The following is a 110,876-nucleotide window of genomic DNA, read 5'->3' as shown; positions in this document are numbered from 1 at the left end:
ACGGCTTCGGCGGGAAGACCGAGTACTGGGATCATGGGCTCGAGAGCTTCACGCTCATGGCGGGCATCGCCGCGGTCACGACGCGGATCAAGCTGTTCGCGTCCGTCGCGGTGCTGACCATCCCGCCGGCGATCGTCGCCCGTATGACGAGCACGATCGATTCCATCGCCCCCGGCCGGTTCGGCGTGAACATCGTCTCGGGCTGGCATTCGAAGGAATACAGCCAGATGGGGCTGTGGCCGGGCGACCAGCATTTCGCCAAGCGCTACGACTACAGCACCGAATACGTGACCATCATGCGCCAGCTCTGGGAGACCGGCCTGTCGGACTTCAAGGGCGACTACTTCCAGATGGATGGCTGCGTCCTGTCGCCGCGCCCGAAGGACCGCGTAAAGGTGGTCGCGGCGGGCCAGTCGGACCGCGGCATGGCCTTCGCCGCCGAGTTCTGCGACTTCAACTTCTGCCTCGGCGAGGGCGTGAACGAGCCGACCAAGGCTGCCTCCGTCCCCGCCCGCGTGCTCGAGGCTGGGAAGAAGACCGGCCGCGATATCGGCGCCTACATGCTCTACATGATCATCGCCGACGAGACGGACGAGGCCGCCTGGGCGAAGTGGAAGCTGTATGTCGAGGGCGCGGACAAGGAGGCGCTCGCCTACCTGCATGGCAAGGCGGCCGAGGACACCACGGCGGCCGATACCTCCATGGCTGCGGCGGTGCTGCGCTCCCCCACGCCGGTCAACTGGAACATGGGCACGCTGGTCGGGTCCTACGCCAATGTCGCGCGGATGATGGACGAGATCGCGACCATGCCCGGCGTGAAGGGGATCATGCTGACCTTCGACGACTTCCTCGAAGGCCTCGACACCTTTGGCAAGCGCATCCAGCCGCTGATGGACTGCCGCAGGGACAGGCTGCCGCTGGCCGCGGAATGACCGCCCCGGCTTGAACGGCGCGGGATCGGGGGACATGGTGGCCCCATGTCCGACACCGATCCCGCCCTGATGTCCGCCGAGACGCTCCTCGGCCTCTACGCCCGCCGTGCGCTGTCGCCGGTCGAGGCGCTGAAGGCCGTGATGGAGCGCGTCGCCCGCTACAACCCCTGGGTCAACGCCTTCGCCGCCATGAACCCGCGCGCCCTGCAGGCCGCGGGCGAGAGCGAGGCGCGCTGGGCCGCCGGGCGGCCGATCGGGCCCCTCGACGGCGTGCCGGCGACGGTGAAGGACCTGCTGAACCTGGCCGGCTTCCCGACCCGCCGCGGCAGCCGCACCACCGACACGACGCCGGCGACCGAGGATGCGCCCTCGGTCATGGGGCTGAAGGAAAGCGGCGCCGTCATCCTCGGCAAGACGACGACCACGGAGTTTGGCTGGAAGTCGCCGGGCGACTGCCCGCTGAACGGCATCACCCGCAATCCGTGGAACCCGCAGCGCACGGTCGGCGGGTCGTCCTCCGGCGCCGGGGCAGCGGGCGCGGCCTGCTTCGGGCCGCTGCACATCGGCACCGACGCCGGCGGGTCGATCCGCATCCCGGCGGCCTTCTGCGGGCTGGTCGGCGTGAAGCCCTCCTTCGGGCGCATCCCGCAATGGCCGTTGGGCGCCTTCGGGCATGTCGCGGTGGCCGGGCCGATGACGCGCACGGTGCGCGACGCGGCGCTGATGTTCTCGGCCATGGCGCGATTCGACCTGCGCGATCCCTATTGCCTGCCGGACGAACCGCGCGACTGGCGCCAGGGGATCGAGGATGGCGTCGCGGGCATGCGCGTCGCCGTGGTGCGGCGCATGGGCTTCGAGCCGCCGCTCGACGCGGATGGCGAGGCGGTGCTGGCGGGTGCCGCGCAGATGCTCGCCGAGCAGGGCGCGATCGTCGAGGAAGCCGATCCCGGCTTGCCCGATACCCGCGCGATCTTCGGCCGCGTCTGGGGCGTCGCCCTGTCCCGCGTCGTCGCGACCATCCCGGAGGAGAAGCACGGGATGCTCGATGCCGGCATCCTCGAGGTCGCGCGGAAGAACGGCGACATGTCGGCCGTGGACTACCTGGCGGCCGAGGCGATGCGCCTCGAGGCCGCGCACGCCATGGCGCGCTTTCACCAGCGCTACGACCTGGTGCTGACCGCCTGCACGCCAACCGCGGCCTTCGACGCCGACCAGCCGACGGTGCAGCCGGAACTGGCCCTGTGGCGCGACTGGGCACCCTGGACCTTCGCCTTCAACCTGACCCGCCAGCCCGCGATCAGCGTGCCGGTGGCGCTGGACGGGGAGGGCATGCCGCGCGCGGTGCAGGTGGTGGCACCTCTCTATCGCGACGACCTGGCCTTCCGCGGCGCGCGGGCGCTGGAACGCGCGGCGACGCTGCCGCTCGCCAATCCCGCCGAAACCGCGCCGCAGCGGGGCTGACGCATGTCTGGCGACGGTGACGACTACGTCTATGACGAGGCCAGCGGCGAATGGCGCCCCGCCTCGGAGGTGGCCGCCGCGGCGGCCGAGGCCGCGAAGTCCCGCGTGCGGGATGCGGCGGGCAATGTCCTGGCGGATGGCGATTCGGTCACCCTCATCAAGGACCTGAAGGTGAAAGGGACCAGCACCACCCTGAAGCAGGGCACGGTTATCCGCTCCATTCGCCTGACGGAGAATGACGAGGAGATCGACTGCCGCTACGAAGGCATCAAGGGCCTGGTGCTGCGCACCGAATTCGTGCGCAAGCGCTGATCGGGAGGATTTTCATGCGTTTGGTGACGTTCAAGGACGGGAAGGGCACGCGCCTCGGCGCGCTGGACGAGGCGGGCAAGGTGCTCGACCTGGCCGCTGCCGATGCGGCGCTGCCGCGCGACATGCTGGCGCTGATCGCGGGTGGCGCCGCCACGCTGGCGGCCGCCCGCGCGGCGGAAGGGAAGGCGCCGGTCGCCGAAGGGGCCACGATCCTCGCGCCCATCCCGCGCCCGGCGAAGAACGTCTTCTGCGTCGGCAAGAACTACCACGAGCACGCGAAGGAATTCGCGAACAGCGGCTTCGACGCCACGGCGAAGGAAGTGGTGCCCGAGGCACCGGTCGTGTTCAGCAAGCCGCCCACCAGCGTGATCGGCCCGCACGACCCGATCCCCTCCTTCCTCGATTCCTCGAACAGCACGGATTACGAGGGCGAGATCGCCGTCGTCATCGGCAAGGGCGGCCGCGGCATCAGCGAGGCCGACGCCTACGGGCACGTCTTCGGCTACACCATCGTCAACGACGTCACCGCGCGCACGCTGCAGCACAAGCATCGCCAGTGGATCCTCGGCAAGGGCATCGACGGCTTCTGCCCGATGGGCCCGGCGATCGTGACGGCCGATGCCGCCGGGACGCCGCCGAAGCTCGCGATCTCGACCTGGGTGAATGGCGAGCTGCGCCAGCGGGCGCCGGTCGACGACCTGATCTTCGGCATCCCGACCCTGATCGCGACGATCAGCGCGGCGATCACGCTGGAACCGGGGGACATCATCGCGACCGGCACGCCGGCGGGCGTGGGCATCGGCTTCTCGCCGCCGAGATTCCTCAAGCCCGGCGACAAGGTGCGCATCGAGGTGCCCGGCATCGGCGTGCTGGAGAACCCCGTCGCGTGACCTGAGGCCAACGAGACCAACCGGGAGGAAAGAAGAGAATGAAGCGTCGCGTCCTGATCGGCTCCGCCGCCGTTGCCGCCTTCGCGGGCGCGGCGCGGGCGCAGGAGAGTTTCCCCACGCGCCCCCTCAGCATGGTCGTCGCCTTCCCGCCGGGCGGGCAGGCGGATGTGGTGGGGCGGCCGGTGGCGGCGGCGCTCGAGCGGATATGGCGCGTCGCGGTGCCGATCGTGAACCGCGGCGGGGCGGCGGGGGCGATCGGGAACGCCTCGGTCGCGCGCGCGACGCCGGACGGCTACACGCTGCTGATGGCGCTCTCCTCCATGGCACTGCTGCCCGAGGCCGCGCGGGTGAACGGTCGCGAGCCGACCTACACGCCCGACATGCTGGCGCCGATCGCGCTGTTCTCCGCCGATCCCACCGTGCTGGTGGTGCCGTCCGCGAGCCCCATCCGCACCATCGAGCAGTTCATCGCCGATGCGAAGGCGCGCCCTGGGCAGGTCTCCTATTCCTCGGCGGGCAACTACTCGGCGCTGCATGTGCCGATGGCGCAGTTGAGCCAGGCGGCGGGGCTCGACATGCTGCACGTACCCTTCCAGGGCGGTGGGCCCGCGCTGACGGCGCTGCTCGCGGGCCAGGTGAACTGCCTGGCCTCGGGGCCTGGTCCCATTGCGCCGCATGTGCGCAGCGGCGCCCTGCGGCCGATCGCGACCTGGGGGCGCACGCGCCTCGCTGGCTTCGAGGAGGTGCCGACGCTGATCGAGAAGGGCTTCCCGGATTGCGAGTTCTACATCTGGGTCGGGCTCTTTGCGCCCGCGGCCACGCCCGCGCCGGTCATCGCGCGCATCCGCGACGCATCGCGCCTGGTGTCCGCCGATCCCGAGTTCCGTCGCGCGATGGAAGCCAGCGGCAACACCATCGACCATCGCGACGGCGAGGCGTTCCAGCGCTTCTATGGCGAGGACGCCGCGCGCCTGGTCCGCGTGGTGCGCGCCCTCGGCAAGATCGAGTAGGCTTCCCTCCGACACGAAGGGGGCCGCATGACCGAGATCTGGCAGCTACCGGCGACGGCACTCGCCGCGCGCTATCGCGATGGCAGCCTGACGCCTGGCGCGGCGCTGCGCGCGGTGCTCGACCGCATCGCCGCGGCGAACCCGAAGCTGAACGCCTTCGCGACGCTCGATGAGGCGGGCGCGCTGGCGGCGGCGACGGCGGCCGATGCGCGCTTCGCCGCCGGCCGGCCGCTCGGGCCGCTGGATGGCGTGCCGGTCTCGATCAAGGACAACATCACGGTCGCCGGGCTGCGCTGCGCCTGGGGCAGCGAGCTCTACCTCGACTACGTCCCCGAGGCCGACGAGACGCCGGTCGCTCGCCTGCGCGCCGGTGGCGCGGTGATCCTCGGCAAGACCAACGTGTCGGAGTTCACGCTCGGGCGCGGGAACTGCGACACCAAATCCTTCGGCACCACGCGCAATCCCTGGAACACGGCGCTGACGCCGGGCGCTTCGACGGGCGGTGGCGCGGCGTCGGTTGCCTCGGGCTTCGGGCCGGTGACGCTCGGCACCGATGGGGGCGGGTCGATCCGGCGGCCGGCCTCGCATTGCGGACTGCTGGGGCTTAAGCCGACCGCGGGGCGCGTCGCGCGGCGCAACGGGCTGCCGGTCATCCTCGACGATGCCGAGGTGATCGGGCCGCTTGCGCGTACGGTGGATGACCTCGCGACGGTGCTGTCGGTCATCCAGGGGCCGCTGGATGAGGACCGGCTGTCCGTTGGCGTTCCCGGCCCGCATGAGGAACCGCCGCCGCCCGCGGGGCTGCGCATCCTCTACGTGCCGCGCTTCGGAGATTGGGAGGTGGATGCGCCCGTCGCGGCGTCCTGCGCCGGCGCCGCGCGCAACCTCGCCGCGCTCGGGCATCGCGTCGAGGAAGGGACGATGCCCGTGGACCTCGCCCTCTTTGACCGGCACTGGCCGGTGCTGACGGCCTCGGGCCTCTCCTGGCTGCTGCGCGACCGGGACTGGCGCGGCCGCATCGGCGCGATCTACGAGGAGATGATGGACCAGGCGGCCGGCTTCACCGTCGCCGACTACATCGAGGCGCTGAACGCGTTCCGCGAGGTGCAGGCCCAGTTCGCCGTCGCCTTCCGCAGCTGGGACGTGATCGTCACGCCCTCGGCCGGCGCGCTGCCTTGGGATGCGACGCAATTCGGCCCGCCCCATCACCGCGCCTTCACCGGCATCGTGAATGCGGGCGGCCTGCCGGGACTGAACGTCCCGGTCGATCCCGCGCCGGATGGTCTGCCGATCGGCGTGCAGCTCATCGGGCCCTTTGGCGCCGATTGGCGGCTGATCGCGCTCGCGCGGCAATACGAGGCCGCGCATCCCTGGGCGCATCGCTGGCCGTCGCTCTGAGCCCCTTGCGCGGCGCGGCGACGGTGCGATCCTCCGCCCCACAAGGAGAATGCCCATGAGCACGGAAGCGCAGATCACCGCCTGGCTGGCATCGCAGAAGGACGCGATGCTCGCCGAACTTGCCGAGATGGTGAACACCGATGGCGGGTCCTACGACAAGGACGGCGTCGACCGCACCGGCACGCAGGTGAAGCGCTTCCTCGCCTCCCACGGCATCCCCACGGAGACCTTGCCGCAGCAGAAGCACGGCGACTGCATCCGCGGCATCGTCGAGGGCGGCCATGCCCTCGGCACCGGCAACCAGCGCAGCAACATCGTGCTGATGGGTCATCGCGACACGGTCTTCCCGAAGGGCGAGCCGGAACGTCGCCCGTTCACGATCAAGGGCGGGCGCGCCTACGGCCCCGGCGTCGCGGACATGAAGGCCGGCATCGTGATGAACATGTTCGTCCTCGCCGCCTTCGCGAAGTTCGGCGGCGCGCCGGGCCCGCTCGTCGGGCTCTTCACCGGTGACGAGGAGATCGGGAGCCCCGAAGGCCGCCCCGTCATCGAGGCCGAGGCGAAGAACGCGCGCGTCGTCTTCAACAGCGAGCCGGGCCGCGCCTCGGGCAATGTCGTGAAGGCGCGCAAGGGCGGCGTGTTCAGCGTCGTCGACATCGAAGGCAAGGCCGCGCATTCGGGCGGCAATTTCGAAGCGGGCATCAGCGCCATCGGGGAGGCGGCGAACAAGATCGTCGCCATCCATGCGCTGACGGACCTCAAGCGCGGGATCACGCTCAACGTCGGCCTGATCCAGGGCGGGCAGTCGGTGAATACCACCGCGCCGAACTGCCAGTTCCAGATCGACCTGCGCTACATCGAGCCCGCCGACCGCGACGAGATCATGGGCAAGATCCACGACATCGTCGCGCGCGCCTACGTGCCCGGGACGAAGTCCGTGCTCACCATCAAGGGCGAGTTCCTGCCGCTGAACCCGACGCCGGCCTCGGACCGCGTGTTCAAGGTCTATCAGGCGGCCGCGGCCGATACGGGTCTGAAGGTGGAAGGGGAGTTCACCGGGGGCTGCGCGGATTCCGGATTCACCGCGGCACTCGGCGCGCCGACGCTCTGCGCCGTCGGGCCCGTCGGGGGTCTGGCGCACAGCCCGGAGGAATACCTCGAGGTCGAGAGCTTCGTGCCGCGGGCCCAGGCCATGGCGCGGGCGATCCTGCGGATCGATCAGGCGGGGCTCTGAGAAGAAGCGGGGGAGAAGGGAACTTCTCCCCCGCGCCCCCTTAACCTTCTTTGGTTACTTGGGTCAGCCGCGCCAGGGGCGGACCTGCCAGAGGCGGCGGAGGTTGTCGTCGACGCCCTGCGCGAAAGCCTTGTACTCGGCGCCGAACAAGGGGCGCAGCGGCATGAACTGGCGCTCGGCCTCGCGGCGGAAGCCCTCGTCGTTCACGGCAGTGCGGAAGGCGGCCTCGAGGCGCGCGACGACGGGCGCGGGCATGTTCGGCGGGCCGACGATGCCGCGGCTCGCCCCGGCGATGACGTCGAGGCCTTCCTCCCGGAAGGTCGGGACGTCGGCGGCCTCGGGCTGACGCCGCGCGGCGGCCTGGGCGAGGATGCGCAGCTTCCCCTCCCGCTTCAGCTGCAGCGCGTCGTTCACGTTGATCGCCGCGAGGTCCATGTTCCCGCCGAGCAGCTGCGGGATCAGCGGCGCCGCGCCCGCGAACGGGATCTGCACCATCGGCGGCACATTCGCCGCGGCCTCGAAGGCCAGCATGAACAGATGGTCGTCGCTGCCGATGCCCGTGGTGCCATAGGTGACCTGCCCTGGCCGCGCGCGCGCCGCGGCAACCACGTCGGCGACGCTGCGGAAGGGACTCTCGGCGCGGACGTAGAAGGCATTCGCATCTTCGACGATGTTCGCGAGGAAGGTGAAGTCCATCGCGCGGTAGCGCACCTGGCGTTCCAGCGGGATCGCGTTGTGCGCCGGGATCGTCGTCGCCCCGATGGTGTAGCCGTCGCCGGCGGCGTTGAAGAGCGCCTCGAGCCCGATCTGCCCGGCCGCGCCGGTACGGTTGACCACCACCGGCCGCAGGCCCGGGATCTGCGCCGCGACCAGCGGCATGACGAGGCGCGTCATCACGTCCACGCCGCCGCCGGCGGGGAAGGGCACGATCACCTCGACCGGCCGGTCGGCCGGCCAGGCGGGCTGGGCGCGCAACGGCAGCGGCGCGGCGAGAACTCCCGCCCCGGCGATCAGGGCGCGACGCGTCGTCATGCTGGTGTCCTCCCGGTATGTGCTTGCCGGGCAGGCTAGGCGGCGCCGGAACGCCGCCGCAAGGATTTCAGCGCCGCCAGGGCCGCCGCGCGAACATCGCCCGAACCAACTCCCCTTCGTTCAGCACCATGTCGCGATAGGCCTGGCCGACCAGCGGGCGCAGCGGAAGGGAGATGCGCTCCGCGGCCTCGGTGAAGGCGGGATCGGCGAAGGCCGCGGCGAAGGCGCCCTCCATGGCGCGCGCCGCCTCCGGCGGGAAGCCCGGCGGACCGACGATGCCGCGGGCCGAGCCGATCACCACATCGAAGCCCTGCTCGCGGAAGGTCGGCACGTCGGGCACCGCGGACCAGCGCGTCGGCGAGGCCTGCCCGAGGCAGCGGATGCGTCCCTCGCGCATCAGCGCGATGCCCTCGCTCATGTTGAAGGAGGCGACGTCGACCGACGCGCCGAGCAGGTCGCGCTGCACCTGCGCCGTGCCGTTGAAGGGCGCGTGCAGGGCGCGGATGTCGGCCTTCTCTTCGAGCCCCAGCAGCACGAGGTGGTCGTCGGAGCCGACGCCCGCCGCGCTACCCACCGACACGCTCTCCGGCCGGCGCTTGAGCGCCGCGACCAGGTCCGCAAGGCTGCGGAGGGGCGAATTCGCCAGCACCCACAACCCGCAGGCGTCGTCGACGATGTTCGCGATGTAGGTGAACTCCTCCGCCTTCCATCGCACGGGCCGCTCGAGCGGCAGGGTCGACACGTTGAGACTGCCGATCGCCCCGATCGTGTAGCCATCCGGCGCGGCGTTGAAGATCGCCTCCATGCCAAGCTGCCCGGACGCGCCGGGCCGGTTGCTGACGACGAAGCGCACGCCCGGCAGCCGCGGCGTGATCTGATGCGTCGCGAAGCGCCCCACCGCGTCCACGCCGCCGCCGGGCGGGAAGGGGACGATGCATTCGATGGGCCGGTCGGCGGGCCAGGCGGCCCGCGCGCTGCGCAGGGCCGGCAGCGACAATCCGAGCCCTGCCAGCGGCAGGTGGCGGCGCGCGAACATTCATGACCTCCCCATCCCGGTTGCCCGAATCCTCGCCCGCGCGTCATGGATGATCAAGCGGCGTCTTTCCCGCCTGCCCGCGCCGCGCCACAGTGCGCCGCGGCAGAGGGAGAGGGCGCGTCATGGACGCTGCGCTGCGCGAGCGCTTCGGGGTCGAGGGCCAGTGGGGGCTCTGGCGGGAACACGTGGTCCGTTGGGCGGAATGCGACATCTATGCCCATGTGAACCACGCCGCGTACCTGACGCTGTTCGAGGACATGCGCATCGAATGGTGGGTCGGGGCCGGCGGGTCCTTCTCGGCCACCGCGCCGGGGCCGGTCGTGGGCTCGCTCGAGGTGAAGTACCACACGCCCGGCCATTTCCGGGACAAGGTGCTGCTGACGGTCCGCACCGCCTCCTTCCGCCGGACCTCCTTCGTCCATCAGTACGGGATGTGGCGGGAGGGCGACGGGCTGCTCTGCTCGGCGCGCGCGCTCTGCGTCGTCATCGACAACGCGACCGGCCGGAAGGCCGAGATCGACGACGCGATGCGCCAGCTGATGGCGGAACGCGACGGCGCGGTGGCGGAGGTCTAGAGCCCCCGTTCCGCCTTCGTCGCGGCGAGGTCGTCCTCGATGAAGGCGCGCACCAGGTCCTCGAGCGATTCCTGCTCGGCGAAGCCGAGGCGCCGGGCGCGCTCGGCCTCGAAGGCCGCGGGCCAGCCGACCACGATGTCGAAGACCTCCTTGTCGAAGACGAAGCCGACTTTCTCGCGCGCGGCATGGCCGGCGACGGCCTCCAGCGCGCCGAGCATCTTGGCCACCGTCGCGCTGCGCCCCGGCGGGTTGATCCCGCGGTCGATGCCCATGGCGGAGGTGTCCATCGTCGCCGCGTGCAGGAACCACTCCATCGCGCTGCGCGGGGAGCAGATCCAGACGGCGAATTCCGGCGGCACCGGGCAGTCGGTGGACAGGCCCAGCAGCGGCTCGCGCAGGATGGCCGAGACGAAGGAGGACGCCGCCTTGTTCGGTCGCCCGGGCCGCACCATCACCGTCGGCAGACGGATGCTGACGGCGTCGAGGAAGCCCTTGCGCGTCGCGTCCTGCAGCAGCAATTCGCCGATCGCCTTCTGCGCGCCGTAGGAATTCGTCGGCACCTGGCGCCCATCGTCCGGCACCACCGCATCCTGCCCGCCGCCGAAGGAGGCGACGGAGGAGGTGAAGATCACGCGCGGCTTCGTCCCGAGCGCCCGGCAGGCCTGCAGCACCGCGAGGGTGCCGTTCAGGTTCACCTTCATGCCGAGGTCGTAATCGGCCTCGGCCGCCGCGCTGACCACGGCGGCGAGGTGGAAGACCACCTCGGTGCCCGCGGGGATTGCCGCCGCGACCGCCGCCGGATCCGCGACGTCGCCGCCGAGGCACTGCACGGGGAAGGGGGCGGACGGCGCCGGCGGGGCGGCCAGGTCGAACAGCGTCAGCCCGGTGATCGGCTTGCCGCCGAGGCTGCCGTCGCGGGCCAGGCGCGCCGCCAGCTTCTTGCCGAGGAAACCGCCGCCGCCGAGAATCGTGATGCGCATCGTCGCTCCTGTCCTCCCCGGGGCCGGGCCCCGTCGCCTTCGCCTACACCGGACCGCGCGCGGGGCCTAGCCTCGGGCCTGGCACCTTTGCCTGCCGCCCGCTTCCCGTGCCACATGCCCCGCGACTGGAGGGCCGACCATGATCCCGACCACCCCTTTCCGCTTCCTCGTGAACCGGCGCCACGGCACGCCGGGCGTCGTCGTGCTGCCGGATTCCGGCTTCCGCCGCGCGAAGGAGGAGATCGCCTCCTGGCCCGGCTACGCCCCGACCCCGCTGGTGGATTTGCCGGACGCCGCCACGGCGGCGCGCGTCGCGCGCGTGGCCTACAAGGATGAGGGCGGCCGCTTCGGCCTCGGCTCCTTCAAGGCGCTGGGCGGCGCCTACGCCGTGATGCGGCTGCTGCAGGCGGAACTCGCCCGGCGCGGCGTCGTGAATGCGGCGACCGCGGCCGAGCTGATGGACGGCACCCACAAGGAGGCGACGCGCGCCATCACCGTCTGCTGCGCGACGGACGGCAACCATGGCCGCTCGGTCGCCTGGGGCGCGCAGCGCTTCGGCGCCGGCTGCGTCATCTTCGTCCATGAGCACGTCAGCCAGGGCCGCCGCGACGCGATCGCGAAATGGGGTGCCGAGATCCGCGTCGTCCCCGGCAATTACGACGACGCGGTGCGGGAAGCCCAGAAGCAGGCCGACGCCAATGGCTGGTTCGTCGTCTCCGACACCTCCTATCCCGGCTACACCGAGGTGCCGCGCGACGTCATGCAGGGCTATCGCGTCATGGCCGACGAGGCCGCCGACCAGTTCGGCGCGGCGCCGACCCATGTCTTCATCCAGGGCGGCGTCGGCGGCGTCGCCGCCGCGGTGTCTTCGCAAATGCGGTCGCGCTTCGGCACCGCGGTGAAGGTCATCGTCGCCGAGCCCGACAAGGCGGCCTGTCTGCTCGCCAGTGCCGAGGCCGGCCAGCCGACCACGGTCGAGGGCGACCTCGACACCTTGATGGCGGGGCTCGCCTGCGGGGAGCCGTCGCTCCTGGCCTGGCAGGAACTCGAGCGCGGGGCCTTCGCCTTCGCGGCGGTGACGGATGGCAGTGCGGTGGACTGCATGAAGGTGCTCGCCGCCCGCCAGCCGCCCGTGGTGGCGGGGGAAAGCGCGGTCGCGGGCCTCGCCGCCCTGCTGCTGGCGGCGCGGGAACCCTTCGCCCGTACCGCCCTTGGGCTTGACGAGACGAGCCGCGTCCTCCTGTTCGGGACCGAGGGGGCGACCGATCCCGAGGTCTATGCCCGCCTGGTCGGACACACCCCTTCATCGAACTGACATGGTTCTGTAATCTCGCGGCAAAGGCGCACGGATAAGCCGCCGCGTCGCCACAACGGGAGAGGACGACCCTATGCACCGCCGTACATTGCTGACCGGGGCGATGTCCCTGGGCGTCGCCGCGCCCGCCCTCGGCCAGACGCAGCCGATCGAGATCCAGTTCTGGCACGGCCTCGCGCAGCCGCTCGGCGGCATGCTCGAGAAGCGCGCGACCGACTTCAACGCGACGCAGACCAAATACCGGGTGGTGCCGACCTTCCGCGGTTCCTACCCCGAGACGATGGTCGCGGCGATCGCGGCCTTCCGCGCCAACAACGCCCCGCACATCGTGCAGATGTTCGAGGTCGGCACCGGCACCATGATGGGCGCCGGCCGCGCCGTGAAGCCGGTGCACGAGCTGCTGTCCGAGACCGGCGTGCAGATCGACTTCAACGACTACCTGCCCGGCGTCCGCGGCTACTACAGCCTGTCGGACGGGCGGATGATGTCGATGCCGTTCAACAGCTCGACCACCATCGTCTGGTACAACAAGGACGCCTTCCGCCGCGCCGGCGTCGACCCCGACAAGTTCCCCGAGACCTGGCAAGGCGTCGCCGAGATCCTGCCCAAGCTGAAGGCCGGCGGCGGCACCGCGGTGCCGATGAGCACCGCCTGGCTGACCTGGGCGCAGATCGAGAACTTCTCGGCCATCCACGACATCCCGCTGGCCACGCTGGCGAACGGCTTCGGCGGCCTCGGCACCGAGTTGCGGATCAACAACCCGCTGGTGCAGCGCCACATGCAGGCGCTGGTGGACTGGCAGAAGGACGGCAGCTTCCGCTACGGCGGCCGCAACAACGCCGGCGAGCCTGCCTTCCCGAACGGGGAGGCGGCGATCATGTTCACCTCCTCCGGCTTCCGCGCCCGCGTGCAGCGCGAGGCGCGCTTCGACTGGGGCGTGGCCATGCTGCCCTACTACCAGGGCACGCCGAACGCGCCGATCAACTCCATCATCGGCGGCGCCAGCCTGTGGGTGATGAACAAGGGTCCGGCGGCGGGCGGCGGCCGTTCGCGCGACGAGTTCCAGGGCGTGGCGGAGTTCTTCAAGTACCTCAGCAACCCCGAGGTCGACGCGCAGTGGCACATGGACACCGGCTACGTCCCGGTGCGCCGCGCCTCCTACGCCATCGCGCGCGAGAAGGGCTTCTATCGCGACAACCCCGGCGCCGACGTGCCGATTGAGCAGCTGCTCCGCGGCGGCGGCACGCTGACGGACAACAGCCGCGGCATCCGCCTGGGCGGCTTCGTCGAGATCCGCACGATCATGGAGGAGGAGTTCGAGCGCGCCTTCCAGGGCCAGCAGAACGCCCAGCAGGCACTCGCGAACGCCACCACGCGCGGCAACCAGGTGCTGCGCAACTTCGAGCGCGCGAACCGCGGGTGATGCCTGGCGCGACGTCGCGGAGGATACCGTGAGGAAGAAGGTCATCTTTCGCGGCGTCGCGCTGCCGTACCTGCTGCTCGTGCCGCAGCTGGCGGTGACGATCGTCTTCTTCTTCTGGCCCGCCGGCATGGCGGTCTGGCAGTCGACCCTGCGCCAGGACGCCTTCGGCCTGCGCACCGAATTCGTCGCCTTCGAGAACTTCCTCGACCTGTTCGGGGACGCGCTCTACCTCAACGCCGCCTGGAACACCGTGATCTTCTCCTCCTCGGTGGCGGCGCTGGCGCTGGGGGCGGCGCTGTTCCTGGCGGTGCAGGCGGACAAGCAGATCCGCGGCGCGGGCCTCTACAAGACGCTGCTGATCTGGCCGTATGCCGTCGCGCCCGCGCTCGCGGCGGTGCTGTGGCTGTTCATCTTCCATCCTTCGATCGGGCTGGTGGGCCGCGCCTTCGGCGCCATCGGCATCGACTGGGACTACCGGGTGAATGGCGGGCAGGCCATGACGATGGTCGTCATCGCGGCGGCCTGGAAGCAGGTCTCCTACAACTTCATCTTCTTCCTGGCGGGGCTGCAGTCGATCCCGACCTCGGTGCTCGAGGCCGCGGCGATCGACGGGGCGCGGCCGTTCCGGCGCTTCTGGACGGTGATCTTCCCGCTGCTCTCGCCCACCGCCTTCTTCCTGCTGGTGGTGAACCTGGTCTACGCCTTCTTCGACACCTTCGGCGTCATCCACGCCCTGACGCGCGGCGGCCCCGGCAACGCGACCGAGACGCTGATCTACAAGGTCTATGTCGACGGCGTGCAGAACCTCAACTTCGGTTCCTCGGCGGCGCAATCGGTGATCCTGATGGTCATCGTCATCGCGCTCACCGCAGTCCAGTTCCGCTTCATCGAGCGTCGGGTGCACTACTGATGCCGACCGCGACCATCGACGTCGAGGCACTGGCCGCCGCCTCCCGCCGCCGCAAGGCACGCGAGCGGTTCCTCACGCATCTGGCCCTCATCCTCGGCATCGCGGTCTTCGCGCTGCCGATCTGGATCACCATCGTGGGGTCGACCCACGATACCGACACGATCGGGCGCGGCGACGTGCCCCTGCTGCCGGGTACGGAGGCCATCCACAACTACACCACCGCCTGGTTCCAGGGCGGCGGCGGGCGCAACACCTTCGCCGTGCCGGCCAGCACCATGCTGTGGAACAGCCTGGTCATGGCGATCCTGATCGCAGTGGGGAAGATCGCGATCTCCCTGCTGTCGGCCTTCGCGGTGGTGTTCTTCTCCTTCCCGCTGCGCATGGTCTTCTTCTGGATGATCTTCATCACCCTGATGCTGCCGGTCGAAGTGCGCATCATCCCGACCTTCCAGGTGATGACCGATCTCGGCCTGATCGACACGATGACCGGGCTGACCCTGCCGCTGATCGCCTCGGCCACCGCGACGCTGCTGTTCCGCCAGTTCTTCCTCACGATCCCGGACGAGTATGTCGAGGCGGCGAAGGTCGACGGCGCCGGCCCGCTGCGCTTCTTCAAGGACGTGGTGCTGCCGCTGTCGACGACCAATATTGCGGCGCTCTTCGTCATCCTCTTCATCTACGGCTGGAACCAGTATCTCTGGCCGCTGCTGATGGTGTCGAACCGCGACCTCGAGACGGTCATCGTCGGCCTGACCAAGATGATCGGCATCGGCGACACGCAGAACGAGTGGAACCTCATCATGACCACGGCGGTCTTCGCCCTGCTGCCGCCGGTCGCTGTCGTCGTGCTGATGCAGCGCTGGTTCATCAAGGGCCTGACCGAGACGGAGAAATAGGCGCGTGGCGAGCCTCGACATCAAGGGCGTGCAGAAATCCTTCGGCGCCACGCGCGTGCTGCACGGCATCGATCTCGCGATTGCCGATGGCGAGATGGTCGTCATCGTCGGCGCCTCGGGCTGCGGCAAGTCGACCCTGCTGCGCATCGTCGCGGGGCTCGAGACGCCGACCTCGGGACAGGTGATGATCGACGGGCTCGACGTCACGCCGCTCGAACCCGCGGACCGGGACATCGCGATGGTCTTCCAGACCTACGCGCTCTATCCGCACATGACCGTCTTCGACAACATGGCCTACGGGCTGAAGATCCGCGGCCTGCCGAAGGCCGAGATCCGCCAGCGCGTGCAGGAAGCCGCCGAACTGCTGTCGATCGGCCAGTTGCTGGAACGCAAGCCGCGGCAGCTCTCGGGCGGGCAGCGCCAGCGCGTCGCCATGGGCAGGGCGATCGTGCGGCACCCGAAGCTGTTCCTCTTCGACGAGCCGCTGTCGAACCTCGACGCCAAGCTGCGCGTGCAGATGCGCGCCGAGATCCGCCGCCTTCAGAAGCGCCTCGCCGTCACCTCGCTGTTCGTGACGCATGACCAGGTCGAGGCGATGACCCTCGGCGACCGGCTGGTGGTGATGCATGAAGGGCGCGCGGCGCAGGTCGGCACGCCGATGGAGGTATGGTCGAAGCCGGCCGACACCTACGTCGCCTCCTTCATCGGCAGCCCTGCGATGAACTTCCTGCCTGCGACGCTGGTCGATGGCGGCGCGGCGGCGCGGCTGTCGGGCGGCACGGTCTGGCGCTTCGCCGACGGCGCGCGGCCCGGCGGGGAGGGGCGTCCGGTCACCATCGGCATCCGCCCCGAGCACCTGCAGCAGGTCGGTGCGGACGGGCTTGCGCTGACGGTGGACCTCGCGGAGCCACTCGGCTCCGAGACGGTGCTGCATGGTCGCCTGGCGGACGGCACGGCGCTGACCGCGCGCGTGCCGGGCGTGGCGGGGCAGGCGGGCGTCGCGCTCGCGCCCGAACCGGGCGCGCTGCATGTCTTCGATGCCGAGACGGGCCGGCGCATCGACCCGGGGCATTGACGCGCGCGCGGGCTTTCGCGCTATGTGCGGATGAACGCGGGCGCTGACCCGCCGGGAGGAACATCCGCATGAACCGTCGTCACGTCCTCGGTCTCGGCGCCGCCGGCGCGTTGGCGCCCTTCGCCGGTCAGGCCCAGTCGCCCGCCTGGCCGACCCAGCCCACGCGGATGGTGATCCCCTTCGCCGCCGGTGGTCCGACCGACGTTGTCGGGCGCCTGATCGCCGACCGCATGAGCGAGTTCCTGCCGCAGCGCGTCGTGGTCGAGAATCGCACCGGCTCGGGCGTCGTCATCGGCACCGACGTCGTCGCGAAGGCGCCGAAGGACGGCAGCACGATCCTGTACAGCACCATCGCCCATGCGGTGCTGCGCGCGCTGTTCCCGCGCCTGCCCTTCGATCCGATCGCGGATTTCGCCCCCGTCGCGCTGTGCGGGCAGATTCCGATGATCATGCTGGTGCATCCGTCGCTCGGTGTCTCGAACGCCCAGGAACTGTTCGCATTGCTGCGCAACAATCCCGGGAAGTACGACTACGCGTCCTCGGGCAATGGGGGCGCGGTGCATCTCGCGACCGAGCTGCTGTGGCACGAGGCCGGCGGGCTGCGCGTGAACCACGTGCCCTATCGGGGGTCGAGCGCGGCGATGGCGGACGTGCTGTCGGGCCGCATCCCGATCATCATGGACGTGGCCGCCGGGGCGCTGCCCTACCTGGCGCGTGGGGAACTCCGCGGTATCGGCATCTCCGACATGCAGCGCTCGCCCGTCGCGCCGAACGTGCCGACCTTCAACGAGCAGGGCGTGCGCAACTTCGTCGCCTACACCTGGCACATGATCCTCGTCCCCTCGGGCACTCCGGCGCCGATCATCCAGGCGATCAACGCGGCGACCAATCGCGTGATGTCCCAGGACCTGGTGCGCAGCCGGCTTCGGGATTTGACGATGAACGTCGTCGCGGACAGCACGCCGGACAGCGCCAAGGCTTTCCTCGACGCCGAGATCGCGAAGTGGGAGCCGATCATCCGCAGCGCGGGCATCACTGCGAACGGCTGATGCTCGCAGTGGTTACGACCGCGGTGTAACCCACTGTTACCCTGCGGTTGACGGGGCCGGACGCATCGTCCATGCGTCCGGCCATCGGGAGAATGCCACATGAACCGACGTCATCTGCTGGGCCTCGGCGCCGCCGCGGCCCTTACGCCTGTTGCCGCGCGCGCGCAGTCCTGGCCGACCCAGCCCGTGCGCCTCGTCGTTCCCTTCGCCGCCGGCGGGCCGACGGACATTCCGGCGCGACTTTTCGCCGACGAAATCTCCAAGGCGCTGCCGCAGCGCATGATCGTCGAGAACCGCACCGGCGCGGGTGTCGTGGTCGGGACCGATGCGGTCGCGAAGGCGCCGAAGGATGGGCAGACGCTGCTCTACACGACGGTCGCGCATTCGGTGCTGCGCCCGCTCTTCCCGCGCCTGCCCTTCGATCCGGTGGCGGATTTCGCGCCCGTTTCGCTGATCGGCGTGATCCCGATGGTGATCACGGTGAACAAGGACTTTCCGGCCCGCACGCTGCCGGAACTGATCGAGAAGCTGCGCGCCGAGCCCGGCAAGCACGACTATGCGAGCAGCGGCAACGGCGGTGCGCTGCACCTCGCGACCGAGCTGCTGCTGCGGCGCGCCAATGTGCGGGCGAACCACGTGCCGTATCGCGGCACCGCCGCGGCGATGCCGGACGTGCTGAACGGCTCCGTGCCGATCATCGTCGATGTCGCGACCACGACGCTGCCCTTCGTGCAGCGAGGTGAGACGCGCGCGCTGGCGGTGATGGACAGCCAGCGCCTGCCGCAGCTGCCCAACGTGCCGACCACGGCGGAAGCCGGGTTCCCGGGCCTCGAAGCCTATACGTGGCACATGGTGCTTGCGCCGTCGGGTACGCCGACGGCGACCCTCGACCAGGTGGCGGGCGCGTTTGGCCGCACGGCGAGAGAGGAGTCGGTGCGCACGCGCCTCGGCGACCTCGCGATGCGTGTCGTCGACGACCAGTCGCCGGCCTTCGCCAAGTCCTGGCTCGATGCCGAACGGACGAAGTGGGAGGCGATCATCCAGGAAGCCGGCATCCGCGTCGATTGATCCGAGCCGGGCTGCGCTGGGACCTCCCGCGCAGCCCGCCGACCATCGGTCACTGGCGGCCCTCTAGGCCCCCAGCTGCGGACGCAGGGTGGCCACCGCGGCCTGCAGCGGAAAGACGGTGACCTGTCGTCCGCCCTGCCACTGCAGCAGGACCGGCCTCGCCCGCGTGTTCTGGCCCTTTTCGTCGAAGCGCACGCCCCAGCCCGTGGGCGTGGTGCCCTCCGCCACATCGGATGCCATCATCGCGTTGCGGATACGATCCTTGTCCGTCCCGCCGGCGCGCCTGACGGCATCGAGGCAGACACGCGCTCCGAAATAATTCGCAAGCGAATGGCCCGAGCGCGGCTCGGTGCCATAGCGCCGCTTGTAGGCTTCGACGAAGGCGGCGGCGCCGGGCGCGAACTGCTCGTTCACGGCGAATTGGGTGAAGTCGACATTCATCACGCCCTCGAAGGCGGGGCCGACGGCGTGCGCGGTGTCGGTCAGCGAGTAGCCGGCGCCCGATCCGATCACGATCCGCGGCTTCCATCCCGCGTCCTGCATGCCGCGGAAGAACAGGACGATGTCGTTCTGGTAGCCGGTGTGCAGCACGACGTCGGCCGACGCGCCGCGCAGGCGCTGCACCGCGGAGGAGAGGTCCACCGCGCGCGCCGCGTAGGCGATCTTCTCCACCAGGTTCAGGCCGCGCGCGCGCAGATGCGCTTCCTGGAAGGCGGCGACGGTCTGCCCGTAGAGCGCGTCCTCGTGCAGGATGCCGATCCGCAGCGAGGTCGGCTCGACCGCGAGGGCCGGCGCCAGGGCATCCACCATCCCGCCGACCGTCGCCGCGCCGAAATCCGATGCCCGTGGGCAGGTGCGGAAGATGTAGCGGAACCCGCGCTCGGTGATCGGATCCGAGATCGCGCCCATCTCGAAATACGGGGCACCCTGCAGTTCGGCGACCTGGGTGGCGGCGAAGGCGAGCGGCGAGGCGTAGGTGCCGAAGATCGCGGTGACCCGGTCGGTGCCGATCAGGCGGCGTGCCTCGGCGATCGCCTGGGTCTGGTCGACGGCATCGCCCTTGGCCAGGCGGACCTGCCGCCCGAGCACGCCGCCGGCCGCGTTGCGTTCCTCCACCGCCACTTCCAGGCCGCGGAAGGACTCGTCGCCAAGAAGCGCGAGGCTCCCGGAGAAGGGATAGAGCGCGCCGAAGCGGAGCTCATTGCCCTGGGCGGCGGCGAGCGAAGGAGCTGCCGCCGCGCCGGCAAGGCCCGCGAAGAGCGGTCGGCGGCGAACGCCAGTCATGCACCTCCTCCGGAGTCATCGAACGGGCCGGATGTTCTTCGCCAACGTCCGGCATGGCAACCCCGCGACGCGCCTTGACGCCCGGCCGCGCGGGGGGGAATGGTCCCGCCGGAAGATACGGGAAAACGCGAGCATGGCCTCCTTGCCGACCGAGATGACCTATATCGCCCATGGCGCGGGCGGCGGGCCCGAGGTGCTGGTCCCGGCACGTGGGCCGGTGCCGTCGCCCAAGGCCGACGAGGTGCTGATCCGCGTCATGGTGACGGGCGTGAACCGGCCGGACGTGCAGCAGCGCAGCGGGTCCTACCCGCCGCCGCCCGGCGCGAGCCCGGTCATCGGCCTCGAATGTGCGGGCGAGGTGGTCGCCGTCGGCGCCGCCGTCACGCGCTACAAGGCAGGCGACCGCGTCTGCGCGCTGACCAATGGCGGGGCCTACGCCGAATACTGCGCGGCACCCGAGGCGCAGACGCTGCCCTGGCCTGCCGGCTACGACGCGGCCCGCGCCGCCGCCCTGCCCGAGACCTACTTCACCGTCTGGGCCAACCTGTTCGGCCATGGCCGGATGCAGGCGGGCGAGACGGTGCTGGTCCATGGCGGCACCTCCGGCATCGGCGTCACCGCGATCCAGCTGGCCAAGGCCTTTGGCGCGAAGGTCTTCGCCACCGCCGGCACGGATGCGAAATGCGAGGCCTGCCGTCGCTTCGGCGCCGACGTCGCCATCAACTACAAGACCCAGGACTTCGCCGAGGAGGTGAAGCGCCTGACCGAGGGCAAGGGCGTCGACGTCATCCTCGACATGGTCGGCGCGGCCTATGTCCAGCGGAACCTGCGCAGCCTCGGCTGGGACGGGCGGCTGGTGCTGATCGCCTTCCTCGGCGGCCACCAGGCCGACGCGGTGGACCTGCGGCCGATCATGCTGAAGCGCCTGACCGTGACGGGCAGCACCATGCGCCCGCGCACCACGGCGCAGAAGGGCGAACTCGCCGCGGCGCTCGAGGCCAAGGTCTGGCCGCTGCTCGCCAAGGGGCAGTGCGGACCGGAGATCTACCGCACCTTCCCGTTGGCCGAGGCCGCCGAGGCCCATCGTCTGATGGAGAGCAGCGAGCACATCGGCAAGATCATGCTGAAGGTCGCGGACTGACCATGGCCGCGGCGACGCATGCCGGCCGCGTCGCGATCGTCACCGGTGCGGGCCGCGGCATCGGCGCGGCCATCGCGGCCGAACTCGCCGCGCGTGGGGCGAAGGTTGCCGCACTGGAAGCGGATCCGGCGCTGGCGCGGCAGGCCGGCGCCATCCTCTGCGACGTCGCCGACCGCGACGCCGTGGACGCCGCCTGCACGCGCGTCGAGGCCGCGCTCGGCCCGGTCGACATCCTCGTGAACAACGCGGGCATCAGTCCCAAGCATGACGGCAGGGCCGCCCCGGCCTTCGAGATGGACCCGGCGGAATGGGACCGGGTGCTGGCGGTGAACCTCACCGGCGCGTGGAACCTGGTCCGCCGCCTGACGCCGGGGATGGTCGCGCGGCGGTGGGGCCGGATCGTCAACCAGTCCTCGATCGCCGGGAAGGCGTTCACGCCCATCGTCGGCTGCCACTACGCGGCGACCAAGGCGGCGCTGATCGGGCTGACGCGGCACCTGGCGGGGGAACTGGGCCCGCACGGCATCACGGTGAACGCCATCGCGCCCGGGCGCATCGCGACGCCGATGGTCGCCGTGGCGGGCGGGGCGACCAACGCGGCCGTGGTCGCCGAGACGCCCCTGCGCCGCCTCGGCACGCCGGAGGAAGTGGCGCGCGCCGCCTGCTTCCTGACCGGACCCGATGCGGAATTCGTGACCGGCCAGACGATCGACGTCGCCGGCGGCTGGATGATGACGTGATCGAAGGGAGCCGAAGGCGATGTTCGACCTGAAGGGCAAGGTGGCGCTGCTGACCGGCGCGAATGGCGGCATCCCGCGGGCCACCGCGGCGCTGTTCCGCAAACTCGGCGCGCATCTCCTGCTGACGGACCTCGATCCCGCGGCCCTCGAGACGTTCGCGCAGTCGCTGCCCGCGGCCGAGGCGCGCATCCTGACCGCCCGCGTGGACGTGACCAACCGCGAGGAGGTGGACGAGGCGGTCGCGCTGGCCGGGCGGGAATTCGGCGGCATCGACATCCTCGTCACCGGCGCCGGGCTCTATGTCGAGCAGCCGGTCACCGAGATGTCGGACGAGGATTGGCGCCTGACCCTCGGCGTGAACCTCGACGGCGTCTTCTATGCCTGCCGCGCGGCGATGCCGGTGATCCGCCACGGCGGGTCGATCGTGAACATCGCCTCCATGGCGGGGCATCGCGGTTCCGTGCGGCACGCGCATTACGCGGCGTGCAAGGCGGCGGTGCTCGGCTTCACGCGCTCGCTCGTGCACGAACTCAGCCCGCGCGGCATCCGCGCCAACTGCGTCTCCCCCGGCATCATCGCGACGCCGATGACCGAGGGCGTCATGGCGAGCAACGGCGCGGCACTGATCGCCAATACCCCGATGCGCCGCTTCGGTTCGCCCGACGAGGTCGCCTCGGTCATCGCCTTCCTCGCCTCCGACGCCGCCGCCTTCGTCACGGGGGAGACGATCCACATCAATGGCGGCCTCTACATGGATTGAGGGTGTTCCTCGCACTCCTCGCCGTCGCGGCGCTGCTCGCCGTGCTGGTCGCGCGCCTGCCGCGCGGGGGCGGCCGCGCCTTCGCGGCGGGCGGCGCGGTGCTCGCGCTGGCCGGGGCCGCGCTGACCAGGCTGCGCGGGGGCGGGCTGCCCGGCCACGGTCCGCGCCGCTGGCACAACCCTTCCTGACCGATCGGAGTCCGCTGCCGTGAACCTCCATCGACTGCTGCTGCAGCGCGCCGCCGAGGGCCGCCCCATCCGCATCGCCCAGATCGGGGCCGGCAAGTTCGGATCGATGTTCCTCCACCAGGCCCGGCGCACGGCCGGGATGCACGTGCTCGGCATCGCCGATCTCTCGATCCCGCGCGCCCGCTCCGCACTCGCCCGCGTGCATTGGCCCGACGGGTCCTACGACGCGTCCGACCTCGACACGGCGATGCGCGACGGCAGCACGCACATGACGCAGGACGCCATGGCGCTGATCGCCGATCCGCGCGTCGAGGTGGTGGTGGAATGCACCGGCCACCCGGAAGCGGGGCTGCGACACGCCCGCGCCGCTATCGCCCATGGCAAGCATGTCGTGATGGTGAACGTGGAGGCCGATGTCCTCGCCGGCCCGCTGCTGGCGCGGGAGGCCGCCAAGGCCGGCGTCGTCTATTCCATGGCCTATGGCGACCAGCCGGCGCTGGTGTGCGAGATGGTCGACACGTTGCGCGCCGGCGGCTTCACCGTCATCGCCGCGGGCAAGGGCACGAAATACCTGCCGCATTTCCACGCCAGCACGCCGGCGACGGTCTGGGGCTTCTACGGCCTCACCGAGGATCAGGCGCAGGCCGGCGGGATGAACCCGCAGATGTTCAACTCCTTCCTCGACGGCACGAAGTCGGGGATCGAGATGGCGGCGATCGCCAACGCCACCGGCCTCGCCCCGCCCGAGGACGGGCTGGCGTTCCCGCCGGCCGGCACATCGGAACTGCACACGATCCTCCGCCCGCACAACGAAGGCGGGATCCTGCCGCACAAGGGGATGGTCGAGGTCGTCTCCTCCGTTCGCCGCGACGGGTCCGAGATCCCGGACAACCTCCGCTGGGGCGTCTATGCGGTGTTCGAGGGCGAGACCGAATATGCGCGGCGCTGCTTCACCGAGTACGGCGTCGCGACCGATCCCTCGGGCCGCTATGCCGCGCTGTGGCGGCCCTATCATTTCATCGGGCTCGAACTCGGCGTCTCGGTCGCCTCGGCCGCGCTGCGGCGCGAATCGACCGGCAGTTCCGACAGCTGGAGCGGCGACGTCGTCGCGGTGGCCAAGCGCGCGCTGAAGGCGGGCGAGGTGCTCGACGGGGAGGGCGGCGCCTGTGCCTGGGGCAAATGCGTCCCCGCGGCGCGATCGCGGGCCCTCGGTGCGTTGCCGATCGGCCTTGCGCATGGCATCCGCCTCACGCGCGACGTGCCGGAAGGCGCGATCATCACGACGGCCGATGCGCCGCCCGATCCGCGCCACGATGCGGTGCAGATGCGCGCCGAGATGCTTGCACTCTTTGACTGAATTGTCGCACGCGACGACTTTCCAGACCGGCTGCCCTGCAGTCACAATGGTCGCCGGGCTGCGCGTCGGTACGCATCCCGCATTGCCCGGGACATCTGACTGATCGCCATGCGCCAGGCCTTCCATCTCCTGATCGTGGCGATCCTGCTGTTCGGCGGCGCTTGGCCCGTGACCAAGGCGGCCCTGTCGCACGCGACGCCGATGTGGTTCGCGGTGGGACGGGCGGGCCTCGCGGTGCTGGTCACCGCGCTGCTGCTGGCGGTTCTCGGCCGGCTGCACCTGCCGCGCCGCAAGGACGTGCCGTCGGTGGTGGCGCTCGGCCTGCTGCAGCTCGGCGCCTTCTTCGTGCTGGCACATGCGGCGGTCGCCCTGGTGCAGGCGGGGCGGACGGCGATCATCTCGGCCGTCGTCACCTATTGGCTGATCCCGCTCTCGGTGGTGTTCCTGGGCGAGAAGGTGCCACCGCATCGCTGGATCGCAGCGGGTCTCGGGCTCGCGGGCGTCGCGGCGCTGGCAGGGCCTTGGGCGGTCGACTGGACGGATCACAATGAACTCGTCGGCCACCTGATGCTGGTCGCCGCGGCGCTGTTCTGGTCGCTCGCCATCGTCACCACGCGCAAATGGCCGCCGGCCTCGCCGGTCTTCGAACTGCTGCCCTGGTGCTTCGGCCTGGCGACGCTGCTGATCCTGCCCTTCGCCCTGGTGCTCGAACCGCAGGGCGGCATCTTCGGCCCGTCCTGGCCGTTCATGCTCTATATCGGGCTGATCGTGGCACCCATCGGGACCTGGTGCGTGATCGAGGTGGGCCGGCGGCTGCCCGGCGCCGTCGCCTCGGTCGCCTTCCTGCTCGTGCCGGCCTTCGGCGTACTGATCAGCACGCTCTGGCTCGGCGAGCCGCTGGGCTGGGACATGCTGCTCGGTGGCGGGCTGATCGTTGCCTCGGTTGTGCTAGCCTCCCGCACATGAGGCTCGCGGTCACCGAGGCGGGGGAAGGCCCGCCGCTGCTCCTGCTCCACGGGCTGTTCGGCTCGGGTCAGAACTGGGGCGCGATCCGGCGCGCGCTGGCGCCGCGTTTCCGGGTGCTGACGCCGGACCTGCGGAACCACGGAGCCTCGCCGCGCGCGGCGGAGATGTCCTACGCCGACATGGCCGCTGACATCGCGGGGGCGATGGATGCGGCCGGCATTTCGCGTGCCGCGGTGCTCGGCCACTCGATGGGCGGCAAGGCGGCGATGGCCCTCGCGCTGTCGCATCCCCAGCGGGTCGACCGCCTGGTCGTCGCCGACATCGCGCCCGTCCGCTACAGGCCGACCCTGCGCGCCTATGTTGCCGCCATGCAGGCGCTGCCGCTGCATCCGGGCCTCCTGCGGAAGGAGGCCGACGCCGCCCTGGCCGCGACCATCCCCGAAGCCGGCATCCGTGCTTTCCTCCTGCAGAACCTGCGCTTCGAGGCCGATCCGCCGGAATGGCGCATCGGTCTCGCCGAGATCGCCGCCGCCATGCCCGAGATCGAGGATTTCACCGCCCCGCCCGGAGCGCACTTCGACGGTCCGGTCCTGGTCATGGCCGGCGAGCGATCGCCGTATATCCGCCCCGAGCACCATGCGCTCTTCCAGGGTCTGTTTCCCCGCGTGCGCTTCGCGACGGTGCCGGCGGCCGGCCACTGGGTTCATGCGGAGAACCCGACGGGCTTCCTCGCGCTGCTCGAACCCTTCCTGGCAGGAGCCGCCTAGGCGCCGAGTTCCACCAGCGTGATTTCCGGCGGCACGCCGAAGCGCACCGGGAAGGTGCTGACGCCGAGCCCGCCCGAGACCACCAGGTCGCGGCCCTCCTCCCGCACATGCCCCCAGGCGTAGCGGTTGCCGTAGATCGAGGGCACCACCGGCGACCACCCCATCAGTCGCACCTGCCCACCATGGGTATGGCCCGAGAAGGTCACGCCCACGCGCCGCGGCAGCGTGGCGAAGCTGTCCGGCTCATGGGCCATCAGCAGCAACGGCTCGTCGCCCGTGACTTGGCCCAGCAGCTTCGGCAGGTCGTCCGCGCCGTGGCGCACCGCATAGGCCCAGGAGGAATCGAGTCCGCCGAGCAGCACCGGTCCGGCGCGCACCACGTCGTTCTGCAGCACCTGGATGCCCGAGGCCTCGAGCGCGCGCCCGATCGAGGGCAGGCTGGTGCGGTGCCGGACGGCGTCGCGATCCTCCCACCAATCGTGGTTGCCGAGAACGGCATGCACGCCGAGTGGCGCCCGCAGCGCGCCCAGACGGCGCGCAACGTCCTCGTGCGGGATCTCGCGCGTCACGTACCGCGTGGACGGCCCGTAGTCCCCCAGCAACAGCATCAGGTCGGGCTGCAGGGCGTTCGCGGCGGCGACGATGCGCTCGATCCGGTCCTCGTCCATCACGGGGGCACCGGCATGGAGGTCGGCCAGCACGACGACGCGCAGCCGCAGCCCGGGCGGCCAGTTGGATGGCAGGAAGGCATGGCGTTCGACGGCCAGGCGCAGATAGGGCTCGACGCCCAGCGCATAGGCCGCGCTGCCGGTCCCCATCGCCATCGTTGCACCCAGGCCCATCATCAGGCCCCGTCGCGACATCATCCGAACCGCTCCGTCCAGGAGCCCGGCATCATGCCCCGGAAGATGGCGAGGCTGGGGCGATGCCTGCCCTCAGATCGCCTTGGGCTGGCGGAACCGCCCCTCCTTCGCGAGGTCCGCGGCGCGCCACAGATACCACGAAGCGGTGGTCCGGTAGGGACTCCAGGCCTCGCCGATCCCCGCGAGCGCGCGGGGCTTGGGCTGTTCGGCCAGGCCCGCCGCGACGCGGTAGCCCTCCCGCACGCCGAAATCGTCCACCGGCAACACGTCCGGCCGGCCGAGGGTGAAGATCAGCAGCATCTCCACGGTCCAGCGCCCGACGCCGCGCAGCGGGACGAGCCGCTCGATCAATTCGTCGTCGGTCAGGCGCCGGGCGACGGCCCGGGTCGGGACCGTGCCGGCGGCCGCCTTCTCGGCGATGTCCCGGATGGCGAGGACCTTGTTCGCCGACAGCCCGCAGGCGCGCATCGCCTCGGGTGTCAGCGCCAGGACGGTCTCCGGCGAGGGGAAGCCCTCGCAGGCGCAGCAGTCGAGGAAGCGGCCGAGGATCGCCTCCGCGGCGCGGCCATGGACCTGCTGGTGGGCGATGGCACGGACCAGCGCCTCGTAGGGCTGACGCCGCGCCGGCTTCATGGTGAAGGGCCCGACCTGACGGATCACGCCCTTCAGCACGGGGTCACGCCGGAGATGCCGGAGCGCATCCGGCGTGCCGAGGCTCACCGGAACACCATCTGCGGCAGCGCGAGGGTGATCGCCGGGACGTAGGTGATGACCATGAGGCAGGCGAAGACCACGGCGATGAAGATGCCGAGGTACTTCATCATCTGGTCGATGCTGCAGCCGGCCACCTGCGCCGCCGCGAACAGGTTCACGCCGAAGGGCGGCGTGATCATGCCCAGCGCCAGGTTCACCACCATGATGGTGCCGAAATGCACCCCGTCGATGCCGAGCTTCTGCGCCGCGTCGGACAGGATCGGCGCCAGCACGATGATGGAGGCCGAGGTCTCGACGAACATGCCGACGACGAAGAGGAACAGGTTCACGACCAGCAGGTACGCGCCCGACGAATCGAAGGAGGTGGCGAGCCATTCCGCCGCCGCATCCGGCACGCCCTGGCGGTTCAGCAGCCAGGAGAACAGCGCCGCGCAGGCGATGATGAACATGATGACGGCCGAGGAGATCACCGACTTGCGGAAGATCGGGAAGAGATCCCGCAGCTCGATCTCGCGGTGGAGGAACATGCCCACGATCAGCGCATAGACCACCGCGACCACCGAGGCCTCGGTCGGCGTGGTGATGCCGCCGTAGATGCCGCCGAGCACGATCACCGGCATGACCAGCGCGAAGGCGGCCTGGCGCGTGGCGGTCAGGAAGGGCAGGCGGTTCTCGCCGTCCCGCTTGCCCCAGCCCATGACGCGGCACCAGATCAGCACGGTCGCGATCAGCCCGCCGCCGATCACGAAGCCGGGGCCGAAGCCCGCGATGAACAGTTCCGGGATCGAGGTCTGGGTGGTGACGCCGTACAGGATCATCGGGATGGAGGGCGGGATGATGACGCCGAGCTCCGCCGCGGTCGCCTGCAGCGCCGCCGCGAAGCCGACCGGATAGCCCGCCTTCACCAGCGCCGGGATCATGATGGCGCCGATCGCGAAGGTGGTCGCGACCGAGGATCCGCTGATCGCCGCGAAGATCATGCAGGTGACGACGCAGGTCGCCGGCAGGCCGCCCTGGACGCCGCCCACGATGGAGCGGGCGAATTCCACCAGCCGGCGGGAGATGCCGCCGACATCCATCAGGTTGCCCGCCAGGATGAAGAACGGAATGGCGGCGAGCGGGAACTTGTCCAGCGCGACGAACAACTGCTGCGCCGCGACGATCAGCGGGAAGGAGGTGAAGCCGGCGATGCCCACGACCGCGGCAATGCCGATCGCCACCGCGACCGGGATGCTGGCGGCGAAGAGCACCAGCATCACGGTGAGCATGGTCCCGCTCATACCGCGGCCTCCAGTTCCTCGGATCGACGGTCGAGGAAATGGGCGACCACCCCCACCATCGCGAAGACCGCCCCGATCGGGATGGCCGCGTAGCCCCAGGACATCGAGACCTCGAGCCCCGCCATCTCCTGGAACTGCACCCGTTCGGCCATCATCCAGCCGAACCAGAACATGATGCCGAGCATCGAGAGGGAGCAGGCGAGGACCGCTGCCTCGAGCGCGCGGCGCATCGCGCCGGAGGAATAGCGGTGCGCCACGTCGATCGAGACCAGCGCGCCGGCGCGCAGCGCCACCGCGATGCCGAGGAAGGCCATCCAGATCAGCGCCGTGCGCACCAGCGCCTCGGACCAGACGGAAGGTGTCTCGGTGGCGAAGCGCGCCACCACCTGCCAGCCGCCGGCGAAGACCGCGACGGTCAGGGCCAGGCTCGCGAGCAGTGCCGCGATCGCGGTGGTGATGCGGTCGGTGGTCAGGATGGCCCGGCGCAGAGCGGCGCGCGCGCCATCCCCCGACCCGGCCCAGAGCGCCACTGCGACGGTGAGGAGCGTCGCCCCCACCGTGACCTGCAGCGGCAGCACGTTCATCGCGTTCATCGATACCCCCGGTCGTCGAGAGGAGGGCGGCCGTCCCCGGTCAGCCGCCCCCGCCAGGTCACGGCTGGATCAGTTCGGGCGCCAGTCCCGGATGCGCCGCAGCGTCGCGGCATCGAGGGTGCGTTCCCATTCGGCGAAGGCCGGCGCCAGCGCGGCCTGGAAGGCGGCGGTGTCGACCTCGGTCACCACGGTCATGCCGCGGCGGCGGAGTTCGGCCACCCCTGCCTCGTCGTCCGCGGTGACGCGGGCGCGGTTGGCGGCCTGGGCTTCCCACGCGGCCTGCTGGAACAGGGCGCGATCGGCCTGGTTCAGTCGCCCGACCGTCTGCGGGTTGCAGATCATGACCTGCGGCGAATAGACGTGCCGCGTCATGGTCATGTAGCGCTGCACCTGGTTCAGGTTGTTCGCCACGATGACCGAGATCGGGTTCTCCTGCCCGTCGACCGTGCCCTGCTGCAGCGCCGGGACGAGCTCGGAGAAGGCCATCGGCGTCGGCAGGGCGCCGAGCGTGGTGAAAGCCCGCATGTGGACCTGGTTCTCCATGGTGCGGATCTTCAGCCCGCGCAGGTCGGCGGGGGTGTGGATCTCGCGCCGCGAGTTGGTCATGTTGCGGAAGCCGTTCTCGATCCAGATCACGCCGACCAGGCCGCGCGCGGGGAAGCGCGCGAGCACCTGCTGGCCGATCTCGGAATCCAGCACGCCACGGGCGTGGGTGGCGTCGCGGAACAGGAAGGGCACGTCGAAGATGCGGACCTCGGGGACGAAGTTCCCGACCGGGCCCGTCGAGGTGAAGGTGCAGTCGATCGTGCCGATCTGCACGCTCTCGATCATCTCGCGCTCATTGTCGTTGCGCTGGGCGACGACCTTGTAGCGGCCGTTCGTCAGGCGCTCGAAGGCGCTGGCGAAGGTCAGGGCGCCGACGCCGGTGTGGCTGTTGGCCGGCAGGGCGTGCTGCACCGTGATCTGGGTCTGCGCCAGCGCCGGCGCGGCGGCGAGCGGGACGGCCAAGGCGGCCGCGAGCGCGAGCCGTCGGGTCAGGGTCATTCCGTTGTTTTCCTCCATGTTGACTTTGACCGGCACATAGCCGGGCGCCGGAGCCGCTGGCAAATGGCCAGCGGCGCGGCGCCCGGGTGCGCTCTGTTCTTGGGCGGATGCCGAAATCCCGGCCGTCAGGCCAGGGTCAGTTCGGGCGCCAGTCCCGGATCCGGCGCAGCGTGGCACCGTCCAGCTCGCGCTCGTACTGGGCGAAGGCGGCGGCCAGCGCCTGCTGGAAGGCGGCGGTGTCGACCTGCGTCACCACCTGCATGCCGCGCCGGCGCAGTTCCTCGATGCCGGAATTCTCGTCCGCCGTCACCTTGTCGCGGTTCGCCTGCTGGGCGGCGCGGGCGGCCTCCATGAAGGCGGCGCGGTCGGCCTGCGACAGGCGCTGCATCATCGCCGGGTTGCAGATCAGGATGGCCGGCGAATAGACGTGGCCCGTCAGCGTCAGGTAGCGCTGCACCTGATTGAGGTTGTTCGCCACGATCACCGGGATCGGGTTCTCCTGGCCGTCCACCGTGCCCTGCTGCAGGGCGGGGACGAGTTCGGAGAAGGCCATCGGCGTCGGCAGGGCGCCGAGCGTGGAGAAGGCGCGCATGTGCACCTGGTTCTCCATCGTGCGGACCTTCAGGCCGCGCACGTCGGTCGGTACATTCACCTCGCGCCGCGAGTTGGTCAGGTGCCGGAAGCCGTTCTCGAGCCAGATCACGCCGACCAGGCCGCGCGCCTGGAACTGGCCGAGCAGCTGCTGGCCGATATCGGAATCCAGCACGCCGCGGGCATGGGCGTAGTCGCGGAACAGGAAGGGCACGTCGAGCACGCGCACCGCCGGGACGAAGTTGCCGACCGGGCCGGTGGAGCCGAGATAGCATTCGACCGTGCCGATCTGCACGCTCTCGACGACCTCGCGCTCATTGTCGTTGCGCTGGATGTTGACCCGGTACCGTCCGCCGGTCGCACGCTCGAAGGATTCCTTGAGCGCCGCGGCGCCGGCGCCGTAGTGGCTGGACGAGGGCAGGGGATGCTGGATGGTGATGGTGGTCTGGGCGACCGCGGGCGCCGCGGCGAACCCGACGGCGGCGAGCACGGCAAGGGCCGCGCGGCGTGACAGCGTCATGGATCGATCCTCATTGGGCCCGGGGGCTTCCCGCGCCCCCGGCCCTGGCCCCTCATAGTGGGTTTCCGCCCGCGCGGAAATCCGGGGCAGCGCCCGCCGTCAGTGCGGCGGGGCGTCGGCGGCGTGGTGCGGGGCCGGAATGGGCAGGCCGAGGTTCAGCACCTGGTTCGCGTTCTGCGTGCCCTCGTACATCAGTTCGATGCCGATCCAGGCGATCAGGGCGACGCCGATATAGGCGATGATCTTGAAGCGATCGAGCAGCCGGGCGAGCAGGCCGCCCAGCAGGCCCATCAGGATGATCGAGATGGTCAGGCCGATCACGAGCATCGTCAGGTCGTTGCGGGCCACGGCGGCGACCGCGAGCACGTTGTCGAGGCTCATGGACACGTCGGCGATGACGATCTGCCACAGCGCCGCGGCGAGGGTCTTCTCCTTGGCGTCGCCCTCTTCCTCGGCATCCTCCTCGCCATGCGAGCGGAGTTCCTTCCAGAACCCCCAGGCGATGTAGAGCAGCGCCGCGCCACCCAGGAAGGCGATCCACCACAGGCTGAGCAGGTAAGTCGCGAAGATCGAGAAGACGATGCGCAGGCCGGCCGCCGCGACGATGCCGAACAGCACCGCCTTGCTGCGCAGATGCGGCGGCAGGCCGGCCGCCGCCATGCCGATGACGACCGCGTTGTCGCCAGACAGGATGATGTTCAACCAAAGAATTTCGAGAAAGCGCGGCGCGGCCGCGATCAGGGCTTCCATGGACCACTCCCGGCGCGGCCCCGACGGGGGCGCGATTCCGCGCGGACGCTAGTCATGAACGACCATACGGCAAGTTTCATCCGCGCAATCTGACGTTCATGTTCGGGCGGCATCAGTCGGGGCGAATGCCGCTCTCCTGCGCGATGCGCGACCAGCGCTGCGCGTCCTCGTTCAGCCAGGGCTGCAGTTGCGCCGAGGGAATGACCAGCGGTTCGGTGAAGTTCGCGCGCAGGCGGGTGAGCATCGTCGCGTCCATCGACTTCTCGAACGCATCCTGCAGCCGCGCGAGGATCGGCTGCGGCACGCGGGCGGGCGCGAGCACCCCGTTCCAGACACTGAGGTGATAGCCGCGCACGCCCGATTCCTCGAGCGTCGGGATGTCGGCCAGCGATTCGATCCGCCGGTTCATCGTGATGGCGAGCCCCTTCACCGTGCCCTGCTTGATGTGCGGGCCCGAGGTCGCCGAGGCGTCGAACAGCAGGTCGAGATCCCCCGCGATCATCGCCGCGACGGCCGGCGAGGAGCCGCGATAGGGCACGTGCACCACGTCCAGCCCCGCCATGCGGCACAGCATCACCTGCGACATGTGGGAGGAGGAGCCGTTGCCGACCGACCCGAACAGGATCTTGCCCGGCTCGGCCTTGATGCGCGCGATCGCTTCCTGCGCATTGGCCGGGTTCCAGCGACGCGGGTTGCAGACCATGACATTCGGCATGTCGGCCATCATGCCGACACCCACCAGGTCGCGCCGCGGATCGAAGGACGCGTCCGGATACAGGACGGGGTTCACCCCCTGCGTCGCCATGGTGCCGAGCAGCATGGTGTAGCCGTCCGGTTCCGCCTGCGCGACGACCTTGGCGCCGATGTTGCCGCCGGCGCCGGGCCGGTTCTCGACCACCACGGGCTGGCCGATGTGACGGCCCATTGCCTCGGCGGCGAGGCGTCCCATGATGTCGGTCACCCCACCCGGCGGGTAGGGCACGACGATGCGCAGCGGCTTGTTCGGGAATGCGCCCTGCGCGCGCAACGACGGCGCGGCGAGCAAGGTTGCGGCAGCGCCGAGCGCGGCACGGCGCGTGAGGATGGTCATGGGTTCCTCCCGGGAACAATTCTCGTTGTCCGGCAGCGTGGCCGCCTGCCCGGCGGGTGGCAAGACCCGCGTCAGTGCAGCAGCGCCACCGTCACCCAGCCCACGACGACGACCGCGATCATCGAGGGCACCAGCAGCCGCCAGACCTGGCGCGGCCGCGTACCGTCCGCCAGCAAGCCGCAGACGAGGGCGGTGACGCCGAAGGACATGCCCGCCCCCGCCGCGCCGGCGAAATTGTGCACGCCGGGCGCGAGCAGCGGCGGCAGCCCGGCGGCGAGGCCCAGCGCCTTCTGCACCGGCATCAGCGCTGCGTTCGATCCGACATTGCTGCCCGTCACCATGCCGCCCGCGAGGCCGAGCACCGGCACGGCATAGGGCGCCGCGGCGCCGAGCGCCGAGGCCGCGGCCGTGGCGAGCGCCCCGGTCGCACCGCTGCCTGCCATCCAGCGCGCGAGCAGCACATAGAACAGCAGCACCGCCGCCGGGCGCGCCGCGCGCCGCAGCGCGCCCATCGCTCGCGCCCCGCCATCCCGCCGCAGCAGGAGCAGCCCCGCCGACACGACCAGCAGCACCACGGCCACATGCGTGATCGGGAAGGCTGGCAGCGTCGGATAGGGGTGGAAGGCCGGGGGATGCGGTACCGCGCGCGCCGCGAGCAGCGTGACCGTCAGCAGCAGGTAGGGGCCCAGCGCGCGGCCCGCGCGACGCCATCCGGCGGCATCCCCCGGCGGGTCGGACAGCCACAGCGCCACCAGCAGCGGTGCACCGGAGGCGAGGATGCCCAGCACCTCGAAGGGCAGCACGCGGTGGCCGAACACGAGGATCGCACCCATGGCGCCGAGCATCGTCATCTGCACGAGCCGCTCGCCCGCCGGCACCGGCACCCCGGCCGCGGCCGCCAGCCGCCAGCAAACCGGCCCCAGCAGCAGCACCCAGGCCGCATTCGGCCAGGCGGTCAGCGCCGCGATGTCCTGCGCCGGCACCCCGAGCAGCGCCGCGCCGAGCGACGTCCCCGGCCCCAGTCCACCCCAGGGGATCATGCAGAGTGCGAGCAGCGCGAGCGCGGCCGCCGGCGGCCCCTTCAGCCCCATGCCGCGCAGCGCGGCCAGGGCGAAGACCGCACCGACGGCGAAGCCGGTCACGCTCTCCATGAAGACGCCCATCAGCAGCGTCGCGGTGAAGATGCCGCGCGCGGTGGGCGCCTGCACCGCGCCGGGTTCGCCGCGCCCTTCCACCGCGGCGTGGAACAGCAGGCCGCCGGCCACGACGGCGATGGGCTGCGACGCGAGGAAGACGCCGCGCAGTGCCTCATCCGCGAGGAAGCCCGCGAAGCCCGTGCCCGCAGGCAGCGAGACGAAGGCCGCCGGTAGCGTGGCGACGAGTGCGGCCAGCACCGCGGCCAGCGGCCCCGCCCGCCCCGACAGCAACAGCCCCAGCAGCAGCAGCAGCGGGGCCGCTTGGAGAAGGAGGGTCACGCCTCCAGCACGAAGGTCTTGCCGACCGCGCCCGGCACGACGACGGCCTCGCCATAGGCACGCTCGAGCGCGTTCAGCGCCCGCCAACCGGTGCAGTGGGAAGGGAACATCCAGCGCAGCCCGAAGGTGCCGAGATCCGCGACCGTCTGCGGGATGATTCGCTCGTTGATGCCGGAGAGGTGGAAGCCGCCCATCGCGGCGAGCAGCGGGATCTCGGGCATCAGCCGCCTCGCCTCGTGCAGCACGTTGACGATGCCGCAATGCGAGCAGGCGGAGAAGACGATGAGGCCCTTGCCGCGCAGGTGGACGGCCACGAAGCGTTCGTCGCCGAGCCATTCGTCGGGCTGCCAGGGCGCGGATTCCGAGTCGCGCGCGACCTGGCCGGGCAGGCCGACCTCATAGTCCGTGACGCGCGGGATCTCGCCGCTGACCAGCACATGGCCGGCGATGACGGCGGGTTCGCGCGAGACCTGCGGATCGGCGCCCATCGCCGCCCATTCGGCCGGCGCCGGCACGCGGTCCATGGGCATCACGCCGCCATCGGGCTGGCGGCCGCCGCGTTCGCGGAACATGCCGGGATGCAGGTGCAGCGGCACGGTCCGGCCGCCATTGGCCGCGCGCACCATCTCGATCGCCTTGGGGATGCCGCCCGCATGGTCCCAATGGCCGTGGGAGAGGACGATCGCCTCGATCGCGCCGAAATCGACGCCGAGGCGCGGGCCGTTGCGCTCGACCGCGTAGTCGACCGGGCCGCCGTCGAACAGCACGCTGCGCTGTTCGCCATCGGCTTCGACCGTGATCACCAGCGACAGGCCGTGATTGGCGCAGCACAGCGATCCGCCGGCGGTCCGCTTCATCCCCTTCTGCTGCAGGCGGACCCACTCCCGCGTCACGAAGGGTGGCGTCGTGGACAGGCTGTCCGTGACGTTGTCCACCAGCGTCGTTATCTCGATCCGATCCACCGGCCGAGGTGCCTGCATGCCCGCGTTCCTTCCCGAATTCTATGCAGCCTATGGCAGCAACCTGTGGCACGACCAGATGCGCGGGCGCTGCCCCGATGCGGTCGTGGCGGGAAGCCTGCTCCTGACAGGCTGGCGCCTGGTGCTGCGGAAGTTCGCGCTGATCGAGCCCGATGCGGCCGCGGCCTGCCCGGTCGGGCTGTGGCGCATCACCCAGGCGGATCTCGAGGCGCTCGACCGCTACGAGGGCCCGCACACCTACCGGCGGACGCGACTCCGCCTGCCCGATGGCAGCGAGGCCTGGACCTATGACGAGATCGTCCATCGCCCCGGCCCGCCGGCGGCGGAGTATGTGCAGCGCCTGCGGAACGGCTATCGCGACTTCGGCTTCGACACGGCGGTGCTCGCCGCGGCCGTCGCCGCCTCGGGGTACCGCGAGGACGGCTAGAGCCGTTTCCGTTCGCCATGGCGCACGGCAACGCCTCAAGGCACTTGTTTTCGCGAGCATCTTCACCCGATCAGGTGATTCCACCTGATCGGGATCTGCTCTAGCGCCGTCGCGCCTCCGCGACCGTGATGACGACGGCGCCGGCGAGGATCACCGCCGCGCCGAGCCAGGTCCAGCCATCCGGCACCTCCCCGAAGATCGCCCAGCCGAAGGCCGCGACGACGATCAGCCGCAGATACTGGAAGGGGGCGATGGCGGAGGCCTCCCCGTGGCGATAGGCGCTGGTGATCAGCCAGATGATCCCCGGCGCGAAGCCCGCGACGGCGAGCAGCATGGCGATCTGCCCGAGGCCGAGCGGCACCCAGGCCATCGCCGCGAAGGGCGCCGAGCCCAGTGTCGTCACCAGCCCGACCCAGGCCATGATGGTGGTGTTCCGTTCGCTCTGCGCCAGCACGCGGGAGGACAGCGTGATGCCGCACCAGGTGACCGCCGAGGCGACAGCGAGCGCCACGCCAGCGCCCGAGACCGTCGTCCCCGGCCGCAGCATCACCGCGACGCCGACGAAGCCCGCGATGGTCCCCGCCCAGCGCCAGCGATCGACCTTCTCGCCCAGCACCGGCCCGGCGAGCAGCGTGGTGAACATCACGTTGGTGAAGGACAGCACCGTCGCGGTGGCGAGGTCGAGCGGCCCGAAGGAGGCATAGTAGAAGCCCCAGGTCAGCAGGCTCGAGGCGCCGCGCAGCAGGTGCAGTGGCGCGCGCTGGGTGCGGAAGACCGCGAGGCCGCTGGCGGCGATGACCGGGGCGACCCAGAACAACTGCCCCAGCGAGCGCGCGAAGACCTGGACCTCGACCGGGATGCCATGCGCGGTCATCCAGCGGATAGCCAACGCCTCGGCCGCGAAGAGCACGGCCGCCGCGGCCATCAGCGCCCCGCCGCGGAGGTTCCCCGAAACGCCCTGCTGCATTGACGGCGGCCACCTCCGGCGTAGCGTGACCGAGAGTGCGGCGGCCGATGCGCGCCGTCCAGGCGGGAAGGGACAGGATGGCGAAGGAAGCGGAACAAGCAGCGGCGCGGGCGGCGGTGGACCGCGGGCCGATCCTCGTCTGGGGTGCCGGCGCGATCGGCGGGACCGTCGGCGCCGCGCTGGTGCGCGCGCGCCACGCCGTCGTCTTCGTCGATATCGAGAAGGACCACGTCGCCGCGATCGGCGACCCGGCGCGCGGCCTTGTCATCGAAGGGCCGGTCGATCCGCACCGCGTGGTCGCGCCCGCCTTCACGCCGGAGACGGTGCAGGGGACCTATCGCCGCATCTTCCTCTGCGTGAAGGCGCACCACACCGAGGACGCCTGCCGCGCCCTGCTGCCGCACCTCGCCGAGGACGGCTACGTGCTCTCGCTGCAGAACGGGCTGTGCGAGACGGTCATCGCGTCCATCGTCGGCGCGGCGCGGACCATGGGCTGCTTCGTGAATTTCTCGGCCGACTGGCACGGGCCGGGGCGCATCCTGTACGGCGGGCGCGGCGCGCTGGTGCTGGGCGAGCTCGATGGCGCGACGACGCCACGGCTGACCGCGCTGCACGACCTGCTGCGCGAGACCTTCGAGCCCAACACGATCACCACGGACAACGTCTGGGGCTATCTCTGGGGCAAGCTCGGCTACGGGGCGATGCTGTTCGCCCAGGCCCTGGGGGAGAAGGGCATCGCCGACTGCCTGGCGCGGCCGGAACTGCTGCCGCTGTGGCGCGCTTTGGGGTCCGAGGCGATCGCCGTCGCGCGGGCGCAGGGTGTGACGCCGCTCGGCTTCAACGGCTTCGATCCGGCGGCCTTCTCACCGGGTGCCACCGAAGCGCAGGCCGCGGCGTCCGTCGCCGCCATGGTCGCGTTCAACCGGCCCAATGCCAAGACGCATTCGGGCGTGTGGCGCGACCTCTGGGTGCGCAAGCGGCGCACCGAGATCGATGTGCAGATCGCGCCCATCGCGACCATCGGCGCGCAGCACGGCGTGGACTGCCCCGCGGTGCGGCGGCTGGTCGCCATGACGCATGAATGCGAAGCCGGCACGCGCCCGATGTCGGATGCCAACCTGACGGAGCTGATGTCGCCATGAGGGAATACGATTTCACCGGCGTGACCGTCGCCGTCACCGGTGCCGGCCACGGCTTCGGGCGCGCCATCGCGCAGTCCTTCGCCGCCCTCGGCGCGCAGGTCTTCGCCTGCGACCTGTCGGCGGAGGAACTCGATGAGACCGCCGACTACCCAGGCGCCATCCACACCAGCGCCTTCGACCTGACGCAGCCCGGCGCGGCGAAGGCCTGGATCGCCGGGATCGAGGCGCGGACCGAAGGCCCGGTCGGCGTGCTGGTGTGCAACGCCGGCGGCGTGCGCGGCCAGGTCGGACGGCCGCTCGAGGAAGTGTCCGAGAGCGACTGGCACGACATCTTCGCCATCAACCTGCACGCCGCCTTCGCCCTCGCCCAGGCCGTGGTGCCGGGGATGAAGCGGGCCGGTGGCGGACGGATCGTGACCATCAGCAGCGGGGCGGGGCTGCAGCCCTCGCGCACCGGCATCCAGGCCTATGCCAGCGCCAAGCACGGGCTGGTCGGGCTGACGCGGCAACTGGGGCATGAGCTCGGCCAGTACGGCATCAACGTGAACAGCGTCGCCCCGGGCTTCGTGCTGTCGAACGCGGCGACGCACAAGCAGTGGGCGGCCTACGGGCCCGAAGGGCAGGCGCGCGTGCTGGCCTCCATCGCGCTGCGCCGGCTGGGTGAGCCGCAGGATATCGCGAATGCAGTCCTGTTCCTGGCGTCGCCCATGGCAAATTATGTGAATGGGCAAGTATTGAGCGTCGACGGCGGGAAGTAGTCGAATTGGCTTTGCCGGCCATGGTGGCGCATTCTAGCCTCATTACATGGCCGAATTTGTCGAGACGATCATCGTCGGCGGTGGCCAGGCTGGCCTCGCCATGAGCCACCACCTCGCGCAACGCGGGCGCGAGCATGTGATCCTGGAACGCGCCCGCATCGCCGAGCGCTGGCGCAGCGAGCGATGGGAGTCCCTTCACTTCCAGGTCCCGAACGTGATGCTGCGGCTGCCCGGCCAGGAATATGCGGGGGACGATCCGCACGGCTTCACGCATCGCGACGGCGTCGTCCGCTTCATCGTGGACTACGCCGTGCGTAACGTCGCTCCGGTGCGTTGCGGGGTGGAAGTGACCAGGCTTCGGCGCGCCGACAGCGGTCGCCTGCGGGTCGAGGCCGGGCCGCTGACCATGGAGGCGTCGAACGTCGTCCTCGCCACCGGCCCCTGGCAGTCACCGCGCGTGCCCGAGGGCGCGGCCGCTGTTCCGGCCGGCATCCACCAGATCACGGCGAACCGCTACGGCTCCGCGGCGGACCTTCCGCCGGGCGGCGTGCTCGTGGTGGGATCGGGCGCCTCGGGCTACCAGATCGCCGACGACCTGCTCCAGCAGGGGCGCGACGTGCACTATGCGCTGCGGGGCCATCGCCGCGTGCCGCGGCGCTACCGCGGGCGCGACATCAGCCTGTGGAACGATGCCATGGGCATGAACACGCGCCTCGCCTCGACCCTTCCGCCCGGCGTCCGCTCGCCGCTGATCACGGGCGCCATGGGTGGACACACGGCCGACATGCGCCGCCTGGCCCGCCAGGGCGCGACGCTGCTCGGCAGTCTGCGGGGCATCGAGGATGGCCGCATCGTCCTCAATCCCGACCTCAACGCGAACCTCGCCGCCGGGGATGCCGCCCTGCGCGACGCGATCGCCGACATCGACGCCTTCATCGCCGCCCGGGGGATCGATGCGCCGCCCGATGCCGACACGAAGGCCGACGCCGCCGTGGCTCACGCGCCGGTCGAGGAGGTCGAGGCGCTCGACCTCGAGGCAGCCGGGATCGGCAGCATCATCTGGTCGCTCGGCTACCGCTTCGATCTCGGCTGGGTCGACTGCCCGATCCTCGACGGCAACGGGGCGCCCAGGCAGCAGCGCGGCGTCACGTCGGAACCCGGCGTCTACGTGCTCGGCCTGCATCGGATGCACACGCTGGCGTCGGGGTTCCTGTGGGGCGTCGGCGAGGATGCGGCCTTCCTCGCCGACCATATCGTCGGCCGCGCCTGATCCGGCGCGATCAGTCCAAGGACGTCAGCAGACCCGCCATCAGCCGCGCCCGCGGCACCAGGCTGTCGACCAGCACATGTTCCTCGAGGGTATGCGCCATCGCGCCCTGCACGCCGAGGCCATCGAGCGTCGTCACGCCCATCGCGCCGGTGAAGTTGCCGTCCGACCCGCCGCCGCTCGACTGCGGATTGATGTCGTAGCCGATGCTGTTGGCGATCTTCCGCGCATGGGCGAACAGCGCCATGCCCTTCACATCCGGCTCCCACACCGGGCGCGTCACGCCGCGTGTCACCTCGAACTGCACGTCGTTGGCGGTGGAGCGCAGCGCGAGCATCCGCGCGACGCCGGCGTCGAGGTCCTCCTGCCGCTTGGCCATGGACAGGGCCTCGGCCTCGCAGGTGGTGGTCACGCAATTCACCCACTGCCCGCCATGGATGACGCCGACCGAGAAGGTGCAGTCCTCGGACGTCATCTCCTCGATCGCCAGGATCTGCTTCGCCATCTCCCGGATCGCGCTGCGGCCTTCCGCCAACCGCGCGCCGGCGTGGGAGGGACGGCCCGTGGTCTTCAGGTTGAAGCGCGCGATGGCGTAGCGCCCCGTCACCACGCCGCCGTCGGGGCGGGCGGGCTCGGGCACCAGCACGTACTTGTTCCGCGCGGCTTCGGCCTCGATGATGTCGCGGGTGGAAGGGCTGCCGATCTCCTCGTCGCTCGTCAGCAGGAAGGTGACCGGCAGCTTGGTCGCCATGCCCGCGGCGAGGATGTGGCGGATGGCCTCCACGCTGATGACGGTCCCGCCCTTCATGTCGAGGATGCCGGGGCCGTAGCAGCGGTTGCCTTCGCGGCGCACCGGCAGCTTCGCCAGCGTGCCCACGGGATGCACCGTGTCGAGATGCGCCATCACGCAGATGCCGGGCGCCGCGTCGCCCGCGGGATGCGGGAAGCGCGCCCGCACGCAGTCGCCGAGGCCCATCCGCCCCGGGATGCGATCGATCCGCGCGCCCATCAGCGCGAGGTCCCGCGCGGCGAGATCCATCATCCGGTTCACCGCCGCCGCATCGAAGGTGGGGCTCTCGCAGGCGGCCCAGCGCATCAGTCGCGGGAGGATCTCCTCGGCGTCGAAGGGCAGGGCGGTGGCAGGGAACTCGGCAGCACTCATCGCGTCTCTCTCCGGGTCGGTGGCGGCGGAGCCTCCACCCGGCGGGCCGATCCGGCAAGGGCGGGCGGCTTTCGCCTCGGCGCCCCGCTCATGCTACCGTCGCGTGCATGAGCGCCACGACACGCCCCCGACCGCGGCCCGCCCCCCAGACCGGCGCGGCCGTCTGGCTCGCGACAGAATTGAACGCCGCGGACTGGATGGTCCCCGTGGGCACGGAGGAAGCCGCGGAGCTCGAGGCGGCCCTGACCGCCGCCCAGGCCGCGGCGCCGGTGCCGCCTTTGGCGCGCCTGGCGCCGATCCTGGTCGATGTCGCCGCCCGGCTCGACACCGGGCGGGGCTTCTGCCTGTTGCGGGGCCTGCCTTTCGACCGGCACGGTGCGGCCGCGGCCGAAGCGACGCTGCTCGAGCTCTGCACGCATCTCGGCAAGCGGCTCAGCGCCGAGGGCTCCCCGGTCGCCCGCCTGATCGGGCCGGTGCCGGAAGCCGGCGCGGCCTCCGGCCCGCCGCGCTTCCATAGCGAGGCCTGCGACGCCATCGCGCTGCTCTGCCTCGCCAATACCCCCGATGCGGCGCCGCATGTCCTGATCTCGGCCGGCGCGGTGCACAACGAGATCATGCGCCGCGACCGTGCCGCGCTTGCCGAGCTCTACGAACCGGCGCCGTTGATCGAGGAAGGCGCGGTCGTGGAACGTGCCGTCTTCACGATGACCGAGGGGGCCTTCGCCGCCCGCTACACCCGGTATGCGGTCGAGGAAGCCGCGGCAGCGCCGCAGCCCGGCGCGGCGCCGCTGTCGGCGGGGCTGCGTCCGGCCTTCGATCTGCTCGACGCGGTCTGTGCCGAGGCGCCGCTGATGCTGAAGCTCGAGCCGCGGCCGGGCGACCTGTTGCTGTTCAACCCGCATCTGATCTGGAAGCGCCGCACCCTGACCGAGGCTGCGGCCGGCGACCCCGAGGCGCCGCAGGAATTCCGCCGGCTGCGCATCACCATGGAACATTCGCGCCGCACCGGGGCGGCGGGCGCCTGATGCGCCTGCTCGTCGCCAACGCCAACACCACCGAGGCCATCACCGAGGCCTGCGCCGCCGCCGCGCGCGCCGCGGCCGCGCCGGGGACGCAGATCATTCCCGCCACGCCGCGCTTCGGGCCGGCCGTCATCTCCTCCCGCGCCGAGAACGTCATCGCCGGCCATGCGCTGCTCGAACTCCTGGCCGGGCATGCGGACAAGGTCGATGCCTGCCTGCTGGCCGTCAGCCACGACACGGCGCTCGAGGCCGCGCGGCAGATGATGCCCTGCCCGGTGATCGGCATGACGGAGGCCGCCTGCCTGGTCGGCTGCATGGCCGGCGGGCGCTTCGGCCTGGTCACCTTCGGCGGCATCGAGACCTATCGCGAGCTGGTCGCCCGCCACGGGCTGTCCTCGCGCCTCGCGGGCCTTGTCGGGGTCAATGCAACGCCGCCCGAAGCGGTCGCCGACCCGGACGGCGTTGGGGCGAAGGTGCTGGCCGCGGTGGCTGACCTCGCTGCGCAGGGGGCGGATTCCGTCGTGCTGGCCGGGGCGGCGCTCGCCGGTTTCGACCGGCGCCTGCAACCTTCCGCCCCCGTCGCGCTTTTGGACGGCATGGCCTGCGGCGTGCGGATGGCGGAAATGATGGTCGCGCTCCGTCTGCCCAAGCCACGCACCGGATCCTTCGCCGCGCCGGCGGGGCGGGCGAGCATCGGCCTGTCGCCGGCCCTGGAAGGGATCCTGCGCGGCCAGACCTGAACGGAGGGACGCCATGCGCCTGGACGGTCCGGAAAGCCAGAATGTCGAGGACCGCCGCGGCCAGGGCTTCGGCGGGCGCGGCATCGCCGTCGGCGGCGGCCTCGGCGGCGTGGTGGTGCTGCTGATCGCCCTGCTGCTGGGCGTCGATCCGGGCGAGTTGCTGCAGGGCGATCCGGCGCCGCGACAGCCGGGCGTGCAGCGCCAGATGACGGCCGAGGACGACGCCGCGCGGCGTTTCGTCGCGCAGGTGCTGGGCGAGACCGAGCAGGTCTGGAACGCCGAGTTCGCCCGCATGGGCCGTCGCTACGAGGAACCGACGCTGGTGCTCTTCTCGGGCGCCACGCAGTCGGGCTGCGGCTTCGCCCAGGCGCAGATGGGTCCCTTCTACTGCCCCAACGACCGCAGGGTTTACATCGACCTCGACTTCATGGCGGACCTGCAGCGGCGGCTCGGCGCCGGCGGCGACTTCGCCGCGGCCTACATCGTCGCGCATGAGGTCGGGCATCATGTGCAGAATCTGTTCGGCGTGTTGTCGCAGGCGAATGAGGCGCGGCGCGGCCGCGGCGAGGCCGCCGGCAACGCGCTGCAGGTGCGCATCGAACTCCAGGCCGACTGCCTGGCCGGCCTGTGGGCGCGGCGTGCCCATGAAACACGGAACATCCTCGAGAAGGGCGACATCGAGGAAGGCCTGAACGCGGCTGCCGCGGTGGGTGATGACCGTCTCCAGCGCGCGTCCCAGGGCTATGTGGTGCCCGAGAGCTTCACCCACGGATCCTCGGCCCAGCGCGTCCGATGGTTCCGGCGCGGGCTAGAGACCGGGCGGCTCGAGGCCTGCGACACCTTCGCCGGCGGTGCCCTCTGACCCGGCCCTGGAACGGCCGTTGCCGGTCCGGCCCCGGCAGGCCTGCGGCGGGCGGATGAAGATGCGGCGCAGGCCGCGCATGACGCGCACGCCGATCACCGCGGGGGACAGCGAGGAGGCCGACCAGTAGTTCGGCTCGCGCCCGCCGGGACCCTCCTCGGCTCCCTTGAACAGGACATAGAGGACGATCGCGAATCCGACGATCGGCAGCGTCAGCCAATAGAGCAGGCTGCCGTCGATCAGGTACCAGTGCAGCAGCGGCAGGCCCACGACCAGCGCGACGAACTTGGTGCCTTCGGTCAGGCCGTGAAGGCGCCGGAAACGGGCCAGGTCGCGCTGACGCTCCCATTTGAGGAAGGCCTCCCGGCGTTCCTGCCGGTCGCGTCGCGTGGCGGCGTCCTGGTACGCCTCGTCGAGTGGCTGCTCGGGGCGTGGGTCGGTGGTCTCGCGTCTGCTCAAGCCTGCCCTCGTTCGCGCATCGTCCCGATGGACGCGTGGGAAAGTCTATCGCGGATGACCGGCGGCGAAAGGGGCGGGGTGGACGCGTGGTGCGGTGCGCCCGTAGCTTCGCGCCCATGCCGCACATCGCCGTCGCCCGTCTCTGGTTCGAGGGGAATTCCTTCACCCCGGTCCCCACACCGCGCAGCGCCTTCGAATCGCGCGAATGGGGCAACGGGCCGGCGCACCTCGCGCGCTACGCCGGCACGGCGACGGAACTCGGCGCGCTGCATGCCTTCCTCGCCGCGCGACCCGACTGGCGCGCGACGGTGCTGACCTGCATCGGCGCCCAGCCGGGTGGCCCGATGACGGACGACGCGCTGCGCGCCTGGCGCGCCGAGGTCGAGGCCGGGCTCAAGGCGCAGCGCTTCGATGGCGTCTACCTCTCGCTGCACGGCGCCTGCGTGTCGGAATCCGATCCCGAGGCGGATGCGACCACGGTCGCGCGCATCCGCTCCATCGTCGGCAGCGGCGTGCCCATCACCGCTTCCTTCGATTTCCATGCGAACATGGCGCCCGAACTGGCCGGGGAACTCGACGGCGCTTCCGCCTATCGCACCTATCCGCACATCGACATGGATGCGGCGGCGGCGCGCGCGCTGCGGCTGCTCGAACGCCAGCTCGGCGGTGCGCCGCGCGCACATGGGCACATCGCCAAGCGGCCGATGGTGCTGCACTCCTTCCACATGCGCCACGAGGCCGGCCCCATGGCCGAGGTGTGGGCCGAGGCCGCCGCGGCGGAACGCGCGCCGATCCTCGACGCCTCGATCTTCGGAGGCTTCGCCTGGGGCGACAGCCCTCATGCCGGCCCGTCCGGCATGGTCTGGGCCGAGGATCCCGGCGCGGCGCGCGACCTGGCGGAGCGCCTCGCGGATGCGATCGCCGCGCGTCGTGCGCGTTTCGCGGTCACGCTGCCCGATCCCGCCACCGCCCTGCGCCAGGCGCTGGCGAGCCCGCCGGGGCTCGTCGCGCTGCTCGACCCGGCGGACAATCCGCTCTCTGGCGGCATCGCCGACACGCCCGGCCTGCTGCGCGCGCTGGTCGATGCGCGGCTCGAGGTGCCGGCCGTCTTCGCCTTCCTGCACGACCCCGCCTCCGTCGCCGCGGCGCGGGAGGCAGGGCCGGGCGCGGTGCTGACGCGCCACCTCGGGGGCAACGTCACCGAGGCCTTTGGCCGCCACGTCATCGTCGAGGCCGAGGTCGAGCGTCTGACCGACGGCCGTTTCGTCAATGAGGGGCCGATGGAGCGCGGCGCCCCGGTGGATCTGGGCCACAGCTGCGTGCTGCGCGTCGGCAACCTCCGCATCATCTGCACGGAGCGCAAGGAATCGGCCGTCGACCCGGCCTTCTTCGCGCTGCATGGGATCGACCTCGGCGCGACGCGACTGCTGGCGAACAAGGCGAAGAACCATTTCCGCGCGGCGTTCCGCGACCGCTGCGCCGCCATCGTGGAATGCGATACGCCGGGGCCGGCCGCGCTCGACCTGGCCGCGCTGCCCTTTCGCCACGTCCCGCGCGAGATGCTGGCGTCCTGATCGCCAACCACACCGCTGTGACGGGCATCACGGGCCGACGGATGGACGATCACCTCCACGTGTATACACTTGGGCCATGGTCGCCCCAGGCTCCCGACCGGTGAGTCGAGTGCAACCCGCCATGCGGGGGTCTGTGCACGAGTCCGGACAATGGCCGCGAGTCCGGCGTCAGGGTGCTCCGCATGCCTGACACGCCGCCGACAGGACGTCGCGCAGCCCTGCCGGATTTCCATGTCGGCATCCGGTCCCCGGACATCCGGCGCTGGCTTGCCAGCAACTGCGGCATACCCGGCGCCTGGACCTTCGCTGCGGGCGCGCCCGGGCCGCATGTCGCGATCGCCTGCGTCGTCCATGGCAACGAGATCGCGGGGGCGGTCGTCCTCGACCGCCTGCTGCGGGCCGGGTTGCGGCCGGCGCGTGGCAGGCTCTCGCTGGTCTTCGCCAATCTCGACGCCTTCACCCGCTTCGATCCGGACGACCCCACCGCGACCCGCTTCCTCGACGAGGACCTGAACCGCGTCTGGGACAGCGCCGTGCTCGATGGTCCGCGCCGCTCCTCGGAACTGCGCCGCGCGCGGGAACTGCGGCCGCTGTTCGACACGGTCGACATCCTGGTCGACCTGCATTCCATGCTCTGGCCGTCCGATCCGCTGACGCTGACGGGCGAAACGGAGAAGGCCGCGCAACTCGCCCTGGCCATCGGGCTGCCGGAGACCGTGGTCTCCGACGCCGGCCACGCCGGCGGCCGGCGGCTGATCGACTATGCGCGCTTCTCGGAGGCCGGTTCGGCGCCGGCCGCAGTGCTCGTGGAAGCCGGGGCGCATTGGGAGGACGCGACCGTCACCCGGATGGAGCAGGTCTGCGCGCGGTTGCTGCGCCACACGGCGCTGCTGGCCCCGGGCGCGCCGCTGCCGCCGATCGACACGGCACCGCTGCCGCGCCGGGCGGTCGTGACGCAGACCGTCACCGCCGCGACCCGCGACTTCACCTTCCTGCGGGAGTTCCGTGGCGGCGAGGTGATCCCCCAGCGCAACACGCTGATCGCCATGGACGGGGAGGAAGAGGTCCGCACCCCGCACGACGACTGCCTGATGGTGATGCCGACGCCGATGGTCCCGCGCGGGCACACCGCGGTGCGGCTGGCGCGCTTCCTCGACTGACCTTGCCTCGGGGGCTTGCGCGCCGGCGCGGGGCGCGCTTGCGTGGCGCCTCTTTCGCCGCAGGGGAAACGCCAATGGCTGGCCTGAAGCTCATCACCTTCGCCGATTCCGCGGGCAGCCGCGCGGGCGTGCTGCTCGATGGCGGGCGCGTGCTCGACCTCGGTGCCGCCATGCCGCCGGCGCGCGACATGATCGGCCTGATCGAGGGCGGGGCCGCGATGCTCGCGCAGGTCCGCGCGCTGGCGGCGAATCCGCCGGCCGGCGCGGTGCTGCCGTTGGCCGCCGTTGCCATCCAGGCGCCGATCCCGCGCCCGCGCCGCAACGTCTTCTGCGTCGGACGCAACTACATGGACCACGTGGCCGAAGGCGACCGCACCCGCGGCATCACCCAGTCCGAGGTGCCGAAGTACCCGCAGTTCTTCACCAAGGCCGGCGACACCGTCATCGCGCCGGACGCCCTGGTGCCCGCGCATGAGGGCGTCACGAAGTGGCTCGACTACGAGGTCGAGCTCGTCGCCGTCATCGGCAAGGCAGGCAGCGACATCCCGAAGGAGAAGGCGCTCGAGCACGTCTTCGGCTGGACCATCGGCAACGACGTGACCGGGCGCGACCTGCAGCGCCGCCACGGCCAGTGGTTCAAGGGCAAGTCGCTCGACCGGTCCTGTCCGCTCGGTCCGGTGATCGTGCCGCGCGAGGATCTCGATGCCGCCGACCTCGCCATCGGGTGCAGGATCAACGGCGAGCAGCGGCAATCGTCGCGCACCTCGAAGATGATCTTCGACGTGAAGGAGATCATCCACCAGCTCTCGGCCGGCTTCACCCTGCTGCCAGGCGACGTCATCATGACCGGCACGCCGGAGGGCGTCGGCTACGCCATGCAGCCGCCGCAGACGTTGAAGCCGGGCGACCTGATGGAGCTCGAGATCGAGGGGATCGGCGTCCTCACGAACAGGATCGCCGGCTGATCCCTCAGGCGCGATAGGCGGCGAGGATGTTCCGTGCCTCGCCCGCCCGCGCCGACCAGGCCTCGATGGCGCCCGAGGCGGCGTTGCGCAGCGCCGCCTGAAGGGGCGCCGTCATCTCGTGGATGGCGACCTGGTTCTCCCGCATGGTGCGGCGGTTCGCGTCCAGCCGCCCGACGATGGCCTGCCACTGCCGCGCCTCGGTCTCGGCCGAGGCGTCGCGCACCGCCTGCTTCTGCGCATCCGTCAGCGTGGCCAGCCACGCCTGCGAGGCGAAGGCGAGCGACAGCGGCCAGGCGTAGTTCAGCTCGGTGAAGTTCGGCAGCCAGCGCCACAGCCGCCGCCCCGCGCCGCCATCGCCCGAGGACAGCACGGCATCGAGGGTCCCGGCGGCGAGCCGCGCCTCGACCTCGGCGAAGGAGAGCACCTCGGCCTCCGCACCCGCGGCGCGCAGCACCTCGGTGCCGGTCGCGTCATAGGTCCGCACGCGCAAACCGCGCAGATCCTCCGGCGCGGTGACGGGCCGGCGCGACCACAGGCCCGAAGGCGGCCAGGGCGTGGTCCAGAGCAGTTCAGCCCCGCGCGGCGCCACCGCCGCCGCATAGGCCGGCCGCGCCAGGTCCTTCAGCCGCGCCGCATCGGCATGCGAGGCGGTGAGGAAGGGCAGGGAGGAGAGCAGGAACACCGGGTTCACGCCGCCGAGCGCGCCCGCGAAGGCATCGACCGCCGCGAAACGCGTGGCCGCCAGAACGTCCAGCGCGGCGGCCGAACGGTAGCCGTCAGGCCCGTCGGTCGCCGCCGTGATGGGCACGCCGCGCGCCGTCATGGCTGCGGCGAAATGCAGCACACCCTCGCCGGGGATGGAGGTCGCCGGATACTCCGTCGCGACGCGCGCCCCGGGCGCCTGCGCCCGCGCGGCGGTGGCGAGGGCAGGGAGGGCGAGAAGAAGGCGACGCGTCGGAATCATGCGGGGGGTCGCTCCGGCAGGGGCTGTGCGGGCACGCCGGCGACGGTCACGCCCGCCGGCACATCGGTAAGCACCGCCGCACCGGCGCCGATGATGGACCCGGCGCCGATGGTCACGCCAGGGCGGATCACGGCACCCGCGCCGACCAGCGCGCCCGTGCCGACGCGTACGCCGCCGGCGAGCACCGCGCCGGGCGCGATATGCGCGCCGTCCTCGACGATGCAGTCATGCTCGACGATGGCCCCGGTGTTCACCAGCACGAGCCGCCCGAGCCGCGCCTCGGGCCCGATGACGGCGCGGGCGAAGATCGCGCTGCCGTCGCCCAGCGCCGCGCCATGACCGATGACGCAGCTCGGATGACGCAGCACGGGCAGGGCGAATCCCGCGGCCAGCAGCCGCGCCCCGGCGGCCGTCCGGTGGCCGTTGTGCCCGATCGCCGGATGCGCCGCCCCGATGCCCGCGGCGCGCAGCGGGACCAGCCGCGCCTCGTCCCCGAGCACGGGGATGCCGAGCACCGAAGCGACGCGCGGCGTCGCGTCGACGACGCCTGCGGGCTGCCATTCCCCGCCCGCCAGCAGCAGGTCGAGCACCGCCTTGCCATGCCCGCCCGCGCCCAGCACCAGGATGCGGGGCCGCGTTTCCGCCTTCGTCGTGTCCATCTCCCCCGCAGCATGCCATGCGGGTGCCGCGCCGCCATCACCCTGCCGCGACGTCTCGGCTATGATGGGCGCGTCCCCGATCGGGAGAGTGACGACATGCGCATCCTCGCCGCCCTGGCCGTGCTCGCCGGGCTCCTCGCCGGAACGGGCCCGGCCGCGGCGCAGAACCGCTTCTGGCTGCAGAACAACACGGGCCAGCCGATCGTCGCGGCCAATGTCTCCCCATCGCGGGTCCAGGAGTGGGGGCCGAACATCCTGACGCGCGGACCGGTCGCGCCGGGGATGCAGGTCTGGGTCGAACCCACCTTCGCGGATTGCTACCTCGACATCCGCGTTCGCTTCGCCGACGGGACGGAGGACGGGCATCTCGGCGTGCATGCCTGCACGCTGACGCGCATCGTCTTCGGGCCGGATGTCTCGGCGCCGACGCCGGCCCCGCCGCCGCCGCGCCAGGCCGAGGCGCCGAACCCGTCCTTCACCTTCGTCAACCGGACCGGCGAAGCGATCCGCGAGATCTATGTCTCGTTGACCACTGAGCGGAACTGGGGGCGGGATCGCCTCGGCGCCCGCCAGATCCTGCCGAGCGGCGCGGCGATGCCGATCACCCTGCCGCGCACCGGCGTCTGCACGGCGGACATGCGTATCGTCTTCATGGACGGGCGCATCATGGAACAGCGCAACGTCGAGACCTGCTCCATCCGCGAATACGTCTGGCGGTAGGCGGGGCAGGCGCCGGTGCCGGGAATGCGCCGCAACGCACATTCCCGGACACTCGGTCAGCCTTCGCGCTGCTTGCGCGCCGCCAGCGCCTTCGGCCGGGTGAGGCAGGCGTCGAGCCAGGCCTTGACCTTGGGGAAGCGTGTGTAGTCGTAGCCATTGAGCCAGGAGCCGTAGAGCACGGAGGCGAGGTTCAGGTCCGCCACCGTGAAGTCCTTGCCCACCAGGTAGGGGCGGCTGGCGAGCTCGGCCTCGAGCACCGCGAGGCGGGCATCGAGCGCTTCCTTGCCGGCGGCGGCCTCGGCCGGAACGCGCTCGGCCTCCGGCTTCAGGAAGGCGTTGTAGGCCCAGCGCATGACATGCGGCTCGGCCTCGGTCGCGGCCCAGAGCGTCCACTGATCCACCCGGGACGCATCGTCGCCCGAGGGCATCAGCGGTGCGCCGGCCTTGCGCGCGATGTGCATGTTGATCGCGAGGCTTTCGAACAGCACGAGCGAGCCGTCTTCCAGAGCCGGGATCTTGTTGTTCGGGTTGATCGTGAGCGGCCGCTCGAGCTTGAAGCCGGCGGCGAAGCCGAGCGGGACGACCTCGTAGGGGAGGCCCGCTTCCTCGGCCGCCCAGATGCAGCGGAAGGCGCGGGAGCGGGGGACGCCGTGGATCTTGAGCATGGGTTTCCTCGTCTGGCGCCGCGAATCAGGTCCGCGGCGGGGCTTCCTTCCGTATCGCGCCTGCAAGGTTCTGCAAGGCCCCGTGGAACCGGTGCAGCAGCAGCACCCAGACCACGAGCAGCAGGACGCCCCAGCCCACGCCGAAGGCAGCCCAGGCCAGCCCCGCCGCGGCAACCCATCCCAGGCCGAGCAGGACGCCGGCGCGAAGCACCCCGATGACGGGATGCGTCCGGCCGGGACCGGACGCCGCGCTCACATCCCGCCGATGTAGTTCGGCCCGCCGCCGCCTTCCGGTGTGCACCAGTCGATGTTCTGCGTCGGGTCCTTGATGTCGCAGGTCTTGCAGTGCACGCAGTTCTGCGCGTTGATCTGCAGTCGAGGCTGGCCTTCCTCGACGCCGACCGCCTCATAGACGCCGGCCGGGCAATACCGGCTCTCCGGGCTGCCGAAGGTGTCGAAGTTCACCCCCTTCCAGCGCGACGGATCCTTCAGCTTCAGGTGCGCCGGCTGGTCTTCCTCATGGTTGGTGTTCGACAGGAACACCGAGGACAGGCGATCGAAGGACAGCACGCCGTCGGGCTTCGGGTAGTCGATCTTCGGCGCCTCGGATGCCTTCTTCAGCACCGAATGGTCGTTGTGATGCGCCAGCGTCCATGGCGACTTGCCGCGGAAGACATAGGTCTCGAGCGCGGCGTTGATCATGCCGCCCCAGAAGCCGAACTTCGCGAAGCCGGGGCGGATGTTGCGTACCGCCTCGAGCTCGCTCCAGACCCAGGACGCCCGCAGCATCGCCGGATAGGCCTCGAGCACGGCCGGGCGCGGATCGGCCTTCAGTGCCTCGGCGATCGCTTCGGCCGCGACCATGCCGGACTTCATCGAGGTATGCGTGCCCTTGATCTTCGGCACGTTCAGGAAGCCCGCGGCGTCGCCGATGATCGCCCCGCCCGGGAAGACCAGCTTCGGGATGGACTGGAAGCCGCCCTCGTTCAGCGCGCGCGCGCCATAGGCGATCCGCTTGCCGCCCTTCAGCATCTCGGCGACGGCCGGGTGGTGCTTGAAGCGCTGGAATTCCTCGAAGGGCGACAGCCAGGGGTTCGTGTAGTCGAGGCCGACGACGAAGCCGATCGAAACCAGGTTCTCGCCCAGCATGTAGAGCCAGGAGCCGCCATAGGTGTCCTTCGGCAGCGGCCAGCCCGTGCTGTGCCAGATGAGGCCCGGCGTGTGGTTCTCCTTCGGGATCTCCCACAGTTCCTTGATCCCGAGCCCGTAGGTCTGGGGCTGTACGCCCTCGCGCAGGCCGTATCTCTCGGTCAGTTTCTTGGTCAGCGATCCGCGGCAGCCCTCGGCGAACAGCGTGTAGGTCGCGCGCAGTTCCATGCCGGGCTGGTAGTTCGGGCCTTCCTCGCCGTCCTTCGTGATGCCCATGACGCCGGCGACGACGCCCTTCACCTGGCCGTCCTCGATGATGGTCTCGGAGGCGGCGAAGCCGGGGTAGATCTCCACGCCCATCGCCTCGGCCTTGGCACCGAGCCAGCGGCACACATTGCCCAGCGAGACGATGTAGTTGCCTTCGTTGTGCATCTGCGGCGGCGTCGGCAGCTTGTAGGCCTTGGTGGCCGTCAGCAGCATGAAGCGGTCGTCCTTCGCCGGCGTCGCCAGCGCCGGCGGATCGTTCCGCCAGTCGGGGATGAGCTCGTCCAGCGCGCGGGGTTCGAGCACGGCACCGGAGAGGGTATGCGCCCCGATCTCGCTGCCCTTCTCGATCAGGCAGACGGCCGCATCCGGATTCAGCTGCTTCAGACGGATGGCGGCGGCGAGGCCGGCCGGGCCACCCCCCACCACCAGCACGTCGAACTCCATGGACTCGCGTTCTACGGCCATCCGCCTAGTTTCCCTCGCTTGTTGGGACCCATGTAGCGGCAGGCCGGGTTGCACGGAACCCCGGCGAGGCCCGATATGACCGGGATGGAGCACGATCGGGCGGCGCTTCTCGCGGCCTTGGCGCTGCAACTGGACTGGGGGGCGGAGGAGGCGCTGGAGGATGCGCCGCCGGACCGGTCCCCGGCGCATGCCGCGGCCCCGGTTCCGGCTTCGGCACCCGCAGCGGCGCCGCCCCCGCGCGGTTCCGCCGCGCCGCGCCTCGTCGCTGCCACCCCCGCCGCGCCGGCGAGCCCAGCCGCGACCCGCGCGGCGGAGGCCGCCGCCACGGCCACAAGCCTCGACGCCCTGCGCGCCGCCATCGCCGCCTTCGACGGTTCCGCGCTGCGGGAGACCGCAACCAACCTGGTCTTCGCGGACGGCGCGCCGGAAAGCCGTCTGATGTTCATCGGCGAGGCGCCTGGCGCGGAGGAGGACCGGCTCGGGCGGCCCTTCGTCGGCCAGTCTGGGCAACTGCTCGACCGGATGCTCGGCTCGATCGGGCTGAAGCGGGACGAGGGCGGCTTCTACATCACGAACATCCTGCCCTGGCGGCCGCCGGGAAACCGCACGCCGACGGATGCCGAGGTCAACCTGTTCCTGCCCTTCGTGCTGCGCCATATCGCGCTCGCGCGGCCGCGGCATGTGGTGATGCTGGGCGGCGTCTCGGCCAAGACGCTGCTGCGGGCGAAGGACGGCATCACCCGGCTGCGCGGGAAATGGCACCGCATCGCGGTGGACGGCCTGGGCGAGGTGCCGGCGCTCGCCACGCTCCATCCGGCCTATCTGCTGCGCACGCCGGCGGCCAAGCGCGACGCCTGGGCGGATCTCCTCATGCTGCGGCGCACACTTGATGCGGCCTCGCAAGAAAGTTGACGAGACCGGACCTGCAGGACGCCCCTCAAGTGTCTGATCCGTGGTAGGCCGTCTCAGGGCGTGGCTTTCGTCTCGGCAATCGGAGTTGCGCGCGGGGGAAAGCGGTCGTTACTGCCGAGTCGCCATGCGAGCGATCTGCCCCATGGCCCGGCGCGCCCCGCCTGCCTTCGTGGCCATGGTCGGCGCGTCGCTGTGGTTCGGGGCCCCCCTCCCGGCTGCGGCGCAACGGGCCGACCAGACCGCCTCAGGCGCCCCCCGCACCACGGCGGGTGTCGCCTTGCCACGACCCCTCGCCGCGCCGGACGCGGCGCGGCTCGTCCGCATCTTCCAGTTGCAGGCCGCGGGCGACCTGGCGGCGGCGCGGCGCGAGCAGGAGGCGCTGCGCGATCATCGCCTTGATGGCCATATCCTGGCCGATCGCTGGCTGCGGCCGGGCGCCGAGGCGCCGCGCGCCGACGACGCGCGCGCCTGGCTCGCCCGCCATGGCGATCTGCCTGACGCGCCGGCGATCCACGCCCTGCTGGTAAGCCTCTCGCCGCAGGGCGCGGCGCTGCCGCCCGCGCCGGCCGAGGCCGGCTCGCCCGAGGATGGCGATGCCGTTCCCGAGGAACGCGAGGGAGCCTCCCGCGGCTTCGCCCGCAACCCCGCGCTCGACCGCACCGTGCGCGAAAGGGCCGCCTCGGGCGATACGCGCGGGGCGCTGGAACTCATCCGTCGCACGCGCGGCATGACCCCGGCCTACGCGGCCGCGCTGCGGGCGGACATCGCGCTCGCGCTGTTCCGCCGCGGGGAGGACGTCGCGGCCTTCCGCATGGCCTCCGAAGTCGCGCGCGGCCGGCTGGACCGCACGGGGCGCGCGGCCTTCGCGGCGGGCCTCGCCGCCTGGGGGCTCGGCCGTTACGAGGTCGCGCTGCCCTATTTCGAGACCGCCGCGCGGGCCGAGGCCGGATCCGCCGCCGTGCGCGCCTCGGCGGCCTTCTGGACGGCGCGGGCGGCAATCCGCGCCCGCCGGCCGCAGAACTACGTTCCCTGGATGCTGCAGGCGGCGCAGGAGCCGCGCACCTTCCATGGGCTGCTGGCGCGGCGCGCCCTGGGCCTCGCGCCCGGCTTCGCCTGGCAGGGCGACAGCGGTGGCGACGGGGCGGTGACGCCGCTGGTCGAGACCGCGGGCGGTTGGCGCGCGCTCGCGCTGCTGCAGATCGGCCAGCAGGACCGCGCGGAGGCCGAGCTGCGCGCGCTGTGGCCCGCCGCGCGTGGCAATGCGGCGCTGCTGGCGGCGATGCTGACGACGGCGCAGCGTGCGGGGCTGACGACGCTCGGTGCGCAGCTTGCCGGGCTGGCGCAGGGCGCGGACGGACGACCGCGGGACCTGGCGCGCTTCCCGCTGCCGCGGCTCGAACCCGCGCAGGGGTTCCGCGTCGATCCCTCGCTGCTCTACGCCATGGCCCGGCAGGAATCGAATTTCGATCCGGCGGCGGTGTCCCGCGCCGGCGCGCGGGGGCTGCTGCAGGTCATGCCCTCAACCGCGGCCTACGTCGCGAACGATCCGTCCTTCCGGGGCGAGGGCGCGCAGCGGCTGCATGATCCGGGCCTCTCGCTCGAGATCGGGCAGCGCTACATGCTCTACCTCGCGAACCATGAGGCGGTGCAGGGCGACCTGATCCGGCTGCTCGCCGCCTACAACGCCGGCCCGGGCAACCTCGCGCGATGGCTGCCCGCCGCGCGGCACCGTGTCGATCCCTTCCTGTTCATCGAGGCGATCCCGGTCGAGGAGACGCGGGTCTACGTCCAGCGCGTGCTGGCCTATTCCTGGATCTATGCTTCGCGCCTGAACCTGCCCACGCCGAGCCTCGAGGCGCTGGCGCGCGGCGCCTTCCCACGCTTCGTGGGGGCGGAGGAACTGCTCGCCCAGGCTGGCCGTCGCGGCGCGACCCTGCACTGAGCCTCATCGCGGCGCGGCGGGCACCGCGGCGGGTTCGGGGGCGGCATGCTCGACGCCGAAGCGGAAGCGTTCCCGGGGATGCGGGATGTAGAGCGAGCCGAACATCCAGTCCCACAGCGCGAAGACAGTGGCGTAGTTGCGGTCGTGGTGGCGTTCCTCGACCGAATGATGGACCTGGTGCATGTGCGGGCTGACCAGCACATGCGACAGCCAGCGCGGGAAGGGCAGGGCGACGTGGCTGTGGCGGAGATGCGCGAAGGCGAGGTTCCACACCAGCGAGAAGGCGTTCACCCCGAGCAGCGTCATCGGCGTCACGCTCGCCCCGAACATCGTCGTCATCAGGCCGAGGCCAAGGCCGTTCATGAAGGTCGCGCCGCCGATATGGACGACCTGTTCGTGCGGCCAGAAGCGGAAGGCGGTGAAGGGTGTCAGGATCTCGGGCACGTGGTGCATCTTGTGCGCGCGCCAGAGGAGCGGGAATCGATGGAAGATCCGGTGCGTCCAATACAGCGCGAAGTCGCCCATCACGAAGGCGACGAAGGCGGACAGCACCATGGCGGCCGGATGGTCGAAGCGTGCGCCGGCTTCCGGCGCGCCGAAGACGGGGACCATCAGCAGATAGCCGAAGGTCGCGCCCAGCGCGCTGACGAGGAGCAGCACCGGCCCGGCCAGGAACGGGATCGCCGAGTTCACCACCATCAGCCCGACATCGACCGGCAACTGCTTCCAGAAGCGCGTGCCGCCGCAGGACATTGCCTCGCGCCGCACCTCGCGCAGGCTCATCCCGGTCGCCCAGGCGGCGACGCCGAGGCCGAGCAGCGCGACGATGATGCTCGGCCACCAGAAGGGGGAGGCCGGGTCCGTCAGGATGTGCGGGATGGAGGCGAGCCAGTTCCAGGTCGCCGTCAGCGGGTCATACTCGGACCAGTTCATCGCGTCGGATCGATCGTCATGCGGCGGCAGGAATCCCATACTCGGCCCGCGCCTGGGAAGGGTCTTCACATCAGGCGGGCTGCGTGAGCGCGCCGGGACGCCGCGCGCTCGCGGCCGGCGTGGCGCTGGCCGCCACATGGCCCACCTTCGCGCGGGCCGAGGCAGCGCCAAGCCTCGACATCGCCGACATGACCTGGCCGGAGGTGCGCGACGCCGTCGCCGCCGGCAAGCGGACCGTGATCGTGCCGAGCGGAGGGTTGGAGCAGAACGGTGCGCACATGATCCTCGGCAAGCACGACCATATCGTGCGGCACGCCGCGCGCCGGATCGCCGAGGAACTGGGCGACGCGCTGACCGTGCCGGTGCTGCCCTTCGCCCCGCAGGGCCGCTTCGATCCGCCGGAGGGGCACCTGCGCTTCCCCGGCACCATCGGCGTGACGGAGGACGCCTTCGCCGGGATGCTCGACGGCATCGCCCGCAGCCTGCGCGGATCCGGCTTCCGGCTGATCTGCTTCATCGGCGACCATGGCGGCAGCCAGCGGCCGCAGGCGACCGTCGCGTCACGCCTGACCGCGGAATGGCGACGTCAGGGCGTGCGGGTCGTGGCGGTCGACCGCTACTACACGTCGATCGCCGAGCAGGATGCCTGGCTGAAGCAGCAAGGCGAGACCGACGCGACCATCGGCACCCATGCCGGGATCGAGGACACCTCCGAGCTGATGTCGGTGCATCCGGCGGGCGTGCGCCTCTCCCGCCTGCCGGCGGGGGCCGAGGCGTTGGCCGCCACGGGCGCGACCGGCGATCCGTCCCGCGCCTCGGTTGCGCGGGGGGAGGCGCTGCTCGCGATGCGCATCGCCGCGGCGGTGGCCCAGATCCGCGCCGCGCGCGGGGGGTGAACCGTTGCGGCGCGGCCCCCGCACGCCCATGGTGAGGCACGATCCGCGGAGGACGCCATGCCGATCGACGAATCCCTTCCCTTCCTGCCGGTGAACATCGCCGTGCTCACCGTGAGCGACACGCGCGACCTGTCGACCGACCGTTCCGGCCAGACGCTGCAGGACCGCATCGACGCCGGCGGCCACCATTGCGTCGCGCGGGAGATCGTGAAGGACGAGGCCGACCTCATCGAGGCCACGCTGCGCCGCTGGATCGCCGATCCCGCCGTCGACTGCGTCATCACGACCGGTGGCACCGGCATCACCGGCCGCGACGTCACGCCGGAAGCCTTCAAGCGCGTGCTCGAGAAGGAAATCGAAGGCTTCGGCGAATTGTTCCGGATGCTGAGCTACGCGAAGATCGGCACCTCCACGATGCAGTCGCGCGCGCTCGGCGGCGTCGCGGACGGGACCTACCTGTTCGCGCTGCCGGGCTCGACCGGCGCCTGCAAGGACGCCTGGGACGACATCCTGAAGTTCCAGCTCGACAGCCGGCACCGGCCCTGCAACCTGGTCGAGCTGATGCCGCGGCTGAAGGAACACCTGAAGGCGGCGTGAGGCTGGTCCGGCGCGGACGGGGGAGGGCGCCGTCCCTCCAATTCCCCGATGAATCTCGAGGTTTCCAAAGGCCCTTTGGCCTTTGGTGGGGTGAGGTCCGGAGAGGGGCAAGGCCCCTCTCCGTGCTCCGCTCAGAACAGCGCCAGCTGCGCCGTCTGCGGTGCCTTCCCCGCTGCATCCGGCACGCGGAACTGCGTGCAGTCGAGGTTGCCCACCCCGCCGCCGCGGCGTTCCAGGTTCAGCCGGCGTGCGGCGACCGCGAAGCGTTGCGCGAGCAGGTCGGCGTAAGCCCCCGTGCCCTTCTGGCGCACGCCGAAGCGGCTGTCATACAGCGCGCCGCCGCGCGTCTGGCGGATCAGCGAGAGCACGCGTGCGGCGCGGTCCGGCATGTGGCGGGCGAGCCAGTCCTCGAACAGCTGCTTGATCTCGAGCGGCAGGCGCAGCAGCACGTAGCCGGCATGGCTTGCGCCGGCGGCGGCTGCGCGTTCGAGGATGGTCTCGAGTTCCGCGTCGTTCACCCCCGGGATCATCGGCGCGGCGAGCACCGCGGCCGGCACGCCCGCGGCGGCGAGGTCGCGCACCGCGGCGAGGCGCCGCTCGGGGGAGGCGGCGCGGGGTTCCATGATGCGCGCGAGGCGCGGATCGAGCGTCGTGATCGACAGGCAGACCCGCGCCAGGTTGCGCTTCGCCATCGGCGCGAGGATGTCGAGGTCGCGCAGCACGCCCGCGGACTTGGTCACGATGGTGACCGGGTGGTTGAAGCGATCGAGCACTTCCAGCACCGCGCGCGTCAGCTTCAGGGTGCGCTCGACGGGCTGGTAGGGATCTGTGTTGGACCCGAGGGCGATCGGCCGCGGATCGTAGCCGGGCTTGCGAAGTTCCTTTTCGAGCAGCGCGGCGACGTCGGGCTTGAAGATCAGCCGGGTTTCGAAGTCGAGGCCGGGGGAGAGGCCGAGATAGGCGTGGGAGGGCCGGGCGTAGCAGTAGACGCAGCCATGCTCGCAGCCGCGATAGGGGTTCACGGCGCGGTCGAAGCCGATATCGGGGCTCTCGTTCCAGGCCAGCGCGGATTTCGACTTGTCGGGGGTCAGCGTGGTGGGCAGGGGTGGCAGGTCGGCGAAGGCGGCTTCGAGCGTGCCCCAGCCGTCGTCGAAGGCCTCGCGGGAGGATGCCTCGAAGCGGATGGCAGGGTTCAGGCCGGCGCCGCGGCCCTTGCGGGCGGCGGGGGGAAGGGCAAAGGCCTCACCCATGGGGGGGAGACGATGGGGCGTGCCGTCGGGCATGGCGCTGGTCCCTGTGTTCCCATTTCGTTCCTGCGCATTCTCGCCGCGCGTGCCTCTGACGTCAAGAACAGATTGGGAACAAGTGGTTAATCCAGGATTAACCGAGCGGGGCGCCGGATGAGAACGTCCGGCGAACTCGTGGCCCTCATCCCGACGCTGAACGCGGCGGAAAACCTCGCGCGCACGCTCGATGCGCTGGCCGGGCAGGTCGCCGGTATCGTCGTCGCCGATGGCGGCAGCACGGATGGCACGGCGGCGGTCGCGCGCGCGGCCGCGCGGGTCGTAACGGCTCCGCGCGGCCGCGGCACCCAGCTTTCGGCCGGCGCCGCGGCCATCGAGGCGCCCTGGATCCTCGTCCTCCATGCCGATACGCGGCCCGGCCGAGGCTGGCGCGAGGCTGCCGAGGCCTTCATGGCCGACCCGTCCAACGCCGACCGCGCGGGGTATTTCCGCTTCGCCCTGGACGACGCCGCGCCCCAGGCGCGGCGACTGGAACGCGCCGTTGCCTGGCGCTGCCGCGTCCTCGGCCTGCCCTATGGCGACCAGGGGCTGCTGATCCGCCGGGACTTCCTGGAACGCCTGGGCGGCTTCCGCGCGATCCCGATCATGGAGGACGTCGACCTGGTCCGCCGGATCGGCCGGCGCCGTCTCGTCGCCCTCGATGCTGCCTTCGTTACCTCGGCCGTGCGCTGGCGCCGTGACGGCTGGTGGCGACGATCGGCGCGCAACCTGGCCTGCCTTGCGCTGTGGTTCGTGGGCGTGCCGCCGGACCGCATCGCCCGCCTCTATGCGCGGCGTCGCGGATGAGGTGTCCTGCGCTGCAATGCAACGGAAGACGGTGATTCTCTTCGCCCGCGCGCCGCGGCTCGGCGCGGTGAAACGACGGCTTGCACGAGGCATCGGGGACCGGGCGGCGCTGCGCTTCTACACCGCGACCCTGGCCGCGACGGCACGGCCGATCGCGCGCGACAGGCGCTGGCGGACGCTGCTCGCCATCACACCGCCTGGGGCGCGTGCCGACTGGTCACGCTTCGCGCCGCGCGGGACGCCGCGCGTCGCGCAGCCCCGCGGGGACCTCGGCGCCCGGATGGACGGCGCGATGCGCCCGTATCAATGCGCGGTGCTGGTCGGCAGCGACATACCGGGCCTCGGGCCCGCGGACATCGCCGCCGCCTTCCGCGCGCTCGGGCGGGCGGATGCCGTCTTCGGCCCGGCCGAGGATGGCGGCTACTGGCTGGTCGGGCTCGGCCCGCGCCGGCCCGCGCGGCCCTTCGCCGGGGCGCGGTGGTCGAGCCCGCATGCCCTTGCCGACACGCTCGCCAATTTCACCGGCCGCCGCGTCGTGCTGCTGCACAGGCGGCGCGACGTCGACACGGCGGAGGACCTTGCCGCCATCGGAGGGCCCCGATGAAGCCACCGCCACCCCGCCGCATCGCGGTGCAGATCTTCGGCACCGCCGGCGCACTGCTGCTGGCCAACCACGCGCTGTCCTTCACGCAGCATCCCTGGCTGCTGCCCTCGCTCGGCGGGTCCTGCGTCATCCTGTTCGGCATGCCGCGTGGGATCATGGCGCAGCCGCGCTCCTTCATCGGCGGCCATCTGCTTGCCACCATCACCGGCCTGGCCTTTCGCGTGGGCCACGCGACATTCGGCGGGCCGCTCGCGCTCTGGATCGCCTTCGCGGTCGGCACCGCGCTCGCGGTGATGTCGGTGACGCGCACCATCCATTCGCCGGCCGGCGCCAACCCGGTCGTCGTCTTCGCCGAGGGCGCCGACTGGGACTTCCTGCTCGCGCCTCTGTTGCCGGGGCTGGCGACGCTGTTCCTCGTCGCCTGGATGGCGAACAACGCGCCGTCGCCCTGGGGCACCGGACCCTGGCCCCGTTTCGGCCTGCGCGGGACGCTCAGGCCGGGCTGACGGCGCCCGTCACCATCGCGACCGCCCAGTCCTCGCGCCCATTCGCCGCAGCCCGGCGCGCCGCGGCGTGCCAGTCGTAGTCGAGCGCCATTAGCTCCGCGCCCCAGGCGCCGCGCCGCCGCGTCAGGATGGCGTAGCGCGCATGGGGCGACCGGTGTTCGAGCGTCGGCGCCGCCGGGTTGTCGGCGAAGACGGGGCAGCCGACGCTGCCGGGGTTCAGCACCAGGCAGCCCTCGGGCCCCTGCACCACGGCCTGGCGATGGCTGTGCCCGCACAGCACCACCCCGCCCGGCCGCGCGGCGGCACCGAGCCGGGCCGCGACGGTTGCGCGCGCCGCCGGGGCCAGCCGCCCGTCCATCACATCCTCGAGCAGGTAGGTGCTGTCGTCCGCCGGCGTGCCGTGCACGGCGAGGATGTCGGGCGAGACCTCGAGCATCGGGGGCAGGGCGTGCAGCGCGGCGCGTTCCGCCTCGCTCAACGCCGCGCGGGCGAAGCGGCCGGCTGGGGAGAGCTTCGCCTCCGGCATCTCGACGATCCAGCGGTCATGGTTGCCGCGCACCGTGGGCAGGTCGAGCTCGCCCAGCCGCTCGAAGGTCTCCTTCGGCCAGAGCGGGCTGGTGACGCAGTCGCCGAGGTTCACGATCGCGTCGACGCCGCGCCCCTCGATGTCCGCCAGCACCGCCTCGAGCGCCAGCAGGTTGCCGTGGATGTCGGAGATCACCGCGAGCCGCATGCGCTCGAGCCTAGGCCCGCGCCGCGCCGCGTGCGAGCCTGCCGTGCAGGAGGACCAACGCCATGACCACGCCGCTCCGCTTCGGCCTGCTGCTGTTCCCCCGGCTCACGCAGCTCGACATGACCGGGCCCTTCGAGGTGTTCTCCCGCGTGCCCGGCGGCCAGGTGCACCTCGTCTGGAAGACGAAGGAGGCGGTGCGCGCGGATACCGGCCTCACCATGCTGCCGGACACCGATTTCGCGACCTGTCCGCAGCTCGACATCCTCTGCGTGCCCGGCGGGCCTGGCGTGGCGGCGCTGATGGAGGACGAGGAGGTGCTCGCCTTCCTCCGCGCCCAGGCGAAGGGCGCGCGCTTCGTGACCTCGGTGTGCACCGGCGCGTTGGTGCTGGGGGCGGCGGGGCTGCTCAAGGGCGTGCGGGCGACGACGCATTGGGCTAGCCACGACTTCCTCGCCGCGCTCGGCGCCGAGCCCGTCCATGCGCGCTGGGTGCGCGACGGGCGCGTGGTGACGGGCGGCGGCGTGACGGCGGGGATCGACTTCGCCCTCGCCCTGGTGGCGGACCTGCTCTCACCCGAGGCCGCGCAGGCGATCCAACTGCAGATCGAATACGCCCCGGCCCCGCCCTTCGAGGCCGGATCGCCCGAGACGGCGCCGGCCCAGGTGCTCGCCACGGCCAAGGCGCGCGGGGCGGGGATGCGCGCGGAACGGGAGGCGCTGGTCGGTCGCGTCGCCGCGCGGCTCGGATGATCCTCGAGACGGCGCGGCTGCGGCTCCGCCCCTTCGTGGAGGCCGATATCCCGGCCTATGCGGCGATCCGCGCCGATCCCGAGGTGATGCGCCACATGCCCGGCGGCATGGCGCGGGCGGCGATGGCGGCGGAGGACGCTGCGCGGCTCGTCCCCGACTTCGCCAATGACTGGCCACGCTTCGGCTATGGCCCCTGGGCGCTCGAGGATCGCGCGACCGGCGCGCTGCTGGGCCATGGCGGGCTGCGCGCCCTGCCGGACCACGGGAACGAGACCGAGATCCTCTACATGCTTGCGCGGGCCGCCTGGGGGCGCGGCATCGCGAGCGAGGTCGCCGCGGCGGCGCGGGATCTCGCCTTCGGCAGCCTCGGTCTCGCCTCCGTGGTCGGCTATGCGGCGCCCGCGAACCTCGCCTCGCGCCGGGTGCTCGAGAAGACGGGCCTCGCCTTCGTGGGCGAGGTCGTGATCTTCGGCATCGTCACGCGGCGCTACGTGCTCGACCGCGCCTGACTCACCACATCGTCTTCGCGGCGCGGGCCGGCCATTCGCGGTCATAGGTGTCGCCGCCCGTCGCGCCCTCGCTCAGCGTCGCGAGGATCTGCCCCGGCGTCGGCAGGCTGCCCGGCGCGGCCTGGCGCGCGATATCCCAAAGCCCGGCACGGATCACGGCGCGGGCGCATTGGAAGTAGATCTCCTCGACGTCGACCACGATGACCGAGCGCGGCGCCGCGCCGTCGACGGCGAAGGAGGCGAGCAGCGCCGGATCGACCGACAGATGCGCCCGCCCGTTCACCCGCAGCGTCGTCCCCGAGCCCGGGATCAGGAACAGCAGCCCGACCCGCGGGTCGCGGACGATGTTGCGCAGGCTGTCGGCGCGGTTGTTGCCGCGCCGGTCTGGCAGCAGCAGCGTCCGCTCGTCCTCGATCCGCACCAGCCCATGCGCGTCTCCGCGCGGGGAGGCGTCGAGCCCCTCCGGCCCCGCGGTCGCGAGCACCAGGAAGGGCGAAGCCTCGATCAACTCGCGGTAGTGCGGGGTGACGCGGTCCGTGACCTTGGCGGTCGAGGCGAGGTTCGGCGTGCCGTAGATGGCCTCCAGCGCTTCGATGCTGTCGATCCGCATGGTCTGGGCTCCCGTCCGATCCTGCCCGCTTACGCCCCGGATCGGGGCGACGGTAGCCGGAGGAGTGCGCCGGCCATCCCCGTTCACCGAAGCTTCATGGCGACCCGCGATCCTGGCTGGCGGGAGGCGCGCCATGACCCAGACCCCGACCGGCGACCCGGACCGCGAGGCCCGCACCCGCATGCTGGCGCGGCTGGAGGAGTTGCACCGCCTGCACCTCGCTCTGGTCGAGGAGAGCCGCGGCCTCAAGCGCTTCACCACCGAGGGCCGCGCGCGCGCCGAAATCGAGATCGCGACCGAGATGCTCGAAGGCTACCTCGCGGCCACGGCGGCGTTCCTCGAGAACATGCGCGGCCGCTACGAGGCGCGGCTGCCGCTGCTCCGCCGCGGAGAGCCCGCCTTCGGCGCGCGGCCGGACCAGGCGCCGGAACATGGGGCGTTCTGGCTCGCCTTCTCGCGGCTCTGCGCGGTGTTGCGGCGGGCGGAACGGCAAGCCTCGGGCTAGCGGGCGTTCCGCATCACGCCCTCCCAGACGCAGACGAGATGCGTCTCGGCACCGCGATCGAGCAGCACCGGGCGGTCGAAGCGGCAATGGCGGGCGGCGACGGCCGCGGCCGCCACCCCATCCCCCGCGAAGACGAAATGCAGCAGGTCGCCCGCCGTGCAGCCGCCCCCGGCCAGCATCCCGACGAGGCGGTGTTCGAGCGGCAGCGGATCGCCCGCGATGAAGCGCGCGGTGCAGAGCCGCGCCGCGGCATCGTCGGCGGATGCCGCTGCGGGCAGCGTGGTCGTCAGTCCGACGAGAAGGGCAAGCATCGGGCGCATGGATGCGCGAGAATGGCGCGCCGGGGATGAACGCCGCGTTGACCGCAGCTGCGAGGGAGATCGGAGGATGGACGGCCGCGCCGGATGCGCAGGGGCGTGGGTGGCGATGGCGCTCGCGCTGCTGCTGCTGCCTGCCGCGGCGGCCGCGCAGGCGCGGCGCGGGGCGCCCGATCCGGCCCGGCCGCGTCCGGCGGAACGCGCCTGGATCGAGGCCTGCGTCCTGACAGCCCAGGCGCATCCGCCCCGCGCCGCCTTCGGGCGTTGCGCCTGGCGGATCGTGTTGGCCTGCCAGGGTGAGGCGAGCGAAAGCCTGCTCGCCGCGCGCCTGCCGACGATGCCTGACCGGCCGAATTCCTTGACGCTCTGCACCCAGGCGGAGACGACGATCTGGCAGGGACAGATGGACCGCTGGCTGCGCGAGACGGGCCTGCTCGCGACGCCGGAGGCGCAGGAACCGCTCCGCCGCGCGCAGCGCGCCTTCCTCGCCTATCGCGACGCGGCCTGCATCGCCGAAGGCTTGCTGTCCGCGCCGGGCGACGCGGAGGCGCATCGCCTGGCCTGCCGGCTCGAGCAGACGGCCCTGCGGGCGCTCGAACTCAAGCGGCAACGGGACGAGATCTGGCTCGGGATCGCCGCGGCCTCGGCGGATCAGCCCTGAGGCGCGCCCCGGTCAGGCGTGGCAGCCTGACCGGGGGCGTCGTGCGCAGGAGGACAGCGCCGCAACGGATCAGCCGTCGCGGCGCGCCCTCGTCAGCGGCGCCACCAGCCCTGGCGCTTCGGCAGCGCGGCGTCGGTGCCGGTGCCGAGGACCACAGGCTGCACCGCCGCACCCACGACGGGTTCGGCCGACGCGACAGGCTCGGGCGCAGGGGCCGGTTCCGGCGTCGCGGCAGTGATGGGCTCGGGGGCGGCCGCGGGCAGTGGCTCCGGCTCGGGCGCGGCAGCCACGGGGGGCTCGGGCCCCTCCTCGGCGGCCATGGGCGGCGCCTCGGCAACCGGGGCTTCGGCCGGGGCAGGCGCGGCCGTCTCGGTCACCACCGCTTCGGCGACGGCCGCGGCGGCGCGGGCCGGGCGCGCGGTTGCCGCACGCTCGGCGGCGGCTTCCGCGGCTTCCATCGCCTCGAAGATGTCGTCGATCTGGCCCGCGAAGGGATCGGCAGGCGTCGGGCCGGTGTAGCGGGCCGCGCGCGCGGCCGGTGCGGGCGCCGGGGCAGGGGCCTCGCCCTCCGATTCGGCCTCGGACGCTTCGGGAGCGCTGCCGTCCTCGCGCCGGCGGCGGCCGCCACGGCGACCGCGACGGCGGCGACGACCATCGGCATCCGCGCTGTCGGCAGCCGCGGCCTCGGTGGCGTCCTCGCCCTCGGCCGGCGCGGCTTCCGCCTCGGCTTCGGGTTCCGCCTCGGGCTCGCCCTCGACATCGCCCTCGGCGGCGAGCTCGGCCTCGATCTCCGCCTCGGTTCCGGCCGGGGTCTCGCGGCCCTCCTCGCGGCGTCCGCCACGGCGGCGGCGGCGGCGGCGGCGGCGGCCGGCATCCTCGCCGCCCTCGGCGCGGCGCGGCGCGTCCTCGGATTCCTCCGCGGCCGCCTCGGCGTCCTCGACCTCCTCCTCCGCCTCGACGGGCTCGGGCGCGTAGTCCATGCGCAGCGCGGTGGGCGCGGCGGGGACGAAGCCGGGCTCGGCGGCGCGCAGGCGCTCGATCTTCAAGGCCGGCGGCATCAGCGTGTCGTCGGGCTCGAACAGCACGGTCATGCCGAAGCGGGCCTCGAGCTCGGCGAGGCGGTCACGCTTGCGATTCAGCAGCCACAGTGCGACCGGTGCCGCGACGCGCACCATGATCTCGGAGGCGCGGCGCTTCGCCCCTTCCTCCTCGATCGCGCGCAGCACCTGCAGCGCGCTGCTGTCGACGCTGCGGACCAGGCCGCGGCCCTGGCAGTGCGGGCAGGTGACGAAGGTCTGCTCGGCGATCGAGGGGCGCAGCCGCTGGCGCGACATCTCGAGCAGGCCGAAATGGCTGATCCGCCCGACCTGGATGCGCGCACGGTCGTGTTTGAGCGCTTCCTTCAGGCGCCGCTCGACCATCCCGTCATGCTTCGACGACTCCATATCGATGAAGTCGATGACGATGAGGCCCGCGAGGTCGCGCAGGCGAAGCTGGCGGGCGATCTCGTCCGCGGCTTCGAGGTTGGTGCGCAGCGCGGTGTCCTCGATGTGCCGGTCGCGCGTGGCGCGGCCCGAGTTCACGTCGATGGCGACCAGCGCCTCGGTCTGGTTGATGACGATGTAGCCGCCGGACTTGAGCTGGCAGACCGGCGAATGCATCGCGTCGAGCTGCGCGTCGACGTTGTGCCGGGCGAACAGCGGAAGCGCGTCGCGGTGCATCCGCACCTTGCCGGAATTGGCCGGCATCAGCATGCGCATGAACTCGCGCGCCTGGCTGTAGGCGTCGTCGCCCTCGACGATCACCTCCTCGATGTCGCGGCCGAAGACGTCGCGGATCGAACGCTTGATGAGGTCCGCTTCCTCGTAGATCAGCGCCGGCGCGGTGGAGGCCAGCGTCCGTTCGCGGATGTTGTCCCACAGGCGCAGCAGGTATTCGCAGTCGCGCTTGATCTCGGGCTTCGGACGCTGGGCGCCGGCGGTGCGCACGATCAGCGACATGCCGTCGGGGAGGTTCATCTCCTCCACCACCTCGCGCAGCCGCTTGCGGTCCGCGGCCGAGGTGATCTTGCGCGACACGCCGCCGCCGCGCGGCGAGTTCGGCATCAGCACCGAGAAGCGGCCGGCCAGCGAGATGTAGGTGGTCAGCGCCGCGCCCTTGCCGCCGCGTTCTTCCTTGACGACCTGCACCAGCATGATCTGCCGACGCTTGATCACTTCCTGGATCTTGTAGTGGCGGAGGAATTTCGGCGGGATGCGGCGCTCGCGGCGCTCCTCCTCGCCTTCGGCCGGCAGGTCCTCGCCGCCGATGGTCTCGGGCGGGGGCGGGGCGTCCTCGGCGGGCAGGCTCTCGACGCGGCCGTGGTCTTCGGCATCCTCGGCCTGCGCCTCGATGGCCTCCTCGACGGGCTGGCCCGCATCCGGGGCGCCGGCGATGCGGTCGTCCGCCATCTCGAGGGGCTGGGCGGCCAGGGCGGGCGCGTCGTCGGAGGCAGCCTCGGTCGCCGGCCCTTCCTCGGATGCGGGGCCTTCGACGGCGGTCTCGCCCTCGGCGGGGGGGGCCGCGGCGTCGGCGGGCGGGTGCTCGTCCCCGTTGGTCCAGGCCTCGCTGCCTTCGCCGTTCCATGCCGCGGCGCGGTCCATCGCGGATTCCGGCGGAAGGTCGGCCTCATCCTCGGCGCGGGCTTCCTCGGCCTGCATCTCGATCAGGCGCTGCCGGTCGGCGATCGGGATCTGGTAGTAGTCAGGATGGATTTCGCCGAAGGCCAGGAAGCCGTGGCGGTTGCCGCCGTACTCGACGAAGGCGGCCTGCAGGCTGGGTTCCACCCGCACCACCTTGGCCAGGTAGATGTTGCCCTTGAGAGGCTTCCGGGTGGCGGTTTCGAGGTCGAATTCCTCGACGCGGTTGCCGTCCAGCACCACCACCCGTGTTTCTTCGGGGTGGGATGCGTCGATCAGCATGCGCTTGGTCATGGGCGTCGGTGCTCCGCGCCGCGGCGGGGCCGGCGGCGCAAGGAATTGGCGGGGCCCGGGCGGAGACGGAATCGCGGCGCTGCGTCCTCAGGCATGCGGCGGCGAACGTCCTCGCTCGGCGGGCCCGGCGCCGCGCGCGGCGCGGTGCGGGCCCTGGGTGGGCGCGCCTGGTCTCTGCCCCGGTAGCCCTTGGACGGCCGCGATGCGGCGGTCACAGGCGCAGGCGGGCCGGCATGGCGATGCGGCATGCCCGGCGCCGGCGTCAGGGGCGGATCGGGCGTAGCGCGCACCGGGTTCCGCGCCGGCGGAGGCGGCAGGGGGGCACCCGGCGAGGCCACGGAACACTTGGGCGACCGGGAAGGCCGCCCCGGCTCCAGGCCGGGCACCCGATGGATCGCCACGACGCCGCCCCTGCCTTCGGCCCTGGGGTCACGCGCCGGGCGAACCCGCCCGGGACTCCGCCCGCAGCGGCATCCGCCGGGGCGCTGCACCATAGTCATGTAGCGGGGCTGTCACAAGGCCGGAAGAATGCCCGGCGGTGTTCAGGTGCTACTTCAAACTTCGCGTGGCAATACCCTGATAAGGCCTGTAGAATCGCGTCGTGCCCTGAATGGGGATCGGGGCGCCTGTAGGGGTGAGTGCCATGACCGGCCTTGGCCGCCGCCCGTTCCTCGGGCTCGGCCTGCTTGCCGCGGCGGGAGCGGGGCCCGCGCGCGCTGGGAACATCACCGAAGGCGGCCTGGCCCAGGCTGGCCGGAGCGCGCGTCTGACCCTGGTCGTCGAAGGCGAGCAGCGCTGGAGCCTGCGCGCTCAGTCGGACCCGGCGCGCCTGGTGTTGAGCCTGCCCGACGCCAACTGGCGGGCCGGGGCGCGGTTGCGCGGCGCCGGGCCGGTGCGCGCCGCGCGCTTCGATGCCGCCGAGGACGCTCTGGTCCTCGATCTGTCGAGGCCTGCGGTCGGCCGCGTGGTGCCGGCGCCGCCCGGTCGCCTCGTCCTGAGCATTCAGCCAGCCTCCGCCGCCGATTTCGCCTCGGCCGTCCGGGCGGGCCGCGATCATGCCGCCGGCATTGCCCGGGGGCGGGCGCCGCTGCCGCTCGTCGTGCTCGATCCCGGCCATGGCGGCCGCGACCCGGGCGCCATCGGCGCCTCGGGTGTCCAGGAGAAGCGCATCGTCCTCGCCACCGCGCTCGAAGTGAAGCGGCGGCTCGAGGCGACGCGCAGCTGCCGGGTCCTGCTGACCCGCTCGCGCGACGTCTTCGTGCCGCTCGCCGAACGGGTCGAGATCGCGCGCCGGCGCGATGCGGCGCTGTTCCTGTCGATTCACGCGGATTCCGCGCCGGGCGCGCGCGGGGCCTCCGTCTACACCCTGTCCGATACCGCATCCGACGCCATGAGCGAGGCACTGGCGCGCCGGGAGAACCAGGCGGACCTGGCCGGCGGCCTGCGCCTGCCCTCGGTCAGCCCGGAAGTGCAGCGGATCCTGATCAGCCTGATGCGGCAGGAGACCCGGGCGGGGTCGTCCCGCCTCGCGCGCCTCGCGGTGCGGGAATTGGGGGAGGAGGTCGCGCTGCTCCCCAACACCCACCGGGAGGCCGCCTTCGTCGTGCTGAAGTCGCCCGAGATTCCCTCCGCCCTGGTGGAACTCGGCTTCCTGTCCGACCCCAGGGACGAGGCAGCGCTGCAGCAGCCCGGCCATCGGGGGCGGCTGGCCACGGCCCTGACGCGCGCGGTCCAGGGCTGGATCGAGGCCGCGCCCGCAACGGTCCGCCCCGGATGACCTGCCGCCGCACGCGGCCGCGTGATTCAGCGCCATGTCGCGGCCCGTCGCGAGCCGGTGTATCAGGAGGCCGATGAGCCCGAACGACCTTCGCGCCGAAGCTCCCCTCGATCCCACGCGCCAGCGGCGCAAGGGCAAGGCGGAGCCTGCGCGCCCCGAACCCACGGCCGAGGACGCCGCGCCGCCCGAGCGGAAGGCCCGCGAGGCGCCCGAACGGAAGAAGCGTCGCCGCCGTGGCCTCGGGCTGTTCAAGCTGTTCTTCGTCGTGATGCTCGCCGGCGGGCTGGTCGCGGCGGTGGCGGGCTACGGGCTCTATCGCCAGGTCGCCGAGGACCTGCCCGACTACCGCTGGCTCGCCGATTACGAGCCGCCGCAGATGAGCCGCATCTATGCGGCCGACAGCCGCCTGACCGCCGAGCTCGCGACGGAACGCCGCGTCTTCGTCCCGATCGAGGCCATTCCCCAGCGCGTGCAGCAGGCCTTCGTCTCGGCCGAGGATCAGCGCTTCTGGGAACATGCCGGCGTCGATCCGCTCGGCATCGGGCGTTCGGTGCTGACGGCGATCGAGAACTACGGCTCGGGCCGGCGCATGGGTGGGGCCTCGACCATCACCCAGCAGGTCGCCAAGAACATGCTGGTCGGCAACGAGCGCAGCGTGATGCGCAAGGTGCGCGAGGCGATCCTCGCCGTGCGCATCGAACAGGCGCTGTCCAAGGACCGCATCCTCGAGCTCTACCTGAACGAGATCTTCCTCGGGCAGAGCGCCTACGGGGTGGCGGCCGCCGCCCAGGCCTATTTCAACAAGGGCCTCGACGAGCTGACGCTGGCGGAGGCCGCCTTCCTCGCGGCCCTGCCCAAGGCGCCCAACAACTACAATCCGGTCCGCTTCCCCGAGGCGGCGCGCGCCCGGCGCGACTGGGTGCTCGATCGCATGGCCGAGGACGGGTACATCACCCGGGAAGAGGCGCGCTACGCGAAGGCCGAACCCATCGTGCCGCGCCCGTCGCGCCGGCCCGACGTCATCACGGTCGGCCAGCACTTCACCGAGGAAGTGCGTCGCGAACTGGTGCAGCGCTACGGCGCGGAACAGACGACGATGGGCGGCCTCGTCGTCCGCACCAGCCTCGACCCCGCCCTGCAGGCGGCGACGGAACGCGCGCTGCGGGATGGGCTGGTGTCCTACGATCGCCGCCGCGGCGGCTGGCGCGGGGCCTTCGGGCAGATCGCCGCCGGTCCGACGGAATGGATGCCTGCGCTCGAGGCGTATCAGCGCCCGCCGGGCGGCCTGCCGGAATGGCGGCTCGCGGTCGTCCTCGAGGTGCGCAACACCGAGGCGCGGCTCGGCTGGATCGAGCGGGGCGACGCGCGCGGCGCGCCGCAGCCGCGCACCGGACTGATGTATCTGCAGGACCTCGCCTGGGCGCGGGCCGCACGCGACGGACGCATCGTCGGCGGCCAGCCGTCCCGGATGAACCAGGTCGTGAACGTCGGGGACGTCGTCTACGTCGAACCGATGCCGACGCAGCTCGCCGCCCAGAACCGCCCCGCGCGGCCCGAGCGGCTGGAACTGCGCCAGATGCCGCAGGCCGAAGGGGCGGTCGTCGCGCTCGACCCGCAATCCGGCCGCGTCCTGGCGATGGCCGGTGGCTGGTCCTTCGAACGGTCCTGGTTCAACCGGGCGACGCAGGCGATGCGGCAGCCCGGATCCTCCTTCAAGCCGTTCGTCTACATCACCGCGCTCGAACAGGGCATGCCGCCCAATACCGAGCTGCTGGACGAGCCGATCGAGGTGATGTCCGGCGGACGGCTGTGGCGGCCGCAGAACTACACCGCGGGCCGGACCTATGGCTGGGTCACGATGCGGCAGGCGATGGAACGCAGCCTCAACCTCGTGACCGTCCGGCTCGCGCAGCAGGTCGGCATGGATGCGGTGGCGGATTCGGCGGCGCGCTTCGGGGTCATTCCGAACATGCCGCGGTATCTTGCGATGTCGCTCGGCGCGGGCGAGACGACGGTGATGCGCATGGCCGCGGGCTATGCCGCCTTCGTCAACGGCGGCGTCGAGGTGACGCCGACCCTGATCGATTCCGTCCAGGATCGGCGCGGTCGCGTCGTCTGGCGCGCCGACCGCCGCACCTGCGCAGGCTGTGCGGGCGGGCCGGAGGGGCAGCCGCCCGAACTGGTCGACCCGCAGCGTCGCCAGGTCACGGATCCGATCGCGGCCTACCAGATGGTGTCCCTGCTGCAGGGCGTCGTCGCCCGCGGCACAGGCCAGTCCGCGATCGGCGACCGTCTCGGCCGTCCCGTCGCCGGCAAGACCGGCACGACCGACGACTACAAGGACAACTGGTTCGTCGGCTTCACGCCCGACATCGTCGTGGCCGTGTGGATGGGCTTCGACGACCCGCGCACCCTCGGCAGCGGGGAAACGGGCGGCGGCAATGCGGCGCCGATCTTCCGCGAAGTGGTCGCCGCGGCGCTGCGCGACAGCCCGCCCGTGCCGTTCCGGGCGCCGCCCGGCGTCGCGCTCGTGCGCATCAACGTCGGCAATGGCTCGATCCTCGAGGCGTTCCGTCCGGGGACGGAGAACTCGGCGCGCCGGATGCGCGACGTGGAGGAAGGAGGCGGTGCCTCCGCGACCGGCCTCGACAGCAACCTGGGCGGGCTCTATTGAGCGCCCGCCATGCGCGCTGAAGCCGAATCCCTGAACGAGCAGATCACCGCCTCGGTGTCCCTGCTGAGGAGGCATCTTTGACTGGGATGCCGCCGTCCGCCGCCTCGAAGAGCTGAACGCTCGCGCCGAGGACCCCACGCTCTGGAACGATGCGGCCGAAGCCGGCCGCGTGATGCGGGAGCGCGGCCGTCTCGCCGGCCAGGTCGAGGGCGTGCAGAAGCTGGAGCGCGACGTCGCCGATGCGCTCGGCCTCATTGAACTCGCCGAGGCCGAGGGCGACGAGGACACGATCAAGGCCGCGCTCGCCGACCTCGAGGGACTCGCGGCCGAGGCGAAGCGGCTCGAGATCGAGAGCCTGCTCTCGGGCGAAGCGGATGCCAACGACGCCTATCTGGAGGTAAATGCCGGCGCCGGCGGCACCGAGGCCCAGGACTGGGCCGAGATGCTGCTGCGCATGTATGTGCGCTGGGCCGAGAAGCGCGGTTACAAGGTCAGCGTGACGGAACGCTCGGACGGCGAGCAGGCGGGCGTGAAGTCGGCCACGATCCAGGTCAGCGGTGCCAACGCCTATGGCTGGCTGAAGACCGAGACGGGCGTGCACCGCCTGGTACGCATCAGCCCCTTCGACGCGGCGGCGCGGCGGCAGACCTCCTTCGCCTCCGTCTATGTCTTCCCCGTGATCGACGACAAGATCGAGGTCGAGATCAATCCGGCCGACCTCAAGACCGACACCTTCCGCGCCTCGGGCGCCGGCGGCCAGCACGTCAACAAGACGGAATCGGGCGTCCGCTTCACCCATATCCCGACCGGGATCGTGGTGGCCTCGACCCAGGACCGCAGCCAGCATCGCAACCGCGCCATCGCGATGGAGATGCTGAAGGCCCGCCTGTACGAGCTGGAACTGCGCAAGCGCGAGGCGATCAGCGACGCGGTCGAGGCCGGCAAGACCGACATCGGCTGGGGCCACCAGATCCGCTCCTACGTGCTGCAGCCCTACCAGATGGTGAAGGACCTGCGGACCAGCGTGGAGAAGGGCAATCCCGATGCCGTGCTGGATGGCGACCTGGACGAGTTCATGGCCGCGGCGCTGGCCCAGCGCGTCGGGGCGACACGATCCGAGGCGAGCGCCGCCGCGCGTTGACACATGCCTGCGGTCGCGCCGACGAGCGTGAGCCGCCTGTCCTGAATGTCATGCAGAACCGAGGCTTCGCGCCGGCCTGGGTTGTCTTCCGCCGTTGACACCGTTCCGGTGCGGATGGATTTTCCAGCACGTGAAGCGGCCGGGAAGGCCGTCGTCCGAAGCGGGGGCAGAGTGGCAGACGAGACGGTCGAGGCGGCGCCGCCGGGCGGTGTCGCGCTCTCGCTCATGGCGCGGGGCGATGGATTCGTGGCGCTGCGCGCCGTGGTGTCCGAGCTCGCGCCGCCGGTCACGCTGCGCGCGATCCGCATGGCGGACGGCATCCTCCTCGCGCTTCGTGCCGCCGAAAACCCCGGTCTCGTCATGACCCCGCCCCTGACGGAAACAGCCGTGCCGCTGGAACGCGGCTTCGTCGACCGCCTGGCGGCGAAGGCAGGGCAGGTGGCGGCCAGCGCGGCGTCGCGTGCGATCGCCGCCATTGCCGCGCAGCCCGCGCTCAGCCTGCCCGAAGCGCAGGGGGCCGCGGCCGCCTTGCTGCAGGCTGCGCGCGAGTCGGTGCGTGCCGGACACGACCGCGAACCGGCCCGCATCGCCGCGGCTGCCGAGATCCACGCGGCGCTGTATTTCACGCTGCGCCACGCGCAGCAGCAGGGCCTCCTCGCTCCGGCGGCGGAGGAGAGCGCGTGACCATCGCCTTCCTCGGCCATTCCTATCACCAGCGCACGGCGTCCTCGGGCTTCATGCAGGACATCCTGCGCGAGGCCTATGGTGCGATGGATTGTTTCTTCGACGATAGCTGGGCGGGGGGCATCGCGCTCGACGTGCCGGGGATCGTCGCGCGGGGCTACGACCACATCCACATCTGGCAGATGGAAAGCCTCGCCGCCGCGGTCGCCGCGGCGGGGCCCTCGGTGCCGGTCACCTTCTATCCCATGCTCGATTCCGCTCGCATGGCGAAGGATGATTTCTGGCGCCGCGTCGCGGGGCACATGCGCATCGTCTGCTTCAGCCGCACGCTGCACCTGCAGATGCTGCGCCGCGGCCTCGAAAGCGCCTGCTTCGAATACATGCCCGACCCGGGGAGCCAGGTCCCGGTCGCTGACCCGGAGCCTGAATCGCTGTTCTTCTGGCAGCGGCGCCGCGACCTGGGCTGGCCCGAGGTGCGCCGGCTGCTGCCGCCGGGCTTCGCGGGCCGCGTCCACCTGCACATGCACCTCGACCCGACCTACGGCACGCCGGAACCGCCGCCGGCCGAGGAGATCGCGCGCTACCGCATCACCACCTCGACCTGGTTCGAGGACCGCGCGGAACTCGACGCGCTGACACGCGGCTTCGCCGGTTATGTCGCGCCCCGCCTGCATGAAGGGATCGGCATGTCCTTCCTCGAGGCCATGGCGCGCGGGCAATGCGTCATCGCCGCCGACAACCCGACGATGAACGAATACATCACCCATGGCGTGAACGGGTTGCTCTTCACACCGCGGGAACCCGCGCCGCTCGATCTCTCCCGCATGGCCGAGATCGGGCGCCGCGCCCGCCAAGGCATCGAGGCGGGCTTCGAACGGTGGGAGCGCGATCGCCGCGGCCGGCTGCTCGACTACATCGACGCGCCGCGCGGCGCCGACACGGCGCTGCTGCGCGAGGCGTCGCTCGCGATGATCGCATGACGCAGCCGATGCGCCGACCGCTGGTGACCGTCGCGGTGGTCACGCTGAACGCCGCGGCGGAGCTGCCGGGCACGCTGCGCTCCATCGCGCGGCAGACCTGGCAGGAGAAGGAGGTCCTCGTCGTCGACGGCGGATCGACCGACGGCACCATCGCGATCCTGCGCGACCCGGCCTCGGGCGTGACGCGGTGGGAGAGCGGCAAGGACCGCGGCCCCTACGACGCCATGAACAAGGCGGCCGCACTCGCCTCGGGCGAGTGGATCATCTTCATGAATGCGGGCGACTGGTTCGCCGACCCGCAGGCGATCGAGCACGCGCTGCGCGATGTCCCGCCGGATGCGGATTTCGTGATCGGCCATCACCTGTATCGCCTGCTCGACGGGTCGATGGTGCTGCACAAGGCGGCGGATTTCGAGGAGACCTGGTCGCGGCTGCGCGCGAGCGACTTCTCCTTCCGCTGGCTGAGCGGCATTCCCTGCCACCAGGCGACTTTCACCCGCACGGCGCTGCTGCTCGAGAACCCCTACGACATCGGCTTCCGCATCGCGGCCGACCACGACCTGATGTTCCGCATGCGCGCGGCGGGCGCGCGCTTCCACCACGGCAACACGGTTGTCGCCGTCTACACCCAGGGCGGGATGTCGACGAACCAGGAGGCTCTGTGCTTCCACGAGTGGTGGCGGATCGGCTGCACCTTCGGCAAGCCGGCGCTGTCGACCCGCTTCTTCCAGGAGAACTTCCGCCCCGGCGTGACCGAGCATCCGCGCCGCGTCGCCGAGGTGACGGCGCAGGTGCGCGCCTCGGGCCTGTTCTTCGAGGATTGGTACCGCGCCCTGCACCCGCGGGAACGCCTGGTCGATCCCGTCGAGCACTACATGTATGTCGGCTGGAAGCACGGCTTCGCGCCAAACCCCTTCTTCGACCCGGCCTTCTACGTCGCGCGCCATGCCGATGCGCGCGCGGCCGGCGGCAACCCCTTCGAGCACTATCTCAATGTCGGCCGCGCCGAGAACCGCCTGACCTTCGACTGGGCCGATGCGAGCCGGCCGCTCGCCGCGCTGCGCAGCGTGTTCGATCCGCAGCGCGAGGGGCTCGAGGTGCTGATCCGCCGCATCGCGGAGATGCCGTCCGATCAGCTCGCGCGGCTGCTGGCACCCTTCGCGCCGCCCCCGCCGCCGCCGGTGGCGGACGAGAACGCGCCGCCGGCCGATGGCAGCTGGTCGCTGGTCGGCGGGGCGAGCGAGCATTCCGAGGGGCCCTATCCGCAGCTTGGGCTCGACGCGCCCTTCCGCTGGTCGATCGGCGCGGTGACGACGCTGCGGGTGTTCAGCGCCGAAGCGGGTCGCCGTCGCCTGCGGCTCATCGTGCGCAACGCGCTCGGCGGCCAGCGCCTGGGGATCGGTGGCGAGGGCGTGACGCCGCGCGATGTCCCTCTGCCGCTCGCCGATATCTCGGTGCCGGTTCCGGTCGAGGTGACGCTGGACGGCCCGCCCGGCTATCGCGACATCGAGATCCGCCCCTCGCGGCAGTCCCAGCCCGATGGCGTCGGCCGACACCTGACCTTCATCCTCGAATCCGTGCAGTTGGAGGAGGCCGAGACGGCCCGCCCGGCCCCGCTGCTCGGCGACATCGCCGCGCCGATGCCGGCACCGATCGAGGCCGCCTTGCTGAAGCGGCAGGATGCCGAGACCGTGCTGTGGGAAATGTCGGACGGCATTGGCGCGTTGGAAGGCCCCGCGCCGGAGATCGGCCTGCCGCATCATTTCCGCTGGATCACGGCGCGGCGGTGCCGGCTGCTCCTCGATGCGCCCGCCGCGCGCCACGCCACGCTGCGCCTGGATTATCGCTGCCCGATCGCGGGCCAGCGCGCCATTCTCCGGGTCAACGACGACCCCGCGCAGTTCCTGCGCCTGGACAGCGGCGCGCTGACCGAACGCTTCCGGCTGGAGATCCCGGTGCGGCTGAAGCCCGGCCGCAGCGCAGTGGAGTTCATGCTGAGCGAAACGACCCGGGAGGTCGCGGGCGAACGCGACCTCGCGCTGCTGATCGAGGATCTCGCGATCGTCTGAGATGCCGGGCACGAAGGCATCGCCTTCGCGCCCCTCGGACGACAGGCCGCGAGCTCACCGCATCGCCGCCTTCAGCACGTCCCCCACCTCATCGAGGATCGCGGGGTCGTCGATGGTCGGCGGCACCACGTAGTCGTCCCCGTCTGCGATCTTGCGCAGCGTTGCGCGCAGGATCTTGCCCGATCGCGTCTTGGGCAGGCGGGCGACGACGCGGGCATCCTTGAAGGCGGCGACCGGTCCGATCTGGTCGCGCACCATGGCGATCAGTTCCTTCGAGATCGCCGCCTCGCCCTTCGCGACGCCGGACTTCAGCACGACCAGGCCGAGCGGCACCTGGCCCTTCAGCGTATCGCGCACGCCGACCACGGCGCATTCGGCGACGTCGGGATGGGAGGCCAGCACCTCCTCCATCGCGCCGGTCGACAGGCGATGGCCGGCGACGTTGATGATGTCGTCGGTGCGGCTCATCACCCAGACATAGCCGTCCTCATCGACCATCCCGGCATCGGCGGTCGAGTAGTAGCCGGGGAAGGCCGAGAGATAGGCCTCGCGGAAGCGGTCGTCGGCATTGAACAGTGTCGGCAGGCAGGACGGCGGCAGCGGCAGCCGAACCGCCAGGCTGCCGATCTGCCCGCGCGGGACCTCCTGATGTGCCTCGTCCAGCACGACCACGTCGTAGCCGGGCGCGGGCTTGCCGCCCGACCCCGCGCGCGTCGGGAACAGGCCGAGACCGCGGAAATTGCCGGTGATGGTCCAGCCCGTCTCGGTCTGCCACCAATGGTCGACCACGGGCTTGGCGAGCAGGCGCTCGGACCAGGTGATGGTGTCGGGGTCGCAGCGCTCGCCGGCGAGGTAGAGAGCTTCCATGCGCGACAGGTCGTAGCGCTTCAGGAAGGCTCCGTCCGGGTCCTCCTTCTTGATGGCGCGGATCGCGGTCGGCGCGGTGAAGAGCACCTTCACCCGGTGCTGCTCGCACACCCGCCAGAAGGTGCCGGCATCGGGCGTGCCGACGGGCTTGCCCTCGAACAGGACGGTGGTGCAGCCGGCCAGAAGCGGGGCGTAGACGATGTAGGAATGCCCCACGACCCAGCCCACGTCGGAGGCCGCCCAGAACACGTCGCCGGGCCCCACGCCGTAGACCATGGACATGGAGTTGTGCAGCGCGACCGCGTGCCCGCCATTGTCGCGCAGGATGCCCTTGGGCGCGCCCGTCGTGCCCGAGGTGTAGAGGATGTAGAGCGGGTCGGTGCTCTCGACCGGCACGCAAGCGTGCGGCGTGGCGGCGGCCTCGGCGGCGAGCAGGTCCTCGTCGCGGCCGGGCGTCAGTTCGCAGGGTGCGGCCTCGCGCTGCAGGATCAGCATGCTGGAGGGCTTGTGCGGCGACAGCCCGATCGCGGCGTCGAGCAGCGGCTTGTACTTCACGACCCGTCCGGGCTCGAGTCCGCAGGAGGCCGAGACGATCGCCTTCGGCTTGGCATCCGCGATGCGCGCGGCGAGCTCGGCCGCCGCGAAGCCGCCGAACACCACCGAATGCACCGCGCCCAGCCGGGCGCAGGCGAGCATCGCCATCGCCGCCTCCGGCACCATCGGCATGTAGATGACGACGCGATCGCCCTTGCCGACGCCGCGCGCGGCGAGCGCGCCGGCGATCTTCGCGACGCGCTGTTGCAACTCGGCGTAGGTCGTGGTCTCGATCCGGCCCGTCATCGGGCTGTCCCAGATGATGGCGGCCTGCGTCCCACGCCCGGCCGCGACGTGACGGTCGACCGCATTGAAGCAGGTGTTCAGCCGCCCGCCTGGAAACCAGCGACCGTACACGCCGAGCGCGCCGTCGAAGGCCGCTTCCGGCGGCGCATCCCAGGTGATCCCCTTCGCCGCCTCGGCCCACCAGCCGGCCGGATCGCGCCGCCAGGCCGCATAGGTGTCGTCATAGGAGCGGGCGCTGCCGGCCATGGGTGAATCCTCCGTGCTTGCCGGCAGAGTCCTCCGGCCGGCGGGGGCCATGCAAGGCCCCGTCGCGCCCGCGCAACCTTGCGGCAGATCAAGATTCGGCCGGCTTGCGCCGTCTATGGCTCCCGCGCGGCTGTGACCGGGACAGGCGCCGACCAACAGGAAGGCGAGGCCATGACCGACGACGTGCATCTCAGGGTGCTGCGAAGCCCACAGTTCCAGGAGCTCGTCCGCCGAAGAGCGGGGTTCGCCTGGACGCTCTCGATCATCATGCTGGTGATCTATTTCGGCTTCATCGCCCTCGTGGCCTTCGCCAAGCCGCTGCTTGCGACCAAGGTCGGCGGCGGCGTCACCTCGCTCGGCATCGTGCTCGGCCTCGTCGTGATCGTCTCGGCCTTCCTGCTGACCGGCATCTATGTCCGCCGCGCCAACGGCGAGTTCGACGAGATGACCGACAGCCTGAAGAAGGAGGTGTTGTGATGAAGCGCTTCCTCTGGGTGGCTGCGCTCGCCGCCACCGTCGGCGCCGCGGCGCATATCGGCATCGCCCAGGCCGCCGGCGCGCTGGAAGGGCAGGTGGATCGCCAGGCCCTGAACTGGCCGGCCATCATCATGTTCTTCGCCTTCGTGCTCGGCACGCTCGGCATCACCTACCGCGCGGCGATGCAGACGCGCTCGGCCGCGGATTTCTACGCCGCCGGCGGCGGCATCACCGGATTCCAGAACGGCCTCGCCATCGCCGGCGACTACATGTCGGCGGCTTCCTTCCTGGGTATCTCGGGCCTGGTCTTCGCCTCCGGCTTCGACGGGCTGATCTATTCGATCGGCTTCCTGGTCGGCTGGCCGGTCATCCTGTTCCTGATCGCGGAGCGGCTGCGCAACCTCGGCAAGTTCACCTTCGCCGACGTCGCCTCCTTCCGGCTGGAGCCGACCTCGATCCGCATCCTGTCCGCGACCGGCACGCTGGTCGTCGTGGCCTTCTACCTGATCGCGCAGATGGTCGGCGCAGGGAAGCTGATCCAGCTGCTGTTCGGCCTCGAATACCTATACGCGGTGGTGATCGTCGGCATCCTGATGATCGTCTACGTCGCCTTCGGCGGCATGAAGGCGACGACCTGGGTGCAGATCATCAAGGCGTGCCTGCTGCTCGCCGGCGCCTCCTTCATGGCCTTCATGGTGATGCTCCGCTACGGCTTCAGCCCGGAGGCGATGTTCGCCGACGCGGTCCGCATCCATCCGCGCCACGACGCCATCATGGCGCCCGGCGCGCTGGTCTCGGATCCGGTTTCGGCCATCTCGCTCGGCCTCGCGCTGATGTTCGGCACGGCGGGACTGCCGCACATCCTGATGCGCTTCTTCACGGTGTCGAACGCGCAGGCGGCGCGGAAGTCGGTGTTCTACGCGACCGGCTTCATCGCCTACTTCTACATCCTGACCTTCATCATCGGCTTCGGCGCCATCACCTTCCTGATGACGGACGACAGCTTCTACGCGGCCGGCGCCGGCGGCGTGATCAACCGCATCTCCGGGTTGCTCGGCGGCACCAACATGGCCGCGGTGCACCTCGCGAACGCGGTGGGCGGGTCGCTCTTCCTCGGCTTCATCTCGGCGGTGGCCTTCGCGACCATCCTCGCGGTGGTGGCAGGCCTGACGCTGGCCGGTGCCTCGGCCGTCTCGCACGACCTTTATGCCGAGGTCATCGCGCGCGGCCAGGCCAATGAGCAGAAGGAAGTGCGCATCTCGAAGATCACCGCGGTGGTGATCGGCATCGTCGCCATCATCCTCGGCTACGTGTTCGAGAACCAGAACGTCGCCTTCATGGTGGGCCTGGCCTTCGCGGTCGCGGCGTCCTGCAACTTCCCGGTCCTGCTGATGTCGGTGTTCTGGAAGGGCACCACGACGCGCGGTTCGCTGATCGGCGGCTTTCTCGGCCTGATCAGCGCCGTCGTGATGGTGGTGCTGTCCAAGGCGGTCTGGGTGCAGACCCTCGGCTTCCCGAAGGAGCTCTTCCCCTACGACAACCCCGCCATCTTCTCGATGGCGATCGCCTTCGCCGGCATCTGGCTGTTCTCGAAGATGGACAGCAGCGCGCAGGCGAAGTCCGAGCAGGCCGGCTTCGACGCCCAGTATGTGCGATCGGAGACCGGGATCGGCGCCGCCTCGGCGCATATCCACTGAGCCACGAGCGGCGCGGTCCCGCGCGGGGCCGCGCCGCACGCCGCCATGTCGTCCGGCTTCGACGCCCAGAACCCGCCCTTCGATCGCCTCGCCCAGCAGGAGGTCGAGGAGCTCCGCGCCGCGACCGACATCGGCTATTTCCGGCCGGGCGAAACCATCGTCGCGCGCGGCCGACCCTCCGACTTCCTGCACGTGGTGATCAAGGGTGCGGTCGAGGCGCGCGACGGCGAGGCGCTGCAGGGCGTCCTGGGCCCCCGCGATTCCTTCGACAGCCGCGCCCTGGTGCATGGCGCGGCGGGCGAGGACTTCGTCGCGGCGGAGGAGACGCTCTGCTTCCTCATCCCCCGCGCGACGGTGCTCGCGCTGATCGCGCGCAACGCGGCCTTCGCGGCCTTCTTCTACGCCGACGTTTCCCGCAAGCTCGAAGCCTTCTCCGAGGCCCGCAAGGCCGAGGGCGGCATGGAGAGCGTGCTGCGCGCCCGCGTGCGCGAGGCGATGCACGGCCGCGCCGTCTTCATCGAAGGTTCCGCGACCATCGAGCAGGCGGGCCAGGCCATGCGCGACGCCAACACCAACGCCGCCTTCGTCCGCGATCGGGAACGGACCGGCGTGGTGACGGGCATGAACCTCGCCAAGGCGGTGGTCCTGCAGCGGCTGCCGCTGGACACGCCGGTCCGGGAGATCACGCATTTCGACGTCGTCGCGGTGGATGAGGACGATTTCCTCTTCGAGGCGCTGCTGTCGATGACGCGGCACGGCAAGCGGCGGCTCGCGGTGCGTTCGGGCGGCGCCTTCGCCGGCTTCCTCGAGGATATCGACCTTCTCGGCCGCTTCGCGGGCAATTCGCAGCTCATCCCCGGTCGCATCGACCGGGCGCGGGATGTCGAGGAGCTCGCCGTCGCGGCGCATGAGATCCAGGACCAGGTCGAGCGCCTGCACCGCCAGGGCATGAAGGTGGAGGTGATCGCGGAGATCACCTCGGATCTCAATCGCCGGCTCTTCGTGCGGCTGTTCGAGCTCGTCGCGCCGGCCTCCATCCGCGAACAGGGCTGCCTGATGCTGATGGGCAGCGAGGGTCGGGGGGAGCAGACCGTCCGTACCGACCAGGACAATGGGCTGTTGCTCGCTGGGCCTGTACCCGAGGCCGATCTGGCGGCCTTCCGGGAAGCCTTCTCCGGCGCGCTGGACGGCTTCGGCTTCCCGCCCTGTCCCGGCAACGTCATGGTGCGCAACCCGCTCTGGTCCCAGCCGGCCGAGGGCATGGTGCGCCAGCTGCGCGCCTGGGTGATGGAGCGCACGCCGGACGCGGCGATGAACATCGCCATCTTCCTGGACGGCGTGGCACTCACCGGCCGGACCGCGCTGCTCGCCGAGACCAAGGCCGCGCTGTTCGACATGATGCGCGGCGAGGCCGTGCTGCTCGGCCGTTTCGCGCATCTGATCGAGAGCTTCGCCACACCCTCGATCGGCGTGCTCGGCACGCTGATGGCGAGCGTCGGGGTCACCGACGACGCCATCGACATCAAGAAGGCCGGCATCTTCCCGATCGTGCACGGCGTGCGGACCATGGCGCTGGAGAAGGGCATCACCGAGACCTCGACGGCCGAACGCATGGCCGCGCTGGTCCGCGCCGGCAGCTTCGACGGCGAGTTCGGCCGCGACATCATCAGCGCGCACCGCGTCTTCATGGGATATCGCCTCGCCTCGCAGCTCGATGCGGTGCGGCGCGGGTCGGTGGAGGGGGAATCGCTGCTGCGCCCGAGCCGCATGACCGCGGTGGACCGCGACATCCTGCGCGACAGCCTGCGCGTGGTGCGGCAGTTCCGCGACGTGATCGCGACCCGCTTCCGTACCGCGGCCTTCTGACCGTGATCGAGGCCGTCAAACGGCTGTTCTGGCGGGCCTCGCTGGCCGACCACGGCTACCTCTTCCTGTTCGACCCGCCGCCGGCGGGGGAGGTGGTCTCCCTCGATTGCGAGACCACGGGCCTCGACACGGCGACGGACGAGATCCTCGCCATCGCCGCGGTGCCGGTGGTCAACGGCCGCATCCAGACGAGCCGCCGCTTCGAGGCCTTCGTGAAGCCGGACCGCGCGCCGACCGCCGACAGCATCAAGGTCCACCGCCTGCGCGCCCGCGACCTCGAGGCCGCGCGGCCCATGCGGGAGGTGCTGCCCGAATTGCTGCGCTTCATCGGGTCGCGTCCGCTGCTCGGCTACTACATCGACTTCGACGTGCGGATGCTCGACCGCTACGCGAAGGAACTGCTGCAGGTCCACCTGCCGAACAAGCGGATCGAGGTCTCTTCGCTCTACTACGACCGGAAGTATGGAAAGGCGCCGCCGGGCACGACGATCGACCTGCGCTTCGCCTCGATGCTGGAGGACCTCGGCATCCCGCAGCTCGAGCAGCACATCGCGGTCAATGACGCGGTGATGGCGGCGATGGCCTGGCTGCAACTGACCGACCTGGTGGAACGCGGCCAGCGCCTGAAGCGGGAACGCCGGCGGGACGCGACGGCCGCGCCGCTCGGCGCCTGAAAGCGGAAACGGCGCCCGGGTTGCCCCGGACGCCGTCCCGAATCCGCCTGGCGCGTGGCGCGTCAGGGCTTGGCGCTGTCGCCCGCGTAGATGTCGCGGTCCTTGGTCTCCGGCACGAAGATCAGGCCGATCACCACCGTCATCAGGGCGATCGAGATCGGGTACCAGAGGCCGAAATAGACGTCTCCGGTCTGCGCGATCATGGCGAAGGAGGTCGCCGGCAACAGGCCGCCGAACCAGCCGTTGCCGATGTGGTAGGGCAGCGACATCGAGGTGTAGCGGATGCGTGTGGGGAAGAGTTCCACCAGCGCCGCCGCGATCGGCCCGTAGACCATCGTCACGTAGATGACGAGCAGCGTCAGGATGCCGATCAGCACCAGCTGCTGCTCGCCGAAGATGTCGAACGGGCTGTTCATCTTCACGACGGACGGGTTCGACGCCGCCGGGTAGCCCGCCGCTGTCAGCGCGGCGGTCAGGTCGCGCCCGAAGGTCGGCGTGTTGGCGCGCAGGATCTCCCCGCCCTGGATGCGCACGCCGGCGACAGTGCCGGACGGGGCCGCCTCGACTCGGTAGTTGACCGAGGCGCGCGCGAGGGCGGCCTTGGCGACGTCACAGGGCTGGGTGAAGGACGCCGTGCCCGTCGGGTTGAACTGGAAGGAGCACGAGGCCGGATCGGCGACCACATGCACCTCGATGGTGGCATGGGCCCGCGCCAGGGCCGGGTTCGCTTCCGCGCTCAGCAGCTTGAACAGCGGGAAGTAGGTGAGGGCGGCGATGAGGCAGCCGCCGAGGATGATCGGCTTGCGGCCGATCTTGTCCGACAGCCAGCCGAAGAAGACGAAGCCGCCCGAGCCCAGAAGCAGCGACCAGGCGATCAGCATGTTCGTGGTGAAGGGATCGACCTTCAGCACCTGGCCGAGGAAGAACAGGGCGTAGAACTGGCCCGTGTACCAGACCACCGCCTGGCCGGCGACGAGGCCGAGCAGGGCGAAGAGCGCGATCTTGGCGTTCTTCCACTCGAAGAAGGCCTCGGAGATCGGCGCCTTGGAATGCGTCCCTTCGGCCTTCATGCGCTGGAAGGCGGGGCTTTCCTCCATCTGCAGTCGGATCCAGACCGAGATGGCGAGCAGCGCGATGGACAGCAGGAACGGCACGCGCCAGCCCCAGGCCCGGAAGTTGTCGGCGCCGACGATCTGCTGGGTGAACAGGATCACGAGCAGCGACAGGAACAGGCCTGCCGTCGCCGTGATCTGGATGAAGGATGTGTAGAAGCCCCGTCGTCCATGGGGCGCGTGCTCGGCGACGTAGGTCGCGGCACCGCCGTATTCGCCGCCGAGGGCGAGGCCCTGCAGCAGGCGCAGGATGATCAGGATGATCGGTGCCGCGAGGCCGATCTGGTCCGAGGTGGGCAGGATGCCGACCACGAAGGTCGAGGTGCCCATGATGAGGATGGTGACGAGGAAGGTATACTTGCGGCCGACCATGTCCCCGAGGCGGCCGAAGACCAGCGCGCCGAATGGACGCACCAGGAAGCCCGCGGCGAAGGCCAGCAGGGCGAAGATGTTCCGCGTCGTTTCGGGGAATTGCGAGAAGAAGTTGGCGCCGATGACTGCGGCGAGCGAGCCGTACAGGTAAAAGTCGTACCATTCGAAGACGGTGCCGAGGGACGAAGCGAGGATGACCTTTCGCTCCTCCTTCGTCATGGGCCTGTTGGCCTGCGCGGCCCCGTATGCCGAGGTCGAAGCGGAACTCATGCGGTTGTCTCCCCCAGGGCCGGAACGTCCGGCCCCCCGTTGTTTTGCTTCCTGACATGCAGAGTCGCCGGGCGACCCAGAACCGCAGGTTAGAAATGTGAGGTGGCGGAAGGATATCCAAAAAATCAACTGGGCTTCATGAAGGCGGGGCGTGGACGGACGGCGCAATCCCAGGCGCGATCGCGAGTCGCACGATCGCGGCCGGCATCCGCCGCGACGAAACCGTTTTCGAAATCACAAAGACGTTATAAATATTAAGAAATTTTTAACTGAAAACGCAAGAAGCGAGGGGCGCCGCGGACCGCCGCCCCCGGCGGCGCGGCGACCTACTTCGTGACGAAGGCCTTCTCGACGACGTAGGTGCCCGGAGAGTTGTTAGACCCCTCGACGAAGCCGCGGCCTTCCAGCAGCGCCTTGCAGTCCCGGTTCATCGCTTCCGACCCGCACAGCATCACCCGGTCATGCGCCGGGTCGAGCGCCGGCAGGCCGAGATCGGCGAAGATGCGCCCGCTCTCGATCAGGTCGGTGATGCGGCCCTGGGTGCGGAAGGGCTCCCGCGTGACCGAGGGGTAGTAGAGCAGCTTCCCGGCGACGATCTCGCCGAGGAATTCGTGCGCCGGCAGGTCGCGCTCGAACAGCTCGCGGTGGGCGAGCTCGGCCACCTGGCGGACGGTGTGGGCGACCACGACCTTCTCGTAACGCTCGTAGACATCCGGTTCGCGCGCCAGGCTCAGATAGGGGGCGAGGCCGGTGCCGGTCGCGAGCAGCCACAGCGTCCGTCCGGGCAGCAGATTGTCGGTCACCAGCGTGCCGGTCGGCTTCTTCCCGATCAGCACCGTATCGCCGACCTGCACATGCTGCAGGCGGGAGGTCAGCGGCCCGTCCTGGACCTTGATGGACAGGAACTCGAGTTCCTCGTCCCAGGTCGGGCTCGCCACGGAATAGGCGCGCACCAGCGGTTTGCCGTTCACCATCAGCCCGATCATCGCGAACTCGCCGGCGCGGAAGCGGAAGGCCGCGTCGCGCGTGCAGCGGAAGGAGAACAGCCGGTCGGTCCAATGATGCACCCAGGTCACGCGCTCGCCGAAATAGGCGGCCGGAATGACGGGGGCAGGGGCGGCGGGAGCGTCGTTCATGGCGGATGTCTTGTGCTGCGCTGCGACAACGGGTGCAACAGGGAAACGAGACGGCTCCTTGCGCGCCGACGATCCCTCGTCTCAGGTGGGCGCATGACCGACCTGCCCGAAGGGGTCCCCTTCGACCCCGCGACCGATCCGCCCCTTGGCCCCCGCGTCGACCCGACGCCGCGCCCGCTGCCCGCCCGCCTGCCGCACCGCGGTGCCGCGGTGGACCTCGAGCCGCTGCATGTCCGCCACGTGCCGGAACTTTGGCGGGCGGCGCAGTCCGACCGGACGGGCGCGTCCTGGGCGTATCTCGGCAACGGCCCCTTCGCGGAGGAGGCCGCGCTCCGCGCTTATGTGGGCACTTTCGCGACGATGCACGACCCGATGGCCTGGGCGATCCGCCCGCACGCCACTGGCACGGCGGATGGCTGGCTGACCCTGATGGAGATCCACCCTGCCCACGCGCATATCGAGATCGGCAACATCTGGTTCAGCCCGCGCATGCAGCGCACCCGCGCGGCAACCGAGGCGATGTTCCTGCTGATGCGCCACGCCATGGACGACCTCGGCTACCGGCGGCTGACCTGGAAGTGCAACGCGCTGAACATGCCCTCCCGCCGCGCGGCCGCGCGGCTCGGCTTCACCTATGAGGGCACGCTGCGCAACGTGCTGGTGGTGAAGGGGCGGCGGCGCGACACCGCCTGGTTCTCGATCCTGGAGGACGAATGGCCGGCGCGCCGGGACGCCATCCTGGGCTGGCTGGATGCGTCCAACTGGGGCGCGGGCGGGGCACCGAAGCGGAGCCTGTCCGCCTTCCGGGGCTGAACCCGCCGGAAATCCTCGCGAACCGGACGGATGTCTGTTATATGACGTCCACGACATCTTCCGTCCGGGAGAGCGAACGATGCCCGACCCGTCCCTTGGCGAGATTGCCTGCTGGGCCCTGATCCTGGGGACCTTCGCCTTCGTCGCGGCGCGCCGCTTCGGCGTCGGCACGGCGGTGGCGGTCGCCATGCTCGCCGCGCTGACCACCAAGGCCGCGCTGCTGAACCTGACCTGACGGCAGCGCCGTCGCCGAACCGACATGCGCGCGTCACGCGCGCGCAACCGGCGACCTGTAGAGCCCGCCCCCGTTCCGCAAGACCGGGGGTCCCATGCGCCGTTTCCTTCTCGCCACCGCCCTGATCGCCGCCGGGCCGGCTTTCGCCGACCAGCGCTACGAGGCGACGCTCGCCGGCCACGCCATCCTGCCCGCCTTCACCATGACGCTGCCGCCGGCCGATGCGCCGCGCGACGCGCTGGTCTCGGGCAAGTTCGCGGGGCCGGGCAATCTCCGCATCGACCGCCCCGGTGCGATCATGGGCGACACCGGCCCGATGCATGGCAGCCGGCCGACCGGCATCGCCTTTCCCTTCGTCGGCCAGCCGGTCCAGGGCTTCTCGGGCATCAAGCCGGTGGCGAACGAGCCCGGCGCCTATTGGGTGCTGACCGACAACGGCTTCGGCAATCGCCGCAACAGCCCCGACGCGCTGCTGATGTTCCACAAGGTTCGCCCCGACTGGCAGTCCGGCCAGGTCGCGCTGCTGCAGACCACCTTCCTGCGCGACCCGCTGCGCCGCATTCCCTTCCGCATCGCGCATGAGGGCACCGAGGCGCGCTACCTGACCGGCGCGGATTTCGACCTCGAGAGCATCCAGCCGCTGCCCGACGGGTCCTTCATGATCGGCGACGAGTTCGGCCCCTTCCTGATCCATGTCGCCGCCGACGGCGTGGTGCAGCGGGTGATCGAGACGCGCCTGGTCGGCCAGCCGCTGATGTCGCCGGACAACCCGGCCCTGCAGGTGCCGGCAAGCCCGGCCGCGGGCGTGCCGTTCCGCGTGCGCCGCTCGGGCGGCTATGAGGGCATGGCGCTGACGCCGGACGGGCAGACCCTGTGGGGCCTGCTCGAACAGCCGCTCTTCGCGCCGAACTCCAATGATGCGGAAGGCCAGTTCCTCCGCCTGATCGAGTTCAGCGTGGCGCGGATGGACTGGACCGGGCGCAGCCTGCGCTACCGCCTCGAACCCGGCGCCACGGCGATCGGCGACTTCAACTTCATCGACGCGACCCGCGCCCTGGTGATCGAGCGCGACAACGGGGAAGGGGATCCGGGCCTTGCCTGCGCCCAGGGACAGCAGTCGACCGAGGCGCAGCCCTGCTTCCCGCTGCCCGCGCGCCACAAGCGCGTCTACCTGATCGACCTCGCGCAGACCGATGCGGAGGGCTTCGTCCGCAAGATCGGCCATATCGACCTGATGGCCATCCGCGATCCGCAGGGCGTTGCGCGTCTTCGCGGCGACCTGCCGCCGAATGCGCCGCGCGACCGCTTCACCTTTCCGTTCTTCACCATCGAGAACGTGGCGATGGTCGATGCCGACCACATCATCGTCGGCAACGACAACAACCTGCCCTTCAGCGCCGGGCGACATCTGCTGCGGGCCGATTCGAACGAGATGATCCTGCTTCGCGTGCCGGAGTTCCTCCGCGCGCGCTGATCGGCGGTCGCAAAAAGGGGGGGCAGCGGTTGTCAGGCCGCCGCCTCTGCTCCACCCTCGGCTGTGAACCGGATGGAGCAGTCGCGCATGACGGAGGATACGGTCGGCGCTTTTCTGCCCGGCGCGCGGACGCGGCGGGCAGGCGCAAGCGAAGGGCCGCTCGCGGGTCTCACCTTTGCCGTCAAGGATCTCTACGACACGGCCGGCGATGTGACCGGCTACGGCAATCCCGATTGGGCACGGACGCATGCACCGGCAACGGCGGACGCGGCGGTGGTGACATCCCTGCTCGAGGCCGGGGCGCGGCTGGTGGGCAAGACCAAGACGGTCGAACTCGCCTATGGCCTGACCGGCGAGAACGTCTGGTACGGGACGCCGACCAACCCGGCGGCGCCCGACCGCTTCCCCGGCGGGTCCTCCTGCGGGTCGGCCGCGGCCGTCGCGGCGCGGCTCTGCGACATCGCGATGGGGTCGGATACCGGTGGGTCGGTGCGGATCCCGGCATCCTATTGCGGCATCTACGGCATCCGGCCGAGCTGGGGTTCGGTGAGCCTCACCGGCGCCTGCCCGCTCGGCCCGGCCTACGACACGGCGGGGTGGTTCGCCTCCCGTGCCGGTGTGCTGCGGCTTGCCGGAGAGGTGCTGCTGCCGCCCGGCGGCGACGGGCCGCTCGGCCCGCTGCTGAAGGTCCAGGAGGCCTGGGTGAATGCCGAGCCCGCGACGGCGCGGGCCCTGGCCGAGGCGCTGGGCGCGGCGGAATCCGTGCTGGGCTCGGCGCTGCCTATCCAGGTCGCGCCGGAAGGGCTCGACGCCGTCTACGACCATTTCCGCTGTGCGCAGGCGGTCGAGGCCTGGGCGAGCCTCGGCCCGTGGATCGAGGCGACCCATCCGGAGCTCGGCCCCGGCGTGAAGGAACGCTTCGCGGCGGCCAAGGCGATGGACCCCGCGAAGGCGGCCGCGGGCCGCGCCTTCCGTCGTGTCCTGCAGGCCCGGCTGCGGGGGCTGCTGGGCGGCGGGGCGGTCCTGGTGTACCCCACCGCGCCGGGCCCGGCGCCGCTGCTGACGGCAAGCCAGGCGGAACAGAATGCGGTGCGTGAGAGGACGATGGGCGTGACGGCGATTGCGGGACTTTGCGGCCTGGGGGAAGTGACGATCCCTGCGGCGCGGGTCGGCGGGGCACCGGTGGGGCTGTCCCTCGTGGCGGCACCCGGGCGCGACCGTGCGCTTCTGGCGCTGGCCGAGCGGGTGGCGGACGCCGCGGGCCTGATGGTCTGACGATGCAGGTGCGCGACGCGGTGCCGGGCGACATCCCGGCGATCACGGCGATCTACGCCCATCACGTCCGGCACGGCACCGGCACCTTCGAGGAAGAACCGCCCGCCGAGGCCGACATGGCCGCGCGCGTGGCCAAGGTGCAGGCCGAGGGTTTCGCCTGGCTGGTGGCCGAGGACGAGGCCGGCCAGATCCTCGGCTATGGCTATTTCGCGCCGTTCCGGCCGCGCTCGGCCTATCGCTTCACCGCCGAGAACTCCGTCTATGTCCGCGACGACATCCGCGGCCAGGGCGTCGGCAAGGCGGTCGTCGCCGAATTGCTGCGGCGGGCCGAGGCCAAGGGCATCCGCCAGATGGTCGCGGTGATCGGCGATTCCGAGAATGTCGGGTCGATCGGGCTGCACCTGTCCCTCGGCTTCCGCCAGGCCGGCGTGCTGAAGGCGGTCGGGATGAAGTTCGGCCGCTGGGTCGACGTGGTGCAGATGCAGAAGGCGTTGGGGGAGGGGGAACGCACCCTTCCACCCTGAGCCGCGTTGCGCGGCGGGTCCGGGGGCACCATGTCGGTTCCGATCGGCAGGAGGTGCAGCCATGACCGCATCCGACGCGCGGCCGGATATCGAGCGGGCCCTGCTCGACCCGTCGGCGGTCTTCGCGACGCCGGAGGAGGTACGCGACCACCGCGCCCTCTCGCGCGAGCAGAAGATCGAGATCCTGCAGCGCTGGGAATACGACGCGGCGGACATTTCCGTCGCCGTCGAGGAAGGCATGCCTGGGGCGGAGGAGACGCTGCTGCGGCGGATCACGCTGGCGTTGCAGGCGATCGCCGGGCCGCTCGACCTCGACCGCACCGGCGCGAGCAAGCATCACGGCCTGTCGCGCGGCGCGGTGCCCCGGAAGGGCTGAATCAGGCCGCGCGGTAGCGGGCGAGCGTCAGGGCGTCGCCATCCAGCGCCGCGGCGACGTCGGCCTGGGCTACGGGGCCGGCGATGACCGCCACGCGGTCGAACCAGGGTGCGCGGCCGCGCGCCCGCGCCTGGAACAGCCGGTCGAGCGCGACCGCCGCCGCCGACCGCCCGGCGCAGCAGGCACAGCCGAAGCGATGCATCGGGCGGGGATCGAAGCGTTCCATGGCCGCGAAGCCGGTCGCAGCCTGCGTCCCATCCGTCAGCAGCGCCGCCGGCCCGCCCGCGGCCAGCCAGGCGGCCAGGCCGTCAGCCGCCAGGATCGTCACCGGAATGCGCGGATCGGCCTCAATCATGTGCTGGACATAAGGATATCTTTATGACTATGTCCAGCCCATGGACGAGCTCCTCACGCAACTTCGCGCCGCCGCCGAGCCGACGCGGCTCCGCCTGCTCGCGCTCTGCGCGCGCGGCGCCTGGTGCGTGTCGGACCTGGTGGCGATCCTCGGCCAGTCGCAGCCGCGCCTGTCGCGCCACCTGAAGCTGCTGGTCGAAGCCGGGCTGCTGCAGCGCACGCCGGAAGGCGCGAATGCCTGGTTCCAGGTGCCGGCGGATGCGGAGCTTGCGCGCGTCGTGCTGGCGCGCCTGCCGGAGGAGGACCCGCTGCTCGCCGCGGACCGCCGCGCCGCCGCGCGCCTTGCGGCCGAACGCGCGCGGGCGGCCTCCGAATCCTTCCGCCGTCATGGCGCCGACTGGGACGAGGTGCGCGCCCTCGGCCTGCCGGGGGCGGAGATCGAGGCGGCGCTGCTCGGAGCCCTGCCGGCCCGCGCCGGGCGGCTGCTCGATATCGGCTGCGGCACCGGCGGGCTGCTGGAACTGCTGGCGCCGCGCATCGCGCAGGGCGTCGGCGTCGACGCGTCGCGCGACATGCTCGCGCTGGCGCGCACGCGGCTCGCCGAGCGCGGCCTGTCGCACATCGCCGTGCGCCAGGCCGACATGTACCGGCTGCCGCTCGCCGATGCGTCCTTCGATGCCGTCACGCTGCAGATGGTCCTGCACTACGCCGAGGACCCCGCCGCCGCGCTGGCCGAGGCCGGGCGCGTGCTGACGCCGGGCGGCGTGCTGCTGATCGTCGACCTCGCCCCGCACCAGCGCGCCGACCTGCTCGGCGCCCATGCCCATCGCTGGCCCGGCTTCGACGATGCCGAGATCGCCGGCTGGCTGGGGGCCGCGGGCTGCGCCGGCGCGCGCAGCGAGACCATTCCGGGCGCCTTGCCCGTCCGCCTCTGGGTCGCGGAACGCATGACCCGGCACGCCACCGTCCTGTCCCACTGAGGGGTCATTCCATGTCCCGCCCGCATCTCCTCGACGCCCTTCGCGACCGCGTTCTCCTCTGCGACGGCGGCATGGGCAGCCGCGTGCAGGTGATGGACCTCGACGTCGATCGCGACTTCTGGGGCAAGGAGAACTGCACCGACGTGCTGGTGCTCTCCCGCCCCGACGTCGTGCGGGAGATCCATCGCGGCTACTACGAGGCCGGCGCCGACATGGTGCTGACCAACACCTTCGGCGGATCGCCGGTGACGCTCGGCGAGTTCGAGCTCGAGGACCGCGCCTTCGAACTGAACAAGGCGGCCGTCGAGATCGCGCGCGAGGCGGCGGACTCCTTCGCCGATGGCCGCCATCGCTGGGTGATCGGCGATATCGGGCCGGGCACCAAGCTGCCCTCGCTCGGCAACATCACCTATGACGCACTGGAAGCCGCCTTGGCCGTGCAGTGCCGCGGCCTGATCGCCGGCGGCGCCGATGCGCTGCTGACCGAGACGAACCAGGACACGCTGTTCATCAAGGCCGCGGTGAACGCGGCGAAGATCGCGCGCGCCGAGGCGAAGTCCGACATTCCCATCTTCGTGCAGGTCACGGTCGAGACGACCGGCACGCTGCTCGTCGGTCCGGACATCGGCGCCGCGGCGACGGTGGCGCATGCCCTCGATGTCGACCTGATGGGCCTGAACTGCGCGACCGGCCCGCAGGAAATGGCCGAGCATGTCCGCTGGCTGGCGCAGAACTGGCCGGGGCTGATCTCTTGTCAGCCGAATGCCGGCCTGCCGGAACTGGTGGACGGCAAGACGCATTACCCGCTGGGCGCCGCCGAACTCGCGACCTGGATGGAGCGCTTCGTCACCGAGGACGGGCTGAACCTGATCGGCGGCTGCTGCGGCACCTCGACGCCGCATATCGCGGCGCTTGACGCGATGCTGCGCAAGCTGGGCGGGGCGAAGCATCGCCCGGTGCCGGTCGCGCGGAAGCCGATCTGGGTGCCGTCCGTCGCCTCGCTTTATGCCGCGGTGCCGCTGCGGCAGGAGAACGCCTATTTCTCCATCGGCGAGCGCTGCAACGCCAACGGATCGAAGGCCTGGCGCGAACGCCAGGCGGCGGGCGACTGGGACGGCTGCGTCGCGATGGGGCGCGAGCAGGTGCAGGAAGGGTCCAATAGCCTCGACATCTGCACCGCCTTCGTCGGCCGCGACGAGATGGCCGAGATGAACGAGGTGATCCGCCGTTTCACCTCGTCCGTGAATGCGCCGCTGGTCATCGACAGCACGGAAACCCCGGTGATCGAGGCCGCGCTGAAGCTGCATGGCGGCAAGCCGATCATCAACTCGATCAACTTCGAGGACGGGGAGGGCCATGCGACGGATCGCATGATCCTCGCGAAGAAGTTCGGCGCCGCCGTCATCGCCCTGACCATCGACGAGGTCGGCATGGCCAAGACCGCCGAGGACAAGCTGCGCATCGCGCGGCGCCTGGTGGACTTCGCCTGCAACAAGCACGGCCTGCCGCAGTCCGACCTGATGATCGACCCGCTGACCTTCACCATCGCCACCGGCAACGAGGACGACCGCAAGCTCGGCCTGTGGACGCTGGAAGGCATCCGCATGATCCGGGAGGAATTCCCGGACATCCAGATCATCCTCGGCCTGTCGAACATCTCCTTCGGGCTTAACCCGGCCGCGCGGCACGTTCTGAATTCCGTGTTCCTCGACCACGCCGTAAAGGCCGGCATGACCGGTGCGATCGTGCATGTCAGCAAGATCAAGCCGCTGCACCAGATCCCGCCCGAGGAGGTGAAGGTCGCCGAGGACCTGATCTTCGACCGCCGCGCGGAGGACTACGACCCGCTGCAGAAGATTCTGGAGATCTTTGCCGGCCGTAAGGCCGCCGACACGGCGGCGAAGAAGAAGGCCGAGACGGTCGAGGGTCGGCTCAAGGACCGCATCATCGACGGCGACCGCAAGGGGCTCGACGACGAGCTCGCCGATGCGCTCGCCAAGGGCATCGCGCCGCTCGACATCATCAACGAGATCCTGCTCGACGGGATGAAGGTGGTGGGCGAGCTGTTCGGCGCGGGCAAGATGCAGCTGCCCTTCGTGCTCCAGAGCGCTGAGACGATGAAGGCCGCCGTCGCCTACCTCGAGCCGCACATGGAGCGCATCGCGGGGCAGGAGAAGGGGACCATCGTGCTCGCCACCGTGAAGGGCGACGTGCACGACATCGGCAAGAACCTGGTCGACATCATCCTGACCAACAATGGCTATCGCGTGGTCAACCTCGGCATCAAGGTGCCGCTGGCGGACATGGTGGCCGCGGCGAAGGAACACCGCGCGCATGCCATCGGCATGTCGGGCCTGCTGGTGAAGTCGACCGTGGTGATGCGCGAGAACCTCGAGGAGATGTCGCGGCAGAACCTCGACATCCCCGTGATGCTCGGCGGCGCGGCGCTGACGCGCAACTACGTCGAGGAGGATTGCGTGAAGGCCTATGCCTCCGGGCGCGTGGCCTATGCGCGGGATGCCTTCGACGGGCTGCACCTGATGGACAAGGTCGTCGGCAACGGCTTCGACGACTACCTCGCGGCCATGCAGTCCAAGCGAAGCGGCAAGGCACGCAACGAACGCCGCGTCCTCGGCCAGGCGGACCCGCGAGGCTTCGCGCCGGTGGATGTGAACACCGTCCAGGCGCGCCGCCGCCGCGTCAGCGTCGAGACCAAGTCGCCGGCGCCGCCCTTCTGGGGCGCCCGCGTCATCGAGGCCCCGCCAAAGGCCATCGTGCCCTTCATCAACGAGCGCAGCCTCTATCAGTTCCAGTGGGGCTTCCGGAAACAGGGGCGGTCGCTCGACGACTTCCTCGGCTGGGCGAAGCAGGAACTGCGGCCGGTGCTCAAGCGCATGCTGGCGCTGACCGAGGAGAAGGACATCCTCAAGCCGCAGGCGATCTACGGCTACTGGAAATGCGCCGGCCAGGGCAACGACCTGATCCTGTTCGAGGAGGACGGGATCACGGAGGCCTGCCGCTTCACCCTGCCGCGCCAGCCCAAGGAGGATGGCGAGTGCATCGCCGACTTCGTGACCGACGTGGATGACGGGCGCGACGTGATCGGGCTGCAGGTCGTCACCGTCGGCCAGAAGGCCTCCGACATCGCGCGGGAGTGGTTCGAGGAGAACCGCTACCAGGACTACCTCTACCTGCACGGCCTGTCGGTCGAGATGGCCGAGGCGATGGCCGAATACACCCACAAGCGCATCCGCGCCGAATGGGGCTTCGCGGGTGAGGACGACCGCGACATGGACAAGATGTTGCAGCAGGGCTACCGGGGCGGACGCTATTCCTTCGGCTACCCGGCCTGCCCGCGGCTGGAGGACCAGGTGCCGCTGCTGCGCCTGCTGGGGGCCGAGCGCATCGGCGTGTCCATCAGCGACGAGTGGCAGTTGCATCCGGAACAGTCCACCAGCGCGATCGTCCTGCACCACCCGCGCGCGAAGTACTTCTCCGTCTAGGCCGGGGCGGGTAAACCCGCCCCATGACGGAGGGCAGGCTCGGCCAGGCCACGACGCTTGCGATCGGCAGCGTCGTGGTGGCCATCGCGGTGCTCGCGCTGAAGGGTGTGGCCTGGTGGCTCACCGGCAGCGTGGCGCTGATGGCGGATGCGCTGGAAAGCATCGTGAACGTGGCCGCCGCCGTGGCCGCGCTCGCGGCCGTGCACTATTCCTCGATGCCGGCGGACGACAACCATCCCTACGGCCACGCCAAGGCGGAATACTTCTCCGCCGTGCTGGAGGGGGCGCTGATCGTCGTCGCGGCGCTCGTCATCCTGCATGAATCCTGGGGCGCGTTGCGGAATCCGCGGGCGCCGGAACAGGCCGGCATCGGCCTGCTGGTCTCGGCCTTCGCGAGCGGCGTGAACGCCACCTGGGCGCTGATGCTGATGCGCCGCGGCCGGGCGCTGCGCTCCCCCGCGCTGCTGGCCGATGCGCGGCACCTGTGGTCGGACGTGGTGACCTCGGCCGGCGTGATCGTCGGTGTCGGGCTGGTGGCCATGACCGGGATCCTCTGGCTCGATCCGCTGCTGGCGGCGCTCACGGCGGTGAACATCCTCGTCTCCGGCTTCCGGCTGCTGCGCGAAAGCGTCGGCGGGCTGATGGACGAGGCGGTGCCGCCGGCGACCATGGACCGCATCCGGGCCATCGTCGCCGAACAGGCCGAAGGCGCGATCGAGGCGCATGACCTGCGCTCTCGCCACGCCGGGCGCTTCACCTTCCTCGAATTCCACCTGGTCGTGCCGGGCGGCATGACGGTGCGCGAGGCCCACGACATCTGCGACCGGATCGAGGCGGCGCTGAAATCCGAACTGGCGAGCGCCATCATCACCATCCATGTCGAGCCGGAGGGCAAGGCCAAGCAGAAGGGCGTGCCCGTCCTGTGAGGGCCGACGAGCGCATCCCGCCGCGCGTCGTGCCGCGCCGGCTGGGATGGCTGGTCGGGGGCCTGCTGGTCTCGGCGGCGCTGCATGCCGTCGCACTCGCCGCGCTGATCCTTTGGCCGCCCGAGAAGCTGCCGGAGGATGCCGGCCCGGAAGGCACCGTTGCCCTGGTGTTCGCCGACACGGTCGAGCAGCCCGGCGGCCGATCCGCCGAGCCGGGCCAGCCGCCCGCGCAGGCGGAGGCCGCCCCGGAACCCCCGGCGCCGCCGCTGCCCGATCCTGCCACGCGCCTGGCCGAGGCCCCCGAAGCCATCCCGGCGCCGCCCGCGCCGGTGACGGCTCCCCCTCCGCCGCCGCTGCCGGACCCGCCCCGGCCCGTGGCCGCGCCCCCGCTGCCTCCGCCGCCCGAGCCGCCGCCCGTCCCGGCAGCCGCGGCGGCCGAACCCATTCCGGCCCCGCCGCAGCCGGATACCGCGCCGATCCCACCGGTGGCGGAGGCCAGCCCCGAGCCGCTTCCCCCACCTCCGCCCCCGCCCCCGGCCGAGGCCCGCCCCGCTCCCGAGACGCCACCGCCGCCTGAGTCGCGGCCGGAGCCGCCGGTGCGCCTGGCCTCCCGCGCGCCGCCACCGCCGCCGCGTCCGCAGGGCCGGTCCGAGTCCGATCCGGTGCGCCTCGGGGCGGGGATGGGTGCGCTGCCCGACCCGTCGCTCGGCGCGCGGGCGATGGGTGCGGTGGTTCCGCCGGGCGCCGATGCCTCCTTCCGCAACGCTCCGCCGCAATACCCGCCGGAAAGCCGCCGTCGCGGTGAGGAGGGCTCGGTGCGCCTCGCGCTCCGCATTTCGCCCAGCGGCCAGGTGGTCGCCGGGGAGGTCGTCGGGAGCTCGGGCTTCGAGGCGCTGGACCGCGCGGCGCTCGAGGCTGCCCGTGGCTGGCGGTTCCGGCCGGCGACCGAAGGCGGCATCCCCGTCGCGGCGACGCTGACGACGAACGTCGTCTTCCGCCTCGAAGACGGACGCCGGCGGTGAGGGCGACCTTGTCGCGCTGCATCGCGGCGCCATAACCCTGCGCATCATGCGCCACTTGCTCCGGGAGAGCCTGTCATGGTGAAGCTCGACGTCATCACCACGCGCGGCGGCGACGGGGGCGAAACCTCGCTCGGCGACGGTCGCCGCGTGCGCAAGGACGCGCTGCGCGTCGAGGCCTTCGGCACGATCGACGAGGCCAATGCCGCGATCGGCCTGGTGCGGCTGCACTGCGCGGCCGACCTCGAGGCAGATGGGATGCTCGCGCGTATCCAGAACGAGCTGTTCGACGTCGGTGCGGATCTCTGCGTGCCCGGGGAGGCCGGCGCGCGGCTGCGCGTCGCCGACACGCAGTCGCTGCGGCTCGAGGAGGAGATCGGTGCGATGAACGCGCCGCTCGCGCCGCTGCGCTCCTTCGTGCTGCCGGGCGGAAATGCCGCCGCGGCGTATGCGCATCTCGCGCGCACCGTGGTGCGCCGGGCGGAGCGCCTGGTCGTCGCTCTCGCCGCCGAGGAGGAGGTCAACGGCGCGGTGATCCGCTATCTCAATCGCCTGTCGGACCACCTTTTCGTCCTGTCGCGCCGGTTCAACGCGGCCGCGGATGGCGACGTGCTCTGGCAGCCGGGGGCGACGCGCTAGGGGCCCGTTCCGCGCAGCCTGTCTTTACGCTTGCGGTGCGCCGGCGCGGCCATGGTTAGGATGACCGCGCGGAGGCCGATGTTGGCCGAGGGATCCGGACACGCACAGGCATGGATCAGGCCAGGGACACAAGGCACGGTGCCGATCGGCCGCACGGACCCGCGGGGCGGGCGAGAGCGGGCACGGCCTTGCGCCGTGGTGTCCTGTTGGTGGCGCTGCTGCTTGCAGGCTTCGGCCCTGCGCATGCGCAGGCGGTGGTCGCGATCCGTTCGACCTCGCATGACGACTACGGCCGGCTCGTCTTCGATTGGCCGGAGCAGGTCGGTTACGAGGTGCGGCAGGAGGGCGACCGGATCGTTGTCCGGTTCGACCGTCCGGCCCGCTTCCGCCTGCGCGCGGCCTCGCGCGCGCCGCGCAACGTGCGCGAGGTGACCGAGGCCGGCGATTCGATCGTCATCGAGACGCTGCCCGGCACGCGCATGCGCCATTTCCGGACCGGGACGCGCGTGGTCATGGATTTCCGCGATGCCACCCCCGCGTCGCGTCGCGCGGCGGAGGAGCGAGCAGGCCGCCCCGACCCCGCCGCCGGGTCGTCCTCCGCGGCCCCGCCCGTCGGCCGGGCGGAGATGCTGACGCGCGAGGAGGTCGAGCGGATGCCGGAGGAGGAACGCCTGCGGCAGGGTTTCTTTGCGGTGATGGCGGCGCTCGACCCGAACCCGCCGAACGGCCCCCGCATGTTCCGCTATTTCCTTGCGCGGAACCTCCAGCAACTCGGCTACGGGGCGCAGGCCGCGCGACCGATGCCGGATGCCGAATTCAGCGAGGCGGTCGCCGCGTATCAGCGCCAGATCGGGGCCCCGCCGACCGGCCGCCTGACCCTCGGCGAAGGGGAGCGGCTGCTGCGGATGCCGAACCTGCTGACCGAGACGCGGATTTCCGCCGGACCGCGCTCGGTGACCTTCGCCGACGACCAGGCGAGCGCGACCGGCACCTGGATCGGCCAGGAGCGGGCATATGAGCATCCGGTCAACCAGTCCCAGATCACCTGCATCCGGCGTGACGGGCGGTGCTACGAGGCATCGTCGCGCGTGGGCCTCGCCGACAACGACGCGACCGGCGTGTTGCTGACGGGCTTCGTCGTCTATCGCGTACGGGAGTGGTCGCGCGAGGGATTGCGGGCGGAAGCGGAGTGGCCCTGCACGATGGGCACGCTGATGATCCGCCCCGCGCCTGGCGACGTCACCCTCACGCGGCGCCCGAAGCGCACCGCCGAGTGTGCCGGATCCGCCGATGCCGCGGACGGGACCGTGCTGCTCGGCGATGGCTTCGATGCCACCTGGCAATATTACCAGCAGCGTCGGGCGGAAGCCCTCGGCGCCGTCAGCCCAGGCCTGCGGGCGCAGATGGAAGGCCTGCTGTCCGCCACGCGCGGAGGGGCCGGCGGCATCGCCGCGCCACGCTGAGGCGTGACGCGGTGACGGGCAGGTTGCCGCCGTATCAGAAGGTGCCCCGGACGCCGGCCACCGCGCTGCGACCGGGGATGACGAAGCCGTTCGCCGGCTCGTAACGGGAATTGCCGAGGTTGCGCACCTCGACGAAGCCGGCGAGCTGCTCGGTGATCGGCACCGTCGCGGTCAGGTTGAACACCGTGCTGTCCGGGTTCTTGCCCGCCTGCGCTATGCTCGCGCCGTCATTGGTGTAGCGGGCGTAGGCGCCCTCGGGCGAAGCGCCGGTGTAGAGGATCTCGGGCACCACCACGATGCGGCCGTTGCGCGGGCCGTCCCAGGGCAGCGGGGCGGCGAAGCGCATGGTCAGGCTCGCGACGTTGCGCGGGCGGCGGGGCAGGGGCGTGTCGGTCGTCTCGTCGACGGCTTCCTGCACCGTCCAGGCGCCGGTCATCGAGAACCAGTCGGTCGGGCGCAGCGTCAGCGAGAACTCGCCGCCCCTGATGCGCGCGCGGTCGACGTTCTCGAGCGTGTCGAAACCCGCATTGTAGTTGATGAGGTCGGTGATGCGGCTGTCGAAGTAGATCGCGGAGATGGTCGCCCAGGTCGCGATGTCCGTCTCGATGCCCGCTTCCCAGGCGAAGCCTTCCTCCGGCCGCAGGTTCGGATTGCCCTGGAAGTATCCGGGAATGACGCCGTAGCGCTGGAACAGGGAGGGCGCCTTGAAGGAGGTGCCCGCCGCGGCCCGCAGGCGGGAGGAGATCTCGGGCAGCGCGAACACTGCGCCGAGACGCCAGGAGGTGAAGCCCGAATACCCCTCCGGCCCGTCGTAGCGGACGCCGGCCGTGACATCGAGACGGTCGAACAGCCGCCCCTGCAGCGACAGGTAGCCCGCCCCGGAATTCTGCGAGGCATCGACGGTGGTGCGGAAGAAGGCGGACCCGTTCGCGCTGTTCGCCGTCTCCCGTTCCCACTGGCCGCCGAAGATGACGGTGAAGCCGGTGGCGATGCCGGCGTCGGGCAGGCGCAGCGTGTTGTCCCAGGACACCGCGCTGCGGCTCGCGCGATAGAGGTCGTCGGCTGTGGAGTAGGGATTCCCCGGATCCGGCAGGTTGGTGTAGCGCCGCCGGTTCTGGCTGCCGGAGACGGTGACGCCGGTGGTGTAGGCGCCGCCGAACAGGTCCGAGGCGGTCCGGACGTAGCCGAACCAGGAGCGGTCCTGCCCGGTGTAGTTCGGATCGTCATTCGGCACGTCGTCGAGGCCGACCGTGTTCTCGCGCGTGCGCACCAGGCCTTCGATGCGCGTCGCGCCGAGCGTCGCACCGTCTGTGGTCTCGCCGAGCCGCGCGCCGATGCGCGCGGTCAGGATGCCCGAGCGCAGCCCGTCGAGTTCCCCGCCATTCTGCGTGAAGCGCGGCGCCATGGCGTTGGAGCCGTGCGTGGAGAGGCCCTGGCCGGTCACTTGGTAGTCGAAGGCCCCGACGGTGCCGCCGGCGCCGACGTAGCCCCGTGCGGTGTAGTTCGTGCCGCCCGCGGCCTCGAAGTACGGCGCGAAGGTGCGGTCGCGCGGCGCGCTGCGGGTGATGAGGTTCACCACGCCGCCGATCGCCGCCGAGCCGTAGAGCGAGGAGACGGGGCCCCGCACCACCTCGATGCGCTCGATGTCGCCGAGGAGTTCGTTGCCGAAGTTGAAGGCGCCGTTGGGCTCCGACGGGTCGTTCACCGGCACGCCGTTCAGCAGCACCAGCACCTGGCGGGAATTGGCGCCCCGCGCGAAGCCCGAGGCCTGCTGTCCAAGGCCGCCGCCCTGCACCAGGCGGAAGCCGGGCACGGCGGCGAGCGCGTCGGCCAGGGTGACGTAGCCGTTCTCCTCGATCGTCTGGCGGTCGATCACCGTGACCGGCGCCGGAATGCGGTCGCGCGGCGTCGGGACGCGGGTGGCCGTCACCACCATGTCGGGGACGGCGGTGGTTGGGGTCGGGGTCTCCTGCGCCCAGGCGGGCGCGAGGGGAGTCAGGGAAAGCAATGCGAGGATCCGGGTCTTCATCCGGGGGTCCCTCCGTGCACGGTCCGCGTTGCGCCCCGGTGCCGCGTGGCGCCGGGGCGGGCTGGCGTCGTGCTCGCATACGGAGGGGCGGCCGCGGGGAGAGCGGACGCACCTTGAGTCCGTTGCGCCGGTGCACCCCGCCCGGCACGCGCGAGACAACTCTGCGCCGGCCGGTCTCCTGGCTCGCGACGGGAAGGGGCGGATGCCCGCTTCGCCGGGCCCGCCTTCTCGCGCCGTGGCGCAATGGCGTGGGGGACCGGTCTCGTCGCCTACAGTTGCGGGGGCAGCCGCGGATTGGCGGGGTTTCCCGCGTCGCGCGTTCCCGTTTCAGCCCTTTCGGGCCACCGGCGCATGGGCGGAACCTATGCGGCGCGCCGGACGCCGTCCATCCCGCGGATTCGTCGCGCCAGCAGTCCCGACGCGACCGCCAGCCGTAGCTGGTGGACCCTGGAAGGCCGGCGTCTGAAGGATACAAGCACGCGGCCCGAGGCAGGGCCTCGGGCCGGGAGCGCGACGCGCGACCGCGCGCGACCATCAGCCGCGCCGTGTGCACCCTGACAGCGCGAAGCCAAGGTCGGCGGATGCCGGCCGCCCGGCGTCTGAAGGATACAAGCACGCGGCCCGAGGCAGGGCCTCGGGCCGGGAGCGCGAAGCGCGACCGCGCGCGACCATCAGCCGCGCCGTGTGCACCCTGACAGCGCGACGCCAAGGCCGGCGGATGCCGGCCGCCCGGCGTCTGAGGGCCTAGAAAAAGTAATGCAGCGCTTCCATGCCGAACCACAGCAGCGCCACGAGCACCGCCGTCGCGAACAGGTTGCCCAGGACCGTGAGCAGCATCCCGAGTCCGACCACCTTGCTGTCGTTCTCGACCACGCCGAGCGCCATGACGATGGTGCCGAAGGCCGGCGGCCCGTTGGTGCCAGGGCCCGGCAGGATCAGCATCAGCGCGGCATAGGCGGTCAGCCAGCCCACGGCCTTGTCCGCGGTCGCATTGGTGAAGGGCCCCGGGCGCGGGCGGACCCAGCGCTCGATCCGGTTCATCCACTTCGAGGAACCGGAGGACAGCCGCAGCAGGTCCGTCCGCTTGAGCGACTGCCGCGCGATGAAGCCCGGCAGCTTCGGCTGGCGGAAGCCGAGGCCCATCTGGACGCCGAGGATCAGCATCGGCGTGCCGAAGACGCTCGCCATGCCGGGCAACAGGCCGGGCAGGCAGAGCATCAGGATCAGCAGGCCGAAGGCGCGGTCGCCGAAGGCCTCGGTCATTTCGCCGAGTGTGACGCGCTCGCCCGGACATTGCGCCGCGACCTCGGCCACGAGGCGCGAGATCGGCGCCGAGGGTTGCTCCTCCGCCAGGTGTTGGATGTGGCTGTGGACGTTCATGGCGCGACATCCCGCGCCGACCCAGCGAAACAAGCCTGCATGCGTTACCCCTGGCGAGCCCCCGGCCCGGATCATCCGGCACGTTCCAGGGCCTCTGCGGGCCCCTGCGGGCGCCGCCATACCATGCCGGCGCGGCCCGGGGGGAGGGCCGCGCGCATGTCTTTTCGGCAAGGGCGGGGGGTCAGCGCCCCTTGAAGGCCGGCTTGCGCTTTTCGAGGAAGGCGCGGCGGCCTTCCTTGTAGTCCTCGCTGTCGAAGCAGGCGGCCATGGCGGCATTGATGGCCGCGATGTCACGGTCCGCCCGGTCCTGCAGCACCGCCTGCACGGTGCGCTTGTTGGCGTAGAGCGACAGCGGCGCATTCACGGCGAGGGTGGCGGTGAGTTTTGCCACTTCCGCGGAAAGATCCGCGGCCGGGACCACCTTGTTGACCAGGCCGACGCGCTGGGCCTCCTGCGCGTCGAAACGCTCGCCGGTCATCAGGATCATGTGGGCATGCGCCGGGCCGACCAGGTCGACGAGGTGGCGCACCATGTCGAAGCCGTAGGCGATGCCGAGCTTCGCGGCCGGGATGCCGAACTGGCTGCCTTCCGCGGCGATGCGGATGTCGCAGGACATCGCGATGCCGAGGCCGCCGCCCATGCAGAAGCCACGGATCTCCGCGATCACGGGCTTCGGATAGGTCGCGAGACGCAGCCGCCCGCCGGCGGTCTGCCGGCTGTATTCACGCTGCGCATCGGCATCGGAGCGCAGCTTGTCGAACTGGCTGATGTCCGCGCCCGAGACGAAGGCCTTGTCGCCGGCGCCGGTCAGCACGACGCAGCGCACCGAGCCGTCCTTCTCGAACGCGTCGAGCGCCTGGCCCATGCCGTCCCACATGGTGACGGACATGGCGTTGCGCTTCTCGGGCTGGTTGAAGGTGATGCGCCCGACGCCGTCCTTGATCTCGGCGAGGATCTTCCCGTCTGCGAATTCCATCGGTGTCAGCTTTCCATGATCACGCCGAGGCCCTTGAGCCGGGCGATGTCGTCCTCGCTGTAGCCGGTCTCCCGCAGGATCTCGGCCGAATGCTCGCCGAGGCGCGGCGGGATGCGCCGCACCTCGCTCTCATGCCCCTCGATGTTGATGGCGGAGGAGACGAGGTGCGTGTCGCCGCGCTCCGGGTGCTTCATCGGCATCGCCATGCGCAGGTGCTGCACCTGCGGGTCGGCGAAGACCTCGTCGACCTTGTTGATCGGGCCGCAGGGGATGCCGATGCGCTCGAGCAGGTCGATCCAGTGTTCGGAGGGCTTGGTCCTGAACACCTCGGCGATCGCGGCGTTGACGTTGGCGCGGTCGTCGCTGCGGCCCTTCAGCGTCTTCCACTTCTCGACCTCGAGCCATTCGGGATGGCCCACCGCCTCGGCGAACTGCGCCCACATCTTGGGCGAGGAGGCGGCGATGTTCACCGGCTTGTCCGCGGTGGGGAAGGCTCCCATCGGGATGTTCACCGGATGGTCGTTGCCGGCCTGGCCGGGCACCTCGCCATCCATCAGGTAGCGCGCGGCCTGCAGGTCGAGCATGAAGACCATGGCTTCGAGCAGCGAGGTGTGCACCCAGCGTCCCTTGCCGGTCTTCTGCCGTTCCCACAACGCCATCATCACCGCGAGGGCCAGCAGGTTGCCCGCGGTGAGGTCGACGAAGGGAATGCCAGCGCGCATCGGGCCGCGGCCCTTCTCGCCGGTGATCGTCATCATCCCGCCCATGCCCTGCGCGATCTGGTCGACGCCGGCACGCTCGGAATAGGGCCCGGTCTGGCCGAAGCCGGAGATCGAGGCGTAGACGAGGCGCGGGTTCACCGCGTGCACCTGCTCCGGACCGATACCGAGGCGATGCTTCACCCGCACGCGCATGTTCTCGACCAGCACGTCGGCGGTCTTGGCGAGCTCGAAGAAGGCCTTCTTGCCGTCCTCGGTCTTCAGGTCGAGCGCGATCGAGCGCTTGTTGCGGTGCAGGTTCTGGAAGTCGTAGCCCTCGCGCGAACCGCCGAGGCCATCGTTGAAGGCGGGGGGTTCGACACGGATCACCTCCGCACCCCAATCGGCGAGGTGGCGGACGCATGTCGGGCCTGCGCGCGCAAGGGTCAGGTCGAGAACCCGGATGCCGGCGAGCGGCAGCGTCACCTCCTGGGCGAGCTTCGGGTCGATGGGGCTTTCCGGCATGTTGTCCTCCTCGGGTCCGAGAGTAGGGCGGGCCGCCGGGAGTGCCTAGGGCGGGAGCCCCGTCGGCGCCGCCGCGAACGCGCCTCGCGATGCGTCACCGCCCTGTCGCCGCGAACCGCGGGCGGATCGTGCAGGGCACAAGGATGCCGAGAAGGTGATGATCGCTCGCCGCGACCGGCGCGAACGTCGCGGGTTTGTCATGCGTGCGGCCCGCCTGCCACGGGCGGGGCGACCTCGGCGCAATCCGGCACGGTGCCATCGCGCGGCGATGGATGCCGTGGCAGTCTCGCACCATCGGATCGGGAGAAGCGTGATGACCGGCATCATCGGCAGGATTGGCCGCCGCAGCCTGGTCGCCGGCGGCACGGCCCTCGTGGCGCTGCCCGCCCTGGCCCAGGCGCGACCCATCGTCGTCGCCAGCAAGATCGACACGGAAGGCGGCCTGTTGGGCCAGATGATCGCCCTGTTGCTCGAAGGCGCCGGGCTGCGCATCGAGAACCGCGTGCCGCTCGGCCCGACGCGGATCGTGCGCACGGCGATCCTCGCCGGCGAGATCGACATCTATCCCGAATACACCGGCAACGGCGCGTTCTTCTTCCAGATGGAGGCGGATCCGGCGTGGAAGGATGCGCGCGCGGGGTACGAGAAGGTCCGCGACCTCGACGCGCAGCGCAACGACATCGCCTGGCTGCAGCCGGCGCCGGCGAACAACACCTGGGCCATCGCGGTGCGATCCGACCTGGCGCGGGCGCAGCAGCTGCGCACGCTCGAGGATCTGGCGCGCCACCTGGCTGCAGGCCGGCCGTTCAAGCTCGCGGCCTCGGCCGAATTCGTCGAAAGCCCGGCGGCGCTGCCGGCCTTCCAGCGCGCCTACGGCTTCAGCCTGCCGGCGGACCGGCTGCTGGTGCTGCCCGGCGGCGACACCGCGGTGACCATGCGCGCGGCCGCCCAGCAGCTGAACGGCGTCAACGCGGCGATGGTCTACGGCACCGATGGCGGCATCGCCGCGCTCGACCTCGTGGTCCTCGAGGACACCAAGGGCGCGCAGCCCGTCTATGCGCCCACGCCTGTCCTGCGCGGCGCCGTACATCGCGCGGAACCGCGCATCGCCGAGATCCTCGCCCCGGCCTTCCGCTCGCTCGAACTCACGGTCCTGCAACGCCTGAACGCACGCATCGCCGTGGAAGGCCAGCCGGCGCGCGATGTCGCGCGAGCGCATCTGACCGCGGCGGGGCTGCTGCGCTGACCGTGCGGCGCGCGGGTCCGCTGGAGTCCGCGCTGCTGATCGTCGCGCTGGTCGCGCCGGTGCTGCTCGGCTTCGCCGTCCTCGCCCCGAACCGGATCGTGCCTCCCCGCGCCATCGCCATCGGGGACGTGCCCGCCTGGGGAATGCTCGGCCCCGCGGCGGTGGCGGCACTGGCGGCCATGCTGCTGCCCGGGCGGGCGGCGGCGATCGCCTGCGGCGTCGCGCTCTGCGGATTGCTGGCCGGGATGGGCGACGTCGCGGGCCGGCTGACAGGGTCGACGCCGGCAGCGCGTCTCGGGCCGGCGGCCGGGTCCTGGGTGGCCATCGCGGCGCTGCTGGTGGCGGCGCGCCTGGCACTGGGCCGGGCGCAGTCGGGTCCCTTGGGGCGCGCCATGGCAGCATGCGGTCTCCTGGCCGCGCTCGCGATGCTGCTCGCGCTCGGGCTCGTGGACGACATTGGGCTCGTGCGGGAAGCGCGGGCACGGGCGTCGGAACTCGGCGTTGCGCTGGGCGCCCATGTCACCCTGGTCGCGGCGGCACTGCTGCCGGCGCTGGCGCTGGGGGCGGCACTCGGGGCACTCGCCTTCGTGGCGCCGCGCTGGGCGCCGCCGGTCATGGGGGCGCTGGCGGCGTTGCAGGTGATCCCCGCCATTGCGCTGTTCGCGCTGCTGATCGAACCGCTCGCCGCGCTCGGCCGGGCCCTGCCGCTGCTGCGGGATGTCGGGCTGCGCGGCATCGGGGCCGCGCCGGCGGTGCTCGGCGTCTTCCTGTACCTGCTGCTGCCGGTGGCCGCGGCGACGCGCGCGGCGCTGGGCGCAGCGCCGGCCGCGGCGGTGGACGCGGCCCGGGGCCTCGGCTTCGCGCCGCGCCAGGTGCTGCTGCGGGTGCGGTTGCCCCTGGGCGCCCCCGTCGTCCTGGGAGGGCTGCGGACCGCCGCGGTGCAGGCGGTCGGGCTCATCACCCTGGGCGCGCTGGTCGGCGCCGGCGGCTTCGGGGTGCTGATGTTCCAGGGCCTCGGCCAATTCGCGCCCGACCTGATCCTGCTCGGCGCCCTGCCGGTGGCGGCGCTCGCATTGCTCCTCGATGCGACGCTCGGCGCGGTGGAGGAGGGGCTCGCCGGCGGTCCCGGACGCTCCGCATGATTCGCTTCGAGGGCGTGCGCAAGTCCTTCGGCGCCGCCCGCGCCTTGGACGGGCTCGACCTGGCGGTGCCGGAGGGCGCCTTCGCGGTCCTGCTCGGCGGTTCGGGTGCGGGGAAGTCGACCGCGCTGCGGATGGTGAACCGGTTGGTCGAACCCGATGCCGGACGCGTCCTGCTGCGCGGCCGCGACGTCGCCGGGGAAGCCGCGCCCGCGCTGCGCCGCCGCGTCGGCTACGTCATCCAGGGCATCGGCCTGTTTCCGCATTGGACGGTCGCGCGGAACATCGCTGCCGTGCCGCGGCTGCTCGGCTGGGATGAGCGGCGGATCGCCGCGCGGGTGGACGAACTGCTCGTGCTGCTGCGCCTGGATCCCGCGATCCATCGGGATCGCCGCCCGGCGGAACTGTCCGGCGGCCAGGCGCAGCGCGTCGGCGTGGCGCGCGCCCTGGCCGCCGATCCGGACATCCTGCTGATGGACGAGCCTTTCGGTGCGCTCGACGCCGTGACGCGCCAAGCGCTCCAGCAGGAGATGACGCGCCTGCATGCCGCGACCGGCAAGACGATCCTGCTGGTCACGCACGACGTGGACGAAGCGCTGGCGCTGGCGACGCGGCTCGCGGTGATGGCGGACGGGCGCCTGCTGCAGGAAGGCACGCCGCGCGCCTTGCTCGAGGCCCCGGCCGATCCGCGGGTACGGGACCTGCTCGATGGCGGCGCCTTCGGCATGCGTCGTCTCGCGGTGGTGACGGCGTCCTCCCTTGCCGCGCCGGTGACGGAGGCGCCTGCGACGCTGCCGCGCATCCCCACCACGGCGACGGGGCGCGAGGCGCTCGAGGCTATGCTGGCCGCGCGGGCGGATGCGGTGGTGCTGGTCGATGCGGCCGGCGTCCCTTCGGGTGTGGTCGCGCTCCGGGATCTGCTGCGCGCATGAGGATCGCGACGCTGCTGCCGGCCATGCTCTTCGCCCTGGCGCTCCTGGCACTGCCGGTGCTGGGCCCATTCTTCGGCGCGCTGTTCCCGGAGGCCGCGGAACCGCTCTATCTCCGACAGGGCTTCGTGGCGTTGGCGGCGAAGCACGGCGGGCTCGTCATCGCCGCGCTGCTGCCGGCGGCGGCGATCGGCATCGGGCTCGGCGTCGCGGCGACGCGGCCCGGCGCGCGGGAAGTGCGGGTGGTCGCCGATACGCTGGCGGGATTCGCGCAGGCGGTGCCACCGGTCGCCGTCATCGCCATGGCGGTGCCGGTGGTGGGATTCGGGGCGGCGCCGGCGCTGCTCGCGCTTGTGTGCTACGCGACGCTGCCGGTGCTGCGCGCGACGGTGGGTGCCCTCGCGACGGTGCCCCCGGATGTCCTGGACGCGGCCCGCGGGGCGGGCATGACGCCGCGGCAGATGCTGGTGCAGGTGGAGCTGCCGTTGGCCGCGGGACCGATCCTCGCGGGGGTGCGTGTCGCGGCGGTGCTGGCGGTGGCAACGGCGGCCGTGGGAGCGGTGGCCGGGGCGAATTGCCTCGGCACGCCGATCATCGCCGGGCTGGTCAACGGCAATCCCGCCTGGGTGATCCAGGGCGCCTTGCTGACCGGCTTGATGGCTTTCGCGGTGGACGGGCTGCTCGCGGCCTTCGCGCCGGTCAGCGCATCACCTCCATGAAGCCGCTCTCGTCATCCATCCGCGCCTGTTCCCGCGCCCGGAAGTCGTAGCGGGAGACGATGCCCACCACCCGCCCGTCCTGCACGATCGGGACGTGGCGGAAGCCGCCATCGTTCAGCAGCAGCAATGCGTCCATCGCCGTC

At 71.3% G+C, this 110,876-nt stretch carries 107 protein-coding genes and 1 riboswitch (2 of these 108 running past the window's edge); of the genes, 70 read left to right on the top strand and 37 right to left on the bottom strand.

Going from position 1 to position 110,876, the window contains the following annotated elements; translation table 11 throughout:
• The 7 genes in view from rutA to GWK16_RS12200 are tightly spaced (at most 55 nt apart) and all read left to right on the top strand, a layout consistent with a single transcriptional unit that may run on beyond the window.
• Positions 1–932, top strand: partial view of a pyrimidine utilization protein A gene (rutA, locus tag GWK16_RS12230; RefSeq protein ID WP_170054236.1) — the 3' portion only. The gene continues 154 nt to the left of window position 1, outside the view; only the last 932 of its 1,086 coding nucleotides appear in the window; its start codon lies off the left edge, out of view; the stop codon is at positions 930–932.
• A 45-nt stretch (positions 933–977) separates the two neighbouring features.
• Complete coding sequence (locus tag GWK16_RS12225; RefSeq protein ID WP_170054235.1) at positions 978–2,393, top strand: amidase; 1,416 nt, start codon at positions 978–980, stop codon at positions 2,391–2,393.
• 3 nt (positions 2,394–2,396) lie between these two features.
• Positions 2,397–2,705: a zinc ribbon domain-containing protein YjdM gene (locus GWK16_RS12220; protein WP_168039451.1), complete on the top strand. Its 309-nt coding sequence runs from the start codon at positions 2,397–2,399 to the stop codon at positions 2,703–2,705.
• A 14-nt stretch (positions 2,706–2,719) separates the two neighbouring features.
• Positions 2,720–3,595 carry a fumarylacetoacetate hydrolase family protein gene (locus tag GWK16_RS12215; protein WP_170054234.1) on the top strand — a complete coding sequence of 292 codons (876 nt, stop codon included), beginning with the start codon at positions 2,720–2,722 and terminating at the stop codon, positions 3,593–3,595.
• A gap of 38 nt (positions 3,596–3,633) precedes the next feature.
• Positions 3,634–4,605 carry a tripartite tricarboxylate transporter substrate binding protein gene (locus GWK16_RS12210; RefSeq protein WP_170054233.1) on the top strand — a complete coding sequence of 324 codons (972 nt, stop codon included), beginning with the start codon at positions 3,634–3,636 and terminating at the stop codon, positions 4,603–4,605.
• A 27-nt stretch (positions 4,606–4,632) separates the two neighbouring features.
• Entirely contained in the window at positions 4,633–6,003 is a 1,371-nt protein-coding gene (locus GWK16_RS12205) for an amidase (RefSeq protein WP_170054232.1), read from the top strand.
• 55 nt (positions 6,004–6,058) lie between these two features.
• A complete protein-coding gene (locus tag GWK16_RS12200; RefSeq protein ID WP_170054231.1) occupies positions 6,059–7,237 on the top strand; it encodes a M20 family metallopeptidase in 1,179 nt (392 codons plus the stop codon).
• 63 nt (positions 7,238–7,300) lie between these two features.
• Here the strand turns inward: GWK16_RS12200 and GWK16_RS12195 are convergent, their stop codons facing one another.
• Positions 7,301–8,269: a Bug family tripartite tricarboxylate transporter substrate binding protein gene (locus GWK16_RS12195; RefSeq protein WP_170054230.1), complete on the bottom strand. Its 969-nt coding sequence runs from the start codon at positions 8,267–8,269 to the stop codon at positions 7,301–7,303.
• 67 nt (positions 8,270–8,336) lie between these two features.
• Positions 8,337–9,305, bottom strand: coding sequence for a Bug family tripartite tricarboxylate transporter substrate binding protein (locus GWK16_RS12190; protein ID WP_170054229.1), 969 nt, complete (start codon positions 9,303–9,305; stop codon positions 8,337–8,339).
• 122 nt (positions 9,306–9,427) lie between these two features.
• Between GWK16_RS12190 and GWK16_RS12185 the strand changes: the two genes are divergently transcribed.
• Complete coding sequence (locus GWK16_RS12185) at positions 9,428–9,880, top strand: acyl-CoA thioesterase (RefSeq protein WP_170054228.1); 453 nt, start codon at positions 9,428–9,430, stop codon at positions 9,878–9,880.
• Here the strand turns inward: GWK16_RS12185 and denD are convergent.
• A complete protein-coding gene (denD, locus tag GWK16_RS12180; RefSeq protein WP_170054227.1) occupies positions 9,877–10,860 on the bottom strand; it encodes a D-erythronate dehydrogenase in 984 nt (327 codons plus the stop codon). The genes GWK16_RS12185 and denD overlap by 4 nt on opposite strands.
• 139 nt (positions 10,861–10,999) lie before the next feature.
• Here denD and GWK16_RS12175 point away from each other — a divergent pair, with 139 nt between their 5' ends.
• The 7 genes from GWK16_RS12175 to GWK16_RS12145 all read left to right on the top strand — a co-directional run bounded on the left by GWK16_RS12175 (position 11,000) and on the right by GWK16_RS12145 (position 18,596).
• The gene (locus GWK16_RS12175) at positions 11,000–12,175 is read left to right on the top strand and encodes a diaminopropionate ammonia-lyase (RefSeq protein ID WP_170054226.1); all 1,176 of its coding nucleotides are present in this window, start codon (positions 11,000–11,002) and stop codon (positions 12,173–12,175) included.
• 73 nt (positions 12,176–12,248) lie between these two features.
• Complete coding sequence (ugpB, locus tag GWK16_RS12170) at positions 12,249–13,598, top strand: sn-glycerol-3-phosphate ABC transporter substrate-binding protein UgpB (protein WP_170054225.1); 1,350 nt, start codon at positions 12,249–12,251, stop codon at positions 13,596–13,598.
• A 28-nt stretch (positions 13,599–13,626) separates the two neighbouring features.
• Positions 13,627–14,508 carry a sn-glycerol-3-phosphate ABC transporter permease UgpA gene (gene ugpA / locus GWK16_RS12165; RefSeq protein WP_170054224.1) on the top strand — a complete coding sequence of 294 codons (882 nt, stop codon included), beginning with the start codon at positions 13,627–13,629 and terminating at the stop codon, positions 14,506–14,508.
• On the top strand, positions 14,508–15,404 hold the full coding sequence (gene ugpE, locus GWK16_RS12160) for a sn-glycerol-3-phosphate ABC transporter permease UgpE (protein WP_170054223.1): 897 nt from the start codon (positions 14,508–14,510) through the stop codon (positions 15,402–15,404). The genes ugpA and ugpE overlap by 1 nt, the downstream gene beginning before the upstream one ends.
• A 4-nt stretch (positions 15,405–15,408) precedes the next feature.
• Positions 15,409–16,479 carry a sn-glycerol-3-phosphate ABC transporter ATP-binding protein UgpC gene (locus GWK16_RS12155; RefSeq protein WP_170054222.1) on the top strand — a complete coding sequence of 357 codons (1,071 nt, stop codon included), beginning with the start codon at positions 15,409–15,411 and terminating at the stop codon, positions 16,477–16,479.
• A gap of 68 nt (positions 16,480–16,547) precedes the next feature.
• Positions 16,548–17,528 (top strand): Bug family tripartite tricarboxylate transporter substrate binding protein, encoded by a 981-nt coding sequence (locus GWK16_RS12150; protein WP_170054221.1) that lies wholly within the window; start codon positions 16,548–16,550, stop codon positions 17,526–17,528.
• Between the two features lie 99 nt (positions 17,529–17,627).
• The gene (locus tag GWK16_RS12145; RefSeq protein WP_170054220.1) at positions 17,628–18,596 is read left to right on the top strand and encodes a Bug family tripartite tricarboxylate transporter substrate binding protein; all 969 of its coding nucleotides are present in this window, start codon (positions 17,628–17,630) and stop codon (positions 18,594–18,596) included.
• 63 nt (positions 18,597–18,659) lie between these two features.
• Here the strand turns inward: GWK16_RS12145 and GWK16_RS12140 are convergent, their stop codons facing one another.
• Positions 18,660–19,880, bottom strand: a complete 1,221-nt coding sequence (locus tag GWK16_RS12140; RefSeq protein WP_170054219.1) for an ABC transporter substrate-binding protein — start codon at positions 19,878–19,880, stop codon at positions 18,660–18,662.
• A gap of 133 nt (positions 19,881–20,013) precedes the next feature.
• Between GWK16_RS12140 and GWK16_RS12135 the strand changes: the two genes are divergently transcribed.
• The 7 genes from GWK16_RS12135 (at position 20,014) to GWK16_RS12105 (ending at position 25,799) form a co-directional block, all read left to right on the top strand.
• Positions 20,014–21,021: an NAD(P)H-quinone oxidoreductase gene (locus GWK16_RS12135; protein ID WP_170054218.1), complete on the top strand. Its 1,008-nt coding sequence runs from the start codon at positions 20,014–20,016 to the stop codon at positions 21,019–21,021.
• A gap of 2 nt (positions 21,022–21,023) precedes the next feature.
• On the top strand, positions 21,024–21,761 hold the full coding sequence (locus GWK16_RS12130; RefSeq protein WP_170054217.1) for an SDR family oxidoreductase: 738 nt from the start codon (positions 21,024–21,026) through the stop codon (positions 21,759–21,761).
• Between the two features lie 19 nt (positions 21,762–21,780).
• The gene (locus GWK16_RS12125) at positions 21,781–22,521 is read left to right on the top strand and encodes an SDR family NAD(P)-dependent oxidoreductase (protein WP_170054216.1); all 741 of its coding nucleotides are present in this window, start codon (positions 21,781–21,783) and stop codon (positions 22,519–22,521) included.
• 2 nt (positions 22,522–22,523) lie between these two features.
• Entirely contained in the window at positions 22,524–22,709 is a 186-nt protein-coding gene (locus GWK16_RS12120) for a hypothetical protein (RefSeq protein WP_170054215.1), read from the top strand.
• 19 nt (positions 22,710–22,728) lie between these two features.
• Positions 22,729–24,066 (top strand): Gfo/Idh/MocA family oxidoreductase, encoded by a 1,338-nt coding sequence (locus GWK16_RS12115; RefSeq protein ID WP_170054214.1) that lies wholly within the window; start codon positions 22,729–22,731, stop codon positions 24,064–24,066.
• Positions 24,067–24,174: 108 nt separating this feature from the next.
• A complete protein-coding gene (locus GWK16_RS12110) occupies positions 24,175–25,032 on the top strand; it encodes a DMT family transporter (protein ID WP_170054213.1) in 858 nt (285 codons plus the stop codon).
• A complete protein-coding gene (locus GWK16_RS12105) occupies positions 25,029–25,799 on the top strand; it encodes an alpha/beta fold hydrolase (RefSeq protein ID WP_170054212.1) in 771 nt (256 codons plus the stop codon). Before GWK16_RS12110 ends, GWK16_RS12105 begins: the two co-directional genes overlap by 4 nt.
• On the opposite strand, the gene GWK16_RS12100 is transcribed toward GWK16_RS12105, so the two are convergent.
• From GWK16_RS12100 to GWK16_RS12055, 10 genes are all read right to left on the bottom strand, one after another.
• Positions 25,796–26,665: a metallophosphoesterase gene (locus GWK16_RS12100; RefSeq protein WP_170054211.1), complete on the bottom strand. Its 870-nt coding sequence runs from the start codon at positions 26,663–26,665 to the stop codon at positions 25,796–25,798. The genes GWK16_RS12105 and GWK16_RS12100 overlap by 4 nt on opposite strands.
• 69 nt (positions 26,666–26,734) lie before the next feature.
• A complete protein-coding gene (locus GWK16_RS12095; protein WP_338144460.1) occupies positions 26,735–27,382 on the bottom strand; it encodes a DNA-3-methyladenine glycosylase family protein in 648 nt (215 codons plus the stop codon).
• Positions 27,379–28,656: a TRAP transporter large permease gene (locus GWK16_RS12090; protein WP_170054210.1), complete on the bottom strand. Its 1,278-nt coding sequence runs from the start codon at positions 28,654–28,656 to the stop codon at positions 27,379–27,381. The genes GWK16_RS12095 and GWK16_RS12090 overlap by 4 nt, the downstream gene beginning before the upstream one ends.
• Complete coding sequence (locus GWK16_RS12085; protein WP_248291317.1) at positions 28,653–29,249, bottom strand: TRAP transporter small permease; 597 nt, start codon at positions 29,247–29,249, stop codon at positions 28,653–28,655. Before GWK16_RS12085 ends, GWK16_RS12090 begins: the two co-directional genes overlap by 4 nt.
• Positions 29,250–29,318: 69 nt before the next feature.
• Entirely contained in the window at positions 29,319–30,293 is a 975-nt protein-coding gene (locus tag GWK16_RS12080; RefSeq protein ID WP_170054209.1) for a DctP family TRAP transporter solute-binding subunit, read from the bottom strand.
• Between the two features lie 136 nt (positions 30,294–30,429).
• Entirely contained in the window at positions 30,430–31,404 is a 975-nt protein-coding gene (locus tag GWK16_RS12075) for a DctP family TRAP transporter solute-binding subunit (protein ID WP_170054208.1), read from the bottom strand.
• A 99-nt stretch (positions 31,405–31,503) separates the two neighbouring features.
• The gene (locus GWK16_RS12070; RefSeq protein WP_170054207.1) at positions 31,504–32,154 is read right to left on the bottom strand and encodes a YjbE family putative metal transport protein; all 651 of its coding nucleotides are present in this window, start codon (positions 32,152–32,154) and stop codon (positions 31,504–31,506) included.
• A 112-nt stretch (positions 32,155–32,266) separates the two neighbouring features.
• Positions 32,267–33,244, bottom strand: a complete 978-nt coding sequence (locus tag GWK16_RS12065) for a Bug family tripartite tricarboxylate transporter substrate binding protein (RefSeq protein WP_170054206.1) — start codon at positions 33,242–33,244, stop codon at positions 32,267–32,269.
• A 71-nt stretch (positions 33,245–33,315) separates the two neighbouring features.
• On the bottom strand, positions 33,316–34,719 hold the full coding sequence (locus tag GWK16_RS25730) for an L-lactate permease (RefSeq protein WP_170054205.1): 1,404 nt from the start codon (positions 34,717–34,719) through the stop codon (positions 33,316–33,318).
• Entirely contained in the window at positions 34,716–35,699 is a 984-nt protein-coding gene (locus tag GWK16_RS12055) for an MBL fold metallo-hydrolase (protein WP_170054204.1), read from the bottom strand. Before GWK16_RS12055 ends, GWK16_RS25730 begins: the two co-directional genes overlap by 4 nt.
• Between GWK16_RS12055 and GWK16_RS12050 the strand changes: the two genes are divergently transcribed.
• Entirely contained in the window at positions 35,698–36,126 is a 429-nt protein-coding gene (locus tag GWK16_RS12050; RefSeq protein ID WP_170054203.1) for a gamma-glutamylcyclotransferase family protein, read from the top strand. The genes GWK16_RS12055 and GWK16_RS12050 overlap by 2 nt on opposite strands.
• 100 nt (positions 36,127–36,226) lie before the next feature.
• On the opposite strand, the gene GWK16_RS12045 is transcribed toward GWK16_RS12050, so the two are convergent.
• Positions 36,227–37,093 carry a DMT family transporter gene (locus GWK16_RS12045; protein ID WP_248291316.1) on the bottom strand — a complete coding sequence of 289 codons (867 nt, stop codon included), beginning with the start codon at positions 37,091–37,093 and terminating at the stop codon, positions 36,227–36,229.
• Between the two features lie 77 nt (positions 37,094–37,170).
• Here GWK16_RS12045 and GWK16_RS12040 point away from each other — a divergent pair, with 77 nt between their 5' ends.
• From GWK16_RS12040 to GWK16_RS12030, 3 genes are read left to right on the top strand one after another with little or no spacing between them, the layout of a single operon-like run.
• Positions 37,171–38,235: a ketopantoate reductase family protein gene (locus GWK16_RS12040; protein WP_211187336.1), complete on the top strand. Its 1,065-nt coding sequence runs from the start codon at positions 37,171–37,173 to the stop codon at positions 38,233–38,235.
• Entirely contained in the window at positions 38,232–38,993 is a 762-nt protein-coding gene (locus GWK16_RS12035; RefSeq protein WP_170054202.1) for an SDR family NAD(P)-dependent oxidoreductase, read from the top strand. The genes GWK16_RS12040 and GWK16_RS12035 overlap by 4 nt, the downstream gene beginning before the upstream one ends.
• Positions 38,994–39,039: 46 nt before the next feature.
• Positions 39,040–40,263 carry a flavin-containing monooxygenase gene (locus GWK16_RS12030; RefSeq protein ID WP_170054201.1) on the top strand — a complete coding sequence of 408 codons (1,224 nt, stop codon included), beginning with the start codon at positions 39,040–39,042 and terminating at the stop codon, positions 40,261–40,263.
• A 10-nt stretch (positions 40,264–40,273) separates the two neighbouring features.
• On the opposite strand, the gene GWK16_RS12025 is transcribed toward GWK16_RS12030, so the two are convergent.
• Positions 40,274–41,422, bottom strand: coding sequence for a M20/M25/M40 family metallo-hydrolase (locus GWK16_RS12025; protein ID WP_170054200.1), 1,149 nt, complete (start codon positions 41,420–41,422; stop codon positions 40,274–40,276).
• 206 nt (positions 41,423–41,628) lie between these two features.
• Between GWK16_RS12025 and GWK16_RS12020 the strand changes: the two genes are divergently transcribed.
• Genes GWK16_RS12020 through ypfJ form a run of 3 tightly spaced genes read left to right on the top strand, consistent with a single transcriptional unit; the run spans position 41,629 to position 44,046 of the window.
• Positions 41,629–42,447 carry a hypothetical protein gene (locus GWK16_RS12020; RefSeq protein ID WP_170054199.1) on the top strand — a complete coding sequence of 273 codons (819 nt, stop codon included), beginning with the start codon at positions 41,629–41,631 and terminating at the stop codon, positions 42,445–42,447.
• Positions 42,447–43,184 carry an aspartate/glutamate racemase family protein gene (locus tag GWK16_RS12015; RefSeq protein ID WP_170054198.1) on the top strand — a complete coding sequence of 246 codons (738 nt, stop codon included), beginning with the start codon at positions 42,447–42,449 and terminating at the stop codon, positions 43,182–43,184. The genes GWK16_RS12020 and GWK16_RS12015 overlap by 1 nt, the downstream gene beginning before the upstream one ends.
• A gap of 13 nt (positions 43,185–43,197) precedes the next feature.
• Complete coding sequence (gene ypfJ, locus GWK16_RS12010) at positions 43,198–44,046, top strand: KPN_02809 family neutral zinc metallopeptidase (protein WP_170054197.1); 849 nt, start codon at positions 43,198–43,200, stop codon at positions 44,044–44,046.
• Here the strand turns inward: ypfJ and GWK16_RS12005 are convergent.
• Positions 43,993–44,505 carry a hypothetical protein gene (locus GWK16_RS12005; protein ID WP_170054196.1) on the bottom strand — a complete coding sequence of 171 codons (513 nt, stop codon included), beginning with the start codon at positions 44,503–44,505 and terminating at the stop codon, positions 43,993–43,995. The two genes, ypfJ and GWK16_RS12005, sit on opposite strands and share 54 nt — an antisense overlap.
• 116 nt (positions 44,506–44,621) lie before the next feature.
• Here GWK16_RS12005 and GWK16_RS12000 point away from each other — a divergent pair, with 116 nt between their 5' ends.
• The 3 genes from GWK16_RS12000 (at position 44,622) to GWK16_RS11990 (ending at position 48,204) form a co-directional block, all read left to right on the top strand.
• Positions 44,622–46,079 (top strand): M81 family metallopeptidase, encoded by a 1,458-nt coding sequence (locus GWK16_RS12000; protein ID WP_170054195.1) that lies wholly within the window; start codon positions 44,622–44,624, stop codon positions 46,077–46,079.
• Positions 46,080–46,261: 182 nt separating this feature from the next.
• Entirely contained in the window at positions 46,262–47,239 is a 978-nt protein-coding gene (locus GWK16_RS11995; protein WP_170054194.1) for a M14 family metallopeptidase, read from the top strand.
• Positions 47,240–47,313: 74 nt separating this feature from the next.
• The gene (locus GWK16_RS11990) at positions 47,314–48,204 is read left to right on the top strand and encodes a fumarylacetoacetate hydrolase family protein (protein ID WP_211187334.1); all 891 of its coding nucleotides are present in this window, start codon (positions 47,314–47,316) and stop codon (positions 48,202–48,204) included.
• Positions 48,205–48,208: 4 nt separating this feature from the next.
• Here GWK16_RS11990 and dctP read toward each other — a convergent pair whose 3' ends face one another.
• Together dctP and GWK16_RS11980 are read right to left on the bottom strand one after the other, a co-directional pair.
• The gene (dctP, locus tag GWK16_RS11985) at positions 48,209–49,168 is read right to left on the bottom strand and encodes a TRAP transporter substrate-binding protein DctP (RefSeq protein ID WP_170054193.1); all 960 of its coding nucleotides are present in this window, start codon (positions 49,166–49,168) and stop codon (positions 48,209–48,211) included.
• Positions 49,165–49,827 (bottom strand): acetyltransferase, encoded by a 663-nt coding sequence (locus GWK16_RS11980; protein ID WP_170054192.1) that lies wholly within the window; start codon positions 49,825–49,827, stop codon positions 49,165–49,167. The genes dctP and GWK16_RS11980 overlap by 4 nt, the downstream gene beginning before the upstream one ends.
• 96 nt (positions 49,828–49,923) lie before the next feature.
• On the opposite strand from GWK16_RS11980, the gene GWK16_RS11975 reads away from it, so the two are divergent.
• Positions 49,924–50,547: a Tat pathway signal protein gene (locus GWK16_RS11975; RefSeq protein WP_170054191.1), complete on the top strand. Its 624-nt coding sequence runs from the start codon at positions 49,924–49,926 to the stop codon at positions 50,545–50,547.
• 56 nt (positions 50,548–50,603) lie between these two features.
• Here the strand turns inward: GWK16_RS11975 and GWK16_RS11970 are convergent, their stop codons facing one another.
• Genes GWK16_RS11970 through GWK16_RS11960 form a run of 3 tightly spaced genes read right to left on the bottom strand, consistent with a single transcriptional unit; the run spans position 50,604 to position 53,093 of the window.
• A complete protein-coding gene (locus GWK16_RS11970; protein ID WP_170054190.1) occupies positions 50,604–51,212 on the bottom strand; it encodes a glutathione S-transferase family protein in 609 nt (202 codons plus the stop codon).
• Positions 51,213–51,237: 25 nt separating this feature from the next.
• On the bottom strand, positions 51,238–51,468 hold the full coding sequence (locus tag GWK16_RS11965; protein WP_170054189.1) for a hypothetical protein: 231 nt from the start codon (positions 51,466–51,468) through the stop codon (positions 51,238–51,240).
• Positions 51,465–53,093, bottom strand: coding sequence for an electron transfer flavoprotein-ubiquinone oxidoreductase (locus GWK16_RS11960; RefSeq protein ID WP_170054188.1), 1,629 nt, complete (start codon positions 53,091–53,093; stop codon positions 51,465–51,467). Before GWK16_RS11960 ends, GWK16_RS11965 begins: the two co-directional genes overlap by 4 nt.
• A gap of 84 nt (positions 53,094–53,177) precedes the next feature.
• Between GWK16_RS11960 and GWK16_RS11955 the strand changes: the two genes are divergently transcribed.
• A complete protein-coding gene (locus tag GWK16_RS11955; protein ID WP_170054187.1) occupies positions 53,178–54,005 on the top strand; it encodes a uracil-DNA glycosylase in 828 nt (275 codons plus the stop codon).
• Positions 54,006–54,147: 142 nt separating this feature from the next.
• Entirely contained in the window at positions 54,148–55,947 is a 1,800-nt protein-coding gene (locus tag GWK16_RS11950) for a lytic transglycosylase domain-containing protein (RefSeq protein ID WP_248291315.1), read from the top strand.
• 3 nt (positions 55,948–55,950) lie between these two features.
• Here the strand turns inward: GWK16_RS11950 and GWK16_RS11945 are convergent, their stop codons facing one another.
• A complete protein-coding gene (locus GWK16_RS11945) occupies positions 55,951–56,880 on the bottom strand; it encodes a sterol desaturase family protein (protein ID WP_170054185.1) in 930 nt (309 codons plus the stop codon).
• An 83-nt stretch (positions 56,881–56,963) separates the two neighbouring features.
• On the opposite strand from GWK16_RS11945, the gene GWK16_RS11940 reads away from it, so the two are divergent.
• The gene (locus GWK16_RS11940) at positions 56,964–57,776 is read left to right on the top strand and encodes a creatininase family protein (protein ID WP_170054184.1); all 813 of its coding nucleotides are present in this window, start codon (positions 56,964–56,966) and stop codon (positions 57,774–57,776) included.
• A 57-nt stretch (positions 57,777–57,833) separates the two neighbouring features.
• Positions 57,834–58,373: a molybdenum cofactor biosynthesis protein B gene (gene moaB / locus GWK16_RS11935; RefSeq protein ID WP_170054183.1), complete on the top strand. Its 540-nt coding sequence runs from the start codon at positions 57,834–57,836 to the stop codon at positions 58,371–58,373.
• Between the two features lie 131 nt (positions 58,374–58,504).
• Here the strand turns inward: moaB and GWK16_RS11930 are convergent, their stop codons facing one another.
• On the bottom strand, positions 58,505–59,656 hold the full coding sequence (locus tag GWK16_RS11930; RefSeq protein WP_170054182.1) for a PA0069 family radical SAM protein: 1,152 nt from the start codon (positions 59,654–59,656) through the stop codon (positions 58,505–58,507).
• A 117-nt stretch (positions 59,657–59,773) separates the two neighbouring features.
• Here GWK16_RS11930 and GWK16_RS11925 point away from each other — a divergent pair, with 117 nt between their 5' ends.
• Genes GWK16_RS11925 through GWK16_RS11915 form a run of 3 tightly spaced genes read left to right on the top strand, consistent with a single transcriptional unit; the run spans position 59,774 to position 61,573 of the window.
• On the top strand, positions 59,774–60,463 hold the full coding sequence (locus tag GWK16_RS11925) for a TIGR04283 family arsenosugar biosynthesis glycosyltransferase (RefSeq protein ID WP_170054181.1): 690 nt from the start codon (positions 59,774–59,776) through the stop codon (positions 60,461–60,463).
• Between the two features lie 31 nt (positions 60,464–60,494).
• Positions 60,495–61,067 carry a TIGR04282 family arsenosugar biosynthesis glycosyltransferase gene (locus GWK16_RS11920; protein WP_211187332.1) on the top strand — a complete coding sequence of 191 codons (573 nt, stop codon included), beginning with the start codon at positions 60,495–60,497 and terminating at the stop codon, positions 61,065–61,067.
• Complete coding sequence (locus GWK16_RS11915) at positions 61,064–61,573, top strand: HPP family protein (RefSeq protein WP_170054179.1); 510 nt, start codon at positions 61,064–61,066, stop codon at positions 61,571–61,573. The genes GWK16_RS11920 and GWK16_RS11915 overlap by 4 nt, the downstream gene beginning before the upstream one ends.
• Here the strand turns inward: GWK16_RS11915 and GWK16_RS11910 are convergent.
• Positions 61,560–62,306 (bottom strand): metallophosphoesterase family protein, encoded by a 747-nt coding sequence (locus tag GWK16_RS11910; protein ID WP_170054178.1) that lies wholly within the window; start codon positions 62,304–62,306, stop codon positions 61,560–61,562. The genes GWK16_RS11915 and GWK16_RS11910 overlap by 14 nt on opposite strands.
• 62 nt (positions 62,307–62,368) lie before the next feature.
• Here GWK16_RS11910 and GWK16_RS11905 point away from each other — a divergent pair, with 62 nt between their 5' ends.
• A complete protein-coding gene (locus GWK16_RS11905; protein WP_170054177.1) occupies positions 62,369–63,055 on the top strand; it encodes a DJ-1/PfpI family protein in 687 nt (228 codons plus the stop codon).
• On the top strand, positions 63,052–63,564 hold the full coding sequence (locus tag GWK16_RS11900; RefSeq protein WP_170054176.1) for a GNAT family N-acetyltransferase: 513 nt from the start codon (positions 63,052–63,054) through the stop codon (positions 63,562–63,564). The genes GWK16_RS11905 and GWK16_RS11900 overlap by 4 nt, the downstream gene beginning before the upstream one ends.
• 1 nt (position 63,565) lies before the next feature.
• Here the strand turns inward: GWK16_RS11900 and GWK16_RS11895 are convergent, their stop codons facing one another.
• Complete coding sequence (locus GWK16_RS11895) at positions 63,566–64,174, bottom strand: pyridoxamine 5'-phosphate oxidase family protein (protein WP_170054175.1); 609 nt, start codon at positions 64,172–64,174, stop codon at positions 63,566–63,568.
• A gap of 133 nt (positions 64,175–64,307) precedes the next feature.
• Here GWK16_RS11895 and GWK16_RS11890 point away from each other — a divergent pair, with 133 nt between their 5' ends.
• Positions 64,308–64,679 carry a hypothetical protein gene (locus GWK16_RS11890; protein ID WP_170054174.1) on the top strand — a complete coding sequence of 124 codons (372 nt, stop codon included), beginning with the start codon at positions 64,308–64,310 and terminating at the stop codon, positions 64,677–64,679.
• Here GWK16_RS11890 and GWK16_RS11885 read toward each other — a convergent pair.
• Positions 64,676–64,990, bottom strand: coding sequence for a hypothetical protein (locus GWK16_RS11885; RefSeq protein ID WP_170054173.1), 315 nt, complete (start codon positions 64,988–64,990; stop codon positions 64,676–64,678). The two genes, GWK16_RS11890 and GWK16_RS11885, sit on opposite strands and share 4 nt — an antisense overlap.
• A 76-nt stretch (positions 64,991–65,066) precedes the next feature.
• Here GWK16_RS11885 and GWK16_RS11880 point away from each other — a divergent pair, with 76 nt between their 5' ends.
• Entirely contained in the window at positions 65,067–65,657 is a 591-nt protein-coding gene (locus GWK16_RS11880; protein ID WP_170054172.1) for a lysozyme inhibitor LprI family protein, read from the top strand.
• Positions 65,658–65,749: 92 nt separating this feature from the next.
• On the opposite strand, the gene GWK16_RS11875 is transcribed toward GWK16_RS11880, so the two are convergent.
• On the bottom strand, positions 65,750–68,629 hold the full coding sequence (locus tag GWK16_RS11875; protein WP_170054171.1) for an Rne/Rng family ribonuclease: 2,880 nt from the start codon (positions 68,627–68,629) through the stop codon (positions 65,750–65,752).
• Positions 68,630–69,272: 643 nt separating this feature from the next.
• Here GWK16_RS11875 and GWK16_RS11870 point away from each other — a divergent pair.
• The 6 genes from GWK16_RS11870 (at position 69,273) to GWK16_RS11845 (ending at position 77,954) form a co-directional block, all read left to right on the top strand.
• Positions 69,273–70,406 carry an N-acetylmuramoyl-L-alanine amidase family protein gene (locus tag GWK16_RS11870; protein ID WP_170054170.1) on the top strand — a complete coding sequence of 378 codons (1,134 nt, stop codon included), beginning with the start codon at positions 69,273–69,275 and terminating at the stop codon, positions 70,404–70,406.
• Positions 70,407–70,479: 73 nt separating this feature from the next.
• Positions 70,480–73,080 carry a penicillin-binding protein 1A gene (locus tag GWK16_RS11865; protein ID WP_170054169.1) on the top strand — a complete coding sequence of 867 codons (2,601 nt, stop codon included), beginning with the start codon at positions 70,480–70,482 and terminating at the stop codon, positions 73,078–73,080.
• Between the two features lie 9 nt (positions 73,081–73,089).
• A protein-coding gene (gene prfB, locus GWK16_RS11860; protein WP_170054168.1) for a peptide chain release factor 2 occupies positions 73,090–74,221 on the top strand; the annotation gives its coding sequence in 2 pieces (ribosomal slippage) (positions 73,090–73,158 and positions 73,160–74,221; 1,131 coding nt in all).
• A gap of 171 nt (positions 74,222–74,392) precedes the next feature.
• Positions 74,393–74,905, top strand: coding sequence for a hypothetical protein (locus tag GWK16_RS11855; protein ID WP_170054167.1), 513 nt, complete (start codon positions 74,393–74,395; stop codon positions 74,903–74,905).
• A complete protein-coding gene (locus GWK16_RS25725; RefSeq protein WP_170054166.1) occupies positions 74,902–75,885 on the top strand; it encodes a glycosyltransferase in 984 nt (327 codons plus the stop codon). Before GWK16_RS11855 ends, GWK16_RS25725 begins: the two co-directional genes overlap by 4 nt.
• Positions 75,886–75,893: 8 nt before the next feature.
• Positions 75,894–77,954, top strand: a complete 2,061-nt coding sequence (locus GWK16_RS11845; protein WP_170054165.1) for a glycosyltransferase family 2 protein — start codon at positions 75,894–75,896, stop codon at positions 77,952–77,954.
• Positions 77,955–78,008: 54 nt separating this feature from the next.
• Here the strand turns inward: GWK16_RS11845 and GWK16_RS11840 are convergent, their stop codons facing one another.
• Positions 78,009–79,907, bottom strand: coding sequence for an AMP-binding protein (locus tag GWK16_RS11840; protein ID WP_170054164.1), 1,899 nt, complete (start codon positions 79,905–79,907; stop codon positions 78,009–78,011).
• A 171-nt stretch (positions 79,908–80,078) separates the two neighbouring features.
• On the opposite strand from GWK16_RS11840, the gene GWK16_RS11835 reads away from it, so the two are divergent.
• From GWK16_RS11835 to GWK16_RS11820, 4 genes are read left to right on the top strand one after another with little or no spacing between them, the layout of a single operon-like run.
• Entirely contained in the window at positions 80,079–80,384 is a 306-nt protein-coding gene (locus tag GWK16_RS11835) for a DUF485 domain-containing protein (RefSeq protein WP_170054163.1), read from the top strand.
• Entirely contained in the window at positions 80,384–82,081 is a 1,698-nt protein-coding gene (locus GWK16_RS11830; protein ID WP_170054162.1) for a cation acetate symporter, read from the top strand. Before GWK16_RS11835 ends, GWK16_RS11830 begins: the two co-directional genes overlap by 1 nt.
• Positions 82,082–82,126: 45 nt before the next feature.
• Positions 82,127–83,947 (top strand): DUF294 nucleotidyltransferase-like domain-containing protein, encoded by a 1,821-nt coding sequence (locus GWK16_RS11825; protein ID WP_170054161.1) that lies wholly within the window; start codon positions 82,127–82,129, stop codon positions 83,945–83,947.
• A 2-nt stretch (positions 83,948–83,949) separates the two neighbouring features.
• Entirely contained in the window at positions 83,950–84,621 is a 672-nt protein-coding gene (locus tag GWK16_RS11820; protein ID WP_170054160.1) for a 3'-5' exonuclease, read from the top strand.
• A 62-nt stretch (positions 84,622–84,683) separates the two neighbouring features.
• Here GWK16_RS11820 and GWK16_RS11815 read toward each other — a convergent pair whose 3' ends face one another.
• Together GWK16_RS11815 and GWK16_RS11810 are read right to left on the bottom strand one after the other, a co-directional pair.
• Entirely contained in the window at positions 84,684–86,324 is a 1,641-nt protein-coding gene (locus GWK16_RS11815; protein ID WP_170054159.1) for an MFS transporter, read from the bottom strand.
• Positions 86,325–86,701: 377 nt separating this feature from the next.
• The gene (locus GWK16_RS11810) at positions 86,702–87,511 is read right to left on the bottom strand and encodes a ferredoxin--NADP reductase (RefSeq protein ID WP_170054158.1); all 810 of its coding nucleotides are present in this window, start codon (positions 87,509–87,511) and stop codon (positions 86,702–86,704) included.
• 93 nt (positions 87,512–87,604) lie between these two features.
• On the opposite strand from GWK16_RS11810, the gene GWK16_RS11805 reads away from it, so the two are divergent.
• The 6 genes from GWK16_RS11805 (at position 87,605) to GWK16_RS11780 (ending at position 92,208) form a co-directional block, all read left to right on the top strand.
• A complete protein-coding gene (locus GWK16_RS11805) occupies positions 87,605–88,324 on the top strand; it encodes a GNAT family N-acetyltransferase (RefSeq protein ID WP_170054157.1) in 720 nt (239 codons plus the stop codon).
• 79 nt (positions 88,325–88,403) lie between these two features.
• Positions 88,404–88,559, top strand: a complete 156-nt coding sequence (locus GWK16_RS11800) for a hypothetical protein (protein WP_170054156.1) — start codon at positions 88,404–88,406, stop codon at positions 88,557–88,559.
• Positions 88,560–88,653: 94 nt separating this feature from the next.
• Positions 88,654–90,033, top strand: coding sequence for an esterase-like activity of phytase family protein (locus GWK16_RS11795; RefSeq protein WP_170054155.1), 1,380 nt, complete (start codon positions 88,654–88,656; stop codon positions 90,031–90,033).
• 87 nt (positions 90,034–90,120) lie between these two features.
• On the top strand, positions 90,121–91,308 hold the full coding sequence (locus tag GWK16_RS11790; protein WP_170054154.1) for an amidase: 1,188 nt from the start codon (positions 90,121–90,123) through the stop codon (positions 91,306–91,308).
• 2 nt (positions 91,309–91,310) lie between these two features.
• Positions 91,311–91,832 (top strand): GNAT family N-acetyltransferase, encoded by a 522-nt coding sequence (locus GWK16_RS11785; protein ID WP_170054153.1) that lies wholly within the window; start codon positions 91,311–91,313, stop codon positions 91,830–91,832.
• A gap of 61 nt (positions 91,833–91,893) precedes the next feature.
• Positions 91,894–92,208: a hypothetical protein gene (locus GWK16_RS11780; RefSeq protein ID WP_170054152.1), complete on the top strand. Its 315-nt coding sequence runs from the start codon at positions 91,894–91,896 to the stop codon at positions 92,206–92,208.
• 1 nt (position 92,209) lies between these two features.
• Here the strand turns inward: GWK16_RS11780 and GWK16_RS11775 are convergent, their stop codons facing one another.
• Positions 92,210–92,563, bottom strand: coding sequence for a hypothetical protein (locus GWK16_RS11775; RefSeq protein ID WP_170054151.1), 354 nt, complete (start codon positions 92,561–92,563; stop codon positions 92,210–92,212).
• Between the two features lie 40 nt (positions 92,564–92,603).
• Between GWK16_RS11775 and GWK16_RS11770 the strand changes: the two genes are divergently transcribed.
• From GWK16_RS11770 to GWK16_RS11745, 6 genes are all read left to right on the top strand, one after another.
• Positions 92,604–93,542 (top strand): ArsR/SmtB family transcription factor, encoded by a 939-nt coding sequence (locus tag GWK16_RS11770; RefSeq protein WP_170054150.1) that lies wholly within the window; start codon positions 92,604–92,606, stop codon positions 93,540–93,542.
• 11 nt (positions 93,543–93,553) lie between these two features.
• Positions 93,554–97,045 (top strand): methionine synthase, encoded by a 3,492-nt coding sequence (gene metH / locus GWK16_RS11765; protein WP_170054149.1) that lies wholly within the window; start codon positions 93,554–93,556, stop codon positions 97,043–97,045.
• Positions 97,046–97,068: 23 nt separating this feature from the next.
• On the top strand, positions 97,069–97,971 hold the full coding sequence (locus GWK16_RS11760; protein ID WP_170054148.1) for a cation diffusion facilitator family transporter: 903 nt from the start codon (positions 97,069–97,071) through the stop codon (positions 97,969–97,971).
• Complete coding sequence (locus tag GWK16_RS25720; RefSeq protein WP_170054147.1) at positions 97,968–98,993, top strand: TonB family protein; 1,026 nt, start codon at positions 97,968–97,970, stop codon at positions 98,991–98,993. The genes GWK16_RS11760 and GWK16_RS25720 overlap by 4 nt, the downstream gene beginning before the upstream one ends.
• A gap of 75 nt (positions 98,994–99,068) precedes the next feature.
• A complete protein-coding gene (locus GWK16_RS11750; RefSeq protein WP_170054146.1) occupies positions 99,069–99,629 on the top strand; it encodes a cob(I)yrinic acid a,c-diamide adenosyltransferase in 561 nt (186 codons plus the stop codon).
• A 188-nt stretch (positions 99,630–99,817) separates the two neighbouring features.
• On the top strand, positions 99,818–101,092 hold the full coding sequence (locus tag GWK16_RS11745) for a hypothetical protein (protein WP_170054145.1): 1,275 nt from the start codon (positions 99,818–99,820) through the stop codon (positions 101,090–101,092).
• A gap of 34 nt (positions 101,093–101,126) precedes the next feature.
• Here GWK16_RS11745 and GWK16_RS11740 read toward each other — a convergent pair whose 3' ends face one another.
• The 4 genes from GWK16_RS11740 to GWK16_RS11725 form a co-directional block, all read right to left on the bottom strand.
• Entirely contained in the window at positions 101,127–103,121 is a 1,995-nt protein-coding gene (locus GWK16_RS11740; RefSeq protein WP_170054144.1) for a TonB-dependent receptor plug domain-containing protein, read from the bottom strand.
• A 151-nt stretch (positions 103,122–103,272) separates the two neighbouring features.
• Positions 103,273–103,485: riboswitch (cobalamin riboswitch) on the bottom strand.
• A 380-nt stretch (positions 103,486–103,865) separates the two neighbouring features.
• Positions 103,866–104,501: an exopolysaccharide biosynthesis protein gene (locus GWK16_RS11735; RefSeq protein ID WP_170054143.1), complete on the bottom strand. Its 636-nt coding sequence runs from the start codon at positions 104,499–104,501 to the stop codon at positions 103,866–103,868.
• Positions 104,502–104,682: 181 nt separating this feature from the next.
• Entirely contained in the window at positions 104,683–105,477 is a 795-nt protein-coding gene (locus GWK16_RS11730; protein WP_170054142.1) for an enoyl-CoA hydratase, read from the bottom strand.
• Positions 105,478–105,482: 5 nt separating this feature from the next.
• Positions 105,483–106,700: a CaiB/BaiF CoA transferase family protein gene (locus GWK16_RS11725; protein ID WP_170054141.1), complete on the bottom strand. Its 1,218-nt coding sequence runs from the start codon at positions 106,698–106,700 to the stop codon at positions 105,483–105,485.
• 313 nt (positions 106,701–107,013) lie between these two features.
• On the opposite strand from GWK16_RS11725, the gene osmF reads away from it, so the two are divergent.
• Genes osmF through GWK16_RS11705 form a run of 4 tightly spaced genes read left to right on the top strand, consistent with a single transcriptional unit; the run spans position 107,014 to position 110,733 of the window.
• Entirely contained in the window at positions 107,014–107,946 is a 933-nt protein-coding gene (gene osmF / locus GWK16_RS11720) for a glycine betaine ABC transporter substrate-binding protein OsmF (protein ID WP_170054425.1), read from the top strand.
• 2 nt (positions 107,947–107,948) lie between these two features.
• Complete coding sequence (locus tag GWK16_RS25715) at positions 107,949–109,088, top strand: ABC transporter permease (protein ID WP_211187330.1); 1,140 nt, start codon at positions 107,949–107,951, stop codon at positions 109,086–109,088.
• The gene (locus GWK16_RS11710) at positions 109,085–110,017 is read left to right on the top strand and encodes an ABC transporter ATP-binding protein (protein ID WP_170054140.1); all 933 of its coding nucleotides are present in this window, start codon (positions 109,085–109,087) and stop codon (positions 110,015–110,017) included. Before GWK16_RS25715 ends, GWK16_RS11710 begins: the two co-directional genes overlap by 4 nt.
• Complete coding sequence (locus GWK16_RS11705) at positions 110,014–110,733, top strand: ABC transporter permease (RefSeq protein ID WP_170054139.1); 720 nt, start codon at positions 110,014–110,016, stop codon at positions 110,731–110,733. The genes GWK16_RS11710 and GWK16_RS11705 overlap by 4 nt, the downstream gene beginning before the upstream one ends.
• Here GWK16_RS11705 and GWK16_RS11700 read toward each other — a convergent pair.
• A protein-coding gene (locus GWK16_RS11700) for a CBS domain-containing protein (protein ID WP_170054138.1) crosses the window boundary here: on the bottom strand, positions 110,714–110,876 show its 3' portion. 260 nt of this gene lie beyond the right edge of the window; only the last 163 of its 423 coding nucleotides appear in the window; the start codon falls outside the window, past its right edge; the stop codon is at positions 110,714–110,716. The two genes, GWK16_RS11705 and GWK16_RS11700, sit on opposite strands and share 20 nt — an antisense overlap.

Source organism: Neoroseomonas marina (genome assembly GCF_012927745.1).
Taxonomy (GTDB): domain Bacteria; phylum Pseudomonadota; class Alphaproteobacteria; order Acetobacterales; family Acetobacteraceae; genus Neoroseomonas; species Neoroseomonas marina.
The sequence above is the reverse complement of the archived record's forward strand: the minus strand, read 5'-3'. Positions and strand labels throughout refer to the sequence as shown.

What these genes read in the sequence shown, in the direction of transcription:
- GWK16_RS12225 (WP_170054235.1), top strand. Translation starts at nt 978, where the DNA reads ATGTCCGACACCGATCCCGCCCTGATGTCCGCCGAGACGCTCCTCGGC.
- GWK16_RS12220 (WP_168039451.1), top strand. Translation starts at nt 2,397, where the DNA reads ATGTCTGGCGACGGTGACGACTACGTCTATGACGAGGCCAGCGGCGAA.
- GWK16_RS12215 (WP_170054234.1), top strand. Translation starts at nt 2,720, where the DNA reads ATGCGTTTGGTGACGTTCAAGGACGGGAAGGGCACGCGCCTCGGCGCG.
- GWK16_RS12210 (WP_170054233.1), top strand. Translation starts at nt 3,634, where the DNA reads ATGAAGCGTCGCGTCCTGATCGGCTCCGCCGCCGTTGCCGCCTTCGCG.
- GWK16_RS12205 (WP_170054232.1), top strand. Translation starts at nt 4,633, where the DNA reads ATGACCGAGATCTGGCAGCTACCGGCGACGGCACTCGCCGCGCGCTAT.
- GWK16_RS12200 (WP_170054231.1), top strand. Translation starts at nt 6,059, where the DNA reads ATGAGCACGGAAGCGCAGATCACCGCCTGGCTGGCATCGCAGAAGGAC.
- GWK16_RS12195 (WP_170054230.1), bottom strand. Translation starts at nt 8,269, where the DNA reads ATGACGACGCGTCGCGCCCTGATCGCCGGGGCGGGAGTTCTCGCCGCG.
- GWK16_RS12190 (WP_170054229.1), bottom strand. Translation starts at nt 9,305, where the DNA reads ATGTTCGCGCGCCGCCACCTGCCGCTGGCAGGGCTCGGATTGTCGCTG.
- GWK16_RS12185 (WP_170054228.1), top strand. Translation starts at nt 9,428, where the DNA reads ATGGACGCTGCGCTGCGCGAGCGCTTCGGGGTCGAGGGCCAGTGGGGG.
- denD (WP_170054227.1), bottom strand. Translation starts at nt 10,860, where the DNA reads ATGCGCATCACGATTCTCGGCGGCGGCGGTTTCCTCGGCAAGAAGCTG.
- GWK16_RS12175 (WP_170054226.1), top strand. Translation starts at nt 11,000, where the DNA reads ATGATCCCGACCACCCCTTTCCGCTTCCTCGTGAACCGGCGCCACGGC.
- ugpB (WP_170054225.1), top strand. Translation starts at nt 12,249, where the DNA reads ATGCACCGCCGTACATTGCTGACCGGGGCGATGTCCCTGGGCGTCGCC.
- ugpE (WP_170054223.1), top strand. Translation starts at nt 14,508, where the DNA reads ATGCCGACCGCGACCATCGACGTCGAGGCACTGGCCGCCGCCTCCCGC.
- GWK16_RS12150 (WP_170054221.1), top strand. Translation starts at nt 16,548, where the DNA reads ATGAACCGTCGTCACGTCCTCGGTCTCGGCGCCGCCGGCGCGTTGGCG.
- GWK16_RS12145 (WP_170054220.1), top strand. Translation starts at nt 17,628, where the DNA reads ATGAACCGACGTCATCTGCTGGGCCTCGGCGCCGCCGCGGCCCTTACG.
- GWK16_RS12140 (WP_170054219.1), bottom strand. Translation starts at nt 19,880, where the DNA reads ATGACTGGCGTTCGCCGCCGACCGCTCTTCGCGGGCCTTGCCGGCGCG.
- GWK16_RS12135 (WP_170054218.1), top strand. Translation starts at nt 20,014, where the DNA reads ATGGCCTCCTTGCCGACCGAGATGACCTATATCGCCCATGGCGCGGGC.
- GWK16_RS12130 (WP_170054217.1), top strand. Translation starts at nt 21,024, where the DNA reads ATGGCCGCGGCGACGCATGCCGGCCGCGTCGCGATCGTCACCGGTGCG.
- GWK16_RS12125 (WP_170054216.1), top strand. Translation starts at nt 21,781, where the DNA reads ATGTTCGACCTGAAGGGCAAGGTGGCGCTGCTGACCGGCGCGAATGGC.
- GWK16_RS12110 (WP_170054213.1), top strand. Translation starts at nt 24,175, where the DNA reads ATGCGCCAGGCCTTCCATCTCCTGATCGTGGCGATCCTGCTGTTCGGC.
- GWK16_RS12105 (WP_170054212.1), top strand. Translation starts at nt 25,029, where the DNA reads ATGAGGCTCGCGGTCACCGAGGCGGGGGAAGGCCCGCCGCTGCTCCTG.
- GWK16_RS12100 (WP_170054211.1), bottom strand. Translation starts at nt 26,665, where the DNA reads ATGATGTCGCGACGGGGCCTGATGATGGGCCTGGGTGCAACGATGGCG.
- GWK16_RS12090 (WP_170054210.1), bottom strand. Translation starts at nt 28,656, where the DNA reads ATGAGCGGGACCATGCTCACCGTGATGCTGGTGCTCTTCGCCGCCAGC.
- GWK16_RS12085 (WP_248291317.1), bottom strand. Translation starts at nt 29,249, where the DNA reads ATGAACGCGATGAACGTGCTGCCGCTGCAGGTCACGGTGGGGGCGACG.
- GWK16_RS12080 (WP_170054209.1), bottom strand. Translation starts at nt 30,293, where the DNA reads ATGACCCTGACCCGACGGCTCGCGCTCGCGGCCGCCTTGGCCGTCCCG.
- GWK16_RS12075 (WP_170054208.1), bottom strand. Translation starts at nt 31,404, where the DNA reads ATGACGCTGTCACGCCGCGCGGCCCTTGCCGTGCTCGCCGCCGTCGGG.
- GWK16_RS12070 (WP_170054207.1), bottom strand. Translation starts at nt 32,154, where the DNA reads ATGGAAGCCCTGATCGCGGCCGCGCCGCGCTTTCTCGAAATTCTTTGG.
- GWK16_RS12065 (WP_170054206.1), bottom strand. Translation starts at nt 33,244, where the DNA reads ATGACCATCCTCACGCGCCGTGCCGCGCTCGGCGCTGCCGCAACCTTG.
- GWK16_RS12050 (WP_170054203.1), top strand. Translation starts at nt 35,698, where the DNA reads ATGCCCGCGTTCCTTCCCGAATTCTATGCAGCCTATGGCAGCAACCTG.
- GWK16_RS12055 (WP_170054204.1), bottom strand. Translation starts at nt 35,699, where the DNA reads ATGCAGGCACCTCGGCCGGTGGATCGGATCGAGATAACGACGCTGGTG.
- GWK16_RS12045 (WP_248291316.1), bottom strand. Translation starts at nt 37,093, where the DNA reads ATGCAGCAGGGCGTTTCGGGGAACCTCCGCGGCGGGGCGCTGATGGCC.
- GWK16_RS12040 (WP_211187336.1), top strand. Translation starts at nt 37,171, where the DNA reads ATGGCGAAGGAAGCGGAACAAGCAGCGGCGCGGGCGGCGGTGGACCGC.
- GWK16_RS12035 (WP_170054202.1), top strand. Translation starts at nt 38,232, where the DNA reads ATGAGGGAATACGATTTCACCGGCGTGACCGTCGCCGTCACCGGTGCC.
- GWK16_RS12030 (WP_170054201.1), top strand. Translation starts at nt 39,040, where the DNA reads ATGGCCGAATTTGTCGAGACGATCATCGTCGGCGGTGGCCAGGCTGGC.
- GWK16_RS12025 (WP_170054200.1), bottom strand. Translation starts at nt 41,422, where the DNA reads ATGAGTGCTGCCGAGTTCCCTGCCACCGCCCTGCCCTTCGACGCCGAG.
- GWK16_RS12015 (WP_170054198.1), top strand. Translation starts at nt 42,447, where the DNA reads ATGCGCCTGCTCGTCGCCAACGCCAACACCACCGAGGCCATCACCGAG.
- ypfJ (WP_170054197.1), top strand. Translation starts at nt 43,198, where the DNA reads ATGCGCCTGGACGGTCCGGAAAGCCAGAATGTCGAGGACCGCCGCGGC.
- GWK16_RS12000 (WP_170054195.1), top strand. Translation starts at nt 44,622, where the DNA reads ATGCCGCACATCGCCGTCGCCCGTCTCTGGTTCGAGGGGAATTCCTTC.
- GWK16_RS11995 (WP_170054194.1), top strand. Translation starts at nt 46,262, where the DNA reads ATGCCTGACACGCCGCCGACAGGACGTCGCGCAGCCCTGCCGGATTTC.
- GWK16_RS11990 (WP_211187334.1), top strand. Translation starts at nt 47,314, where the DNA reads ATGGCTGGCCTGAAGCTCATCACCTTCGCCGATTCCGCGGGCAGCCGC.
- dctP (WP_170054193.1), bottom strand. Translation starts at nt 49,168, where the DNA reads ATGATTCCGACGCGTCGCCTTCTTCTCGCCCTCCCTGCCCTCGCCACC.
- GWK16_RS11980 (WP_170054192.1), bottom strand. Translation starts at nt 49,827, where the DNA reads ATGGACACGACGAAGGCGGAAACGCGGCCCCGCATCCTGGTGCTGGGC.
- GWK16_RS11975 (WP_170054191.1), top strand. Translation starts at nt 49,924, where the DNA reads ATGCGCATCCTCGCCGCCCTGGCCGTGCTCGCCGGGCTCCTCGCCGGA.
- GWK16_RS11970 (WP_170054190.1), bottom strand. Translation starts at nt 51,212, where the DNA reads ATGCTCAAGATCCACGGCGTCCCCCGCTCCCGCGCCTTCCGCTGCATC.
- GWK16_RS11960 (WP_170054188.1), bottom strand. Translation starts at nt 53,093, where the DNA reads ATGGCCGTAGAACGCGAGTCCATGGAGTTCGACGTGCTGGTGGTGGGG.
- GWK16_RS11955 (WP_170054187.1), top strand. Translation starts at nt 53,178, where the DNA reads ATGGAGCACGATCGGGCGGCGCTTCTCGCGGCCTTGGCGCTGCAACTG.
- GWK16_RS11950 (WP_248291315.1), top strand. Translation starts at nt 54,148, where the DNA reads ATGGCCCGGCGCGCCCCGCCTGCCTTCGTGGCCATGGTCGGCGCGTCG.
- GWK16_RS11945 (WP_170054185.1), bottom strand. Translation starts at nt 56,880, where the DNA reads ATGAACTGGTCCGAGTATGACCCGCTGACGGCGACCTGGAACTGGCTC.
- moaB (WP_170054183.1), top strand. Translation starts at nt 57,834, where the DNA reads ATGCCGATCGACGAATCCCTTCCCTTCCTGCCGGTGAACATCGCCGTG.
- GWK16_RS11930 (WP_170054182.1), bottom strand. Translation starts at nt 59,656, where the DNA reads ATGCCCGACGGCACGCCCCATCGTCTCCCCCCCATGGGTGAGGCCTTT.
- GWK16_RS11925 (WP_170054181.1), top strand. Translation starts at nt 59,774, where the DNA reads ATGAGAACGTCCGGCGAACTCGTGGCCCTCATCCCGACGCTGAACGCG.
- GWK16_RS11915 (WP_170054179.1), top strand. Translation starts at nt 61,064, where the DNA reads ATGAAGCCACCGCCACCCCGCCGCATCGCGGTGCAGATCTTCGGCACC.
- GWK16_RS11910 (WP_170054178.1), bottom strand. Translation starts at nt 62,306, where the DNA reads ATGCGGCTCGCGGTGATCTCCGACATCCACGGCAACCTGCTGGCGCTC.
- GWK16_RS11905 (WP_170054177.1), top strand. Translation starts at nt 62,369, where the DNA reads ATGACCACGCCGCTCCGCTTCGGCCTGCTGCTGTTCCCCCGGCTCACG.
- GWK16_RS11900 (WP_170054176.1), top strand. Translation starts at nt 63,052, where the DNA reads ATGATCCTCGAGACGGCGCGGCTGCGGCTCCGCCCCTTCGTGGAGGCC.
- GWK16_RS11895 (WP_170054175.1), bottom strand. Translation starts at nt 64,174, where the DNA reads ATGCGGATCGACAGCATCGAAGCGCTGGAGGCCATCTACGGCACGCCG.
- GWK16_RS11890 (WP_170054174.1), top strand. Translation starts at nt 64,308, where the DNA reads ATGACCCAGACCCCGACCGGCGACCCGGACCGCGAGGCCCGCACCCGC.
- GWK16_RS11885 (WP_170054173.1), bottom strand. Translation starts at nt 64,990, where the DNA reads ATGCTTGCCCTTCTCGTCGGACTGACGACCACGCTGCCCGCAGCGGCA.
- GWK16_RS11880 (WP_170054172.1), top strand. Translation starts at nt 65,067, where the DNA reads ATGGACGGCCGCGCCGGATGCGCAGGGGCGTGGGTGGCGATGGCGCTC.
- GWK16_RS11875 (WP_170054171.1), bottom strand. Translation starts at nt 68,629, where the DNA reads ATGACCAAGCGCATGCTGATCGACGCATCCCACCCCGAAGAAACACGG.
- GWK16_RS11870 (WP_170054170.1), top strand. Translation starts at nt 69,273, where the DNA reads ATGACCGGCCTTGGCCGCCGCCCGTTCCTCGGGCTCGGCCTGCTTGCC.
- GWK16_RS11865 (WP_170054169.1), top strand. Translation starts at nt 70,480, where the DNA reads ATGAGCCCGAACGACCTTCGCGCCGAAGCTCCCCTCGATCCCACGCGC.
- GWK16_RS11845 (WP_170054165.1), top strand. Translation starts at nt 75,894, where the DNA reads ATGCGCCGACCGCTGGTGACCGTCGCGGTGGTCACGCTGAACGCCGCG.
- GWK16_RS11840 (WP_170054164.1), bottom strand. Translation starts at nt 79,907, where the DNA reads ATGGCCGGCAGCGCCCGCTCCTATGACGACACCTATGCGGCCTGGCGG.
- GWK16_RS11835 (WP_170054163.1), top strand. Translation starts at nt 80,079, where the DNA reads ATGACCGACGACGTGCATCTCAGGGTGCTGCGAAGCCCACAGTTCCAG.
- GWK16_RS11830 (WP_170054162.1), top strand. Translation starts at nt 80,384, where the DNA reads ATGAAGCGCTTCCTCTGGGTGGCTGCGCTCGCCGCCACCGTCGGCGCC.
- GWK16_RS11825 (WP_170054161.1), top strand. Translation starts at nt 82,127, where the DNA reads ATGTCGTCCGGCTTCGACGCCCAGAACCCGCCCTTCGATCGCCTCGCC.
- GWK16_RS11815 (WP_170054159.1), bottom strand. Translation starts at nt 86,324, where the DNA reads ATGACGAAGGAGGAGCGAAAGGTCATCCTCGCTTCGTCCCTCGGCACC.
- GWK16_RS11810 (WP_170054158.1), bottom strand. Translation starts at nt 87,511, where the DNA reads ATGAACGACGCTCCCGCCGCCCCTGCCCCCGTCATTCCGGCCGCCTAT.
- GWK16_RS11805 (WP_170054157.1), top strand. Translation starts at nt 87,605, where the DNA reads ATGACCGACCTGCCCGAAGGGGTCCCCTTCGACCCCGCGACCGATCCG.
- GWK16_RS11800 (WP_170054156.1), top strand. Translation starts at nt 88,404, where the DNA reads ATGCCCGACCCGTCCCTTGGCGAGATTGCCTGCTGGGCCCTGATCCTG.
- GWK16_RS11795 (WP_170054155.1), top strand. Translation starts at nt 88,654, where the DNA reads ATGCGCCGTTTCCTTCTCGCCACCGCCCTGATCGCCGCCGGGCCGGCT.
- GWK16_RS11790 (WP_170054154.1), top strand. Translation starts at nt 90,121, where the DNA reads ATGACGGAGGATACGGTCGGCGCTTTTCTGCCCGGCGCGCGGACGCGG.
- GWK16_RS11785 (WP_170054153.1), top strand. Translation starts at nt 91,311, where the DNA reads ATGCAGGTGCGCGACGCGGTGCCGGGCGACATCCCGGCGATCACGGCG.
- GWK16_RS11780 (WP_170054152.1), top strand. Translation starts at nt 91,894, where the DNA reads ATGACCGCATCCGACGCGCGGCCGGATATCGAGCGGGCCCTGCTCGAC.
- GWK16_RS11775 (WP_170054151.1), bottom strand. Translation starts at nt 92,563, where the DNA reads ATGATTGAGGCCGATCCGCGCATTCCGGTGACGATCCTGGCGGCTGAC.
- GWK16_RS11770 (WP_170054150.1), top strand. Translation starts at nt 92,604, where the DNA reads ATGGACGAGCTCCTCACGCAACTTCGCGCCGCCGCCGAGCCGACGCGG.
- metH (WP_170054149.1), top strand. Translation starts at nt 93,554, where the DNA reads ATGTCCCGCCCGCATCTCCTCGACGCCCTTCGCGACCGCGTTCTCCTC.
- GWK16_RS11760 (WP_170054148.1), top strand. Translation starts at nt 97,069, where the DNA reads ATGACGGAGGGCAGGCTCGGCCAGGCCACGACGCTTGCGATCGGCAGC.
- GWK16_RS11750 (WP_170054146.1), top strand. Translation starts at nt 99,069, where the DNA reads ATGGTGAAGCTCGACGTCATCACCACGCGCGGCGGCGACGGGGGCGAA.
- GWK16_RS11740 (WP_170054144.1), bottom strand. Translation starts at nt 103,121, where the DNA reads ATGAAGACCCGGATCCTCGCATTGCTTTCCCTGACTCCCCTCGCGCCC.
- GWK16_RS11735 (WP_170054143.1), bottom strand. Translation starts at nt 104,501, where the DNA reads ATGAACGTCCACAGCCACATCCAACACCTGGCGGAGGAGCAACCCTCG.
- GWK16_RS11730 (WP_170054142.1), bottom strand. Translation starts at nt 105,477, where the DNA reads ATGGAATTCGCAGACGGGAAGATCCTCGCCGAGATCAAGGACGGCGTC.
- GWK16_RS11725 (WP_170054141.1), bottom strand. Translation starts at nt 106,700, where the DNA reads ATGCCGGAAAGCCCCATCGACCCGAAGCTCGCCCAGGAGGTGACGCTG.
- osmF (WP_170054425.1), top strand. Translation starts at nt 107,014, where the DNA reads ATGACCGGCATCATCGGCAGGATTGGCCGCCGCAGCCTGGTCGCCGGC.
- GWK16_RS11710 (WP_170054140.1), top strand. Translation starts at nt 109,085, where the DNA reads ATGATTCGCTTCGAGGGCGTGCGCAAGTCCTTCGGCGCCGCCCGCGCC.
- GWK16_RS11705 (WP_170054139.1), top strand. Translation starts at nt 110,014, where the DNA reads ATGAGGATCGCGACGCTGCTGCCGGCCATGCTCTTCGCCCTGGCGCTC.